The sequence below is a fragment of the Shinella sp. 838 genome (assembly GCF_029623935.1).
Taxonomy (GTDB): Bacteria; Pseudomonadota; Alphaproteobacteria; order Rhizobiales; family Rhizobiaceae; genus Shinella.
Window position 1 is genome coordinate 668,003 of the sequence record NZ_JARSBQ010000002.1, and the last position, 103,891, is coordinate 771,893.

The following is a 103,891-nucleotide window of genomic DNA, read 5'->3' on the forward strand; positions in this document are numbered from 1 at the left end:
GCTATCATCCGTATTGATGTGGCTCGCCCCAGCGCCAGGGCGGCACATCCGCCATATGGGCGAGGAAGGCCCGCTCGGCGGGGTTGAGCGCGGAACCGGGATTGGTGATACGAAAGGTCTCGGCCACCGGCAGGTCGTCATAGGGCGGTAGCTGCCAGAGTTCGCCGGCCGTCAGCGCTGCACCGGTGAGATGCACCGGCAGCATGCCGATGCCAGCATTGGCGACGACGAGCCGAAGCACCTCCTCGACATTGAAGGCGAGCGCCCGCACCTGCTGGCCGAAGGAGCCGATGGCCCGCACCGCCGTCACCGGCCCCATATGCGGCCCGCCCAAAACGTCGGCAAGGAAGCTGACATAGGGTTCGCCGCGCAGGTCCTCCAGCCGGGCATCCAGCATGCCGAACAGCCGGTGTCCGCGGCCACAATAGAGCGCGTAGCGCTCATAGCAGAAGGGGGCCTTCTCGAGGCCCTCCGGTATGATGCCGTCCGAGAGCCCGAGCGTTGCGACGCCGCGCTCCACCGAGCGGATGACGTCGGTCGTCGTTTCCACCGTCACACCCACGGTGACGCGCGGGTGCAGCCGGAAGAAATCGGCGATCGCCCTGTCCCAGGCTGGGTTCATCGCATGGCTGACCGCATGGATGGTGATGTGGCCGGAAATGTCCTCGCCGGAGGGCTGCATGGCCTCCGGCAGGCGCACGATGGCGGAAAAGATATCGTGGCAGAGCGCATGCAGCCGCTCGCCGGCCTCGGTCAGCTCGAAACGGCCGGGGCTTCGGTCGATCAGCCGGTGGCCGACCGATTGCTCCAGTCGCTTCAGCGCCATGCTGACAGCCGGCTGCTGCAGCAGCAGACGGTTCGCCGCCCGCGTGATCGAGCCCTCCTCGACCACGACCACGAAGGTGCGCAGGAGGTTCCAGTCAAGATTGTGGGCGAAGCGTTCAAGGCGGTTGATCGGCATGCGTGTAGCTACGGCCACGCCGTCGACAAAGGCAAGGGGAGGCAGGTCTTGGAACCGTCGAAATGTGATCGGCGCGCCCGGTTTTTCGCGGAACCAAAAAGCAGGCTGGCGCATTGCTCATCGCGAATGAAGGGGAAAAACGTGATGTGGGAACGGTTTAGCACCAGCGGCCTCGCGGGGGCGTATCTCGATGGCCTCCTGGCGGACGGGGTGGCGGCGCGGATGGAGTTTCGCCCGCGGCGGGCGCTGGATCCCTATCCGTTTCTGGTCAGGTCGGCGGACGAGGGAGAAGGCGAAGCCTTTTTTACGCGGCCCATAAATGCTGCGCGGGGCGGGAGCCTCTTCCGTTTCGTCCCTTGATCCCGAAAACGAAAGAGGCGGCCGAAGCCGCCTCAGTCTGATGTCCACATCGTCCCATCCGCTGCCGCGTCATGGTCCAGTCGAGCCTGACCACAACGCGGAAGAGGTTGGCTTACTTCATCGTATAGATGTCGATGGAGAAATACTTATCGTTGATCTTCTTGTAGGTGCCGTCCTCGCGGATGGCCTTCAACGCGGCGTTCAGCTTTTCGCGCAGGTCGTTGTCTTCCTGGCGCACGGCAATGCCGACGCCTTCGCCGACGAACTTCTTGTCGGTGATCGGCTCGCCGATCAGCTCGCAGCAGGCCTTGCCGTCGTCGTTCTTGGTGACCCAGTCGAGCAGCGGGATCATGTCGCCGACCTGCACGTCGAGGCGGCCGTTCGCCATGTCGAGATTGACCTCGTCCTGCGTCGGATAGAGCTTAATGTCCGCATCCGGATAGACGGCGGCGGCAAAATCGGCCTGCGTGGTGCCGGACTGGGCGCCAATCGTCTTGCCCTTCATGCCTTCATTGGTGAAATCGGTGATGCCGGAATTCTTCGGCGCCGCATGGGTCATGGCGGCAAGATAGTAGGGGTCGGTGAAGTTGACCTGCTTCTTGCGCTCTTCGGTGATGAACATCGAGGCGATGATCATGTCGTACTTCTTGGCGACGAGGCCGGGAATGATACCGTCCCAGTCCTGTGCCACCACCTCGCATTCGACCTTCATCTTCTCGCAGAGCGCAAGACCGATTTCCACGTCGAAGCCGCCAAGCTTGCCGGCGGAATCCTGGAAGTTGAAGGGCGGGTAGGCGCCTTCCGTGCCGATCTTCAGCGTCTCGGCAAAAGCCGGGGCGGAAAGCAGCGTGGAGCCTGCGAGAGCCAGCGCGAGCAGCATTTTCTTCATGGTCGTTCCCCTGTTGTGATTGTGACCGATAGGGAACGGTAGCGCGGCCTCGCGCATAAACGAAATAGATAGCCATGATGTCGGCTATCATTTCAGTTGATGCGCGAGACTCTCCGGATTTTCCTTACCAGCGATCGTGCACATGGGGCGCGATGAGCCGGTAATAGACCTCGCGCGTTGCTTCCATCACGTCTTCCGAAATTGCCGGAAGGCCAGCAGCCCGGGCATTGGCCTCCGCCTGCGCGGCATTGCGCGCACCGGGAATGACGACGCTGACCGCGTCGGCCATCAGGATCCAGCGCAGCGCGAAGGCGGCCATCGCGGTGCCGGCGGGCACCAGGGCGCGGATTTCCTCGACAGCTTGCAGGCCGGTCTCGAAGGGCACGCCGGCAAAGGTCTCGCCCACGTCGAAGGCATCGCCCTGGCGGTTGAAGTTGCGATGATCGTCGGCGGCAAAGGCGGTGTCGCGCGTGATCTTGCCGGAGAGCAGACCGCTTGCCAGCGGCACGCGGGCGATGACGGCGACCTGACGGCGGGCGGCTTCCCGGAAGAAGAGCTGCACCGGGCGCTGACGGAACATGTTGTAGATGATCTGCACGCTGACGATGCCGGGATATTCGATCGCCTTCAGCGCTTCCTCGACCTTCTCGACGCTGACGCCGTAGTTGGCGATCTTGCCGGCGGTCTTTATCTCTTCCAGCGCATGGAAGACCTCGGGCCGGTAGTAGACCTCCGTCGGCGGGCAATGCAGCTGCACGAGATCGAGGCGTTCGACGCCGAGGTTCTTCAGGCTGCGATCGATGAAGCCTTCGAGGTTTTCCTTGGTATAGCCATCGGCGACATGCGGGGAAAGCCGGCGACCGGCCTTGGTGGCCACCATCGGGCGCTGGCCGCCGCGGCCCTTCAGCACGTCGGCGATGATCTTTTCCGAGCGGCCGTCGCCATAGACGTCGGCTGTGTCGATGAAGGACATGCCGGCATCGAGCGCGGCGTTGAGGGCGGCGCGGCCGTCCGCCTCGCTGACATCACCCCAGGCGCCGCCGATCTGCCAGGCGCCGAAGCCGATATCCGTGGTGGTGAAACCCGTGCGGCCGAATTTGCGATGTCTCATGAAAATGTCTCCCGGCAAAAATCGTTGTGCCGGGAGGTAGCACTCCGCAGGGAGGCGAACAAGGAAATCGCTTGCGCCGATGGCTCAGACGGGCGTGATTTCTACCAGATAGAAAGCCGCCTTCTCACCCGTCGGGATCACCTCCGCCTTCTGCGCGCCATCGAACACGAGGGCGTCGATCGGGTGAAGACCGATCAGGCCCTCGGTGGTGGAAACACCGAGCGGCGAAAGCGCCAGCAGCAGGCGCTTCCCCGTGGTCTCGCGAAGCGCTCCGGCCCCTTCCGCAACCTGGTGCGTCAGCGAATGCCGGAAGGCGCCCCGCCGTGTCATCACATTGAGGTCGGTGATGGGGCCGCCCGTCAGTCGGGCGGTCGTCGGTGCATCGGCGGGAAAGGCGAGGGGCGCGCAGACCGGCGTCAGCAGCTTGTCGCCGAGCCCCTCGATGGAAAGTGCCATTCCGTCACCGGAAAGGACGGCCAGGGTGCGATCGATGCCGGGGAAGACCGAAAACGGCCCGTCGCTCGCCACCGTCGCCATGCTGACGCGCCAGCCGAAATCCGAAAGGCTGGCGCCTTCCGGATGGACGATCACCTCGACCGTCTCGCCGCCGCCGTTCTTCCACGGCATGCGGCGATGGTCGCTGTTGCGCAGGAGACGGGCTCCGTTATGCATGTCGTTCTCCCAGAACCGCTGCACAGCTTCGGGCGACAAGCATCAGTTGCCGAGAATGCCCGGCAGGCGCAGGCCCTTTTCGCGGGCGCAGTCGAGCGCGATGTCGTAGCCGGCATCGGCGTGACGCATGACGCCGGTCGCCGGGTCGTTCCAGAGAACGCGGCCGACGCGCTCGGCCGCCTCATCCGTGCCGTCGCAGCAGATGACGACGCCCGAGTGCTGCGAGAAGCCCATGCCGACGCCGCCGCCGTGGTGGAGCGACACCCAGGTCGCGCCCGAGGCGGTGTTGAGCAGGGCATTGAGCAGCGGCCAGTCAGACACGGCGTCCGAACCGTCCTTCATCGCTTCCGTCTCGCGGTTCGGCGAGGCGACGGAGCCCGAATCGAGGTGGTCGCGGCCGATGACGATGGGCGCGCTCAGTTCGCCGTTCTTGACCATCTCGTTGAAGGCGAGGCCGAGGCGGTGGCGGTCACCGAGGCCGACCCAGCAGATGCGCGCCGGCAGACCCTGGAAGGCGATGCGCTCCGCGGCCATGTCGAGCCAGTTGTGCAGGTGCTTGTTGTCGGGCAGCAGTTCCTTGACCTTGGCGTCGGTCTTGCGGATGTCCTCCGGATCGCCCGAAAGGGCGGCCCAGCGGAACGGACCGATGCCGCGGCAGAACAGCGGGCGGATATAGGCCGGAACGAAGCCGGGGAAAGCGAAGGCGTTTTCGAGGCCTTCTTCCTTGGCGACCTGGCGGATGTTGTTGCCGTAGTCGAAGGTCGGGATGCCCATGTCCTGGAAGGCGATCATCGCTTCGACGTGCTCGCGCATCGAGGCGCGGGCGGCCTTTTCGACGGACTTCGGATCGCTTTCGCGCTTGGCCTTCCATTCGGCCATCGTCCAGCCCTTCGGCAGGTAGCCGTTGATCGGGTCGTGGGCGGAGGTCTGGTCGGTGACCATGTCGGGGCGGATGCCGCGGCGGACCATTTCCGGCAGGATTTCGGCGGCGTTGCCGAGAAGGCCCACGGACTTGGCTTCGCCGGCCTTCGTCCAGCGGTCGATCATCGCAAGCGCCTCGTCGAGCGTGTCGGCCTTTTCGTCGATGTAGCGGGTGCGCAGGCGGAAATCGATCGAGTCCGGGTTGCACTCGACGGCAAGGCACGAGGCGCCGGCCATGACGGCGGCGAGCGGCTGGGCGCCGCCCATGCCGCCGAGACCGCCGGTCAGCACCCATTTGCCCTTGAGGTCGCCATTGTAGTGCTGGCGGCCGGCTTCCACGAAGGTTTCGTAGGTGCCCTGAACGATGCCCTGGCTGCCGATATAGATCCACGAGCCGGCCGTCATCTGGCCGTACATGGCAAGGCCCTTCTTATCCAGCTCGTTGAAATGGTCCCAGGTGGCCCAGTGCGGCACGAGGTTGGAATTGGCAATAAGGACGCGCGGGGCATCCTTGTGCGTGCGGAAGATGCCGACCGGCTTGCCGGACTGCACGACCAGCGTCTCGTTGTCTTCCAGATCGCGCAGCGACGCGACGATCTTGTCGAAATCGGCCCAGGTGCGGGCGGCGCGGCCGATGCCGCCATAGACGACGAGTTCATGCGGGTTTTCCGCAACGTTGGGGTCGAGGTTGTTCATCAGCATGCGCAGCGGCGCTTCGGTCAGCCAGCTCTTGGCGGTGCGTTCGGTGCCGGTGGCGGCGCGGACGTCGCGGATGTTGTGGCGGGGATTGTCGGTCATGGCTGGTTCTCCCGGATCAGCGTGTGAGGGTGGAGGCAAGCGCCTCGAGACGGTTCAGGATGTCTTGAAGGGGAATGCGCAGTCTTGCGGCCTTCGCCTCGTCGAGGGCGAAGGGCAGGGCTTCCGTGGCAAGGTGGCTGACCTGCGCAAGCTCCATCTGGATGGCGTGCACGCCGGTCTGCGGCCTGCCGTAGTGGCGCGTCGTCCAGCCGCCCTTGAAGCGGCCGTTGAGGATGCTGGTATAGCCTTCGGCCTTGGCGCAGATTTCGAACGTCGCCGTTTCGATCTCCCTGGCGCAGGTGCGGCCCATGTCGGTGCCGACATTGAAATCCGGCAGCCGGCCTTCGAACAGGAAGGGGATCAGCGAGCGGATAGAATGGCAATCATAGAGGATTGCCACGCCGTGGATCGCCTTGACGCGCTCGATCTCGGCGGCAAGGGCCGCGTGGTAGGGCGCGTGGAAATGGGCGAGCCGATAGGCAATGTCCGCCTCGGTCGGCGCCTCGCCGTCCTTCCAGATCGGCTTGCCGTCGAAATCCGTTTCCGGAACGAGGCCTGTCGTGTTCTGGCCGGGATAGAGGCTGACACCATCGGGATCCCGGTTGGCGTCGATGACATAGCGGTGGAAGGTTGCGCGCACCGTCGTCACCTCCGACAGGAGGCCGGCATAGAGACGCTCGATGTGCCAGTCCGTATCCGCGAGGATACGGCCGTTGTCGTTCAGGCGTTCCCAGATATCGGCCGGGACATCCGTGCCGGTATGCGGGAAGGCGAGAATCACGGGCGATGTGCCCTGCCGGGTTCCGACCAGTGCCACCTCAGGCCTCCAGAACCGGCAGGATGCCCTTGGTGACGGAGGCGGCGAGCGCGCCGGAGGAGACGAAGCTGCTGGCGGCGGCAAGGTCGGGCGCCATGTAGCGGTCCTCTTCCAGCGTGGCGACGACGGTGCGAAGCGCGGCGACGACCTTCTTCAGCTCCGGGCTGGTGACGAGCGGGGCGCGGAACTCAATGCCCTGCGCGGCCGTCAGCGCCTCGATACCGACGATGGCGGAGAGGTTTTCCGTCATGCGCAGCAGGCGGCGGGCGCCGTGGCAGGCCATGGAGACGTGGTCTTCCTGGTTGGCGGAGGTCGGCGTCGAATCGACCGAGGCCGGATGCGCCATCTGCTTGTTCTCGCTCATCAGCGCGGCCGAGGTGACCTCTGCGATCATCAGGCCGGAATTGAGGCCCGGCTTCTTGGCGAGGAAGGCCGGCAGGCCGAAGGAGAGGGCGGGATCGACCAGCAGCGCGATGCGGCGCTGGGCGATGGCACCGATCTCGCAGGTCGCGATGGCGATCTGGTCGGCGGCAAAGGCAACCGGTTCGGCATGGAAGTTGCCGCCCGAAACGACGCTGTTGTCGGAGAGGACCAGCGGGTTGTCGGTGACGGCGTTGGCTTCGATTTCGAGCGTGCGGGCGGCCGAACGCAGGAGATCGAGGCAGGCGCCGTCGACCTGCGGCTGGCAGCGGATGCAATAGGGATCCTGCACGCGTTCGTCACCGGTGATGTGGCTTTCGCGGATGACGGAGCCGGCAAGCAGCGCGCGCAGCGCGGAGGCGGCGTCGATCTGGCCCTTGTGGCCGCGCAGCGTGTGGATATCCGGATGGAACGGCGCGGAGGAACCCATGGCGGCGTCGGTGGAAAGCGCCCCGGTGACGAGGGCGGCCTGGGCGGCACGATGAGCGCGGAAGAGGCCGGTCAGCGCCAGGGCGGTCGAGACCTGGGTGCCGTTGATGAGGGCGAGGCCCTCCTTGGCGGCGAGCACGACGGGCTTCAGGCCGGCCTTTTCCAGCGCCTTGCCGCCGGAAAGGCGTTCGCCGGCATAAAAGGCCTCGCCTTCGCCGATCATCACCGCCGTCATGTGGGCGAGGGGGGCGAGGTCGCCGGAGGCGCCAACGGAACCCTGTTCCGGGATGACCGGGATGACGCCCCTGGCCTGCATCGCCTCGATGAGGCGCACGACCTCGATGCGCACGCCCGACGCGCCGCGGCCGAGCGAGATCAGCTTCAGTGCCATGATGAGGCGCACGATGTTTTCGGCGAGCGGTTTGCCGACGCCGCAGCAATGCGACAGGATCAGGTTGCGCTGGAGGGTCGCGACATCGGCCGGCGCGATCTTGATGGAGGCGAGTTTGCCGAAGCCGGTATTGATGCCGTAGACCGGCTCGTCGCCGCCGGCGATTTCCGCGATGCGCGCGGCGGCCTTCTCGATGCCCGCGTCGAAGGACGCGTCGAGCCGGGTGGCTTCGCCGGTCCAGTAGAGGGTTTCAAGGGTCTTGAGGGGCACGGAGCCCGGATGGAGCGTGATCGTCATGGTGCAGTTCCCGATGCAGCCTTGTGCTGCCTGTTGAATGGATCAGTGTCCGCTGCGGATACGGGCATGCAGGGGGTTGAACCCCATGCGGTAGACCAGTTCCGCCGGCCGGCCGATGTCCCAGAGGACGAAATCGGCCCATTTCCCGGCCTCGAGCGTTCCCACCTCGTCGACGAGGCCGAGGGCGCGGGCGGCCTCGCGCGTCGTGCCGGCAATGCATTCCGTGACGGTCATGCCGAAGAGGGTCGCGGCCATGTTCATGGTAAGAAGCAGCGAGGTCAGCGGCGAGGTGCCGGGATTGGCATCGGTCGCAACAGCCATCCGGACACCGTGCTTGCGGAAGAGATCGACCGGCGGCTTCTTCGTCTCGCGGATGAAGTAGAAGGCGCCCGGCAGGATGACGGCGACGGTGCCGGCTTTGGCCATGGCAGCCGCGCCAGCATCGTCGGTGTATTCGAGGTGGTCGGCCGACAGCGCGCCGTAGCGGGCGGCCATTTCCGCGCCGTGGAGGTTGGAAAGCTGGTCGGCGTGCAGCTTTACGGGCAGGCCATGCGCCTTCGCAGCGTCGAAGACCTTTGCCATTTCCTCCGCCGAGAAGGCGATGCCCTCGCAGAAGCCGTCAACGGCGTCGGCAAGCCCTTCGGCCGCGACGGCCGGCAGCATCTCGCCGACGACCTTGTCGATATAAGCCGTCTTGTCGCCGTTCATTTCCGGCGGCAGCGCGTGGGCGCCGAGAAAGGTGGTGCGCACGGTGACGTCGCGCATCTCCGCGATGCGCCGTGCAGCACGCAGGGATTTCACTTCGTTCTCGGTATCGAGGCCGTAACCGGATTTCAGTTCGACCGTCGTCACGCCCTCGGCGATCAGGGCGTCGAGGCGGGGCAGGGTCTGGCGTACCAGCTCGTCCTCGCTCGCCGCGCGCAGCGCCTTGACGGAGGAGACGATGCCGCCGCCGGCCCGGGCGATCTCCTCATAGGAGGCGCCGGCAAGGCGCAGCTCGAATTCATGGGCGCGGTCGCCGGCATGCACGAGATGGGTATGGCAGTCGATGAGGCCCGGCGTGATCCAGCGGCCCTCGCAGTCGATGGCCTCCGCGGCGGAGAATTCTGCGGGAAGCTCGGCCTCGGGGCCGGCAAAGGCGATGCGGCCGTCGCGGACGGCGATCGCGCCGTTTTCGACGATACCAAGGTCCGGCAGGCTCTCCTTGAGCGTCGCGAGCCGGGCATTGCGCCAGACTCGGGGACCGTCCTTTTCCGGTGTCGTCATCGTGATTGCCTCTTCCCTGTGATGAATATAATGTATATACATAATTATGAGGGGCGCAAGAGCCAATTTGCCGGCGCGGCGCCAGGATGCACCATCGGGAGAAGGAACGGGCCATGGCCGTCATTCATGCAAGGCAGGCGCTGCTTACGGGCGGCTGGGCGAGGGATGTTCGTATGGGCATCGTGGACGGCCGCATCGCGACGCTCGAAACCGGTGCCGCGCCGGCGCCGGGCGACGAGCGCCACGACACCATCGTCGCCGGCATGCCGAACCTGCACAGCCACGCCTTCCAGCGCGGTATGGCAGGACTGGCGGAAACCCGTGGGCCGGGCAGCGATTCGTTCTGGAGCTGGCGCAACGTCATGTACCGCTTCGCGCTCGCCATGACGCCCGACGATGTGGAAGCGGTCGCCGGCCAGCTCTATGTCGAGATGCTGGAGGCTGGTTATACACGCGTCGGCGAGTTCCATTACCTGCACCATGACAAGGATGGCGGGCATTATGCCGATATCGCCGAAATGGCCGTGCGCATCGCCGCAGCGGCGTCCGAGACCGGCATCGCGCTGACGCTGCTGCCCGTCTTCTACGCCCATGCCGGCTTCGGCGGCACCGCGCCGGGCGAGGGCCAGCGCCGCTTCATCAACGACCGGCGGTCCTATGGCGCAGTGCTGGAGCGCTGCCGCGCGCTGACCGATACGCTGCCCGCCGGCATCACCGGCGTCGCCCCGCACAGCCTGCGCGCCGTCACGCCGGACGAGCTTGCCGACGTCGTGGCCATGGCCGGCGATGCGCCGGTCCACATCCATATTTCCGAGCAGGTCAAGGAAGTCGAGGACAGCATTGCCTGGTCCGGCCGCCGTCCGGTGGAGTGGTTACTCGACAACCAGGCGGTCGACGGCCGCTGGTGCTTCATCCACGCGACGCACATGACGGAGGCCGAAACGCGCGGCATGGCGAAGACCGGGGCGATCGCCGGCCTCTGCCCGGTGACGGAGGCCAATCTCGGCGACGGCACCTTCCCGGCACCGGATTTTATGGCTCATGGCGGCCGCTTCGGCGTCGGCTCGGATTCCAACGTGCTGATCGGCCTGCCGGACGAATTGCGCCAGCTCGAATACTCGCAGCGTCTCGCCCACCGCGCCCGCAACGTGCTGGCCGCCCCCGGCGGTTCGACGGGCCGGGCGCTCTTCGACGGCGCGCTGCTTGGCGGCGCGGCGGCGCTCGGTGCCGAATCGGGCCTTTCGGCCGGGCGTGCCGCCGATTTCGTCAGCCTCAAGGCACGGCATGGTCTCGATCTTGCGGGCGATGCGCTGCTCGACGGCTGGATCTTCGCCAATGGTGCGACGGTCGATTGCGTCTGGGTGAACGGCTGCCGGCAGGTCGAGGGCGGCCGCCATGTGGCACGCGAGGCGGTCGGGCGGCGCTTCACGGCCACCATGCGGGCGCTGGCCGAGGCCTGACGACGTATTGAAAGGCGCCCCCGCCTTTCTTATGACTTTTCCCGACCGGGCGAATCTGCGCCCGGCAAGCGCGGAGGCGACCATTTCCACCGTCGAGGACAACAGGCAGCCCGAGGCCAAGGAGCCGTCGCTGCACCGCCGCATCCTGGAGGATGTGGAGGGCAGGATCCTTTCGGGCGAATGGCCGCCGGGCCACCGCATCCCCTTCGAGCACGAATTGACCGAGCAATACCAGTGCTCGCGAATGACGGTGAACAAGGCGATCACCGAGCTCGTCAAGCGCGGCCTGATCGAGCGCCGGCGCAAATCCGGCAGCTACGTCACCCACCCGCATGCCCAATCCGCGGTGCTCGAGATCCACGACATCCGCCTGGAGGTCGAATCGCTCGGCCTGCCGTATCGCTACGAGCGGCGCACACGGGTTAACCGCGCGGCGAGGGCCGCCGACCGGCGGCTGATGGAGCTTTCCGAATCAGCCCGCCTGACGGACATTTCCGCCCTGCATTTCGCCGGCGCCCAGCCCTTCTGCCTGGAAGACCGCCTGATCAATCTCGAAGCCGTGCCGGAAGCGGCCGAGGAAAGCTTTGACGACATCGCGCCCGGCGCCTGGCTGATCAGCCGCGTGCCCTGGAGCGCCGCCGAACACCGCATCCGCGCGGTCGGGGCCGATGCCCGCGCCGCCGAGCTTCTGGCGATCGCGCCCGGAACGCCCTGCCTCGTCGTGGAGCGGCGCACCTGGAGCGGCGGCCTTTATGTCACCCATGTGCGGCTGACCTATCCCGGCGAGAAACACGAGCTCGTCGCCGAATTCGCCCCTTCGCACCCCAAGCAGGGCGCTTGAGGCCTACGCTCCGCCGGTCGCGTGTTCGGCCCGCACGGTGGCATAGTACGGTGCCAGCGTCGGGGCGGCTTCGATCAGCGTATCGAAGGCCGCATCGTCAGCGGCGAGCCGCCCGGCATATTTCTCTTCGACAAAACGGGCATGCAGTGCCTTCGCCGCGTCCGGCAGGATGCGGATTGCGGTGAAGACGGGGGCAGCGAGGCTGCGGCCCTTGACGGTGATCCGGTCGAGTTCGAGCACCGCGAAATCCGCCGACGCCAGCCTGGCCGTGCTTTCGCCGATAAGCAGCGGCACGCCATAGGCCTTGGAGGCGCCTTCGAGACGCGAGGCGAGGTTTACCGCATCGCCGAGCACCGAATAGTCGAAGCGCTGCGAGGAGCCCATGTTGCCGACCACGCATTCGCCGGTGTTGATGCCGATGCCGATGCGCAGCGCATGATGGGTGTTTCCGCTCGCCGCCGCCTCCGCCTGGAGTTTCGCATTCAGCATCGCCATCACGTCGAGCATGTCGAGCGCGGCGGCCACGGCATGCCGGGCATGGTTTTCGTCGTCGAGCGGCGCGTTCCAGAAGGCCATCACACAGTCGCCGATATATTTGTCGATCGTTCCGCCGTGCTTGAGCACGATGTCGGACAGGGGGGTCAGCAGCCGGTTGATCAGCGTCGTCAGCTGCTCCGGATCGTCCTTCATCGTTTCGGCGATGGTGGTGAAGCCGCGCACGTCGCAAAACAGGATGGAGAGCGTGCGCCGCTCGCCGCCGAGCTTCAGCTGCGAGGGGTCGCGTGCGAGGCGCTCGACGAGGGCGGGCGAGAGATATTGCGAGAAGGCGCGCACGATCTCGCGGCGCTGGCGCCGCTCTTCGGCATAGTCGAGCGCCGTCTGGCCGGCTGCGACCATGAGAAGCGCAATGGTCGGGCCGATGGGTGAAACGAAAAGGTTGGCCTCGCGCATGAACGCGAAGCTGAGGAGAGCGAGGCCGGCGCTTGCGAGGACGCTGAGCACGACCGTCTGCCACCTTGTCGCGCGCCGCACGATCGCCGCCGAAAGCAGGGCGGCGAGCGCGACGGCGGTGATGGCGAGCGGCGTGCCGGCGCGGGTGATCGCCGCGCCGGCGGTGAGATTGTCGAGGATCGTCGCCTGGATTTCGGCCCCCGCCACCAGCCGGCCGGTATGGACGGTATAGGGCGTGGCGAAGGCGTCCGCACCGCCGGAATTGATGACCGGCGCATTCTGTAGGCTGAGGCCGACCACCACCACGCGGCCCCTGAACGTATCCTTCGGCAGCATGTTGTCCGGATCGAGTGCCTGATAGTAGGAGACCGTCGGGTAGCTGCGCGCGGGGCCGTAGGATTGCAGGAGCTTGCCCTCTGGCGAGACTGCCGGCGTGCCCGCAATGCGGGCCAGCGCAAGCGCAAAGCCATCCTCGTAGCGCGGCAGGTCGCGGAAGACGCCGTCACCGCCGAGCGTGATCGCGGCGATACCGGTCACCGCGCCGGCCTCGGTGAATGCCGGCAGCGGCGTCGTGCGCAGAAGCTGCTCGGCCTGCGGCGTGACGATGACGCTTTCGTCGCCGGCCAGAACGACATCGGGGCCGAGCGTTGCGGCAAAGGCGGCATCGGAGGCCGGGTTGGACGGCTCTGCGAAGATGATGTCGAGGCCGATCGCCGTGGCGCCGGCCTTGCGCAGGCTTTCGACCAGCCGGCCGTGCAGTTCGCGCGGCCAGGGCCATTGCGCATTGATTTCCGCCAGCGACGGCTCGTCGATCGCGACGACCACCGGTCCGCCGGCCGGCGGGCGCGGATCGTCGACGGTGGAGAGATAATCGAAGGCGCGCAGGTCCGCGAGCGACCAGGCCGGCAGCTGTGTCAGGGCAGAGACGAGCGTGATGACCGCAAGGGCCAGAACGGCAAGCCGCCGGGTGCGGCGCGACCAGCGGTGAGGAAGGCGCAGCGCCGCGCTCATGGGTGGCTCCGGTTGGCGCGCCGCAAGGCAGCTGGGGTCGGCGGACCGGGGGGCGGGGCGAGGTTCAGCATGCAACCAGAACTCGACATCGCCCTGAAAAAGTCAAGCGGTGTGGAGGGGCGGCCGTTGCTTTCTCAAGGCACTCGGCTATCACGGGACAAGCGCAGCAGGGGCAGACGCGACATGACGGCTTTGGAAACGCGGCAGACCATCCTCGAGCGGGCCCTTGACGGCACGCAGGGCATTGCGCTCGAGCATTTCGACCATATCCGCCGCATCAACGACGTCTTCTATGATCAGGTGAAGATTTCCGACCAGAAGGCTGCCTATATCTTCACCTTCATGCTCGCGCTGCTGGTTACCTCCACCGAAAGCCGCGCTGTCTTCACCTGGTCGCGCTATGCGGAAGGCAACCTCACGGCGATCGCCCTTTCCGGCCTGCTTGCCTTCGCGCTGATCTTCTCCATCGTCTCGGCAATCCTCGTCGTGCTGCCACGCCGGGTCGACAAGGCGACATCGCTGTTCTGGGGGGCCTGGCCGCATCACCGCGAGGGTTTCCGCAAGGCGGCGCATGACCGTGATGTCGGCTATCTCTTCGAACAATACATGCAGAATGCCGATGCGATGGCCTCCATCGCCCGCGACAAGTACCGCTTTGTCGGCTTCGCCTTCCGCGGGCTGCTGATGACGGTCATTGCTTACGTGGCGCTGCTTGCGACGCGCTAGGTTGTTTGTCCTGGCGCGTGGTGTCGGGGAACGTCCACCGTCACCTGTCGGACAAACATCCGGGTCTGCTTGCCTCCCGATGTCCAGCGCAAGCGCCGGATCTGATCGCCTTCCTGAGCGATCTGTCGGGCATCATCGCTGATCGTCCGCCTCCCATTGCCGGCGCATGATAAGCGTTGCGACGGCAAGCCGTTCCTCGACGGCGTCCCGTTCGGCAATCAATGTGCGCAGGGCCTCCAGCGCATTGCCGTTGTGAAGGGCGAGGATTTCGGCGGCCTCTTCGCGCACGATGCCGCCCGGTCGTCTCATAACATGCATCATTGCAGCCGCAGCTCCAGCTGCGCCTTGGACTTCAGCACATAGAGAGGCTTGGCGACCGCCTCCAGCTTGCGCTGGAATTCCGCCCTGTGAGCCTGCTGCTTTTCGCGCAGGGCCCGGCAGGCGGCAACTTCGGCCAGGGCGCGTTCAACGGCATCGCTTTGCATCGGCACCTCCATTTGTTCTCTTTATGTTCTTATTTTTGATGGCGGCTGTCAAGCGGTTGTCCAGCACGCATGGGAACGCGGCCGAAAGGACAGTGGCGGAGGATGTGGTGGCAATGCCGCGGCGCGTTAGCCGGAAGCGGCGGCGCCGACGAGCTGGCGAAGCGCGTCGCTGTCGCGAAAACAAAGGACCTCTATCGGCTCCTGTTTTCCGACCAGCATAACGGGGGCGAAGGTGAGGTCGTTCGGTACGCCCGCCGCCATCAGGACCGCCTCCTTCGAGGCGATCAGGGTGGCGCCGAGCTGTTTGGTCTGAGCCTCGAGGCGCGCGGCGACATTGCCGGTATCGCCGAGGAAGGGAGTGCCTTCGAGGCCGCCCGTCCATTCCGTTCCGACAACCGCGACCCCGACATGCAGCCCGATGCCGATGCGCAGCGGCTCGCTCAGTTCCTGTCGCAGCTCCTCGTTCAGGGCGTCGATCCCCTCCCACAGCCGCAACGCCGCGCGAAAGGCGTCGCGGGCGGCATCATGCGTCGGCCCGTCGGTGCCGAAAACGCTCATGACGCCGTCGCCGGCGATGTTGATGACGTGACCGCCGCTCGCCCGCACCGCCGAGGACACGGCCTTGATGTAGCGTTCGACGATGAAGAAGGTATCGTAGGGCAGGCGGTCGTCGGCAAGGCGCGTGGACTGGCGCAGGTCGACGAAGAGCGCTGCCACTTCCGCCTCCCGCCGGGCGGCCGTCACCGGTCCGAGCTGGCCCTTCGGCAGCTGGGCCGCGGTGGCAGAATGCACGAGCGGCACGACCGTGAGGTCCTGTTCCGGTCGAATCTGGCAGGCGAGTCGCACCGATGGCGGCGCTCCGATGCGCCGCAGCAGGCGCTGCTCGTCACCCGCCGGGGCCGGCAGCGTTTCGCCGCCTGCGGTGATCTCGACACGACAGGTCGAGCAGCGGCCCCGGCCGCCGCAGATGGACGCATGCGGAACGCCGGACCAGCGGCTCGCCTCGAGCACGCTGAAGCCGACCGGAACGGAGACGACGCGCCCGCCCGGATAGGTGATCCGGACCGAATCGAACCGGGTGGCATGCCAGTCGCGCGCCATGCGCAGGATGAAGATGCCGGCGAGCAGCGCGAGATAGCCCATGGTGAGGCGGTTTGCGACGGCATTGGCCTCGGCGGCCGCAAGCGCGGCCGGCGAACCCGGCAGGTCGAGAAGACCGGGCCGCAGGGCCTCCGCGCCCTGGGCCGCGAGATCGCGCATATCGAGACCGGCATTGATGAAGCCGAGGATCGCCAGCACCGGCAGCAGGGTGGCGAGCGACATCAGGATCGGCACGAAACGCGGATACCAGGGTTTTCCGCGCAGCCAGGCGCGTACACCGAGGCATCCGTGGATCCACACGACGAGGATCAGCAGGAACTGGCGGGGCAGGCCGGCATCGGGGCTGGCGACCCAAAGCGTGTAGACGGTCTTGTCGAAATCGATTCGCGCGCCGTAGACGCCCTTCAGATAGGCGATTGCGCCGGCATGGGCGAAGAGGACGGCCGGAATCGCCAGCCCGAAGACCAGCTGCACCGCATCGACTGCAGGCAGACGCAGATGGCGCCGCCGGTAGAGCGCACGCAGCCCGAGCGACGCATGGATGAGGAGCCCGCCGTAAAGCAGCACCCGTCCCAGCGGGCTCTGCCAAGGATGGAAAAGCACCCGGCTCGCCATATCCATCGCCTCGAGCGAACGAATGCCGAAGGCCTGATTGAGAAGGTGCATCGTGGCGTAGAGGAAAAGGGTGAGGCCCGTCCACAGCCGCAACCGGCGCAAAAACGCCCGGGAGGCCGCCGGGCGTTCGTCGGTTTCGCTGCCAAAACGCTGTCCCGGCGCCACCTTGCCGCTCAAGCAAAATCCCTCATCTGCCAAAAATCCAAAATCCATCCGCGGGATGGCGTGGCGTCCTGCCCGATCTCGTGGCCGATTACCGATACCTGGACATTATCGACGGAACTTTCCGTGTGAAGCCGCTCTTTCCTGAGTCAACTAGTCGCTCGGGTTCCGATTGCAATCGGAATCTGCCGCACCGCAGGACAATTCTCCGCGATCTGCGCAGGGAAACGCGCAGCCTTGGAAAGGCGGGGTAGGGGCAGGCGGAGCTTTGAAATACCGTTTCCCCGCGCGGAGCGCGTTGAATTCTCGGGGAAATTTGAATTCTGGGGGGAAATGGTGGGCGATGAGAGACTCGAACTCCCGACATCCTCGGTGTAAACGAGGCGCTCTACCAACTGAGCTAATCGCCCGCCGCGTTGGTGGCCGTGATCTATGCGGAACCGGATCAAACCGCAAGAGGCAATCGCAAAGTTTTTGCATTTTTTTGAATGCGACCATGAAGATGCCCAAGGCTGTGGAAACATTTTCGGACACGTCATTCTTTTGTCGTGAAACCTGCTTGACACCCAAAGGCGAACCCCTTAGTTAGCCGCTCATCGAACGGCGCAGGCCGCTCGGGACGGATGGTTCGCCTTCCGGACGCTTTCGAGGATGCGGGTGTAGCTCAGTCGGTTAGAGTGCCGGCCTGTCACGCCGGAGGTCGCGGGTTCGAGCCCCGTCACTCGCGCCACTCGAAAGGCCGGACGAAACATGCGGGGCCGCAAGGCCATAAGATGCGCGGGTGTAGCTCAGTCGGTTAGAGTGCCGGCCTGTCACGCCGGAGGTCGCGGGTTCGAGCCCCGTCACTCGCGCCATTCTTCTTTCTCTCCAAGGCATTGCAGCGTTTTTCTCACGTCGCTTCGCCGTGTCCTCCTTTTCAAATCTGTTTCGTTTTCGCGGTAGCCGGGATTCGTGCGGCTCCCTTTCTCGGGCGTCGGATTCGCTCGTTTCGAGCCGCCGTTGTGAGTCGCCATGATTTGCCTTGGTGCCTGACGGCGAATCCTGCCTCCCCGAAAAGAGAGGGCCGGGCAAAAGGGGGAGAGGGGGTGTCGCTTTGCAGGGCCGATCGGCGGCTCTGTCCATGCTGCCCGATTTCAATGTAAATCGGTAGAAGGAGCGATTTATCAGACTTTTTTCTTCGCAGCTGCGGCGAAACGTCCCGCATTGCGGCGGTCGTGAAATCGTAACGATTTAAATGGCTTTGCGGCAGGCATTTGCTGGTCGCCCGGAAAAGAACACAATGAATGGGGCGAAAGCCGGACAAAGCCTTGCGCGGGGGCGCTCACTGCGCTAACGACGGGGCGTTGCAACATACTTTCTCGGCTTGCAGGTCTTGGACCAACAGGCGTCTCTCCGGCGCCACGAGCAGGCAGGATGGACGCCAATGACTGAACTTCTCGGTTCCTATATCCCGATCGCCATCTTCATCGGTATCGCGCTCGTGATCGGCATTGCACTGCTGGTCGCGCCGTTTGCCGTCGCATACAAGGCCCCCGATTCGGAAAAGCTCTCCGCTTACGAGTGCGGCTTCAATGCGTTTGACGATGCGCGCATGAAATTCGATATCCGCTTCTATCTGGTGTCGATCCTCTTCATCATCTTCGACCTCGAAGTGGCCTTCCTCTTTCCCTGGGCCGTCTCCTTCGGCGACATGGGCTGGTTCGGCTTCTGGTCGATGATGATCTTCCTCGGTGTGCTGACCATCGGCTTTATCTACGAATGGAAGAAGGGAGCGCTCGAATGGGAGTAGCCCACACCAACACGACGCTTGTTGCGCCGCAGGCCAAGGGGATCATCGATCCCAACACCGGCAAGCCCATTGGCAGCAACGACGCCTTCTTCGGCGAGATCAACAACGAGCTCGCCGACAAGGGCTTCCTCGTCACCTCGACGGATGAACTCATCACCTGGGCCCGTACCGGCTCGCTGATGTGGATGACCTTCGGCCTTGCATGCTGCGCCGTTGAAATGATGCAGCTGTCGATGCCGCGCTACGACGTCGAGCGTTTCGGCTTTGCGCCGCGCGCCTCGCCGCGCCAGTCCGACGTCATGATCGTCGCCGGTACGCTGACCAACAAGATGGCGCCTGCGCTCCGCAAGGTCTACGACCAGATGCCCGAGCCGCGTTACGTCATCTCGATGGGCTCCTGCGCCAACGGCGGCGGCTACTATCACTATTCCTATTCGGTGGTGCGCGGCTGTGACCGTGTGGTGCCGGTCGACATCTATGTACCAGGCTGTCCTCCCACGGCGGAAGCGCTCCTTTACGGTGTGCTCCTGCTGCAGAAGAAGATCCGCCGGACCGGTACGATCGAGCGTTAAGGGCAGGGGACTTTAGACATGAGCGAAGCCCTCCAGGAGCTTTCCTCCCATATCGGCGAAGCGGCAGGCAATCTCGTCGCCTCCGCCGACATCGCCTATGGCGAACTCACCCTGAAGACGGACGGTGCGCGCATCCTCGATCTTCTGACTTTCCTGCGCGACGACGTGCAGTGCGGGTTCGTCAATCTTATCGATATCTGCGGTGTCGACTGGCCGGCCCGCGCCGAGCGTTTCGACGTGGTCTACCACCTCCTGTCGCCGCGCCAGAATCTTCGCGTGCGCATCAAGGTCGCAACGGGCGAGGACGTGCCTGTGCCCTCTGCTTTCCCGGTCTATCCGGGCGCGGACTGGTTCGAGCGCGAAGCCTATGACATGTACGGCATTCTCTTCACCGGCCATCCGGACCTGCGCCGCATCCTCACCGACTACGGCTTCGAGGGGCACCCGCTGCGCAAGGACTTCCCGACGACCGGCTTCGTGGAAGTGCGTTACGACGACGAGGTCAAGCGCGTCGTGTACGAACCTGTCGAACTGAAGCAGGAATTCCGCAACTTCGACTTCCTCTCTCCCTGGGAGGGCACGGATTACGTGCTGCCGGGTGACGAGAAGGCGAAGACGAACTGATTTTGGGTCAGGCGACCCGATTGGGCGCCGGCTTCTGGAGCAAGCGGCATGAACGAGCACAACGTTCGTAACTTTAACATCAACTTCGGGCCCCAGCATCCCGCGGCGCACGGGGTTCTCCGCCTCGTGCTCGAACTCGACGGCGAAATCGTCGAGCGCGTCGATCCGCATATCGGCCTGCTGCATCGTGGCACCGAGAAGCTGATCGAGACGAAGACCTATCTTCAGGCCGTGCCCTATTTCGACCGCCTCGACTATGTGGCGCCGATGAACCAGGAGCATGCCTTCGCGCTCGCCGTCGAAAAGCTGACGGGCACCGAGGTTCCGATCCGCGGCCAGCTGATCCGCGTGCTCTATTCCGAAATCGGCCGCATCCTCTCGCATCTCCTCAACGTCACGACGCAGGCCATGGATGTCGGCGCGCTGACGCCGCCGCTCTGGGGCTTCGAAGAGCGCGAGAAGCTGATGGTGTTCTATGAGCGGGCCTGTGGTGCGCGCATGCACTCGGCTTATATTCGTCCCGGCGGCGTGCACCAGGACCTGCCGCACGAGCTGGTGGAAGACATCGGCAAGTGGATCGACCCGTTCCTGAAGACCGTCGACGACATCGACGAGCTTCTGACCGGCAACCGCATCTTCAAGCAGCGCAACGTCGATATCGGCGTTGTGAAGCTGGAAGACTGCTGGGCCTGGGGCTTTTCGGGCGTCATGGTACGCGGCTCGGGCGCGGCCTGGGACCTGCGCCGCTCGCAGCCCTATGAGTGCTATTCCGACCTCGATTTCGATATCCCAATCGGCAAGAACGGCGACTGCTACGACCGTTATGTCATCCGCATGATCGAGATGCGCGAAGCGGCCAAGATCATGCGCCAGTGTGTCAATCGCCTTCTGGGCGATGCCAAGGTCGGCCCGGTCTCCTCGATCGACGGCAAAATGGTGCCGCCGAAGCGCGGCCAGATGAAGCGCTCGATGGAAGCGCTTATCCACCACTTCAAGCTCTATACGGAAGGCTACCATGTGCCTGCCGGCGAAGTGTATGCGGCCGTCGAGGCGCCGAAGGGCGAATTCGGGGTCTACGTCGTCGCCGACGGCACCAACAAGCCGTACCGTTGCAAGATCCGCGCACCGGGCTACGCCCATCTTCAGGCGATGGACTTCATCTGTCGCGGCCACCAGCTCGCCGATGTCTCGGCGATCCTCGGCTCCCTCGACATCGTGTTCGGCGAGGTCGATCGCTGATGCCGAAACTAGCCCTTGCCACACTGATCTTCCTGGGAAGCGCCGCTGTCGCCGGCGCGCAGGAGGAGGTGCAGGTCGGTGCGTCCAGCGCCTCCATGGGCCAGCTGGCAAGCCAGGGCTACGAGATCAAGGCGGCGGCGCCGAACGGCAGCCGCTACGTCGTATTCATGCAGAAAGACACGTCGGCCTACGCCTGCGAATTCGTCAACACGACGCAAACGCAGTGCCGGCAGATTAACTGAGACAAGGCGTTACAGAATGTCCGTTCGTCGACTAGCCGATGACAATGTCCAGCCCGCGAGCTTCGCCTTTACCAAGGAGAATGCGACCTGGGCCAAGGCAACGATCAACAAGTATCCGAAGGGCCGCCAGCAATCGGCGGTCATTCCGCTCCTGATGCGGGCGCAGGAACAGGACGGCTGGGTCACCAAGGCGGCGATCGAATCCGTCGCCGACATGCTCGACATGGCCTATATCCGTGTGCTCGAGGTCGCGACCTTCTACACCCAGTTCCAGCTGCTGCCGGTCGGTACGCGCGCCCATGTCCAGGTCTGCGGCACGACGCCCTGCATGTTGCGCGGCGCGGAAGACCTCATCAACGTCTGCAAGAAGCGCATCCATCCCGAGCCCTTCCATCTTAACGAGACGGGCACGCTTTCCTGGGAAGAGGTCGAGTGTCAGGGCGCCTGCGTCAACGCGCCGATGATCATGATCTTCAAGGACAGCTATGAAGACCTGACGGCGACGCAGCTTGAGCACATCATCGACCGTTTCGATGCCGGCAAGGGCTCGACGGTCGAGACCGGCCCGCAGGTCGATCGCATCTTCTCCGCCCCGGTCGGTGGCCTCACCAGCCTCAACGAACCGGAAGCGGCCGCAAAGAAGGCCCCGGCCCGCGCCAAGAAGACCGAGGAGGAAAGCGTCAGCGTTCCCCCGTCGAATGCCGCAAAGCCGAAGACGGATGCCGTCGAGACCGATCCCAAGCTGAAGACGCCGGCAAACGCCAAGGCGGAAGCCGCTGCCAACACCAAGGCGACCGGCGACACGCGCGCCGAAGGTGGCGATGCCGCCGCCAAGCAGCCGGTCGCGGCCGCCGTCGGCAAGCCATCGCTGGAAGACAAGAACCGTCCGGCCGGCATTGCCCGCCCGGAAACGCCTGACGACCTCAAGCTCGTCTCGGGCGTCGGCCCGAAGATCGAGGGTATTCTCCACGAGCTCGGCATCTTCACCTTCGCGCAGGTCGCGGCCTGGAAGAAGGCGGAGCGCGAGTGGGTCGATTCCTATCTCAATTTCAAGGGCCGCATCGAGCGCGACGACTGGGTCAAGCAGGCCAAGGCGCTCGCCAAGGGCGGCGAAGCGGAATACATCCGCGTCTTCGGCAAGAAGCCGCGGTAAGGCAGGGAACCGATGGCGACATTCGGCAAGAAGGGCATGGAGACCGGTGTCGGGGCTAAAACCCCGACGGCGTCCGTGCGTCTGCCGCAGGCCGCCAGTCCGCACCAGGTGTCGGGCGATCGTAGCCGTGTGATGGTGCGTGCGGACGAGCCGCGCGCGGCCAACCCGACGGTCGTCTTCATCGAGAAGCACTGGCCAAAAGCCGTGGGCGTCGGCATGGCGCTGTTTGCGGCCTATTTCAACGTGGTGATGAGCGGCAGGACGGATCCGTTTTCCGTCGTTCTGACATCGCTGCTGGCCGGCCTGTTCTTCTACTGGGTGGCCAACAAGTTCCGCAAGTCGCTGGACGACCTTCATGCCGTCCGCACCAATCCGTTCAAGTCGCCGGCCTATCTGGCAGGTGCGCTTGTCGGGTTCGGCTACTTTGTCTATTCGACATTCCTGGCGCCTTCCGAGGTCCTGGGAGTGGAAGTCGGTGAGCAGACCGCGTTCAAGGACGGACTGCAGACCACCGACATGGGCGCCGTCGCGCTGCTGCTGCTGAAGGCGGCGGGCAGTGCGGTTGCCGGCGGCGTAGCGTTTCAATTCATTGCCAGACGCGTCTTCGGCGCGGGCAATGCCACGGAAAATGGCGGGTAAGAACCATGCTTAAGGACCAGGATCGTATCTTCACCAATATCTACGGCACCAAGGACAAGTCGCTGAAAGGCGCCATGGCCCGGGGGCATTGGGACGGCACGAAGCAGCTGCTCGAAAAGGGCCGCGACTGGATCATCAACGAGGTCAAGGCTTCGGGCCTGCGCGGCCGCGGCGGCGCCGGCTTCCCGACGGGCCTCAAGTGGTCCTTCATGCCGAAGGAATCCGACGGCCGTCCGCACTACCTCGTCGTCAACGCCGACGAATCCGAGCCCGGCACCTGCAAGGACCGAGACATCCTGCGCCACGATCCGCACACGCTGATCGAAGGCTGTGTCATCGCCTCCTTCGCCATGGGCGCCAACGCCGCCTATATCTATGTGCGTGGCGAGTTCATCCGCGAGCGCGAGGCGCTGCAGGCGGCGATCGACGAGTGCTATGACGCCGGCCTTCTCGGCAAGAACAACAAGCTCGGTTACGACATCGACATCTACGTTCACCACGGCGCCGGCGCCTATATCTGCGGCGAAGAGACCGCGCTGCTCGAAAGCCTCGAAGGCAAGAAGGGCCAGCCGCGCCTGAAGCCGCCGTTCCCGGCGAATATGGGCCTCTATGGCTGCCCGACGACGGTCAACAACGTCGAATCCATCGCCGTGACGCCGACCATCCTGCGCCGCGGCGCCAGCTGGTTCTCCTCGTTCGGTCGCCCGAACAATGTCGGCACCAAGCTGTTCATGATGTCCGGCCACGTCAACCGTCCCTGCACGGTCGAGGAGGCCATGGGCATCTCCTTCAAGGAGATGGTCGAAAAGCACGGCGGCGGTATTCGCGGCGGCTGGGACAACCTGCTTGCCGTCATTCCCGGCGGCGCATCCTGCCCGGTCGTCAAGGCCGAGGACATGATGAACGTGACGCTCGACTTCGACGGCCTGCGCGAGGTGAAATCCTCCTTCGGCACCGGCGGCATGATCGTCATGGACCGCTCGACGGACATCATCAAGGCGATCTGGCGCATCTCGGCCTTCTTCAAGCACGAGAGCTGCGGGCAGTGCACGCCGTGCCGCGAAGGCACCGGCTGGATGATGCGCGTCATGAAGCGCATGGTCACGGGCAATGCGCAGAAGCGCGAAATCGACATGCTGTTCGACGTGACGAAGCAGATCGAGGGCCACACGATCTGCGCCCTCGGCGATGCGGCGGCCTGGCCGATCCAGGGCCTCATCCGCAATTTCCGCCCGGAAATCGAGGCGCGCATCGATCAGTACACGGCCAACGCCATGGCGCATGGCGCCGTGCTGGAAGCGGCGGAGTAAGAAGATGAAGACGCCGGCAGGACAGGATGCGAATGCAACCAGAGTTCAGCCGGCGGAAGCCGGCGGCGGTGACCCTTTCGGGCTCGCACCGTGGCTGAAGGAAATGCCGGATGTGCCGCTGCACCCGCTGATGGCCCACCCGGTGGCGGCAATCGCCGCGACGACCGCGATCGGTTTCGGCATTGCAGGCCAGATGGCAGGCGCAATGCTCGGCCTGATGCAGAGCGCGGCGGAGCGGGCGAAGGTGGCGCTCGACGAAGCCGCGGCGCTGGCGGAGGCGAAAGCGGAGCCCCAGCCGGTCGAACCGGTCAAGGCGAAGCCGGTGCTGACCGTGGTGCCGAAGGCGGAAAAGCCCGCTGTGGCGAAGACGGTGAAGGTGGCGCGCGAGAAGAGTGCGACGCCGAAGACGGTGGAAGTCCGGCCGGCGCGCAAGGCGCCGACGGCAAAGGCCGCCAAGGCTGACGACCTGAAAGCGATTTCGGGGATTGGGCCGAAGCTGGAGCAGGTGCTGAACGGCATGGGCTTCCGGCGGTATGCCGACATCGCGGGCCTCACGCCTGCCGGTGTCGCAAGGATCGAAGCCGAACTCGGTTTCGCGGGGCGTATCGCCCGCGACGGCTGGGTGGAGCAGGCAAAGGCGCTGGCGAAGGGCAGGGGGTAATCCCCGCCGGACCCGGCAGATGGAACAAGGGCGTACGGGACGGGCGAAAGCCCCGAGCGGACGCCGGAGAGAATGGCGCTGGCGCGACGCGGGATTTTCCCGGGTCAAAAGCGGGATTGAGATATGGCAAAGCTGAAAGTCGACGGAAAAGAAATCGAAGTCCCGGATCACTTCACGCTGCTTCAGGCGTGCGAGGAGGCCGGCGCCGAGGTTCCGCGCTTCTGTTTCCACGAGCGGCTGTCGGTTGCCGGCAACTGCCGCATGTGCCTCGTCGAGGTGAAGGGTGGCCCGCCGAAGCCGGCGGCTTCCTGCGCCATGAGCGTGCGGGACCTGCGTCCCGGCCCGAACGGCGAAGCGCCGGAAGTCTTCACGACCACGCCGATGGTCAAGAAGGCGCGCGAAGGCGTGATGGAGTTCCTGCTCATCAACCATCCGCTGGATTGCCCGATCTGCGACCAGGGTGGCGAATGCGACCTGCAGGACCAGGCGATGGCCTTCGGCATCGACAGTTCGCGCTACCAGGAAAACAAGCGCGCGGTCGAGGACAAGTATATCGGCCCGCTCGTGAAGACGATCATGAACCGCTGCATCCACTGCACGCGCTGCGTTCGTTTCACGACGGAAGTCGCCGGCATCACCGAGCTCGGCCTGATCGGCCGCGGTGAAGACGCCGAGATCACCACCTATCTCGAACAGGCGATGACCTCCGAGCTCCAGGGCAACGTGGTCGACCTCTGCCCGGTCGGCGCGCTGACCTCCAAGCCCTTCGCCTTCACGGCCCGTCCGTGGGAACTGAACAAGACCGAATCGATCGACGTCATGGACGCCGTCGGCTCGGCGATCCGCGTCGATACCCGCGGCCGCGAAGTCATGCGCATCCTGCCGCGCGTCAATGAAGAGATCAACGAAGAGTGGATCTCCGACAAGACCCGCTTCATCTGGGATGGCCTGAAGACCCAGCGTCTCGACCGCCCGTACGTCCGCAAGGACGGCCGTCTGCAGCCTGCCACCTGGGCCGACGCTTTCGGCGCCGTCAAGGCCGCCGTTTCCGGCACCTCGGGAGACCGTATCGGCGCCATCGCCGGCGACCTCGCCTCGGTTGAAGAGATGTACGCCCTGCGCGAACTGATGACCGCGCTCGGCTCGACCAATATCGACTGCCGCCAGGATGGTTCGCAGCTCGATCCGTCGCTCGGCCGCGCCAGCTACCTGTTCAATCCCACCATCGAAGGCATCGAACAGGCCGACGCGCTGCTCATCGTCGGCGCCAATCCGCGCCTTGAAGCCGCCGTGCTCAATGCCCGCATCCGCAAGCGCTGGCGCATGGACAATTTCCCGATCGGCGTGATCGGCGAACAGGGCGAGCTGCGCTACGGCTACGACTATCTGGGCGCCGGCACGGAGACGCTCTCCGGCCTTATCGACGGTTCGGTCAAGTTCGCCGCCAAGCTGAAGAAGGCCGAGCGCCCGATGATCATCGTCGGCCAGGGCGCGCTGTCGCGTCCCGACGGCCTCGCCGTCCTCTCGGCCGTCTCCGCGCTGGCGGAGAAGGTCGGTGCGGTGAAGGCGGACTGGAACGGTCTTGCCGTTCTCCACACCGCAGCCGCGCGCGTCGGCGGCCTCGACCTCGGCTTCGTGCCGGGCGAGGGGGGCAAGACGGCGGCCGACATGCTCACCGGCACGGACGTCGTGTTCCTGCTCGGCGCGGACGAAATGAACTTTGCCGGCAAGACCGCCTTCACCGTCTATATCGGCTCGCACGGCGACAATGCGGCGCATGTCGCCGACGTCATCCTGCCGGGCGCGACCTACACCGAAAAATCCGGTACGTGGGTCAACACCGAAGGCCGCGTCCAGATGGGCAACCGCGCTGGTTTTGCGCCGGGCGACGCCCGCGAGGACTGGGCGATCCTGCGCGCGCTTTCCGACGTGCTCGGCAAGAAACTGCCTTTCGATTCGCTCGTCCAGCTCCGGGCGAAGCTCTACGAGGCCTACCCGCATTTCGCTGCGATCGACGAGATTGCGGCGGGTGAAACCGCTGATCTTTCCGCACTTGCGAAAAAAGGCGGGACGATGGCGAATTCCGGGTTTGCGTCTCCGATCAAAGACTTCTATTTGACGAACCCGATAGCGCGCGCCTCCGCGGTCATGGCCGAATGCTCGGCGCTTGCCCGCAACAATTTCAAAGCCGCGGCGGAATGAGCGCGAAGGAATAGACGGTAATGGACGCTTTCATTTCGACCTATGTCTGGCCCGGCGTGATCATGGTGGCGCAGTCGCTGCTGCTGCTCGTCGCGCTCCTGGTCTTCATCGCCTACGTGCTTCTGGCCGACCGCAAGATCTGGGCGGCCGTGCAACTGCGCCGCGGCCCGAACGTCGTCGGCCCCTGGGGTCTCTTCCAGTCCTTCGCCGACCTCTTGAAGTTCGTCTTCAAGGAGCCGGTGATCCCGGCGACGGCCAACAAGGTGATCTTCCTTCTCGCGCCGCTCGTCTCCGTGACGCTGGCGCTTGCCACCTGGGCGGTCGTTCCGCTGAACGAAGGCTGGGTGATCGCCAACATCAATGTCGGAATCCTCTACATCTTCGCGATCTCCTCGCTCGAAGTGTACGGCATCATCATGGGCGGCTGGGCTTCGAACTCGAAGTATCCGTTCCTCGGCGCGCTGCGCTCCGCCGCGCAGATGGTCTCCTACGAAGTGTCGATCGGTTTCGTCATCGTCACCGTTCTGCTCTGCGTCGGCTCGCTGAATCTGACAGATATCGTCAATTCGCAGCGCGACGGCGTCGGCACGATGATCGGCTTGCCCGGTTCTTTCCTGGATTGGCACTGGCTGGCGCTGTTCCCGATGTTCGTGGTGTTCTTCATCTCGGCGCTGGCCGAGACGAACCGCCCGCCCTTCGACCTGCCGGAAGCCGAATCCGAACTCGTCGCCGGCTTCATGGTCGAGTACGGCTCCACCCCGTACATGATGTTCATGCTTGGCGAATACGCCGCCATCTGCCTGATGTGCGCGCTGACCACGATCCTCTTCCTCGGCGGCTGGCTGCCCCCGGTCGACGTCTGGTTCCTCAACTGGGTCCCGGGCATCGTGTGGTTCGTCCTGAAGGCGTGCTTCGTCTTCTTCATGTTCGCGATGGTGAAGGCCTTCGTGCCGCGCTACCGCTACGACCAGCTCATGCGTCTCGGCTGGAAGGTCTTCCTTCCGATCTCGCTCGCCATGGTCGTCATCGTTGCATTCGTGCTGAAGCTTACGGGCTGGTCCGCATGACCGCCCGCGACCTCAGCAGCATTGGAGCTTAAGCATGGCTAGTCTTTCGCAAGCCGTAAATTCGCTGTTCCTCAAGGAATTCGTCGGCGCGTTCTTCCTGTCGATGCGCTATTTCTTCCGCCCCAAGGCGACGGTGAACTATCCCTTCGAAAAGGGCCCGGTCTCCCCGCGCTTCCGCGGCGAGCACGCGCTGCGCCGTTATCCGAACGGTGAAGAGCGCTGCATTGCTTGCAAGCTGTGCGAAGCCATCTGTCCGGCTCAGGCCATCACCATCGAGGCAGGCCCCCGCCGCAACGACGGCACGCGCCGCACGGTGCGTTACGATATCGACATGGTGAAGTGCATCTATTGCGGCTTCTGCCAGGAAGCCTGCCCGGTCGACGCCATCGTCGAGGGGCCGAACTTCGAGTTCTCGACGGAAACGCGCGAAGAGCTCTACTACGACAAGCAGAAGCTGCTCGAGAACGGCGATCGCTGGGAGCGGGAAATCGCCCGCAACATCGCTATGGATTCGCCTTACCGCTGATTTCAGGCGGAAGGCATAACGAATGTAAAGTGCCTGACGAGCGGTCGTCAGGCTTCGACGGGGGAGGGGGAACCTTCTCCGGGGAAGACGAAAAGGCACCAAAATGGGTCTGCAGGCTCTATTCTTCTATCTGTTCGCCTTCGTGGCGGTGGCGTCCGCCTTCATGGTGATCGCGTCCAGGAACCCGGTCTATTCCGTGCTGTTCCTGATCCTCACCTTCTTCAACTCGGCGGGCCTGTTCCTTCTGACGGGCGCCGAGTTCCTGGCGATGATCCTGCTGGTCGTCTATGTCGGCGCGGTCGCGGTCCTCTTCCTCTTCGTCGTCATGATGCTCGACATCGATTTCGCCGAATTGAGGGCAGGTGCCCTGGAATACGCGCCGGTCGGTGCGCTGATCGGCCTGATCCTTGCGATCGAGCTCGTGGTCGTCGTCGGGGGCTCCACGCTCTCGCCGGAAATCGCCAGCAACGCCTCGATGCCGATCCCGCCTGTCGCCGAGCGCCAGAACACGGCCGCCCTCGGCGACGTGCTCTATACCCACTACGTCTACTACTTCCAGATCGCCGGCCTCGTGCTGCTCGTCGCCATGATCGGCGCGATCGTGCTGACGCTGCGCCACAAGCCGCATATCAAGCGCCAGGACATCCCGACCCAGGTCGCCCGTACGCCGGAGACCGCCGTCGAGATCGTCAAGGTGAAGCCCGGTCAGGGCATCTGAGGCAGCGCGAGACCAAGGAAAAGCATCATGGAAATCGGTATTTCCCACTATCTCACCGTCAGCGCCATCCTCTTCACCCTCGGCGTCTTCGGTATCTTCCTGAACCGGAAGAACGTCATCGTCATCCTGATGTCGATCGAACTCATCCTCTTGTCGGTCAACATCAACATGGTCGCATTCTCGCACTTCCTGAACGACATCGTCGGCCAGGTCTTCGCGCTGTTCATTCTGACCGTCGCGGCTGCGGAAGCGGCCATCGGTCTTGCAATTCTCGTCGTCTTCTACCGCAACCGCGGTTCGATCGCCGTCGAAGACGTCAATATGATGAAGGGCTGATCGGGTCATGGATACCATCATCAAGGCAATCGTCTTCCTTCCGCTGATCGGCTTCCTGATCGCCGGCATCGGTGGCAATGCCATCGGCGCCAAGGCGTCCGAATATGTCACGTCCGGCTTCATGATCCTGGCGGCAGTCCTGTCGTGGATCGTCTTCTTCGACGTCGCCATGGGCGAGACGGAGATGGTCAAGGTCAGCGTGCTGCGCTGGATCCAGTCGGGCGGCTTCGACGTCGAGTGGGCGTTCCGCGTCGATACGCTGACGGCCGTCATGCTCGTCGTCGTGAACTCCGTCTCGACGCTCGTGCATGTCTATTCCATCGGCTACATGCACCACGACCCGCATCGGCCGCGCTTCTTCGCGTATCTCTCGCTCTTCACCTTCGCCATGCTCATGCTGGTGACGTCGGACAATCTGCTGCAGATGTTCTTCGGCTGGGAAGGCGTGGGCCTTGCGTCCTACCTCTTGATCGGTTTCTGGTACAAGAAGCCGTCGGCCTGCGCTGCCGCCATGAAGGCCTTCATCGTCAACCGCGTCGGTGACTTCGGCTTCATCCTCGGCATTTCCAGCGTCTTCGTGCTCTTCGGTTCGATCAACTTCGAGACGATCTTCGCGACGGCCGCGACCTATCTGCCGGCCGAAGGCGCCGCGGATGCCGCAGCCCCCGTCATCACGCTGTTCGGCATGAGCCTCGACAAGGCGGATGCGCTGACCGCAACCTGCCTCCTGCTCTTCATGGGCGCGATGGGCAAGTCGGCGCAGTTCCTGCTGCACACCTGGCTGCCGGACGCCATGGAAGGCCCGACGCCCGTTTCGGCGCTCATCCATGCCGCGACCATGGTCACCGCCGGCGTCTTCCTCGTCGCCCGTATGTCGCCGATCTTCGAACTGTCGCACACCGCCCTGATGGTCGTGACGCTGGTCGGTGCCATCACCGCCTTCTTCGCGGCGACGGTCGGCCTCGTGCAGAACGACATCAAGCGCGTCATCGCCTATTCGACCTGCTCGCAGCTCGGCTATATGTTCGTCGCGCTCGGCATCGGCGCCTATGGTGCGGCGGTCTTCCACCTCTTCACGCACGCCTTCTTCAAGGCGCTTCTGTTCCTTGGCGCCGGCTCGGTGATCCACGCCGTCGATGGCGAGCAGGACATGCGTTACATGGGCGGTCTTCGCAAGCACATCCCGATCACCTTCTGGATGATGACGATCGGCACCTTGGCGCTGACCGGCGTCGGCATTCCCGGTACGGTCATCGGTTTTGCCGGCTTCTTCTCGAAGGACGCGATCATCGAATCGACCTTCGCCTCGCACAGCCCGGTCGCCGGTTTCGCCTTCGTGCTCCTGGTCATCGCCGCACTCTTCACGAGCTTCTACTCCTGGCGCCTGGCCTTCATGACCTTCTTCGGCAAGCCGCGCGCCTCTGCCGACGTCATGCACCACGTGCACGAGTCGCCGGCCGTGATGCTGATCCCGCTCTATCTGCTGGCCACCGGTGCGGTCGTCGCGGGCGTGATCTTCGTCGAGTATTTCTTCGGCCACCACTATGCCGAATTCTGGCAGGGTGCCCTGTTCACGCTGCCGGGCAACGACCTTGTCAACGAGTATCATCACGTTCCGAAATGGGTGAAGTGGAGCCCGTTCGCGGCCATGGCCCTCGGTTTCGTCACCGCCTGGTACATGTACATCCGCTCGCCGGAAACGCCGAAGTACCTCGCCGAGCAGCACCGCGGTCTCTACCAGTTCCTGCTCAACAAGTGGTACTTCGACGAACTGTACGACTTCATCTTCGTCCGTCCCGCCATGTGGGTCGGCAAGTTCCTCTGGAAGAAGGGTGATGGCGCCGTCATCGACGGCCTCGGCCCGAACGGTATCGCCGCCCGCGTGGCCGATGTCACCGAACGCGTCGTTCGCCTCCAGACCGGTTACCTCTATCACTACGCATTCTCGATGCTGCTGGGTATTGCAGCACTCGTTACCTGGATGATGCTCGGGAGCTCCCTCTGATGACCGATTGGCCCATTCTTTCAGCGGTCACCTTCCTCCCGCTCGTCGGCGTGGCGCTTCTGCTGCTGACCCGTGAGGACAGCCCGTATGGCCGCCGCAATATCCTGAACGTCTCGCTGCTGACGACGGTCTTCACCTTCGTGCTCTCGCTCTTCATCTGGATCGGCTTCGACAATTCGAACCCCGGTTTCCAGATGGTCGAGAAGACCGAATGGCTCGGCACCGGCATCTCCTATCATCTCGGCGTCGACGGCATCTCCATGCTGTTCGTCATCCTGTCGACGTTCCTGATGCCGTTCTGCGTGCTCGCGAGCTGGCATTCGATCGAGAAGCGCCTGCGCGAATACATGATCGCCTTCCTGCTTCTGGAAGTGTTCATGGTCGGCGTCTTCGTCTCGCTGGACATCGTGCTGTTCTACGTGTTCTTCGAAGCGGGCCTCATTCCGATGTTCATCATCATCGGCGTGTGGGGCGGCAAGGATCGCGTCTACGCGTCCTACAAGTTCTTCCTCTACACGCTGCTCGGCTCGGTGCTGATGCTGCTCGCCATCATGGCGATGTACTGGCAGGCCGGCACGACGGACATCACGGAACTGCTCGCCTACAACTTCCCGGCCCATATGCAGACCTGGCTGTGGCTCGCCTTCTTCGCCTCCTTCGCGGTGAAGATGCCGATGTGGCCGGTCCACACCTGGCTTCCCGACGCACACGTTCAGGCGCCGACGGCAGGCTCGGTCATCCTGGCCGGCGTTCTCCTGAAGCTTGGCGGCTACGGTTTCATCCGTTTCTCGCTCGCCATGTTCCCGCTGGCCTCGGACTATTTTGCTCCGTTCGTCTTCGCGCTGTCGGTCATTGCCATCATCTACACCTCGCTGGTCGCGATGATGCAGGACGACATCAAGAAGCTGATCGCCTATTCGTCGGTCGCCCATATGGGTTACGTCACGATGGGCATCTTCGCGGCCAATGCGCAGGGCCTTCAGGGCGCTATCTTCCAGATGCTGTCGCACGGCATCGTCTCCGGCGCGCTCTTCCTCTGCGTCGGCGTGGTCTATGACCGGCTGCACACCCGCGAGATCGCGGCCTATGGCGGCCTCGTCAACAACATGCCGAAATACGCGGTCGCCTTCATGATCTTCACCATGGCGAATGTGGGCCTTCCGGGCACCTCGGGTTTCGTCGGCGAGTTCATGACCCTGATCGGCATCTTCCGCGCCAACACCTGGGTCGCGCTCTTCGCAACGACCGGCGTCATCCTCTCGGCCTCCTACGCCCTCTGGCTCTATCGCCGGGTGATCTTCGGTGCGCTCGAGAAGGAAAGCCTGAAGTCGCTGCTCGATCTTGATCTGCGCGAGAAGCTGCTGCTCTATCCGCTCCTGATCCTGACGATCTTCTACGGTGTCTATCCGGCGCCGGTATTCGATGCGACGGCGGCTTCGGTCGACGCGCTGCTCAATAACTACTCCGCGGCTCTGCAGGCGGCGCAATCCGTTGCGCTTTCGGCGAACTGACGACGGGACTCGAAGACATGACCGCTGATACGATCCTTGCCAGCCTTCAACTCTCGACCCCCGAGATCATTCTTGCCGTCGGCGCTCTGGCCCTTCTGATGATCGGCGTGTTCTCGGGCGAACGCTCGGGCACGACCGTCACGGGGCTTGCCGTCGCGCTGCTCATCATCTCCGGCCTCTGGCTGGGGCTCGCCACGGGCGAGGGCCAGGCCTATGGCGGCGCCTTCGTCTCCGATCCCTTCGCCAAGTTCATGAAGGTGCTGGCGCTGATCGGCTCGATCACCGCCATGGTGATGACGGTCGGCCACGCCCGCTCGGAGCAGCTCGACCGTTTCGAGTTCCCGGTGCTCATCGTGCTGTCGACGCTCGGCATGCTGCTGATGATCTCGGCCAACAGCCTTCTGTCGCTCTATCTCGCGCTGGAGCTCCAGTCGCTGGCGCTCTACGTCGTCGCCGCGATCAACCGTGACAGCCTGCGTTCGACGGAAGCGGGCCTGAAGTACTTCGTGCTCGGCGCTCTCTCCTCCGGCATGCTGCTCTACGGCATGTCGCTGGTCTACGGCTTCACCGGCCATATCGGCTTCCAGGAGATCGCCGCCGCGCTGACCGCCGAGGGCCGCTCGCTGGGCCTCGTCTTCGGCCTGGTGTTCATCCTTGCCGGCCTCGCATTCAAGATTTCGGCCGTGCCGTTCCATATGTGGACGCCGGACGTCTATGAAGGTGCGCCGACCCCAGTCACGGCCTTCTTCGCCGCTGCGCCGAAAGTCGCCGCCATGGCCATGCTCGTGCGCATCGTTATCGAAGCCTTCGAGCCCGTCGTTGCCGACTGGCAGCAGGTCATCGTCTTCATTTCGATCGCCTCCATGCTGCTCGGTGCCTTCGCGGCCATCGGCCAGCGCAACATCAAGCGCCTGATGGCCTATTCCTCGATCGGCCACATGGGCTATGCGCTGGTCGGCCTTGCCGCCGGCTCCATGGCGGGCGTGCGCGGCGTTGCGCTCTATATGCTGATCTACATGGTCATGACGCTCGGCACCTTCGCGATCATCCTCGCCATGCGCCGCAAGGAAGGCGGCAATGTCGAGGACATCAACGACCTGGCGGGCCTTGCCTCGACCAACCCGTTCATGGCGACCGTTCTGACGATCCTGATGTTCTCGCTCGCCGGCATCCCGCCGATGGCAGGCTTCTTCGCCAAGTACTTCGTCTTCATGGCGGCCATCGAGGCGCATCTCTATGCGCTCGCCATCATCGGTGTGCTAGCCTCGGTCGTCGGCGCCTACTACTACCTGCGCATCATCAAGGTGATGTGGTTCGACGAGCCGACGGGTGAGTTCGCCCGCACGGCCGGCGAACTGAAGCTGGTCTTCGGCCTTTCCGGCCTGTTCGTCGTCGGCTACGTGCTGATCGGCGGGCCGATCGGCGCTGCCGCCGAAGCTGCGGCCCGGACGTTCTTTTGAGCGGGTCCGGCACGCACCCCCGGATGTCGCTGGACGACTTCCGGCATGAGGCGCTCGCGCAAGTGGGCTCGACCAATACGGAATGCCTGGAGCGCGCCCGAAAGGGCGCGCTTTCCGGTCTCTGGATCACGGCGGAGCGGCAGACGGGCGGTCGCGGCCGGCGCGGACGCGCCTGGTTTTCCGAGCCCGGCAATCTCTACGCTTCGCTGCTCCTGATCGATCCTGCGCCGATGGACCGGCTCGGCTCCCTACCGCTAGCCGTCGCCGTCGCCGTGCAGGACGGGGTGAGCCGCATCATGCCGCTCGATGCGGCCGATGTGCTGATCAAGTGGCCGAACGACATCCTCGTCGATCGCCGCAAGGTCTGCGGCATTCTGATCGAGGGGGAGACGCTTCCCGACGGGCGCCACGGGCTGGTCATCGGCATCGGGATCAATGTCGCCGTCGCGCCGGATGCCGGGCTCTACCCCGTGGCGACGCTGCGCGAGTTCGGCGCCACTGCTTCGCCGGAGGAGCTGTTCGCCCATCTCTTCCAGTCGATGGCGACGACCCTGTCGCTGTGGGACGGCGGACAGGGCATTGTCGCCATCATGGAGCGCTGGAAACGAGTGGCGGGCGGCATCGGGGAAAACATCACGGTCAATTTGCCCGACCGTTCTATTTCCGGGCGCTTTTCCGGAATTGATGATACAGGTCTCCTGAAACTGGAGACGGATGACGGCGGCACGCGATTGATCGCGGCCGGCGACGTGTTTTTTGGATAGGAATTTTAGAAGCCGATGGCAAAAGAAGACGAACTGGTATTCCTGCCGCTTGGCGGCGTCGGCGAAATCGGCATGAACCTGGCGCTCTACGGCTACGGCCCGAAAAAGAACCGCCAGTGGATCATGGTCGATTGCGGCGTCACCTTTCCGGGGCCGGACCTGCCGGGGGTCGATCTCGTGCTGCCCGATATCCGTTTCCTCGCCGAGGAGCGCAAGAATCTCAAGGGCATCATCATCACCCATGCGCACGAGGACCATTACGGCGCGCTGAACGAGCTGTGGCCGGGTCTCAACGTGCCGGTCTATGCCTCGCCCTTCACCGCAGGCATGCTGGAGGCCAAGCGCGACTACGAGAGGAGCCGCACCGAAATCCCGGTGACGATCTTCAAGCAGGGCGACCGTATCAATGTCGGCCCGTTCGAGATCGAGGCGATCGGCGTCAACCACTCCATTCCCGAGCCGATGTCGCTGGCGATCAAGACGCCGCTCGGCACCGTCATCCACACCGGCGACTGGAAGATCGACCTCGATCCCTCGCTCGGCCCCCTGACGGACGAGACGCGTTTCCGCAAACTCGGCGACGAGGGCGTGCTGGCGTTGATCTGCGACAGTACCAATGCGCTGCGCGATGGCGTTTCGCCCTCCGAGCGTGAAGTGTCGGAAAGCCTCACCAAGATCATCGAGGCCGCCGAGGGCAGGGTGGGCATCACCACCTTCTCATCGAATGTCGGCCGCATCCGCTCCATCGCCCAGGCTGCCGAAGCTGCCGGCCGCGAGGTGCTTCTGCTCGGCAGTTCCATGAAGCGCGTGACGGAAGTCGCCCGCGACATCGGCCTCATGGAAGGCCTGAAGCCCTTCATCGCGGAAGACGAGTTCGGCTATATCCCGCGCGACAAGGTCGTCGTCATCCTGACCGGCAGCCAGGGCGAGCCGCGCGCGGCTCTCGCCAAGATCGCCCGCGACGAGATGCGCAACGTCGCCTTCACCGATGGCGACACGATCATCTTCTCCTCGCGCGCCATTCCGGGCAACGAGAAGGCGATCAACGACATCAAGAACGGGCTGGTGGAGCAGGGCATCAACGTCATCACCGACAGCGAGGCACTGGTGCACGTTTCCGGCCACCCGCGCCGCCACGAATTGCAGCAGATGTACGGCTGGACGCGGCCGAAGATGGTCGTGCCCGTGCACGGCGAGGCTGCACATCTCACCGCCCATGCCGAGCTTGCCGAACAGTCGGGCATCGCCGACGTACCGCGCGTGCGCAACGGCGATATCCTGAGGCTGGCGCCGGGTGAGCCCGAAGTCGTCGATCACGCGCCCTTCGGCCGTATCTTCAAGGATGGCAATCTCATCGGCGACTATGACGAGATGGGCATCGGAGACCGCCGCAAGCTCGCCTTCGTCGGCCATGTCGCCGTCAGCATCCTGCTCGACAGTCGCTACGACTTCCAGGGCGATCCCGAGGTGGAGCCCTTCGGCCTGCCGCAGTTCGACGACGAGGGCGAGGACATGGGCGATACGCTCTATGACGCCGTGCTCGGCGCCGTCGAAAGCATCCCGCGCGCGCGCCGCAAGGACCTTGAGATGGTGCGCGAGGCCGTGCGCCGCGCGGTGCGCTCCACGGCGAACGAGATCTGGGGCAAGAAGCCCGTCGTCACCGTCTTCCTGACAAAGGTCTGACGAGACAGGTACAGGCGCATTCATCCCCGTCGCCACAGGCGCGGCGGGGACGCGCGGCACCGCCGAAACGGGTGTGACAGCACGCCGCCCTTGCGCCGTTTGAACTTCGCCCGCGACAAGCGTAAAAGACCGCTGTCGCACGAGAGGCCGCCCATGCAGATCTTTTCCTACTTCGCCGTCTATTTCATCGTCTGGTGGATGACGCTCTTTGCCGTGCTGCCCTTCGGGCTGAGGACGCAGGCGGAGGCGGAGGAGGTGGTGCCCGGTACGGTGGAAAGCGCGCCGGCACGGTTCCGCGGTGGCCGCATCGTTCTGACGACGACGATCGTTTCCGCCATCATTTACGGCACCTGGTACGTCCTGTCGGTGCGCCTCGGCTACGGCATCGATTCCATTCCGCAGTTCATGCCGAGTTTCAGATAGGCGGCTGCCACAAAGGTTAACGCGCCCGTCGGGGCCAGGGGCAAGCCATTCCAGGTGTCCCGGGCTGTTCGGGAAAAGTCTTCCGCTGGGCGTCTCTCCCATTTTTCAGGAAAATGCCGGCGGAGCGGACCTCTGACGCCGAGTCATGTGCATGCCGAGGGATTTGCATCACTTTGGGTGAGGCGGAGTGTCGCGGAGCGCGCGCGGTGTGCGTCTTTGACGCATGGAGCTTCCCGGCGAATTTGCTAGAGGCGGAGGCATCGTCGGTAAAAGGCAAAAAAAAACAAGGCTGAAAGCCTTGTTTTACAGGTATCGCGTGATCTTTATCCGTTGTGCGGTGGCAGCGTCTGCGCGCGCCAAAGATCTGATCCTCCCAAGACTTGACCGCGAAAATGGCAAGAATTTGCACTTCTTGCCTGTTTTGTGGCCTGAAACTAGCCCAAACGTTAGGCGTTGTCATCCGCTTTTTTTGCATTTTTGCTACAGTGGAATAAAATTTTTCCATTGACAAGGCGCGCGCAATTTCTGTTATTGGCGGCCCCATTTTTCTGCCACATTTCTTTGGATCGCTCGGGCGGTGGACGGCTCGCGTGAGTCGGTGTTCCGCCTCGGGCTGCCGGGTTTCCTTCCTGTGGCGAAGCGTTTATGAACGCATCAAAATCAACGTCATTTTGCCCGATTCCCGAAATAGGGCGGATCAGTCACTCCGGAACCCGATATGCGCCTTTCCCGCTTCTTCCTGCCCATCCTCAAGGAAAACCCCAAGGAGGCCGAGATCGTCTCCCACCGGCTCATGCTGCGTGCGGGCATGGTCAAGCAACAGTCCCAGGGTATCTATACCTGGCTGCCGCTGGGCAAGCGCGTCCTCGACAAGGTGAACGCCATCATCCGTGAGGAACAGAACCGTTCCGGCGCCGTCGAGCTGCTGATGCCGACGCTGCAGTCCGCGGAGCTCTGGCAGGAAAGCGGCCGCTACGACGCCTACGGCAAGGAGATGCTGCGCATCAAGGACCGCCAGGAGCGCCCGATGCTCTACGGCCCGACCAATGAGGAAATGATCACGGACGTCTTCCGTTCGTTCGTGAAGTCCTACAAGGACCTGCCGCTCAACCTCTATCATATCCAGCTGAAGTTCCGCGACGAGATCCGTCCGCGCTTCGGCACCATGCGCTCGCGCGAGTTCCTGATGAAGGACGCCTATTCCTTCGATCTCAACCGCGAGGGCGCCGTGCACGCCTATAACCGCATGTTCGCGGCCTATCTGCGCACCTTCTCGCGCATGGGCCTGCGCGCCATCCCGATGCGCGCCGATACCGGCCCGATCGGCGGCGACCTCAGCCACGAATTCATCATTCTCGCCGATACCGGCGAATCCGAAGTCTTCTGCCACAAGGACTTCCTGAACTTCGACGTTCCCGGCGAAGACACCAACTTTGAGGACGCCGCAGGCCTCAAGGGCATTTTCGAAAAGTGGACCTCGCGCTATGCCGCCACTTCCGAGATGCACGACGCGCCCGCCTTCGAGGCGATTCCGGAAGGCGAACGCCTGTCGGCCCGCGGCATCGAGGTTGGCCACATCTTCTATTTCGGTACGAAATATTCCGAAGCCATGGGTGCCAAGGTTCAGGGCCCTGACGGCAAGGAACACACCGTGCACATGGGCTCCTACGGCATCGGCCCGACGCGCCTCGTGCCCGCCATCATTGAAGCCTCGCATGACGAGAACGGCATCATCTGGCCGAAGGCCGTCGCGCCGTTCGAAGTCGTCGTCATCAACATGAAGTCGGGCGATGCCGCCTGCGACGCGGCCTGCGAGCAAGTCTACGGCGCACTGCTGAACGCCGGCATCGACGTGCTCTACGACGACAAGGATGAACGTGCCGGCGCGAAGTTCGCGACCGCCGACCTCATTGGCGCGCCGCTGCAGGTCATCGCCGGTCCGCGGGGCATTGCGAACGGTGAGGTCGAGATCAAGGACCGCAAGACCGGCGAGCGCGAGACGCTGACCATCGAGGCGGCGATCAACCGCCTGACATCCGGCAACTGATGCCCGCAGGCGCAGGCGGCAACGGGAGGAATCATGGCTGACGCAGCGAGCGGTGCATCTGCAACCGGGGCGCAGGCCTTCAACAAGAGCCGCCCGTTCTCCGCCTTCGAGCGGATGGTCGCCTGGCGCTACCTGCGCTCCCGGCGCAAGGAAGCCTTCATCTCGGTGATTGCCGGGTTCTCCTTCATCGGCATCATGCTGGGCGTCGCAACGCTCATCATCGTCATGGCCGTCATGAACGGGTTCCGCACCGAGCTGATCTCGCGCATCCTCGGCATCAACGGCCACATGATCGTCCAGCCGATCGATACGCCGCTGAACAATTATGCCGCTCTCGCCGAGCGGCTTTCCGCTGTCCCGGGCATCACCATGGCGATCCCGCTCGTCGAGGGCCAGACGCTGGCCTCCGGCACTGCGGGCGCGGGGACCGGCGCGCTGGTGCGCGGCGTGCGCGCCGACGACCTTGCCAAGATGAAGGCCGTCTCCGACAACATCAAGGAAGGCGACCTCGTGGGCTTTGCCGCCGGCAGCGGCGTCGCGATCGGCTCGCGTATGGCCGAACAGCTCGGCCTCAGCGCCGGCGGCCAGATCACGCTCGTCGCACCCGAGGGCGACGTCACGCCGCTCGGCGTCAATCCACGCGTGAAGACCTACACGGTTTCCGCCATCTTCGAGATCGGCATGTCGGAATACGACGCGTCGATCATCTATATGCCGCTCGAAGAAGCACAGCTCTATTTCAATGCCGAAGGCATCGTGCAGTCGATCGAACTGTTCGTCGCCAACCCCGACGATGTCGACGACCTGCGCCAGCCGATCGAGGCCGCCGCCGAACGCCAGATCTTCATCACCGACTGGCGCCAGCGCAACCGCACCTTCTTCTCGGCCCTGCAGGTTGAGCGCAACGTCATGTTCATGATCCTCACGCTGATCGTGCTCGTGGCCGCGCTCAACATCATCTCCGGCCTCATCATGCTGGTGAAGGACAAGGGCAGCGACATCGCGATCCTGCGCACCATGGGGGCGACGTCAGGCTCGATCATGCGCATCTTCTTCATGACGGGCGCGGCGATCGGCACGGTCGGCACTTTTGCGGGCGTGCTGCTCGGGGTTGTCGTCTGCCTCAATGTCGAATCGATCCGGCAGTTCTTCTCGTGGCTTTCGGGCACGACGCTGTTCAATCCGGAGCTCTATTTCCTCAGCCAGCTTCCGGCGGACATGAATGCCGGCGAGACGGTCTCGGTCATCGTCATGGCGCTGGCGCTCTCCTTCCTCGCGACGATCTTCCCTGCCTGGCGTGCCTCCAAGCTCGATCCCGTCCAGGCCCTGCGGTACGAATAGGATAAACGCATGAATGCGCGCGTCGCTCTGGAACTGAAGGGCATCGAACGGCACTACGGCCAGGGCGAGACCCTGCTGTCGATCCTGAAGGGAGCCGATTTCACGCTGAAGAGTGGCGAGACCGTTGCGCTCGTCGCCCCGTCCGGTACCGGCAAGTCGACCCTGCTGCATGTCGCCGGCCTTCTCGAGAAGCCGGATGCCGGCGAGGTCTTCGTCAACGGCCATTCCTGCGCGACGCTCGCCGATGACCAGCGCACGGCAATCCGCCGCAGCGAGATCGGCTTCGTCTACCAGTTCCATCACCTGCTGCCGGAATTCAGCGCGCTGGAAAACATCATGATGCCGCAGCTCATCTCCGGCCTCACCAAGGCGGAGGCGCGCGAGCGCGCCGCCCAGCTGCTCGATTACATGCGCATCGGCCATCGCGCAGACCATCGCCCCTCGGAACTTTCCGGCGGGGAGCAGCAGCGCGTCGCCATCGCGCGCGCCGTCGCCAATGCGCCGCTTCTTCTGCTGGCTGACGAGCCGACCGGCAATCTTGACCCCGAGACTGCGGGTTATGTCTTCGAGGCGCTGGAGGCGCTCGCCCGCCAGTCCGGCCTTGCCGCGCTTATCGCGACCCACAACCACGAGCTTGCCGGCCTGATGGATCGTCGCGTGACGATCGAGGACGGCCTCGTGCGCGAACTCGCCTGAGGCCGGTCCCGGTTTTTCCTGTCAGTTGTCGAGGCCGCAGATCGAGCGGCCGACATCGTCCTGCCAATCCTTGAGCAGCACGAACTGCGCCCTGCCGGCAATCGGCTGGCCGCGGGCCTTGCCCTTGCCGGTCAGAACGTTGAGATCGCATTCGCTGCCGGCGTCCGGATTGAGCGTGTCGTAGGACGAGAACGTATAGCCCGCGACGATGAAATCGAAATTGCGGTAGGCGATGGTCAGTGATTGCCGCCAGCGGTCACGGCCGACCGAATCGTTCTTCGTCGTCAGCGTGAACGAGCCGTTGGCGAGCGCGGCGAGCTCCGGCTCCTGCCCATACATGGCGAGGTTTCCCCAGATGGTGTTGGGCAGCGTGAGGGCGAGCGTCAGGCGGTTCTCTTCCGGCTTGGCGATATAGACGTAAAGCCCGTTGTCCTCGCCGCTGTTGTCGCCCGGCGTTGCGACGAGGACGAGATCGGCCACGCCGTCCTTGTTCCAGTCGCCGCTCGCCATGGCTGCGACGCGCTCGGCCGGAAAGTCCGCGGCCGCGGCCGCAAGGGGCAGGGCAAGCGACAGCAGAAGGGCGGCACTCAACGACTTCATCTCATTTCCTCCATGTGATCGACGCGACCTTATTGTGCCGCGCAATGCCGGTCCAGAGGGCCTGTGGATAAGGGTTGACATGAGAACAATAATAGAACAAAATAAAAACATAAAAGGAAAGGGAGCCACAATGACCGATTTTCTTCGTGATCTTGCAGCATTCACCTCCATGGCCATGTTCGTCGCCAGCTTCTCCGTCATCCTCTTCGGCATCTGACTGTATGTCCCCGTCCGTTCGGTGTTGCATGCGTGGAAAGCGGGTGCAACGCCAAGAACGGTCTGGACGGGAGGGGTGCGAATCCGCTTAAGCTTCCCTTCCTGATCGGAAGGGTGATGGCATGGCGGACGCGGCGCAGAAGACGGATGGCGTGACAATCGGAGAGACGCCGGAATTCGTGCATCTGCGCGTCCATTCGGCCTTCTCGCTGCTCGAGGGCGCCTTGCCGATCAAGAAGATCATCGGCAAGGCGACGTCCGACCAGCAGCCGGCGATCGCGATCACCGACACGAACAACCTGTTCGCCGCGCTCGAATTCTCGCAGAAGGCAGTCGGCGAAGGCATTCAGCCGTTGATCGGCTGCCAGCTGTCCATCGACATGGAAGACGAGGGGGAAGGCGAGCGGCGCGGCGGGCAGGCCCAGCTTGCAAAGCTGCCTTCGATCGTCCTTCTCGCGGCGACGGATGCGGGCTACGCGCGGCTCGTCGCGCTTGTCAGCCGTGCCTATCTCGGCGGCGAAGGCAGCCAGGCGATCCGCATTGCCTATAGCTGGCTGCAGGAAGAGGGAGCGGAAGGACTGATCGCGCTTTCCGGCGCGCTCGGCGGCCCCGTCGACATGGCCTTCCTCGCCGGCCAGCCTGCCGTCGCACGGGCGCGGCTTCACGCGCTGAAGCAGGTGTTCGGCGACCGGCTTTATATCGAATTGCAGCGGCACGGCCGCTTTGACAGGCAGCATGAACGGCGCATGGTCGAGCTCGCCTATGCGGAGGACGTGCCGCTGGTCGCGACCAACGAGCCGTTCTTCCCGGCCCCCGACGACTACGATGCGCATGACGCCCTGATGGCGGTGGCGCACAATGCGATGGTGTCGGACGACAACCGTTTCCGCCTGTCACCGGACCATTATCTCAAGAGCCGCAAGGACATGGCGAAGCTCTTCGCCGACCTGCCGGAGGCGCTGGAGAACACGATCGAGATCGCCCGGCGCTGCTCCTTCGTGCTGCAGACACGCGGGCCGATCCTGCCGCGTTTCACCGGTGCGACGGACGATCCGGAGGAGGCGGAGCGCGCGGAGTCCGCGGAACTGCGGCGCCAGTCCGTGGAGGGGCTGGAAAGCCGCATGGAACTGCTCGGCCTGACGCCGGGCTATACGGAACAGGACTATCGCGAGCGGCTGGACTTCGAGCTCAGCGTCATCGAGCGCATGAAGTTCCCCGGTTACTTCCTGATCGTTGCCGACTTCATCAAATGGGCCAAGCAGCACAACATCCCCGTCGGCCCGGGGCGTGGGTCGGGCGCGGGCTCGCTCGTCGCCTATGCGTTGACGATCACCGACGTCGATCCGCTGCGCTTCTCGCTGCTCTTCGAACGCTTCCTCAATCCGGAACGCGTCTCGATGCCGGACTTCGACATCGACTTCTGCCAGGACCGCCGCGAAGAGGTGATCCGCTACGTGCAGCAGAAATACGGCCGCGAGCAGGTGGCGCAGATCATCACCTTCGGGTCGCTGCAGGCGCGCGCGGCGCTGCGCGACGTCGGCCGCGTGCTCGAAATGCCCTATGGCCAGGTCGACAAGATCTGCAAGCTCGTGCCGAACAATCCGGCCAACCCGACGCCGCTCTACAAGGCGATCGAGGAGGAGCCGAAACTGCAGGAAGAGGCGGAGAAGGAGCCGGTGGTCGCGCGCCTGCTCGACATCGCCCAGAAGATCGAGGGCCTCTACCGCCACGCGTCGACGCACGCCGCCGGTATCGTGATCGGCGACCGTCCGCTCTCGCAGCTCGTGCCGATGTACCGCGATCCGCGCTCCGACATGCCGGTCACCCAGTTCAACATGAAATGGGTCGAGCAGGCCGGCCTCGTCAAGTTCGACTTCCTCGGCCTGAAGACGCTGACGGTGCTGAAGACGGCGGTCGATTTCATCCGCAAGCGCGCAATCGAGGTAAAGCTCGAAAGCCTGCCGCTCGACGACCAGCTGACCTACGAGATGCTGTCGCGCGGTGAGACGGTCGGCGTGTTCCAGGTGGAAAGCGCGGGCATGCGCAAGGCGCTGATCGGCATGCGGCCCGACTGCATCGAAGACATCATCGCGCTGGTGGCGCTCTATCGCCCGGGCCCGATGGAGAACATCCCGGTCTACAACGCCCGCAAGCACGGCGAGGAGGAGATCGAATCGATCCACCCGATGATCGACCATCTCCTCAAGGAGACGCAGGGCGTTATCGTCTACCAGGAACAGGTGATGCAGATCGCCCAGGTCCTGTCCGGCTATTCGCTCGGCGAAGCCGATCTTCTGCGCCGCGCCATGGGCAAGAAGATCAAGGAGGAAATGGACAAGCAGCGCGCCCGCTTCGTCGATGGCGCCGTCAAGAACGGCGTGTCGAAGCCGCAGTCGGATCTCATCTTCGACCTGCTCGCCAAGTTCGCGAACTATGGCTTCAACAAGTCGCACGCTGCCGCCTATGCCATCGTCTCCTACCAGACGGCCTATCTCAAGGCGCATTACCCGGTCGAGTTCCTCGCCGCGTCGATGACCTACGATATGTCCAACACGGACAAGCTGAACGATTTCCGGCAGGATGCCGGCCGGCTCGGTATCGAAGTCATCCCGCCCTCGGTGCAGACCTCGTTCCCTCATTTCGAGACCGGGGAAAACCGCATCTACTATGCGCTTGCCGCCATCAAGGGCGTCGGCGGGGCCGCGGTGCAGCATATCGTCGATGTGCGCGGTACGGCGCCGTTCAAGAGTCTGGAAGATTTTTGCGTGCGCATCGACCCCAAGTTCGTCAACCGCCGGGTCTTCGAAAGCCTGATCGTCGCCGGCGCCTTCGATTGTTTCGGCCATGATCGCGCGGCGATGATCGCCGGCCTCGACAGGCTTCTCGGCGCCGCCCAGCGCGCGCAGGAAAACAAGACGAGCGGGCAGGGCGATATCTTCGGCATGGGCGCGGCAACGGGGCCGGAGGTCATCACGCTTCCGTCCTACACGCCCTGGCTCGCCTCGGAAAAACTGCACCGCGAATTCCAGGTGCTCGGCTTCTACCTGTCGGCCCACCCGCTCGACACCTATGCGCCGATCCTCTCCAAGATGCGCGTGCAGACCTTCGGTGACTTCGCCGCGGCGGTGAAGCGTGGCGCGACCGCCGGTCGCCTCGCCGGCACCGTGACCTCCAAGCAGGAGCGCAAGACGCGCACCGGCAACAAGATGGGCATCGTCGCCTTTTCCGATTCGTCCGGCCAGTTCGAGGCAGTGCTGTTCTCCGAAATGCTGAACCAGTACCGCGACTTGCTGGAGCCCGGCAAGTCGCTGGTCCTGACCGTGCAGGCGGAAGAGCGGCCGGAAGGCATCGGCCTGCGCATCCAGACGCTGCGCTCGCTGGAGGAGGAATCGCTGCAGACGCAGAAGGCGCTGCGCGTCTACGTGCGCGACAGCGGCCCGCTTCGCTCCATCGCCGCCCATCTCAACACGAAGGGCGACGGTCTCGTCTCCTTCATCGTGATCAAGGACAACGGCCAGCGGGAAATCGAGGTGGAGCTCAACGAACGCTTCCGCATTTCCTCGGAAATCGCCGCCGCCATGCGCTCCACGCCGGGTGTGCTGGACGTGGAACTGGTCTGAGGCACGGGAGACGGAGTGCCTTGGTCAACCTCGTCCTCTACAGCGACCAGACCGCGGGCGAGGGCGCGGAGATCGATGCCTGTCTCCTGGGCCTCCTTCGTGAGCGGCGCGGCGGCGCCCGGATCGGTTACGTTGCGTCGGGCCCGGATCCGGAGCATACGTTTTTTCAGGCGGGCAGGGCCTATTACGCGCGGCTCGGCCTTGATCTCTCTCTCTATCACGACCTGGACCTCACCCGGGATGCCATGGACGTCGCCCGGCTCTTCGCCTGCGATGCCATTCACCTTTCCGGCGGGCATACCGGCGATTTCCTGATGCGGCTGAAGCGCAGTGCGCTGCTCGCGCCCCTGCGGGACTGGGCACGAGGCGGCGGTGTCCTGATCGGGGTCAGCGCGGGCGCCATCCTCATGGCGCCGACAATCGCGACCGACGCGCTCTTCCTTGGAGAACCGCCGGAGGATGTGGAGGGCGAAGCCCTCGATCTGATGCCGCTGGAATTCTTCCCGCATCTCGATGACGACGCGGCCTATCTCCCCGCGCTCCTTCGTTACAGCAGGCACACGCGGCGCCCCATTCTTGCCTGCAATGATGGGGACGGCGCGGTCGTGCATGAGGGCGGGGTCGCCTGTTTCGGCGAGGCCATCTGGATCGCCGATGGCGCGGTCACCGAGGCCCGCGGCACGGTTTCCCTGGTGGAAATCGCAGCACGCAGCGCTTAGGCGGCGGCGTGGGATATTCTGCCGGTGATGTTCGTCGCCTGGCACGTCTCAAGATGGCAGCGGTGAAGAGGGGCCTTTCAGCCTGCGTGGCCGTCGATTTCCCGTTCGTGCACCGCGATTTGCGCGAAGGAGACGGGGCCATGGGTGTCGCCCGGCGCCCGCCCCGCCAGGACGTAGCCCGAGCCTGCCTTTGTCAGCATCAGCATGTCGTCGGCAATCGAGATCCGGAAAATCGGGTGGGGAATGCCGTCGGCCATCGCAGCGGGCTGGATCGCGCAATGGGTTGCGGCAGGCCGGGCGCGACGGAGCAGGAGGTCGGCCGCTGCGGCGACAGGTTCGTGTCTGACGAAGGCCGTGATGGCGTCGACGTTCGTCCGCTCCGCGATGCCGATCAGGGAGACGGCCGTCCAGGTCACGTCCCGTCCGCCGAGCTGCAAGGCGTAGAGGCGGACACCGCCGCCGGCGCAGGCTGCGCCACGCAGTCCGAAGCTCGTCTGGACGAGCCGGACCTCTTCGCGGCGGCCGCCGATGTCGATCACCTCTGTGGTTCCCGGATCAATCAGGGTCTCGTCCGCCGCATCGGCCGCGAGCCCCAAAGCGAGGAGCAGACGGTCGGAAAGAGATTGCCGGAAGGCTTCGATGCGGGCTTTCGACAGCCGGAGCGCACGCCGGGGATTGGAAAGGGCACCTTGTTCCCAGGTCGCTTCGAAACCGGCAGGATCGAGATAGCGGATGTCGGGCCATGCCTTGATCCAGGCAGCCGCCTGGTCCGTTGCCGGCCTAAGGCGTTCTGCCTCCTCGAAACGCTTGTCCAGCGCATCGAGCGCGCCGTCCCGGCCGCCGGAAAAGCCGGTCTGCGCATCCGCCTGGTCTGGGTTGGCGGCAATCCAGAGGCCGAGCTCACCCAGCAGTGCGGCATGGTGGGGTGCGCCCATGGCGGACAACCCTGCCATGGCGTTGGCAAGAATGGCCTGCCTTCGTGTTCCGCAATTGTGAACGAACTGGCTGTGCCCGCCGTTCAGCACCTGCGCGATGTAGAAATCGGCGTGGTAGAGCTGGATCAGCCGATGCGGCACCTCGTCGGCGCGGTAAAGGCCTGCCGAAAAGAGATGGTTGACGAAATCGACGACGATCGCAACGAGCTCGGACGCGTTGCCGGGACTATCCTTGGCAAGCGCATGAGGGATCGGGACGACAGGGGCCGGCTGGGGTGGCGTCACGCGTTTTCCAAAGGTCATTCAGACACCTTTGAAGATGAGAGGCAGTGAGGGGCGTCATGTCATGGACGGCGCCCACGTCGAGACATTCGCCGGCAGGCGGTATCGATGGCCTGCTGCAAGGCAGGCCACAGCTGCCTGTCAGTTCACGACGGTGATCGATGCCTTCTTCTTTTTCTTCGATGTCTTGCCGCTCTGTACCGCTCCTGCATCGGCTTTCTGCACCTTGCGCGTCACGGTGATGAAGTCCGTGCCGTCGCCGGTTTCCGGGCCGAGCCCGGTGTCGGAGATGGAGAGGGAGGCGCCTTCGCCCATCAGGCCGGAAATGCGCAGGCGCATGTCCTCCGGAATATCGAGCCGGTCGAGGGTTTTTGCCAGCACCTCGGGGGCAGCGGCATCGGCTTCGGTGGTGATGCCGAGGCGCTTCATCGTCGCCTGCGAAAGCTGGTTGTCCATGCTGACGCCGTACCATTCCGCCTTGCCCTTGTCGGCATCGACCTCGCGGGCCAGCAGGAAATGCGTGCCAAGGGCGATTTCGGGGTTGCGGATGGTGATCGGCATTTCGAGGACGGGCTTGAATTTCTGCCGCACGAGGATCTGCCCATTCGGCGGCGCCCCCTTGCCGGCCTTGGCGTAGACGGCGGCGACGAACTCCGGAGAGATCATGCCGTCTTCCTTCAGCCCTTCCGCGAGCTGGAAGGCGCGGATGGCGGTAACGGTCTGCTTGCCGTGCAGGCCATCCGGCACGCCGGCGTCATAGCCGAGCGTCGTCAGCAGCGTCTGCAGATCCATCAGCATCTCGCGCTCGCCGCGGCGGGTGATCAGGATGCGGATCGGGTCCTGCTCTGTTCTCTGTACGATGGGCGTGATGACCTCCGGCTTCGGATCGGTCATCGCCACCTCGACGCTCTTCTCGCCGGCTTCGATGAGCGCGGGGCGAAGGCCGGCCTCGGAGAGCAGCGGCGTATCCGGAACGACGACGACAGGCTTGAACAGCGCGGCATGCACGATGCGCTGCGGCGTGATCTCGCGGTCGGTGACGAGGACATGACCGCCGCGGCGCGTCGTGCTGAACAGCAGTTTCGCAAAATCGTTCGGCAGGCGCACGCAGCCGTGCGAGGCGGGGTAGGAGGGCACGCTGTTGGAGGCGTGCAACGCGATGCCCGACCAGGTCAGCCGCTGCATGAAAGGCATCGGCGCGCTGTCATAGAGGTTCGAGAAATGTGTGCGCTTCTTTTCGAGGATCGAGAAGATGCCGGTCGGCGTGGAATGTCCCGCCTTGCCGGTGGAAACGCGCGATGTGGCGACCACCACGCCGCCGTCATAGACCTTCAACTCCTGCAGGTCCTTCGACACCATGATCTGGAGCGGACCTTCGAGCGTGCCGCCGAGCGCGGTGGCGCAGCTCAGCATCAGGCCCACTATGCTCATGCCGGTAACGAGGCGAAACTTCATGTGACCCATCCGTACGCAATACAAACCGGCAGGAAGCGTAGTGCATCCGATTTAAGGAAGGCTTGATGCACGCAGACGATCCCCCGATCTGTGCCATCCCGATGCAGTCAAGAACGCTGGCTTGCCGGGATTTATTCGGTGGGTCCGTCGATTTTTCCGGCGGTCTTGAATGTCAATTTTTCGTGAAACCGGCTGGGGCCGTTCTTGCCGAACGTGTAGCCGGTCTCCACGCTCGCCTTGCCGAACTTGTCGCGCAGGGTGTTCATCGCGGCCTCGGCGGCGGCGCGGCGGCTGGCGGCGGGATCGACGAGATCGGGTGGGTCGGCGCGGCCGGGATCGGCAAGATCGCTGACGCCGATGCCGATCAACCGGTACTTCGTGCCGTCCACCTCCTTGCGCAGAAGCTCGATACCGGTGCGAAAGATGCGGTCGGCGAGCATGGTGGGGTCTTCCAGCTTGCGGTTGCGCGTGCGGCCTTTGAAATCGGCCGTCTTCAGCTTCAGGACGACGGTGTGGCCGGCGATGCCCGACTTGCGCAGGCGCGTGGCGACCTTCTCGCTGAGACGGCGCAGGTGCGCCACCAGCTCGTCATAGCTTGAAATGTCGTCGAAGAAGGTGGTTTCGGCCGATACGCTTTTGGCCGGATCGTTCGCATGCACCTCCCGGTCGTCCTGCCCGCGGGAGAGGTTGAAGAGCCGTTTGCCCATGACGCCGTAGCGGCGCATCAGGTCGGTTTCCTCCATGGTCTGCAGCTGACCGACAGTGCGGATGCCGTCGCGCTCCAGCGTCTCGGCAAAGGCCTTGCCGACGCCCCAGATGAGGCGCACCGGCTTCTCGCGCAGGAAGTCGAGCGCCTCGGCTTCGCCGATGACGGAAAAACCACGCGGCTTGTTGATGTCCGAAGCCACCTTGGCGAGGAACTTGCAGTAGGAAAGGCCGATCGAGATGGTGATGCCGACTTCGTTTTCGACGCGTTGGGCGAAACGGGCGAGCACACGGGCAGGTGGATCGTGGTGCAGGCGTTCGGTGCCCTTGAGCTCCAGAAAGGCCTCGTCGATGGAAAGCGGCTGAACGAGCGGCGTCAAGTCCTGCATCATCGCGCGCACCTGCCGGCCGACGGCGACGTATTTCTCCATGTTCGGACTGATGACGACGGCGTTGGGACAGGCCTCCAGCGCCTTGAACATCGGCATGGCCGAACGCACGCCGTGGATCCGTGCGACATAGCAGGCGGTGGAGACAACGCCGCGTTTGCCACCGCCGATAATGACCGGCTTGTCCGCAAGGTCAGGATTGTCGCGCTTCTCGATCGCTGCATAAAAGGCGTCGCAGTCGATATGGGCGAGCGTCAGGCCATAGAGTTCGGCATGATAGACGAGGCGGGGGCTGCCGCACGCGCGACAACGGCGCAGGTTCACAGGCTGCCCGGCAAGGCAGTCGCGGCAGAAGCCCGGAAAACGCGATTCGGCTGTGCTCATCATGCGGAACAAATATTGAACATCGCGACATTACCGCTTAAATTCACGAGTCTCAAGCGCTGCGGGAGGTGAAGGCATGACGACGCACAGGCAAGCGCGTGGAGATCCCCGCTTATCGCCCGCTCAGAAATCGTCGCTGCCGTGCGGCCCGCTGAGGACGGCGTGGGCGTGCACCACCGCCTCCGGCGTGACACCTGTCGCGGTGCTGAAAGAAAGGAGCGTCGGTTCGTGCTCCATCAGGAAAGCAACGAGGCCGGCGAGAAAGCCGGGATCGTCGATGGCATTGCGCACATCCGAAGGTGAGACGCCGGTGAGCGAGAGGAAACGCGAGAGCAGTTCGGGTTCTCCGGCCAGCCAGCCGAGGATGGCGACGGCGGTTGCCTCGGCATCGGCAACCGCGGGTGTATCTTTTTGGCTTTTCATCGTTTTTCCTCGGGAAATTTACCTTTTAATCAACCAAGTCGCGCTAACGTCGATGCGGACAAGCTGGGTGATTTCGGCTTTGCCGCAACTTATCGATCCACCGGAAGGTTGCAAGGCCGGCGAGAGGAACAGGGACGCACGATGCCCAAGCAGGTGATGATTGTCGAGGACAACGAGCTCAACATGAAGCTCTTCCGGGATCTCATCGAGGCGTCCGGCTATACGACCATCCAGACCCGGAATGGTATGGAAGCCCTTGATCTTGCCCGCAAACACCGTCCGGATCTGATCCTGATGGATATCCAGCTTCCCGAGGTCTCCGGCCTCGAAGTCACCAAGTGGCTGAAGGAAGACGACGAGCTGCATGTCATCCCGGTGATTGCCGTCACGGCCTTCGCGATGAAGGGCGACGAGGAGCGGATCCGCCAGGGCGGCTGCGAGGCCTATGTCTCCAAGCCGATCTCCGTTCCGAAGTTCATCGAAACCATCAAAACCTATCTCGGCGACGCATGAGTCGGAGGTCAGGGCCATGACAGCGCGCATTCTCGTCGTCGACGACATTCCGGCAAACGTAAAGCTGCTCGAGGCGCGGCTGCTCGCGGAGTATTTCGACGTGCTGACGGCCGAGAATGGCTATGATGCGCTTGCCATGTGCGAACGCACGCAGGTGGATCTCATCCTGCTCGACATCATGATGCCCGGCATCGATGGTTTCGAGGTCTGCGAACGGTTGAAGGCCAATCCGCGCACGGCCCATATCCCTGTTGTCATGGTGACGGCGCTCGACCAGCCCTCCGACCGCGTGCGCGGCCTCAAGGCCGGCGCCGACGATTTTCTCACCAAGCCGGTCAACGACCTGCAACTCATGTCACGGGTGAAGAGCCTCGTGCGGCTGAAGACGTTGACGGACGAGCTGCGCATGCGCGCGGCCACCGCCCGCGCCATTTCCCTGGAGGAGGGGCTGGACAGCAATCTCGGCGACGAGCCGGGCGATATCCTCCTCGTCGATGGCCGCGCCAGCTCCCAGGAGCGCATCACCCGCGCGCTGAAGCCGATCGCCGAGGTCACCTCGATGTCCGATCCGCAGGCTGCACTCTTCCAGGCGGCCGAAAGCAATTTCGAGCTGGTGATCGTCAACGCCAATTTCGAGGACTACGATCCGCTGCGCCTGTGCTCGCAGCTCCGCTCGCTGGAACGCACCCGCTTTCTGCCGATCCTGCTGATCGCGGAGCAGGGTGACGACGACATGGTGGTGCGCGCACTCGATCTCGGCGTCACGGACTATCTGATGCGGCCGATCGACCCGAACGAGCTGATCGCCCGCAGCCTCACCCAGATCCGCCGCAAGCGCTGCAACGACCGCCTGCGCGCCAGCGTGCGCCAGACGATCGAATTGGCCGTCACGGACGGCCTGACGGGTCTGCACAACCGTCGTTATCTCGACAGCCACATGAAGCTGCTGATCGACCGTGCGACGGCGCGGGGCCGGCCTCTGTCGGTCTGCATCACGGATATCGACCGCTTCAAGCTGGTCAACGACACCTATGGCCACGATGCCGGCGATGCGGTGCTGCGCGAATTCGCCAGCCGCGTGCGCTCGGCCGTGCGCGGCGCCGACCTTGCCTGCCGTTACGGCGGGGAGGAGTTCGTTCTGGTGATGCCGGATACCTCTGCCGACATGGCGGCAGGTGTCGCGGAGCGCCTCCGCACGATCGTCGAACGGGAACCGTTCCGCGTGCCCGGCACGGACGTCTTCCTGTCCATCACCGCTTCGCTCGGCCTTGCCAGTGCGCTGTCGGCCGGAGACAGTCCGGAAGCCCTGTTGAAGCGCGCCGATACCGCGCTTTATGAGGCGAAGCGCTCCGGCCGAAACCGGGTCGTGGCTGCCGCTGCGTGAGGCGGCCGATTCGCCGCGAGGTTGTCCACAGGCGAATTCATATTTCGGGCATTTGACTTGGAAATCCGCAGGTTGCACGGTTCGTGCCGGTTGCTGACCGTACGTGAACCGCGCCGCCCCTGGAATCCGGTCACGTGGTGAAAATTGGCTATAAGTCGTACTATTCGACTTTGGTGAGGCCTATCAATGGGTTGTGTCGTGTATCGCCTTCCCGTACGTCAACCGGGTATTTTGTCATGGTTGCATACTTCTCTCGCAATGGTTGAAATTGGCGTTGCCAACCATTGTTGCGATCCATGACGGAACCGCTGCTCAATGGCACACGTCTCCTCGGCGCGGTTAACTATGAGACAAGGCGCCGGCGGGGGAGCGTTAAGAATTCGTTGATTTTTTTTCTTTTTCGCGCGATGCTCAACTCATGCGCGGCAAACGAGGCCGCACAACCGGTTACCCCATGATGCTAGGTCCGCCGCATCTCCTGGGTCGTGGGGTCGGTCGGTCAGCTACGACAAATACGGAATCCTCGTGCCGTCGTCGTGTCTGACCGACCCCCATTCAACGCCGCTCCCTCAGGGGAGCGGCGTTTTTGATTCGGGGCAGGAGACACGAAGGCTGCCGACAAAAAGAAAAGGCGCCGGACGTTTCCGTCCAGCGCCTTTGCGAACCGAAGCGGCTCCCAAGATTACTTGATCTTGGTTTCCTTGAATTCGACGTGCTTCTTGACGACCGGGTCGTACTTCGTCTTGGTCATCTTGTCCGTCATCGTACGGCTGTTCTTCGTGGTCACGTAGAAGAAACCGGTGTCGGCCGTCGACAGCAGCTTGATCTTGATGGTGGTAGCCTTGGCCATGGTCGTCCTGCCTTTATCAAAAACGAAGCCGCGGACAGCCAGTCTGCTCTACGGCTTAAATCTGGGCGGAAACTACAAATCGCGCCCGAAAAGTCAACCCCGTTTCGGCCGGAAAACCATCCGGGCGAGAGAAAGTACGAGGTAAAACCCGAAGAAGCCGACGATCGCCCAGGCAAAACCGTCATTGCCGGAAACATCCATCGCCGCGCCGATGGCCTGCGGACCGACGACGGTGCCGACGGCATAACAGAAGATGAAGGCGGCATTGGCCGCCGCGAGGTCCGCGCCGACGAGGCGCGAGCCGAGGTGGCTGAGGCCGACCGTGTAGAGGCCGGCGACGCAGCCGCCCCACAGGAACAGCACGGTCGCCATCAGCACCCAGCTGTGCGAGATGAGGGGCAGGCAGAGCGCGCCGACGAGGCCGATGACCGCCATGATCGTCAGGAGGCGCCTGCGGTCCTTCATGCGGTCGGAAAGCATGCCGAGCGGGATCTGGAACGCCATGTTGCCGATACCCATCACGGTCAGCAGCAGGGCGGCCTGCGGCTCGCTGAAGCCGGCCCGCGTCGCGTAGATGGGGAAGAGCGAAAGGCCGCCGACCTCCACCGCGCCGAAGATGAAGACCGCCGCTGTCGCCGTCGGTACGAGAAGGATGTAGCGCATGAAATGCAGCTCGGGCTTCTCGTCGATATCGGGGCTTTCGCCGCGGGCGATGAAAATGGGAACGGCGGCCAGAAGGATGATGGCGGCACCCACCGCGAAGGGCAGCACGCCGTCGCTGCCCAGAAGCGAGAAGAGCAGGGGACCGGCGGCGAAGCCGAGCGACAGCACCGTGGCATAGATGCCCAGCACGAGACCGCGCCGGCGGGGCGGGGCCGCGGCGTTGATCCAGAATTCGGAGAGGATGAAGAGTGTGGTGATCGCGCCGTGGAAGACCAGGCGAAGCGGGAACCACAGCCAGAAATTCTGGATGTAGTAGAAGCCGAGGCCGCTGATCGCCGCCAGAATGATGGCGGCGATCATGATCGTCGAGGTGCCCCAGGCATGCGCAAGGCGCGTGGTGAAGGGGGCGGCAGCCATGGCGGCGACGCCGGCCATGGCAGAGTTGATGCCGATCATGGTGGGGGAAATGCCGCGCTTCTCCATGATGATGGAGAGCAGCGGAAGACCGAGGCCGATGGCGATGCCGACGGCGGAAATGGCGGCGACGGCTGCAAAGAGAGACCGCCAGTGGATGCTCTCCACCGGGCCCGAGGTGCCGGATTGCGGCTGCGTCATATGCGATCGATCCTCAAAGAAGGTCCCGAAGGAAGCGCCCGCGCTGGGTGTGATACAGCGGCACGGTTCTTCCGAAGGGCAGAGACTTGTCTTCCTGAAGGCTTTTTTGAAGCTCTTCAAGGATCAATACGGTTATGTCGGGCATCTCGATGCCGCCGCGGTCAAAAATATTCACCCAGCGCAGGTCTTCCAGCTCATGGCTCGCCGTTGCGCCGGCGGGGTCGATGCCCGCCTCGTCGGTAAAGAGCGCGAAGAAGCGCGTATCGAACCGCCGGACCATGCCGGCCGGCGTGATGGCGCGGGCAAGGAAACGCAGGTTGGAAAGGTCGGGGCGGAAGGGCAGGGCGTTTTGTGAGGCAGCCTCGATCGACGTGCCGACGGAAATACCGGCCTCTTCGTAGAGTTCCCGCAACGCGGCAACGCCCAGCGCTCGCAGGCGCGAATCGGAGCAGCGGGTGCCGCTGCGCAGCGCCAGCCGTTCGCAGGCCAGCGGGTTCAATGGATGGGAGACGGGAACGAGGCGGTCCGTCGCATCGCGCCGGCCACCGGGAAAGACATAGACATCCGGCATGAAGACATGCTTGCTGCTGCGCCGGCCGACGAGCACCCGCATGCGCTCGCCCGACCGGTCGAGAAGCAGGATCGAGGCTGCATCGACGGGTCGGACGGGTGTCATGCCGTCCGGTCGCCGTAGGCGGACGCCGTGTCCACTTCCCTCTCTTCCGGCTTGTCGCCGAAGCCGTGCATCTTCAGCGCCCATTGCAGGCCGATGGCGCCGCCCTTGATGGGCTGCAGCAGAAGGAGCGACAGGATGAGCGTGATCGGGGTCCAGATGGCGAGGTGCTGCCAGGTGGTGAGCGGCCAGACGAGGTCCGTCGCCATGTAGCCGCCGACCACGATATGACCGACGATGGTGATGACGAGATAGGGCGGCAGGTCGTCGGCACGCTGGTGCGTGTAGTCCTCGCCGCAGGCGGCACAGTTTTCCACGGGCTTGACGAAGGACTTGAACAGGCGGCCTGAACCGCAGGCGGGGCAGCGGTTCAGCATGCCGCGCTTGATGGCACGGCCGAGCGGGCGCTCCACCGGCCGGGCGGCCGGGCTGTCGCCGAAATGCTGCGTGTTGCCGCTGGTTTCGTTCGCCTGCATGTCCTGTCCTTCCCGCCGGCACTTCGCGCCGGCCATTTCTCTTCGCGCCGGGGGCGGCGCGATACCGCTCAGCGTCTGCCGCGGGGCGGGCGCGTACCCGGCTGGTGCCGCGGCGCGCTGCCCTTGCGCCGGCCCGACTTGTGGAAGGAGCGCACCGCCGTCGGCATCTTGCGTCCCTCGCTGATCATGTCGAACCGGAGCGAACCGGCAAGCGGCACCGCTTCCGCGAGTTTGACGCGCACCTCGTCGCCGAGTCGATAGCCGAGCCCGGTTTTTTCGCCGGACAGGGCCTGATGCGCCTCGTCGTAGATGAAGTAGTCGCGTCCGAGCATAGATATAGGCACGAAACCATCGGCACCATATGCCGGCAGGGTGACAAAAAGTCCCGCCTTGGTGACGCCCGAAACACGCCCGTCGAACTCCTCGCCGATGCGCCCGGCCAGGTGATGGGCGATCAACCGGTCGACCGTGTCGCGCTCGGCTGCCATGGCGCGCCGCTCGAAGGTCGAGATCTCGGCTGCGATGTCGTCGAGCACCGCTTCCTCGTCCGGCGTGATGCCGCCCTCGCCAAGGCCGAGCGAGCCCACCAGCGCCCGGTGCACGATGAGGTCCGCATAGCGGCGGATCGGTGAGGTGAAATGGGCATATTTCATCAGGTTGAGGCCGAAGTGGCCGATGTTTTCGGGGCTGTAGATCGCCTGGCTCTGCGAGCGCAGCACCATCTCGCTCACCATCTGCTCGAACGGCTTGTCCTTGGCCTTCGCCAGGATGCCGTTGAAATGGTTGGAGCGCATGTTGCCGCCCTTCACCAGGGATATGTCGAGCGTCTGCAGGAACTCGCGCAGCACCTCCTGCTTGGCGAGCGAAGGCGCGTCGTGCACGCGGTAGATCAGGACCTGCTTCTTCTTTTCCAGCGTCTCTGCGGCCGCGACGTTGGCCTGGATCATCATCTCCTCGATGAGCTTGTGGGCATCGAGCCGCGGCGGCACGACGACGCGGTCGACCGTGCCGTCCTCCTTCAGGAGGATCTTGCGTTCGGGCATGTCGAGTTCGAGCGGCTGGCGGCGGTTCCGGCCGACCGTCATGATGCGGTAGGCTTCCCAGAGCGGCTTCAGGATCGTCTCGAGGATCGGGCCGGTCTTGTCGTCGGGTGCGCCGTCGATGGCGGCCTGCGCCTGCTGGTAGGAGAGCTTTGCCGCGCTCTTCATCATGATGCGGTGGAAGGTGTGGCCCGCCTTGCGGCCCTCATGCGAGAAGACCATGCGCACGGCGAGCGCCGGGCGGTCGACGCCTTCCTTCAGCGAGCAGAGGTCGTTGGAGATGCGCTCCGGCAGCATGGGCACGACGCGATCCGGGAAATAGACCGAGTTACCGCGTTTCAGCGCCTCGCGGTCGAGCGCCGATTTCGGCCGCACATAGTAGCTCACATCGGCGATAGCGACGGTGACGATCACGCCGCCGGGATTGTCGGGCGACGGGTCGGGCTCTGCGAAGACAGCGTCGTCATGGTCCTTGGCGTCGGCCGGGTCGATGGTGATGAGCGGCAGGCTGCGCCAGTCCTCGCGGTGCGCCATGGTGGCGGGGCCGGCGGCCTCCGCCTCGCGGATGACGGCATCGGGAAAGATGTAGGGAATGCCATGCGCATGGATGGCGATCATGGAGATCGCCTTTTCCGAGGCGACGGAGCCGACCACGCCCTTGATCTGCGCGCGTGGCAGGCCGTAGCGGCCCATGCGCACGACGTCGATCTCGACGAGGTCACCGTCCTTGGCGCCTGCCGTGAAGTCCGCGTCGACCTCCATCTCCTCGCCGCGCCGGTCGATCGGCATGATGCGTCCGCCGCCGCCTGCCATGGAGCGGAACACGCCCATGCCGGAATTCTTCTTCTTGTCGAGCACCTTGATGATGCGCGCCGTATAGGCCGGGCCGCCGCGCTCCTTCGCCGGGAAGATCTTGGCCAGCACCCGGTCGCCGAGCCCGGCAACGGGCGCCTTGTCCTTGCGCGCACCGCCCGACTGACGGATCAGGACGGCGGGCGCGACGCCGGCATCGTCGAGCCATTCCGCCGGGCGGCCGATCAGTTCGCCGTCGACGTCCCGCGTGGTGATGTCGAGCACGGTGACCGGAGGAAGTGCGCCGGGTCGCACCAGCGACTTGCGGCGCTTTTCTAGAAACCCGTCTTCCTCGAAGGATTTCAGCAGCGCCTTCAGCTCGACGCGCGCCTCGCCCTTCAGGCCGAAGGCCTTGGCGATCTCGCGCTTCGAGGCCTGTTCCGGGTGGTCGGCGATGAAGCGCAGCAGCACGTCGCGCGGCGGGATGGCACCATGGATGATCGGGGTATCGTCTGCCGGCGGCAGGTCATGGCCCGCGCGGCCCGGCCGCATGGATCGTCCTGCCCGGCCGCGTGGTTCTCTCGTCATGCCGTCAGGCCTTCTTTGCCTTGGTTGCGGTCTTGGCCTTGGGCGCTGCCTTCGGCTTTGCGGCCTTGGCATCGTCCGACTTCGCCGCCTTGGTGGTCTTCGTCGCCTTGGCCTTGCCCTTGGCGGGCGTCTTGCCGGCCTTGTCGGCGATCAATACGAGGGCCTCTTCCAGCGTCACGCTGTCGGCGGCCTTGCCCTTGGGCAGTGTGGCGTTGACCTTGCCCCAGTTCACGTAGGGGCCGTACTTGCCGTCCCGCACCGTGATGGGGCCGCCGTCCGGATGGTCGCCGAGCGTCTTCAGGGCCGCAGGCGTGCCGCGCGAGCGGCCGCCGGGGCCCTTCGACTGCTTGTCGGCAATGACAGAAACGGCGCGGTTGAGGCCGATCGAGAACACGTCCTCGACACTTTCAAGGTTCGCATAGCCGCCGTCATGCAGCAGGAACGGGCCGTAGCGACCGATGCCGGCGGAAATCATCTTGCCGGTTTCCGGATGCTGGCCGATATCGCGCGGCAGCGAAAGCAGGGCGAGCGCCTTCTCGTGATCGATGCTCGCCGGCGTCCAGCCCTTGGGCAGGCTGGCGCGCTTGGCTTCCTTGCCGTCACCGCGCTGCACATACGGCCCGAAGCGGCCGTTACGCAGCGTGATTTCTTCGCCCGTATGCGGATCCTTGCCGAGGCTCTGCGGCTCGTTGGAGGCCGCGGCCTCCGCATCCGAACCGTTGTCGGCGGAAAGCTGACGGGTGAAGTTGCATTCCGGATAGTTCGAGCAGCCGACGAAGGCGCCGAACTTGCCGAGCTTCAGCGAGAGCTTGCCAGTGCCACAGACCTGGCAGATCCGCGGATCGCTGCCGTCCTCGCGCTTGGGGAAGACGAGCGGGGCGAGCTCCTCGTTGAGGGCATCGAGCACGTTGGTGACGCGCAGTTCCTTCGTGTCCTCGATCTGCGCGAAGAAGTCCTTCCAGAAATCGCGGAGAACCTGCTTCCAGTCGAGTTCGCCGGCCGAGATCTTGTCGAGCTTTTCTTCAAGGCCGGCGGTGAAGTCGTATTCGACATAGCGGGTAAAGAAGCTCTCGAGGAAGGCCGTGACGAGGCGGCCCTTGGCCTCCGGGATCAGCTTGCGCTTGTCGATGATGATGTATTCGCGGTCGCGCAGCGTCGCAAGCGTTGCGGCATAGGTCGACGGACGACCGATGCCGAGCTCTTCCATCTTCTTGATGAGCGAGGCTTCCGAGTAGCGCGGCGGCGGCTCGGTGAAGTGCTGGCTGGCATTCACCTTCTGCTTGGCGACCGTCTCGTTGGCGTTGATCTCCGGCAGGCGGCCGTCGTCGTCACCGTCGTCCGACTGTTCGCCATCTTCCTTCTGGTCGGTATAGGCGGCGATGAAGCCGTCGAAGCGGATGACCGAGCCGGTGGCGCGTAGGCCTGCCTTGCGCCCGCCGTTGTCCGCCTCGATCTCGACCGTCGTGCGCTCGATCTCGGCCGAGGCCATTTGGCTGGCGATGCCGCGCTTCCAGACGAGATCGTAGAGCTTCAGCTGGTCCGGATCGAGATAGCGCTTCACCTGGTCGGGCGTGCGGTCGAAGGAGGTCGGGCGGATCGCCTCGTGGGCCTCTTGGGCGTTCTTCGCCTTGGTGGAGTAGATGCGGGCCTTTTCCGGTACATAGCGTGCGCCGAACTGCTCGCCAACGGCCTTGCGGGCGGCGTCGATCGCCTCCGGCGCCATCTGCACGCCGTCGGTACGCATATAGGTGATGAGACCGACCGTCTCGCCGCCGATGTCGATGCCCTCATAGAGCTTCTGCGCCACCTGCATGGTGCGGGAGGCGGAGAAGCCGAGCTTGGAGGAGGCGGCCTGCTGCAGGGTGGAGGTGGTGAAGGGCGGCGAGGGATTGCGCTTGGTGGGCTTGGCCTCGACGCTTTCGACGCGGTAGGCCGCACCGTCGAGCAGCGCCTTGAGGCGGTTCGCCTCCTCGCCGTTGCCGATCGCCTTTGGTTGGAGACGCTTTCCTTCGGCCGAAACGAGGCGCGCCTCGAACTCGTCGCCGCGCGGCGTCTTCAGGAGGGCGGAGAGGTTCCAGTATTCCTCCGAGACGAAACGCTCGATTTCGGATTCCCGGTCGCAGACGAGGCGCAGCGCCACCGACTGAACGCGGCCGGCCGAGCGGGCGCCCGGCAGCTTGCGCCAGAGAACCGGCGAGAGGTTGAAGCCGACGAGATAATCGAGGGCACGGCGGGCGAGGTAGGCATCGACCAGCGCGATGTCGATGTCGCGCGGGTTGCGCATGGCATCGAGCACGGCCGACTTGGTGATGGCGTTGAAGACGACGCGCTTGACCGGTTTGTCGCCGATGACACGCTTCTTCTTCAGGACGTCGAGTACGTGCCAGGAGATGGCTTCGCCTTCGCGATCCGGGTCGGTCGCGAGAATGAGGCCGTCGGAGGATTTCACCGCGTCTGCAATGTCCTTCATACGCTTGGCCGAGGCGCTGTCCACTTCCCAGGACATCTCGAAGTCCTCGTCCGGGCGCACGGAGCCGTCCTTGGCGGGCAGATCGCGCACGTGGCCAAAGGAGGCGAGCACCGTGTAGCCGGGGCCGAGATACTTGTTGATCGTCTTGGCCTTGGCAGGCGATTCCACAACTACAACATTCATCGTCATTTTTCTCTGAGTACGGGCGCCGCACCCTTGGACGCGCGGCGAAACGGGCGCCTTGCGCCGAAAAGTCGTGTCTCGACATGAACAGACAAAGCGTTCCGGTCAAGAGGTAGGGGTGAAATTAGTGGGATGCAACGCGATACAACCATTGCGAGATTAATCGGAGATTGCAATTATGAATAATCGTTGTATCTTTTCCTAGGTCTAGGAATTACAACCTGACGGTGATTCCGAAATGTAGATGCAACGGAAGCGCTATGAACCCGAAACCAGCCAAGTCCGCCCTCCCGCCCCATACCGCAGAGGAGAACCTTGCCTACACCCGGCAGATGCTGGGCGAGCTGCGCACGGTCGTGAACGCCGAGGGGGCGGACATGCTGGGCTATCTGATCGAGATGGCCTATGTGGAGGCGGGGGACATTCTGGCCGGTCTGCGGCCGCTTTCAGTCCGGGGTCATCGAGACCCGGCCATCGGCATGCCGTTGAAGCCGGCCGGCAAGATCAAGCTCTAGAAGAACGAGATAGACGGTTGCGGCGGTGATGCCGGTATGGCGGATGATCTCGTCGATTTCGGCCGGTACCTGGCTCAATGCATCGGTGATGCGTTCCCGTTCGCCGTCGCCCGGCGGCAGACGCAGCGCGGGCGGCGTGTCCTCTGCGGGTTCGCCGGCGCCGGGGCGGGGAGTGAAAAGGTCGGGCTCGGACAGCGGGCGCAGGCTTTCCAGCACATCCTCCGGCGTCGTGGTGATCGTCGCCCCATCCTTCAGGAGGCCGTTCGTGCCCTCGCAGCGCGGATCGAGCGGGGAGCCCGGCACGGCGAAGACCAGCCGGCCGAAATCCGCCGCATTGCGCGCGGTGATCAGCGAGCCGGAGCGCACTGCCGCCTCCACCACCACCAAGCCGAGTGACATGCCGGCGATCAGCCGGTTGCGGCGCGGAAAATCCCGCGCCCGCGGCTCCCAACCGAAGGGCATTTCGCTGATGGCAAGGCCGTGCCCCTCGGTGAGTTCGGCAAGAAGGCCGATATTTTCAGGCGGATAGGGTTTGTTGAGACCGCCTGCCATGGCCGCGACGGTGCCAGTGTCGAGGCTGGCGCGATGGGCGGCCGTATCGATGCCGCGGGCAAGGCCCGAAACGATCGTGTAACCCGCCCTCCCGATCTCGCGTGCCAGCAGGCCGGCGAACTTGGTACCCGAGAGAGACGCGTTCCGCGCGCCGACGATGCCGACGGCCGGTGCCGCCGCGACAGCCCGGTTGCCCTTGACGGCGAGCAGCGGCGGCGCGCCGTCGATCTGGCGCAGGAGAAAGGGATAGTCGGGTTCGCCGATGCCGACAAAGGCGGCGCCGTGCCGGTCGGCAATGGCGAGTTCGCGCTCGGCCTCCGCCTGGCTGGCGACGCGGATGGCGCGCGAAGCGCCGCCACGGCGCGAGAGTTCCGGCACCATCTCCAGCGCCGTTTCCGCGCTGCCGAAGTGATTGATGAGCTCGCGAAAGGTGACCGGCCCGACATTGTCGCTGCGGATGAGGCGCAGCCAGGCGATCCTCTGTCGTTCCGTCAGCGCAATTCCTCGTGTCCTTGCGCTGTGGTCGTCCATCGCTATCCCTTGCTGCCGATTTTGCTTTCCGTGCCGTTCAGGAGACGACTGATGTTGGCACTGTGTTTCCACCAGGTGATGAGCGTCAGCAGCAGGAAGAGGACCGCCACCTTCTCGTGACCGAGGAACCACAATACAACCGGAGATACGGCAGTTGCAACCAGGGCCGAGAGTGACGAATAGCGCGCCAGATAGGCAAGGCCGATCCAGACGACGGCAAAGACCGCGAGCATGACGGGCACGAGGCCGAGCAGCAGCCCGACATAGGTCGCGACCCCCTTGCCGCCCTTGAAGCCGAGCCAGACGGGAAAGAGATGGCCGAGAAAGGCGGCAAAGCCCGCCGCAAGGCCGGCATCCAGCCCCCAACGCGACGCGATGGCGGTGGCAGCGGTGCCTTTGAGGGCGTCGAGCAGCAGGGTGGCCGCGGCAAGCTTCTTGTTGCCGGTGCGCAGGACGTTCGTCGCGCCGATATTGCCGGAGCCGATCTGGCGCACGTCGCCGAGACCGGCCATGCGGGTGAGGATCAGGCCGAAGGGAATGGAACCGAGAAGGTAGCCGAAGGCGAGGGCGGCGAGCGTCGGCAAGGCGCCGAGCTGCCAGGTGAAGATGTCGGACACGTCAGTTCCCCCGTTCCGTTATTCTGAATCCATGGTGGTGGATCCTCGGGCATGGCCTGAGCATCCACCCATGGGCTCACTGGACCGACGTCCCTTTCAGTCCAGCGAATAGACCCGTTTTCCGGCAACATAGGTGCTAATCGCGCGTCCCGTAAAGCGGGCATCTTCGAAGGGCGTATTCTTCGAGCGCGAGACGAAGCGGTCCTTGGTGGCGAGCCACGGCTCGTCGGGGTCGATCAGCACGATGTCGGCGCGTGCACCGGGCGCAAGCGTGCCGGCGTCGAGGCCGAAGATCTGCGCCGGGCGCGTCGAGAGCGCATCGAGGAGCCGCATCAGCGGAACCTCGCCGCTGTGGTGCAACCGGAGCGCTGCCGCCAGCATGGTCTCGAGGCCGATCGCGCCGTCGGCGGCATCCGCGAAGGGCAGGCGCTTGGTGTCGACGTCCTGCGGATCGTGCGAGGAGACGATGATGTCGATCTCGCCGCGGGCGAGCGCATCGACCATGGCCTTGCGGTCGTCCTCCCCGCGCAGCGGCGGGGAGAGCTTGAAGAAGGTGCGGTATTCGCCGATGTCGTTCTCGTTCAGCGTCAGGTGGTTGATCGAGGCGCCGCAGGTGACGTTTGCACCGCGTTCCCTGGCGGTCTTCACGGCCTCGGCCGATTCCGGCACGGAGATCTGTGCGGCATGGTACTTGCCACGCGTCAGGCCGGCGATCCGCAGGTCCCGTTCGAGCGGGATCAGTTCGGCCTCGCGCGGGCTACCGGAAAGGCCGAGCCAGCTGGCGAGCAGCCCCTCGTTCATCACGCCGCCGGCGCCGAGATGTTTGTCGCGGGTTTCGAGTGCGATGACGCTGCCGAATTCGCGGGCATAGGTCATCGCCCGGCGCAACACCTGCGCATTGTGCAGCGGGTTGCGGCCATTGGTGAAGGCGACGGCACCGGCATCCTTCAGGAGGCCGAACTCGGTCATCTCTTCGCCTGCAAGGCCCTTGGTGAGGGCTGCGGCCGGGTGAATGTTGACGATCGCCTTGTCGCGCGCGTTCTTCAGCACGAATTCGACAAGCGCGATGTCGTCGATGACGGGATCGGTGTCCGGCATGGTGATGAAGGTGGTGACACCACCGGCCGCCGCTGCGCGCGAGGCCGATTCGATCGTCTCGCGGTGCTCGGCGCCGGGCTCGCCGACGAAGACGCGGGCATCGACAAGGCCGGGAGCGGCGATGAGGCCGCGGCCATCGACGATTTCGGCGCCCTCGGGCGCGCCCTGGTTCTGCGCGCCGCTGCCGATGGCGGCGATCTTGCCGTTCTCGATGACGATGGAGCCCATTTCATCGAGGTTGCGGGAGGGGTCGAGGATGCGGAGGTTCTTCAGGACGGTGGTGCGGGTCATGCGCGAACACCCTGGTTCTGCGAAACAAGAAGCGTTTCCATCACGGCCATGCGGACGGCAACGCCCATCTCGACCTGCTGCTCGATGACGCTCTGCGGCCCGTCGGCGATCTCGGAGGCGATCTCCACGCCGCGGTTCATCGGTCCGGGATGCATGACGAGCGCATCCTCCTTCGCTGCCTTCAGCTTTTCCGCATCGAGCCCGTAATAGTGGAAATATTCGCGCACCGACGGCACGAAGGCGCCGGACATGCGCTCGCGCTGCAGGCGCAGCATCATCACGACATCGGCATCCTTCAGGCCTTCCGCCATCGAATGGTAGACCTCTGCGCCCATGTCGGCGATGCCCGACGGCAGCAGCGTTGCGGGCGCCACGACGCGCACGCGGGCACCCATGGCGTTGAGCAGCAGGATGTTCGAGCGGGCGACGCGCGAATGCAGTACGTCTCCGCAGATGGCGACGATGATGCGCGAGAGCTTACCCTTGGCGCGGCGGATGGTCAGCGCGTCGAGCAGGGCCTGCGTCGGATGTTCGTGCTGGCCATCGCCGGCATTGACCACCGAACAGGAGACTTTTTGTGCGAGAAGCGCGGCGGCGCCGGCGGAGGAATGGCGCACGACCAGCACGTCCGGGTGCATGGCGTTCAGCGTCATCGCCGTGTCGATCAGCGTTTCGCCCTTCTTCACCGAGGAATTGCCGACCGACATGTTCATCACGTCGGCGCCAAGGCGTTTGCCGGCAAGCTCGAAGGAGGATTGTGTGCGGGTGGAGGCTTCGAAGAACAGGTTGATCTGTGTCAGGCCCCGGAGGGTCGACGTTTTCTTCTCCCTTTGCCGGGAGATTTTCACCGCCTCGTCGGCGCGGTCGAGCAGGTGTGTGATCTCCTGCTCGGTCAAACCCTTGATGCCGAGAAGGTGGCGATGCGGAAAGAAGTCCATGAAACTCCGCCTCAACTGTCGTGGATACGCGGGGTCTATAGAGTGTCGGTTCCCCCGCGGCAAGGCGAAGCGGCGGCAAGGCCGCGCATTCCCACGCTTTTGTGAAGCCGAGCGCGCCGGCAACCGCACGGCCCCGTTTCGCCCCGCCGCGACTTGGGCTAGAACCCGCTCATGACTCGCGACAAGACGACCGAACAGAAACTCGCCGATCTCAACCAGCCGCCGCTCTGGTCGGGCATCAATGCCTATCGCTCCGACCCGCTGCTGGTCGATGCAACCGACGCCATGCCCAAGGGGCTGCGCGACGAGTTCGACGCGATCGGCCGCTACGTGACCTCGCCGGAAGCGCAGGAGCTCGCCCGCATGGCGAACGAGGGCGTGCCGCAGCTGCGCACCCACGGCCCGCGTGGCGAGCGCCTCGACGTCGTCGATTATCATCCCGCTTGGCACGCGTTGATGCGCCGCTCCATGGCGAGCGGCCTGCATTCCTCGCTCTGGGAGAATGTGCCGGAGGAGAAGGGCAGGGCGCACAAGGCGCGTGCCGTGCGCTTCTACCTGACCGCTCAGCTCGAATGTGGCCATCTCTGCCCGCTGACCATGACGAGCGCCTCGGTCGCGGCCCTGTCCGTCTCGCCGCAGGTGCAGCGCGAATGGGGCCGGAAGATCCTGTCGCGCAAATATGACAGCACGAACAAGCCCGCCATGCAGAAGAGTGCCGTCACCATCGGCATGGGCATGACGGAAAAGCAGGGCGGCACGGATGTGCGCGCCAACACCTCCACCGCCGAGCGCGTCGGCGAGGGGATCTACCGGCTCTCCGGCCACAAATGGTTCATGTCGGCACCGATGAGCGACGGGTTCGTCATGCTCGCCCAGACCCGCGAGGGAGTCGGCTGCTTCCTCGTGCCGCGCCTGCTGGAGGACGGCTCCAGCAACGGCCTGCGCTTCCAGCGCCTGAAGGACAAGATCGGCAACCGCTCCAACGCTTCCTCGGAGGTCGAGTTCTCCGAAACGTTCGGCTTCCTGCTTGGCACGCCCGATGCCGGCATCCGCACCATCCTCGACATGGTGACCCTGACGCGGCTTGACTGTGCGCTGGCCTCGTCCGGCATCATGCGCGCCTCGCTCGCCGAAGCGGTGCACCATACGCGCGGCCGCAGTGTCTTCGGCAAGCCGCTGGTCGCCCAGCCGATCATGACGCGCGTGCTCGCCGACATGGCGCTCGACGTCGCGGGCGCGACCGCGCTCTCCCTGCGCCTGGCGGAGGCCTTCGACAAGGCGCGCGACAGCGCCGAGGACGCTGCTTACGCCCGTATCATGACGCCCGTGACGAAATACTGGTGCTGCAAGATCGCGCCCGCCCTGATCTACGAGGCGATGGAGTGCATCGGCGGCAGCGGCTATGTCGAGGAGCGGCCGATCGCGCGGCATTACCGCGAGGCGCCGGTCAATGCGATCTGGGAAGGCTCGGGCAACGTCATGGCGCTCGATCTGATGCGCGTCACCAGCCGGGGCAGGGACCTGTTCGAGATGCTGTTTGCCGGGCTTGCCCGCGATCTCGGTCCGGCTGGCAAGAAGACGGTCGACGTGCTGCGTGCGGCGCTCTCGCTCTGCGAGCGCGACGAGGGAGCGGCCCGCATGCTCGTGGAGCAGCTGGCGCTCGCCGCTGCCGCGGCCGAACTCTACCGCGCCGGTGCCGGGCGCATCGCCGATGCCTTCCTCGAAACGCGCCTCGCCTCGGGCTGGCGCTCGACCTACGGCATGCTCGATTCGCGCTTCGATTCGGCCTACATCGTCGACCTGCTCTATCCGCCGGCAAGATAGGCGGTTGCCGCCAATACGACCGGGATCGTGAAGAACGAGGCGATCGTCTGCAGCGTGGCGACGGCGGCATAGAGCGGCGCGTCGCCGCCCATCTGCTTGGCCAGCACGTAACCGTTCATCGCTGTCGGCACGCTCGCCCCCATGGCGATCGTCAGGAGCGGCTCGCCGCGCATGCCGAGCGCATAGGCCGCCGCCGTCATGACCAGCGGCATGAACAGGAGCTTCAGGGCGACCGGCAGCAGCGCCAGCGGCCGGGGCTTCAGCGCATCGGCCAGCTTCAGCCCGGCGCCGACCATGATGAGGCCAAGGCTGAGCGAGGTGTCCGCGACGAGTTCCGTCGCCTGCATCAGCGGCGCGTAGATCGGGATTTCCAGAAGGTTGACGGCGACACCGAGCACCGAGCCGATGATCATCGGGTTGGTGACGATTTTCTGGGCGAAGGTCTTCAGGCTGCGCGTGCCGCCGCCGAACCAGACGAGAACGGCGATATTGTAGAAATTCAGGGGAATGATGATCAGCGTCGCCACGAGGGCGACGAGGGCAAGGCTGCCCGGGCCGTAAAGTTTTTCACCGATGGCGAGTGCGATGAAGGCGTTCCAGCGTGTCGAGGTCTGGAAAACCGAAGTAAACGACGCGCCTGAAACCTGCGCGGCGCGAAAAAGCGGCCAGGAGAGCGCCAGAATCGCTGCGATGAGCGTCACCGAGCCGATGGAGCCGAGCGCCACGCTGCCGGCTGCGATGCCCGAGAATTCCGCCTTGGCGAGCGTCGTGAAGAGCAGGCAGGGAAACAGCACGAAGAAGCCGAGCTGCTCGAGCCCGTTCCACATGTCGCGGTCGATCAGCCGCCAACGCTTGAGGAAAACCCCGAGCACAACGAGCAGGAAGACGGGGAGAATGCTTTCGAAGATGGCGAGCATGGGAACCGGGCGGGCGAGGAATGGTGGCTGCTCATTCCACGCCTTGCGCAGGCTTGCAAGCCTGCGCAAGGCGTGCGGCCCATGTGGAAATTAACCTTAATGGAGGGTTTACGTTGCGCGCACAGGGTTAACGGGCGAAGGTTCCGTTTACCTGGTGTTAACCATGCGAGCGAGTGCAGCCTATGGCCAGAACGGCCCGGATTTCGGTCATGACGACCCTGTTTTGTTTTGCGGCGGTGGATATCGTCGTCCCGCTCCTCGTCATCGCCACGGGCGTGGCGGTCAGCGAGATCGTCTTTGCAACCGGCGATCTTCTCGCGCCGAAGAGGAGGGTGGCATGAAGTGGTTCCTGATCCTCTGGGCCGGCCCGATCGCGCTGCTCGGCAGCTGGTACGGGCTTTCCTACTACGACATGAGCTTCGGCATCTTCATGCTGACGCGCGATGCGCATGACCTGGTGTTCCAGATCTACGGCCATATCCTCGGCATTCCGCCGGAAGACCTGCCGCCACTGGTGCTGCGCGCCATCGTCGTGGACAGCTTCCTGGTGCTGGGCCTCATCGCCTTCCGGCGCCGCAAGAGGATTTTTGCCTGGTGGCAGGCGCGCCGTCAGTCCGCGTCCGACGCCCTTGCCAGGGACGAAAGCCTGTCGAGCGCCCCCTGAAGAATGAAGGAGGCGGCCGCCGAATCGATGCGTTCGGCGCGCTTCTTGCGCGACACGTCCATCTCGATCAGCGTGCGCTCCGCCGCCACCGTCGATAGCCGTTCGTCCCAGAAGACGAAGGGGATGTCCGTCTTGTCGGCCATGGAGCGCACGAAGGCGCGCGTCGCCTGGACGCGCGGCCCGGCACTGCCGTCCATGTTCATGGGCAGGCCGATGACGAAGGCGACGACCTTCTCCTTCGCCGCGAAGGCGAGCAGCAGCTCGGCATCCTGGGTGAACTTCACACGCTTCAGCACCGGCCGCGGCGTCGCCAGCCGACGGCCGAGATCGGACACCGAAAGTCCGATGGTCTTGGTGCCGAGGTCGAGGCCGGCGATCGGCTGGCCGGGGGCGAGGGTTTCGGCCAGGTCTTCCAGTGTCAGCGTTGCCATGGGGTAACCTCTCAGCGCTTGCGCACGAATTCCGTGCGCAGGACCAGACCCTTGATCGTCTCGTGCCGGCAGTCGATCTCGTCCGGATTGTCGGTGAGGCGGATGGACCGGATCACCGTACCCTGCTTCAGGGTCTGGCCGGCACCCTTCACCTTCAGGTCCTTGATGAGCACGACCGAATCGCCATCCGCAAGCACGGTGCCGCTGGCGTCCCGCACCTGGCTCCGGGCGGCCTTTTCCGCGGCGATTTCGGATGCCGGCCGCCATTCGCCGGTTGCTTCGTCATAGATATAGTCGTCGTCGCTCATGACGGCTCCTTGCATGTTGCTCCATCTCGAAAGCCACGCTTATAACGATCCGGCGATGGATGGAAACGGCCTTCGCCGGTTCTATATTGCGCCAAGGACCCCAACGGGAGAACAAGCATGAAAATCACCTGGCTCGGCCACTCCGCCTTCCGGATCGAAACGGCGAAAGCCAGAATCCTGATCGACCCGTTCTTCACCGGTAATCCCGCGTTCGACGAGGCCACCCGCAAGGACGCGGTGGCGGGCCTCACCCATGTCCTGCTGACCCACGGCCACGGCGACCATGTCGGCGATACGATCCAGATCGCGAAGGAGACCGGCGCGACCGTGCTCGCCAACGCGGACCTTGCCGCCTGGCTCGGCGCCAAGGGCGTGGAGAAGGTCGATATGGGCAACACCGGCGGCACCGTGCATTTCGACGGTTTCTCCACCACCTTCGTCAATGCGCTGCATTCCTCCGCGCAGATCACCGAGGACGGTGTCTCCCATTCGCTCGGCAACGCCAATGGCCTTGTGCTGCATTTCGAAGACGAGCCGGCGCTCTATCACATGGGCGATACCGACATCTTCTCCGACATGGCGCTCATCCACGAGTTGCACCAGCCGGAAATCGGCCTCGTGCCGATCGGCGACCGCTTCACCATGGGCGGTGCCGTGGCGGCGCTCGCCTGCCAGCGCTTCTTCAAGTTCGATACGGTCATCCCCTGCCACTACGGCTCCTTCGGCATCATCGCGCCGACGGCCGACCTCTTCGTCAAGGCGATGGACGGCGCGTCCGCGAAGATCGAGGTGCCGGGCGTCGGCAGCGCGGTCTCGCGCTGAGGGAGCGGAAAAGGGGCGAGGGGGCGTGGAACGGACCATTCCCCCGTTGCGCCCCTTGGGCTTGGTCAGTATAGCGGGTAGAAATTTCTGAGCGGAGACCACCCATGTCCGTAGATCTAGCCATCGTGAAGCGCGTCGCGCGCCTTGCCCGCATCGCCGTCAGCGAGGAAGAGGCAAACCGCATGACCGGCGAGCTGAACGGCATCCTCGGCTTTGTCGAGCAGCTGTCCGAAGTCAATGTCGACGGCGTCGAGCCGATGACCTCCGTCACGCCGATGGAGATGAAGAAGCGCGAGGATGTCGTCAATGACGGCAACAAGGCGGATGCCATCGTTGCCAATGCGCCGGCCACCGACCGTAATTTCTTCCAGGTTCCGAAGGTGGTGGAGTAATCCTTGGCCGTCACCCTCGCCATCGAGAGCCCGCTTAGCGATGAGGTTCGCGCGCTGGTCGCCGAGCTGAACACCGTGCTGCTCGCGCTCTCGCCGCCGGAGGCCTGCTACCACCTGACCGTCGAGCAGATGGCCGAGCCGGCCGTGACGGTTTGGATCGCCCGTGACGAGGGAACCGTCGTCGGCTGCGGTGCGCTGAAGCGCCATTCCGCGGCGGTGGGCGAGGTGAAGCGCATGTTCACCCGGCCGGACTGGCAGGGGCAGGGCATCGGCCGGCGCATCCTTGGCGAGATCCAGGCTGCCGCCGAACGGGAGAAGCTGGAAACGCTCGTGCTCGAAACAGGCGACCAGCACCCGGCCGCCTGGGCGATCTACGAGAAGGCCGGGTTCACCCGCTGCGGCCCCGTGCTCGACTATCCGGATTCACCCTATTCCATATTCTATCAAAAGCAGCTTCGTGCTGCCTGACCCGAAGTGACCGCACCCATGACCGATCTGACCCGCCTGACCATTGCCGAAGCCCGCGAAAAGCTCGGCGCCAAGGAGATCACCGCCGTCGAGCTGACGGACGCCTATCTCGGCGCGATCGAGGCGGCGAACCCTGTCATCAACGCCTATGTCGCCGTGACGCCGGAAAAGGCGCGCGATATGGCGAAGGCCTCCGATGGCCGCATCACCGCCGGCAAGGCAGGTGCGCTTGAGGGCATCCCGCTCGGCATCAAGGACCTGTTTGCGACCGAGGGCGTGCATACCCAGGCCTGCAGCCACATCCTCGACGGCTTCAGGCCGGAATACGAATCGACGGTCACCCGGAACCTCTGGGCCGATGGCGCCGTCATGCTCGGCAAGCTGAACATGGACGAGTTCGCGATGGGCTCCTCCAACGAGAGTTCCTATTACGGCGTGGTCAAGAACCCGTGGCGCGCGAACGGCTCCAACGCCGATCTCGTCCCGGGCGGTTCGTCCGGTGGTTCGGCCGCGGCCGTCGCCGCGTTCCTGTGCGCCGGTGCGACGGCGACGGACACCGGCGGCTCGATCCGTCAGCCCGCCGCCTTCACCGGCACCGTCGGCATCAAGCCGACCTATGGCCGCTGCTCGCGCTGGGGCATCGTCGCCTTCGCCTCCTCGCTCGACCAGGCCGGCCCGATCGCCCGCGACGTGCGCGATGCGGCGATCCTCTTGAAGTCCATGGCAAGCGTCGACGCCAAGGATACCACCTCCGTCGATCTGCCGGTGCCGGACTACGAAGCCGCGCTCGGCCAGTCGCTGAAGGGCATGCGTATCGGCATACCGCGCGAATACCGCGTCGAGGGCATGCCGGAGGAGATCGAGGCGCTCTGGCAGCAGGGCATCGCCTGGCTGAAGGAGGCCGGTGCCGAGATCGTCGACATTTCCCTGCCGCACACCAAGTACGCGCTGCCGGCCTATTACATCGTCGCGCCCGCCGAAGCCTCGTCGAACCTCGCCCGCTATGACGGCGTGCGCTACGGCCTGCGCGTCGACGGCAAGGACATCGTCGACATGTACGAGAAGACGCGCGCTGCCGGTTTCGGCCAGGAGGTCAAGCGCCGCATCATGATCGGCACCTACGTGCTGTCGGCCGGGTATTACGACGCCTACTACCTCCAGGCGCAGAAGGTTCGCACGCTGATCAAGCGCGACTTCGAGCTCGCCTTCAACGCCGGTGTCGACGCGATCCTGACCCCGGCGACGCCGTCCTCCGCCTTCGGCATCGCCGACGAGGACCTCGCATCCGACCCGGTCAAGATGTACCTGCAGGACATTTTTACCGTCACGGTGAACATGGCCGGCCTGCCGGGCCTTTCCGTGCCCGCCGGTCTCGACCACAAGGGCCTGCCCCTCAGCCTCCAGCTCATTGGCAAGCCCTTCGAGGAGGAGGTCCTGTTCAAGACGGCGCATGTCATCGAAAAGGCCGCCGGCCGCTTCACGCCGGCCAGGTGGTGGTAAGGGGCCTTCAGCCCCTTCTGCCTGCACTGCGGGCGTACGGTTTCAATCGCCAGATCGTGTCGTAACGGCAACACCTGCCGTTACGACAGGCGTGTCCGCGTCTTTTTTGCTTGATCCCTTCCGAAGTCGAGAATAAACGCGCCGTCCCGGTCGTTCAGCCGGTGCGGATGTCAACGGATGGAGTTTTCCGCTCCTCCCGCGCGAGGCGGCCCTGCCGTCGTCGTGTACGGATGCCGCACCGAGAAGACTGGTATTGCGGACCTAGCTCAGCGGTAGAGCACCGGATGTTCCTCCGGAGGTCGCGGGTTCGATTCCCGTTGTCTGCTCCATTGGATAGCTCAGTGGTAGAGCATCAGATTGTTACTCTGACTGTGGAAGGTTCGAATCCTTCTCCAAAGCGCTGACTCAAAATCAGCGACAGCCTTCCAAGCTGTCTTACCTCCGGTCCGGGGACCGGACTGCAGACGGTAGACCGCAAGTGGGCCGAAGGGCGCATTTGTGGAAAACCCGACGCCGGACATTCGCGGTCCGGTTCGCGGTGACGGTCAAGCCGCCTTCCGGCCGGCAAGGGTGCCGCGGCATCCAAGCCCGCTTGAAGGCCGCGCGGCCCTCTCCCGAAAACCCGCCGCCGATGGCCGTCAGCCGGTTCCCGGATCATGCCTGTTGAAACATACCCCGCCCACAGGTTCCCCGGGCGAAAAGGGGCTCATCGGGAACTGGCAAGGGAAACGGGACCGGAACCGTGTTTGTGGTCCGCACCATCCCGCCGCCGATGCCAACAGAAGCCAACGACGAAAGGACGATCGGTTCATGACGTAGCGTATGACCGAAGGAGCAGAACGATGACGATATTTCTCGATACGATCCTGGGGCGCACACGCGTCCTCGTGAAGGCAAACGAACGGGTGCTCGCCCTCTACAGGGGAGAAGTCCTCGGCATATTCGGCGCGGGTGAACACAGCCTGCCGAACCGTCGTGGCATGCTGGAGCTGGAACGTCACGACGTGAACCGGCCGACCTTCGTCTCGGCCTACGAGAAGCCGTTGTTCGATGGGCTCCCGGCGGTCGCGCAGCGCGAGCTGACGGTCTTTCGTACGAATACCCGCGAGGTGGCTGTCGTCGAACGTGACGGTGAGCTTCACGCCGTTCTTGCACCGAACCAGAAGCTTGTGGTCTGGAACGCGGCAGGTCCGTGGACGGAGACGCGTGTCGACCTGGCCGGCGGGCTCGATGTCGATCCGGAGCTGATGCGCCGGTTGACGCGGGCGCGTCGCCTGGAACTCGTCACGGCCTTCCTGGTCAATGACGGGCAGGTCGGCCTGCTTGTCATCGACGGGACGCACCAGCGCATGCTGGAGCCGGGCGTCCACGCCTTCTGGAACGTCGGCCGGACGATCCAGGTGCGCGTGGTCGATCTCAAGCGCCAGTCGCTCGACGTCACCGGTCAGGAGCTGCTCACCCGCGACAAGGTCACGATCCGGGTGAACATCGCTGCCGAATACCGCGTCGTCGAACCGCTGAAGGCCGTCTCGGAGGTCAAGGATTTTGCGGATGCCCTCTACCGGGCGCTGCAGTTCGCCTTCCGCCAGACGCTCGGCACGCTGACGCTCGACCAGATCCTTGAGCGCAAGGGGACGGTCCATGCGGAGGCGGCCGAGAAGGTTCGCACCGACATGGCGGCGATCGGGGTCGAGGTCTCGGCCATCGAGCTCAAGGACGTGATCCTGCCGGGCGAGATGCGCGACATCCTCAACCAGGTTGTCGCCGCTGAAAAGCAGGCCGAGGCCAATGTCATTCGCCGCCGCGAGGAGACGAACGCCACCCGTTCGCTCCTCAACACGGCGAAGGTGATGGCGGAGAACCCGGTCATGCTGCGGCTGAAGGAGCTGGAAGCGCTGGAGGCCATCGCCGGCAAGGTCGAGCGCCTGACGATCCACAACGGAACGGCGGGCCTGATGAACGACCTCGTCCAGCTTCGCGACAAGTAGGGGATCGCCCGGCCGGAAGGCCGGGCGGTTCCGTTTCGGCGGGTATTCGCTTCCCTCTCTCCATCATCTCCGTGGATAGTCCTTCGTCTCCCTCGCCAAGCCTTTCCGGCAATGCTTTCATGGTGTCGGAAAGGGCCGCCCGCATGATCACCGTTCGCAATGCCCGTGAGGACGATGTTCCCGCTCTCGTCGACATCGGCGTTCGGGCCTGGGAACAGGCCGTCGTCGGCGTCGCCGACCTGCAGGTGCGGCGCGACTATGCCCGCAACGCCTTCCAGCAGTTCCTTGCCCGCCACTGGTTGCGGGTGAGCGTCGCTGAAACCGAGGGCCGGACGGCCGGATGGGCGGCGCGCGAGGCGCTGGACGACGAGATCAGCGACCTCTGGATCGACCCGCCACAGCAGAAGAAGGGGCTCGGCTCCGCCTTGCTCTCCGCCATGGAAGCGGAGATCGTCGCAGCGGGTTTCGAGGCGGCGCGGTTGCAGACGCATGCCCGCAACACGGCCGCCGTCGGCTTCTTCCAGAAGCACGGCTATAGCGTGAACTGGCTGTCTATCGACTATTCCGAACGCCTCGATCGCGATGTCGAGTCGGTCGGCCTGCGCCGGCAGCTCGTTGCGGACGAGCCGCCCGGCTACGGGCCTGGCGGGTTCTGAGGGGAGGCGGGCTTTCGCCGCGCCTCCCGCCGGTTCACTGGTTGTCCAGCTGGGCCCGCACCAGCTCCAGGCCGCGGTGCGTGATGCGGTAGGGCCTGCCGCCGGAGGAGGCGATGCACCGCCGGCGCTTCAGTTTCCGGAAGAGGTCGATGTCGAGGCCGCTCGCTCGCCAGCCGTCCCGCGTGATGCAGGCGACCGTCATGATCTTCCGGTTGTCGTCTTTTTCGATGTCGATCCTGCCGCCCTGGGCGAGCAGATGGAGAATGCGCTGTTCGGCGCGCGAAATGTCCATTGTCTTGAGAATCCGTCCGGCGTTCGAATGAACGCGAAAAAACGTTCCGCCACCTACGAGGTGGCAGGGCTCATCGTTTTTCCAGACCCTGCGCGCAAGCTGTCGCGGGCAGGGTCTTCAGCAGGTCTCAGACGAGTTAGACATCAAAACTCCATTTGCGGATGCCCCGGAATAGCCGGGGCATCCGCAAAGGTCAATGCATCGGCCAGATCAGGGAATGGTGCAGGAAGACGGCGGTCTTCACGCCGTTGGCCGAGGCGAGCGAGATGTTGGCTGCCCCGAGCGCGATGTCGCCGGCTGCATAGAGGCCGGGCAGGGACGTCTGGCCCGTGTCGTCTGTGTGGAGGATGCTGCCGATCGGCGTTTCCTTCAGCGTCAGGCCGCGCCCGGCCGGGATGGTGCTGCGCACCCGCGCCTCCGGCATCACGAAGAGCGCCTTCACGAGGGTCGGGATGCCCGGACCGGTCTCGACGGACAAGAGGCCATCCGGCCCGTCGGCGATGGCGGTGACGCGGCCCGGCCGGAGCTTCACATTGCGCTCGGCGAGCACGGCAAGGGCCGCGTCGTCCGGCTCTGGCGCCATGTTGGTAAAGAGCGTGACATTGCCCCAGTCGGCGACCACCGCCGCAAAGCGCGCCGCCTCGGCCGTGCGCGCCAGCACGCCGACCGGTCCACCGCCCACCTCGTAGCCATGGCAATAGGGGCAATGCAGCACCGTCTTGCCCCAGCGCTCGGCAAGGCCCGGGATATCGGGCAACTGGTCCTCGAAGCCGGTGGCAAGCAGCACGCGGCGCGCCGCAATCCGCCCGCCGTCGCCGGTGACGACGGAGAAGGCGTCCTTCTCCCCGTCCAGCCGTTCGGCCGGCACGTCACGGAAGGTGACCGTCGCGTAGGCGGCCAGCTGTCGGCGGGCATCGGCAAGGATGTCGCGGCCCGGCCGGCCGTCCTGGGCGAGGAAGCCGTGCGAATGGGCGGCGAAGCGGTTGCGCGGCTCGCCGGTGTCGAGAATGGTGATGCGGCGCCGGGCGCGGGCAAGCTGCAGGGCGGCGGAAAGGCCGGCAAAGCCCCCGCCGACGATGATGGCATCTTCGGTCATGGTTCATCCTTTCTGTGGAGCGCGCGGCATCGTTCGCCCGATGGGTATCGGTCGTTCGATGCGGAGTATCGGGAAGGCGTTCCCGTTTAGCCGGTATCGGTCCGACGGCGTTTCGCCGCCACCCGGTAATCGGCGGCCAGGTCGGCAAGCGTCGTGCCGGCAAAGCGCGCCATCAGGATCGCCTCGGCGTCCTTCAGCGCGTCACCGATCACCCGGTTGACGGATTGCTCGATCACGCAGCCCGGCATTTCCGTCGCCGGGCCGATCTGGAAGACGATCGGCTCGCCGAGCGCGTTGTAGATTTCGAGCAGCGATATGTCCGCAAGCGGCCGGGTAAATTGCCAGCCGCCGCCATGGCCGCGGCCGGATCGCACGATGCCGGCGTCGCGAAGGCCTGCCATGGTGCGCCGGACGACGACGGCATTGGTGTCGAGGCAGAGTGCAAGGTCGTCCGAGGTCATCGGCGCCTCGCGTTCGGCCATGTGCATGAGTGCGTGGAGCACGGCGGAAAGACGGCTGTTTCTTTTCATGTAACAATAATAGTTACGAATCTTGCCGTCTGTCAACATGCCGGCGATGCAGGTGTCAGCCGGCGCGCAGTGTGCGGACGAGGGCAGGGCCGAAAATCAGCGCCGCCGGCACGAGCGCCGCGTGCAGAATCAGGATCGCCATCAGCTGCGTGCGAAAGGGCTCCTTGCGCGTCTTGTGCCGCAGCAGCTGTTGCGCGGCGACGGCGCCGAGGCTGCCGCCGAAGAGGGCGAACTGCAGCAGCCGCGCTTCGGAAACGCGCCAATGGCCGTCACGCGCGGCTTCCTTGTCCCACCAGTAGAGGCAGAACGTCACGACGTTGAGGAGAAGGAAGATGATGAGAAGCGTTGTCGTCGTACCCATGGCATCAGTTTAGTCGATCATCCTTGCGGCTTGGCTAACGAGGGTCGGCCTCATGCGCTGAAAACCTTGCACCGCCTGCCCATATGTTCTACCGAGACAGCACCGAAGACACCACAGCAAGAGCCGAAAATGACCCTCGTCGACGTCCGTACCCCCGATCCGAAACGCTTCATCCCCGGCGCCACCGGCGATTGGGAAGTCATCATCGGCATGGAGGTGCACGCGCAGGTCCTTTCGAATTCGAAACTGTTCTCCGGCGCCTCCACCGAATTCGGCAAGGCGCCGAATGCCAACGTCTCGCTCGTCGATGCGGCCATGCCCGGCATGCTGCCTGTGATCAACGAGGAATGCGTCCGGCAGGCTGTGCGCACCGGCCTCGGCCTCAAGGCGCAGATCAACCACCGCTCGATCTTCGACCGCAAGAACTACTTCTATCCGGACCTGCCGCAGGGCTACCAGATCTCGCAGTTCAAGGACCCGATCGTCGGCGAGGGCAAGATCGTCATCTCGCTCGGCCCCGACCGCCAGGGCAATTTTGAAGACATCGAGATCGGCATCGAGCGCCTGCACCTGGAGCAGGACGCCGGCAAGTCGATGCACGACCAGCATCCGACCATGTCCTATGTCGACCTCAACCGTTCGGGCGTCGCGCTGATGGAGATCGTCTCCAAGCCGGACATGCGCTCGTCGGACGAGGCCAAGGCCTATATGACGAAGCTGCGCTCCATCGTGCGCTATCTCGGCACCTGCGACGGCAACATGGACGAGGGCTCCATGCGCGCCGACGTCAACGTCTCCGTGCGCCGCCCCGGCGAAGGTTTCGGCACGCGCTGCGAGATCAAGAACGTCAACTCCATCCGCTTCATCGGCCAGGCGATCGAATACGAAGCCCGCCGCCAGATCGGCATTCTGGAGGATGGCGGTTCGATCGACCAGGAAACCCGCCTCTTCGATCCGGGCAAGGGCGAGACGCGCTCCATGCGCTCGAAGGAAGACGCGCACGACTACCGCTACTTCCCCGACCCGGACCTGCTGCCGCTGGAGTTCGACAACGAATTCGTCGGCAAGCTGCTCGCCGACCTGCCGGAACTGCCCGACGACAAGAAGATCCGCTTCGTCAAGGATCTCGGCCTTTCGGTCTACGACGCCTCGGTGCTCGTCTCGGAGAAGGCGATTGCCGACTATTACGAGGCCGTGGCTGCCGGCCGCGACGGCAAGACGGCCGCCAACTGGGTCATCAACGACTTGCTCGGTGCCTTGAACAAGGACGGCAAAGCCATTGAAGAGACTCCGGTTTCGCCCGCCCAGCTCGGCGGCATCATCGATCTCATCAAGGACGGCACCATCTCCGGCAAGATCGCCAAGGACCTCTTTGAAATCGTCTGGACCGAAGGCGGCAACCCGGCCGATATCGTCGAATCCCGCGGCATGAAGCAGGTAACGGACACCGGCGCCATCGAGAAGGCCGTCGATGAAATCATCGCGGCCAACCCCGATCAGGTCGCCAAGGTTCTCGCCAAGCCGACGCTTGCTGGCTGGTTCGTCGGCCAGGTGATGAAGGCGACCGGCGGCAAGGCCAACCCGCAGGCCGTGCAGGCCCTCGTCAAGGCCAAGCTGGGCATCGAGGACTAGGAAGCAATTCCAGGAAAAGTGTGAAGCGGTTTTCCGTCTGGAACTGCTTCAAAACAAAGGAACTTCCCATGTTCTTCGTCCGCACGGCCTCCGAACGCGACCTGGCGAAGGTCAGCGCGCTTCTGGCCGAGACGTGGCACGCCACCTATGACGCGCTCTACGGCGCGGACAAGGTGCGCGAGATCACCGCGCGCTGGCATTCCGTGCCGGCGCTGAAGGCCCGGCTGGAGCGCAAGGACAGCGAGTTCGTCGTCGCCGACAACGGCAAGGAGCTTGCCGGCATGGGCTATGTCGCCATGGCGAAGGATCGGCCGAAGGTGGCGTTTCTGCACCAGCTCTACGTGCTGCCGCGCTATCAGCGCCAGGGCATCGGCCGCGACATGTTCGCGGAACTCGAAACCTGCTTCCCGGATGCCACGACGATGCTGCTGGAGGTCGACCCGCGCAACGATGCGGCGGTCGCCTTCTACTACGCGCACGGCTTTGCCAAGGTCGGCGAGGCGCAGCACACCGCCGACAACATCTCCGGTGTGCCGCTGGATGTCTATGAGAAGCCGCTCGGCGGCTGATCCGCGGCGAAAAGCCGTGGGCGAAGGGGCGGGAATCGCTGGACATTCCAGCGCTGCCGCGCCATAAGCGGAAGAAAGATCGCCCGCTTTCTGCGGGCGGCCCAACAGTCTCGGGCCGCGCTTCCGGCACGGCCCTGCCAAGGACGCCAGCCCATGAACCTTCTCAAGCAGATTTTTACCTGGTGGAACGGTCAGACGATCGGCACCCGTTTTCACACCTGGCGCTTCGGCACCCGGGTCGGCCAGGACGAACTCGGCAATGTCTACTACCAGGGCGGCGCGAAGGATTCCGAAGGGCGCACGCGCCGCTGGGTGATCTACAACGGTTATGCCGAAGCCTCCGCCATCCCGCCGGGCTGGCACGGCTGGATGCACCATCGCACCGATGTTTCCCCGGCCGATGAAAAGTATCAGGCCCGCGACTGGGAAAAGCCGCACCGCCAGAACCCGACCGGCACCGCCCAGGCCTATCGTCCGCCGGGCTCGCTTGCCGCCGCCGGCGAACGTCCGCGCGTGACGGGCGACTACGACGCCTGGACGCCGGGCAACTGATACCGATTTGGCCACATTTCGCCGCTAGCTCCAAGCGACCGGCGAACGCCGGAGCGGTTCGCAGGAGACGGCATTCATGACATCAGGGTTTTTCTCGGCAAACGCCGGACGGCGGCTTCTTGTCGCCGCGCTTGCCGTGGCCGCCGCAGGCGCGGCGCTGTTGCCTGTGGCTGCTGAAGCCGCCCGCGTCGAGAACCCGGTCGCCGTCTTCTCCGGCATCGACAAGATCACTGGCCGCATCACCAATTTCGACGTCTATATCGGCGAGACCGTGCAGTTCGGCGCGCTCCAGGTGACACCGAAGGTCTGCTACAGCCGCGACGACACCGAGGCACAGAAGGTGACGTCCTTCGTCGAGGTCGACGAGATCACTCTCGACCGCAAGATCCGTCGCATCTTCACCGGCTGGATGTTTGCCGACAGCCCCGGTCTCAACGCCGTCGAACACGCCGTCTACGACGTGTGGCTGACCGAGTGCAAGGCGAAGTCTGACGTGCCGCCGCCGGAAGACGCGAAGGCGAAGACCCAGTAAATCGCTCTCCAGGGACGTTTTGCCTGCCCTCGTGGATCCCCGGGCCAAGCCCCGCGCCACATCTTCTCCGTCAAAACGGCAAATGCGGCGACGCCAGCGCGTTGGCCAGCATGTCCTCGTATTCGATCTTCGGCACATCGATCGCGCCGAAAGTCTTCAGGTGCTCGGTGGTGAACTGCGTGTCGAGCAGGCGGAAACCGTTTTTCTTCAACCGCTCCACCAGATGCACCAAACAGATCTTCGAGGCGTCCGTGCGCCGCGAAAACATGCTCTCGCCGAAGAAGGCCGCGCCGAGCGAGACGCCGTAGAGGCCGCCGACGAGTTTTTCCCCCTCCCATGCTTCCACGGAATGGGCATGGCCCATGCGGTGTAGCGTGCCGTAGAGCGACTTGATCTTCGTGTTGATCCACGTGGAGGGCCGATCGGGCGCGGCCTCGGCGCAGGCGGCAAGCACCGCGTCGAAGGCGGTGTCGAAACGGATGTCGAAGGGCTTTTTGCGGATCGTCTTGGCGAGGCTGCGCGAGACGTGGAACGTATCGAGCGGGATGACGCCCCGCATATCCGGCTCGACCCAGAAGAGTTCCGGGTCGTCGGCCGAATCAGCCATCGGGAAAAGCCCGATGGAATAGGCGCGCAGAAGCAGGTCCGGGGTGATTTCCGGGTGCCGGCTGCGTCGCCCTGCCATGACCGACGCCCCTCAGGCGTCGGTTTTGCCGGCCAGATAATTCTCCAGCCAGTGGATGTCGTAATCGCCGTTGGCGATGTCCTGATTGGCGATCAGGTCCTGGAAGAGCGGCAGCGTCGTCTTGATGCCGTCGATGACGAACTCGTCCAGAACGCGCCGCAGGCGCATCATGCATTCGACGCGAGTGCGGCCGTGCACGATGAGCTTGCCAATCAGGCTGTCGTAGTAGGGCGGGATGCGGTAGCCCTGATAGGCGCCCGAATCGACGCGCACGCCAAGGCCGCCCGGCGCGTGGAAATGCGTGATCGTACCCGGCGAGGGAACGAAGGTGCGCGGATCCTCGGCATTGATGCGGCACTCGATGGCATGGCCGGAGAAGACGATGTCTTCCTGGCTCACCGAAAGGCCGGCGCCGGAGGCGACGCGGATCTGCTCGTGTACGAGGTCGATGCCGGTGATCGCTTCGGTGATCGGGTGCTCCACCTGAAGGCGGGTGTTCATCTCGATGAAATAGAACTCGCCGTTCTCGTAGAGGAACTCGACCGTGCCGGCGCCGCGGTATTTCAGCTTCTTCATGGCGTCGGCGCAGACCTGGCCGATCTTCATGCGCTGCTCGACGTTGAGGGCCGGAGAGTTGGCCTCTTCCCAGACCTTCTGGTGGCGGCGCTGCAACGAGCAGTCGCGCTCGCCGAGATGCACGGCATTGCCCATGCCGTCGCCGACGACCTGGATTTCGATATGGCGCGGCTTGCCGAGATACTTTTCCATGTAGACGGCGTCGTTGCCGAAGGCGGCGAGCGCCTCGGAGCGGGCCGTCGAGACGGCTTCTTCAAGATCGGCCTCGGTCTTGGCCACCTTCATGCCGCGGCCACCGCCACCGGCGGTCGCCTTGATGAGCACGGGAAAGCCGATCTGGCGGGCGACTTCGAGCGCGTTTTCCGGCTTCACCTCACCGTCGGAGCCAGGAACGACGGGGATGCCGAGTTCCTGCGCCGTCTGCTTGGCGGTGATCTTGTCGCCCATGATGCGGATGTGCTCCGCCGTCGGGCCGATGAAGGTGATGCCGTGCGCATCGAGGATTTCCGCGAACTTGGCGTTTTCAGACAGGAAGCCGTAGCCGGGATGCACGGCGTCGGCGCCGGTGATCTCGCAGGCGGCGACGATCTGGTGGATGTTCAGATAGCTCTCGCGCGACGGGGGCGGGCCGATGCACACGCTCTCGTCGGCTAGGCGCACATGCATGGCATCGGCATCCGCCGTCGAATGCACGGCGACCGTGGCGATGCCGAGCTCCTTGCACGCCCGAAGGACGCGAAGGGCGATTTCGCCACGGTTGGCAATGAGGACTTTGGAGATCATGGGGGCCGCCTTATTCGATGATGACAAGCGGTTCGCCGTATTCGACCGGGCTTGCATCCGAGACGAGGATTTCGGTGACCTTGCCGGAGCGCGGCGCCGGGATCTGGTTCATCGTCTTCATGGCTTCGATGATGAGGATGGTCTGGCCTTCCTTGACCGTGGCGCCAACCTCGATAAAGGCACGGGCGCCCGGAGCAGGCGACAGATAGGCCGTACCGACCATCGGCGCCGTGACGGCGTTCTTGTTGTTGCGGGCGTCGGCAACGGGGGCTGCGCCAGCCGTAGCTGCGACGGCCGGTGCGGCATAGGCGGCAGCCGGTGCGGCGATCGGTGCCTGGACATATTGCGGCGTGCCGGCGCGCGAGACGCGGATGCGCAGGTCGTCCTGCTCCACTTCGATCTCGGTGAGGTCCGTCTCGTTGAGGATGTTGGCGAGATCGCGGATGAGCGTCTGATCGATGCCGTGTTTCTTGTCAGCCATGGAAATGAGCCTCTTGTTTTTCTTATTTCGTGATGGACGAAAGCGCGTGAAGCGCGAGGATGTAGCTGTGCGCGCCGAAACCGCAGATGACGCCCTTGACGGCGGGCGCGATCATCGACGTATGGCGGAATTCTTCGCGGGCATGCACATTGGAAAGGTGCAGTTCGACCACCGGCACCTTGATGGCGCGAATGGCGTCGTGCAGGGCGATCGAGGTGTGGGTATAGGCACCGGCATTGATGGCGATGCCAGCGGCGGCATCGCCGCCTTCGTGGATCCAGTCGACCAGATCGCCTTCATGGTTGGACTGGCGGAAATCGACCGCAAAGCCCAGCTTCTCACCCTCCGCCTTGCAGAGCGCCTCGATATCCGCAAGCGTGTGCCCGCCATAGATGCCGGGTTCACGTTTGCCGAGGGCATTCAGGTTGGGACCGTTGAGCACGAAAAGGGTGGAAGCCATTCACAATTCCGCATGCTGGAAAGACAATTACCTATAGACCGGCGGTTTCCACAGGGAAAGCCCCAAGGGCAGGGGCTTTGCCGGTCGAATGGGGCGATGTCCACAAGCAGCAACGGCTGAACACGGCCAGCGTGGCAGGAAGATGGCGGTTTTAGCAGGTCGCCTTGCCGCACGCCCTGACATTGGCGATCTTTTCGCGAAGGTCGTCCGCGCCCACCGCGCCGAAGATCATCTCCTGGCCGAGCACGTAGGACGGCGTGCCGGTGATGCCGAGTTCGTTGGCCAGCGAATAGGCTTCGCGCACCGCCTCGTCATGCGGCTTGTCGGCCATCGTCTTGCGGACGTCAGCCTCGGCAAGGCCCATCGTCGCGGCAAGGGCGATCGCGCTTTCTTCCGTCGCGCGGCCCTCGTTGCCGAGCAGCGCGCGGTGGAACTCGCCGTACTTTTCAGGGGCAAGATCCCGCACGGCTGCGCTCACCTTGTGGGCGGCGAGCGAATCGGGGCCGAGGATCGGCAGTTCCTTCAAAACGAAGCGGATGTTCTTGTCTTCCTTCAGCAGCGCATCCATGTCGGAGAGCGCGCGCTTGCAGTAACCACAGTTGTAGTCGAAGAATTCGACGATCGTGACGTCGCCCTTCGGATTGCCGAGTGCGATGTCGTAGGGCGAGGAGAAGATCGCCTTTTCGTTGTCGGTGATGGCGGACTGGGCTTTCGCCTGCTGCTGCTCTTCCTGCTTCTTCTGCAGGGCCTCCTGCACCTCGATAAGGATTTCCGGGTTCTCGACGAGGTATTCCTTGATGAATTCGCCGATTTCCTTCTTCTGCGCATCATCGAGGGCAAGGGCGGGCAGGGGGGCTGCGACCGAAAGGGCAAGTGCTACCGTGGCCGCGAGCTTCGTCTTGAATGTCATGTCTTTGCTGTCCTCGTCGTGATGCGCCGGAGAAGTGCCATTGGCGGCCCCTCAACGTCAATGCGGGTCGTGGCGCTTTCAACGACCTTATGGTCGGGCAGGCGCAAACGATAGGGTAAAAGCGGCGGATTTTCGGCCCTCGCGGGATTGTGAAGACGGGCATCTTGCGGCAGGAAGACGCGACCCGAAGAACCGGAAGGCAGTCCCATGAAACTCTCCCGCCGCGGCGCCGTCGAACCCTTTCACGCCATGGATGTGCTGGCCGAGGCGACGAAGCGTCGTGCGGCCGGCCGGCCGGTGATTTCCATGGCCGTCGGCCAGCCCGTGCATCCCGCACCGCAAGCGGCGCGAGACGCCGCCCGCCGGGCGCTCGAGATCGGCCGCATCGGCTATACGGATGCGCTCGGCCTCCTTTCGCTGCGCCGCGCCATATCCGATTTCTACAAGCGCCATCACGGCGTCTCCGTCGATCCGGGCCGGATCGCCATCACGACAGGCTCTTCGGCCGGCTTCAACCTCGCTTTTCTTGCGCTGTTCGATGCCGGCGACCGCGTTGCCATCGCGCGTCCCGGCTATCCGGCCTACCGCAATATCCTTGCGGCGCTCGGCATCGAGACGGTGGAAATCGAGGTGAATGCGGAAAACGGCTTCACGCTGACCCCGGCAGCGCTGGAGGCCGCCGCCGCTGCCCATGGCCGCATCGACGGTGTGCTGCTCGCCAGCCCCGCCAACCCGACGGGCACCGTGACCGGTCGCGCCAATCTTGCGGCGCTCTCCGCCTATTGCCGGGACAACGGCATGGCCTTCATCTCCGACGAGATCTACCACGGCCTCACCTTCGTCGGCGAAGAGGCGACGGCGCTGGAGTTCGGCGATGACGCGGTGATCATCAACTCCTTCTCGAAATACTATTGCATGACCGGCTGGCGCATCGGCTGGATGGTGCTGCCGGAGGCGCTGGTGCGCCCCGTCGAGCGCATCGCCCAGAGCCTCTACATTTCCGCGCCGGAGCTTTCGCAGATCGCGGCGGAAGCTGCGCTCGGGGCGGAGGCGGAACTCAACGTCTATCGCGACGCCTACAAAGCGAATCGCGACCTCCTGGTGAAGCGGCTGCCGGAACTTGGCTTTGCCATCGCCTCGCCGATGGACGGCGCCTTCTACGCCTATGTCGATGTCAGCCGATTCACCAATGACAGCATGGCCTTCGCCCGCCGCATGCTCACGGAAACCGACGTCGCGGCGACGCCGGGTGCCGACTTCGATCCGCAGGACGGACACCATACGATGCGCTTCTCCTATGCGGGCGCCTACGAGGAGATGAGCGAGGCGGTCGACCGCCTCGCGCGCTGGCTCGCCTGAAATGGGGAAAGCGGTACCGTTTCAGGCGCTTGTGGCGAGAACCGGATTCAATCCCGCAAGCCCCTGAATCGCCTTGTGAGCATCAGACCCGGTTGATCGACACACCGCCGTCGACGAGCATCGCCGTCCCGGTCGTGAAACTTGCGGCATCCGAGCACAGGAAGAGTGCGGCCTCGGCAATCTCCTCCGGCGCGGCGATGCGCTTGAAGGCATTGAGGCCGGCGATGAAGTCGCGCGCCTCCGGCGTGTTTGCCACCGCCCGCCCCATCGGCGTGTCCGTCGCGCCCGGCAGTAGCGCGTTCACGCGAATACCTTTCGGCCCGTATTCCGAGGCGAGCACCTGCACGAGGCCGACGAGGCCGGATTTCGAGGCGGCATAGGCTGCGAGCCCCGGAAAGCCGGCCGTGTAGCCGACGAAGGTCGAGGTGAAGACGAGGCTGCCGCCGCCGCGTGCTTCCATGGCCGGCAGCTGGTGTTTGGCGGCGAGAAAGCCGCTGGTCAGGTTGATGGCGACGACGTCCTGCCATTCGGCCAGGGAAAGGGCGGTGAGGGGGCCGACCGGACCTGTTGTTCCGGCATTGTTGAAGGCGATGTCGAGGCTGCCGAATTCGGCCCGCGCCGCCTCGACCAGCGCCTGGTGGTGCGCTTCCTCGCTGACGTCGCCTGGCACCGCGACGGCGGTGCCGCCTGTTCCACGGATCTCGTCGGCAAGCTCTTCGAGCTGCTCGCGCCTGCGGGCGGAGAGCACGAGCCGTGCGCCCTGGCGGGCGAAGAGAAGCGCGGCGGCGCGGCCGATGCCGGAGCTGGCGCCGGTGACGATGGCGATCTTGTTGTCGAGACGGGGCATGAATTTCTCCCTTGCTGGTTTCCTGCGGCCCGGATGTCGCAGAAGGGAGCGACGGGAGCCACCCGAAACCCGCGCACGAAAAAGGCCCGGACAATGCCGGGCCTTTCTCAATTCCTGGATATTAGCGGCTTCTTAGAAGAAGCCGCGGCGCTGCCACCAGCCGCCCTTCTTGGGCTTTTCCGGTTCGTCGTCCGGCGCTGCTTCTTTCGTCGTCGAAGACTTCACCACCGGCTCGGAGGCAATCTTGGAGATGTCGCGGTTGGCGCGCCCGGGCTTGGCCGGTTCGTCGAGAGCGGCAGAGGCTGCTTCGACTTCCGGCTCGACCGGGGTTGCCTCTTCGGCGGCAGAAGCCGGCTGGGCCTCGATCTCGCTGCGGGCAGCTTCATCGGTGGCGACCTCTTCTACGGCCTTGGCACGGCTGCGGCGAGCGCGCTTCGGCTTGGCCGGCGGCTCTTCAGCCACCACTTCGACTGGCGCTTCCTCGGCCGCGACGATCACTTCGGCGACCTCTACCTCGACGGCGACGGCCTCTTCGGCGTCGTCCGCATCGCTATCGCCGTCCTCGGAGCCTTCGGCGCCAGCCTCGAGCGAGCCGTCCTCGGGACGGTTGCGGCGGCCGCCGCGCTTGCCGCGGCGGCGGCGCTTGCGGCGATCGGACGTGTCGTCAGCCTGCGCCTGGGGGGTGTCTTCCGCACCCTCGTCGCCATCGGCCTCGTCGTCATCGAGCGCGTCGTCATCACCGGCCTGTTCGCCACCGAAGGATGCGGTGTCCGTGCCGTCACCGTTTTCGCGGCGGCCACGACGACGGCGGCGGCGCTTGCGCTTGTTGCGGCCGTTCTCATCGGATGTCGCCGACGAGGACGAAGCCTGCGCGGCCGCGGCCGGACGCGCTTCTTCCTCGTCTTCGTCGATCTCGTCTTCGACTACGATGTCGTCATCTTCCGGTTCGGGTTCGAAATGCAGTATCTGCTCGATCTTGACCGGGTTCTCGACGGGCTCGCCGCGGTCGATCGCAAAATGCTGCGCGCCGACATGGGCATCCGCCTCGATGATGATCTGGACGCCGAAGCGGGTCTCATAATCGATGATCGTGCCGCGCTTGTGGTTGAGCAGATAGAGCGCGATATCGGGCGTCGTGCGGACGACGATGTTGTGCGTCGTGTTCTTGAGCAGGTATTCCTCGATGCCGCGCAGGACGTGCAGCGCCACCGACGACTGCGAGCGGATATGGCCCGTGCCGTTGCAATGCGGGCAGGTCTGCATGGTCGATTCGAGAACCGAAGCGCGGATGCGCTGGCGCGACATTTCCAAGAGGCCGAAATGCGAGATGCGGCCGACCTGGATGCGCGCGCGGTCGTTCTTGAGGTGGTCCTTGAGGCGCTTTTCGACCGACCGGTTGTTGCGCTTCTCCTCCATGTCGATGAAGTCGATGACGACGAGGCCGGCAAGGTCGCGCAGGCGAAGCTGGCGCGCCACTTCCTCGGCGGCTTCCAGGTTCGTCTGGAGCGCGGTCTCCTCGATCGAGTGTTCGCGCGTCGAGCGGCCGGAGTTGACGTCGATCGAGACGAGCGCCTCGGTCTGGTTGATGATGATGTAGCCGCCGGACTTCAGCGTCACCTGCGGCTGCAGCATGCGGTCGAGCTGGGCTTCGATGCCCGAGCGCGAGAAGATCGGATGCACGTCGCGATAGGGTTGCACGACCTTGGCATGGCTCGGCATCAGCATCTTCATGAAGCCCTTGGCTTCACGGTAGCCTTCCTCGCCGGCGACGATGATCTCGCTGATGTCCTTGTTGTAGAGGTCGCGGATCGAGCGCTTGATCAGCGAGCCTTCCTCATAGACGAGGCAGGGCGCGGTGGAGGCGAGCGTCAGCGTGCGGACGTTCTCCCACAGGCGCATCAGGTATTCGAAGTCGCGCTTGACCTCGACGCGGGTGCGGTTTGCGCCGGCGGTGCGCAGGATGACGCCCATGCCCTGCGGAACCTCGAGGTCGCGGGCGATTTCCTTCAGGCGCTTGCGGTCCTGCAGGTTGGTGATCTTGCGCGAAATGCCGCCGCCGCGCGCCGTGTTCGGCATCAGGACGGAGTAGCGGCCGGCGAGCGACAGGTAGGTGGTCAGCGCCGCGCCCTTGTTGCCGCGCTCTTCCTTGGCGACCTGCACAAGCAGGATCTGGCGGCGCTTGATGACTTCCTGGATGCGGTACTGCTTGCGCGGCTTGCGCACGACGCGATCCGGAACCTCTTCCATCGCGTCTTCGGCGCCGACGGATTCGATGACTTCCTTTTCCTCGCCGCGATGATCGTCCTCGTCATCATCGTCATCGCGGCGACGGCGGCCGCGCGAGCGTTCGGCGGGCTCGGAAACCTCGTCGGTGTCGACGGCCATGGCCATCGCGCCGCCGGGGGTCTCGTCGTCGCTGCTCTCGGCGGGGGCGGCGGCCTCTTCGGCGGCCGGTGCATCCTCGGCTTTCGCCTTGGGCTTGCGCGGGCGGCGCGGCTTCTTCGGCTTTTCGGCCGGTGCCTCTTCCGCAAGGGCGGCCGCGGCTTCGACGACTTCGGCCTCGACAACAGTCTCGGCGGTTTCTGCCTCGACGGGCGCAACGGCCTGCACTTCTTCTTCAACGGCGGCTGTTTCCGGCGTTGCCGCGTCTTCGGAGCGATCGCCCGCGGTCTCGACATGCTCGATGTCGTCGTCGCGGCGGTGCTCCTCGGCCTCGGCCCTCAGCAGGGCCTGTCGGTCGGCAAGCGGGATCTGGTAGTAATCCGGGTGGATTTCGGCGAAGGCCAGGAAGCCGTGGCGGTTGCCGCCGTAATCGACGAAGGCCGCCTGGAGCGACGGTTCGACGCGTGTGACCTTGGCAAGGTAGATATTGCCGCGGATCTGTTTCTTGTGTTCGGATTCGAAGTCGAATTCTTCTATGCGGTTTCCGCGCACGACAACGACGCGCGTCTCTTCAGAGTGAGACGCATCGATAAGCATTTTCTCTGCCATGTAGATTGAGCTCCTCGGCGCAGCCGCGATCCTGGCGGCGAACCGTTCCCATCTAGGGAGGTGCCGGGGGAGGAGGGGGATGCGCCGGATATGTAAGTTCTCGTCGGGCCCCGGTGCGGGGTTAGCGGACGGAGGGTGGCCGGTGCGCGAGCGCCCCGGTGCCTGTTACCCTCTGGTAGTATCCGCTGTGACAACATCAACGTCCAACGAGAATGCCTGTGCCATAGACCTGAGCGGTCCGATGAAATTGCCCTTGGGTAAGGGCGTTTGGTGGAAATCCACCTTGACTGTCCCGGCCACCGCCGGTTTACGCGATCTTATCGGCCGGGAAAAAGCGGTGCGACGGCGGATGAAGGCCCGGTTCGGCGCCAAGCCCCGAAGGAGTGGCTGCCTGCTCTAAGCGATTCTATCCCGTCTATTCTTTTTCCCTGATTTTGCTTTTATGGCGGATATGTCACAATGGCAAGGGAAAAGCCAAAAGCGTCATAATCTTGATCGATTTGCCCCTATGGCTGCGCAAGTGCTGCGGCAACGCCCCTTGGCAAGCTTTGGTTAACCATATGGGGGCATCTATGGACCTCGTCCTGTGCCGCATCGCGCGGTTTCCACGCGTTTGAACGGACTGCCAGTGGTGATGCTACGCCTTCTGACCGAAACCTTTTTCCGCGTTGCCGCCGGTGCGATCGTCGCCGTGCTCAGCCTGTCGCTCGTCACGCCCGCCCTTGCCGTTTCCGCCACGGCCGCACCGCTGCTCGCCTTTTCCGCGCGGATCGCCGGTGACGACGCGCGCACCCGTCTCATCATCGATTTCGACCGCAAGCCGGATTTCAAGGTCCATTACGTCGCCAATCCCTATCGCGTGCTGATCGACCTGCCGGAGACCGCTTTCGGCCTCAAGGCGGAGGAGCTGGAAGCGCGCGGCATCTTTTCCGACATCCGCTACGGCACGATGGCCGCCGGCCGTTCGCGCATCGTCCTGACGGCATCGCGTCCCGTCGGCGTCGTGCTGGCCGAGGTGCAGGAAGAGCAGGGGGCGGCGAGCTACCGGCTGGTCATCGACACGGCGATCGTCACCGACCAGGCCTTCCAGGCGCTCATGGAAAAGCAGAGCTGGCAGGAAGCTGCTGCCCCGGCCAGCGCCGAGCAGACGCCCGTCATGCTGCCCGGCAGCCGGGCGGACGGCCCCTTCGTCATCGCGGTCGATGCCGGGCATGGCGGCATCGACAACGGCGCACGCGGCGGCGTCACCAAGACCGAGGAAAAGCACGTCACGCTCGCCTTCGCCCGCCAGTTGACCGAGGCGCTGAACGCGCTGCCCGGCACGCGCGCCATCCTGACGCGCGACAAGGACGAGTTCCTCTCCCTGTCGCAGCGTGTACAGCTCGCCCGCAACGAGGGAGCGAACCTGCTGATCTCGATCCATGCCGACACGCTGAAACAGAAGGACATTCGCGGCGCGACGGTCTACACCATCTCCGACAAGGCCTCCGACAGTCTGGCCGCGAGCCTTGCCGAGCGTGAAAACCTGTCCGACCAGATCGCCGGCATCTCCTTCGTCGACGAGCCGGCGGAAGTTGCCGATATCCTTTTGGACCTGACGCGCCGCGAGACGCAGGCCTTCTCGATCAATCTCGCCCAGAGCATCGTCAGCAATTTCAAGGATCAGGTGCTGCTGATCAACAATCCGCACCGCCATGCCGGCTTCCGCGTGCTGACCGCGCCGGACGTGCCCTCGATCCTGCTCGAACTCGGCTTCATGTCGAACAAGGACGACGAGAAGCTGCTGGTCGATCCCGCATGGCAGAAGAAGGTCGCGGGCCTCGTCGCCAAGGCGGTGGAGCAGTATCGCTCGACGGTCGTCGCCAACGGCGGCTGAGGTTTCTCGGCGCGCGGACGCGGAACGTGCTAGGCTCGCCTGTGCCGGAAAAGTGACAGCAGCCGCCATTGTGCGGTGGCGAAGCCGGGATGCATGCTGTAAGCCCTATTTTCCTCACATTCCGCTCGCTAGACGGGATCGAGAAAATGGATGACTCGTCCTCGACGGGAGAGCGCAGCGGCCGGATGAGCCGGGGCGTGCAAGGCCGGGCAGCAGGTCTGCCTGATGACATGACAAGCATAAGGCATCGGTAACTGGCTCATGATCAGACTGATTGGATATTTCTTCGGGATTGGCGCCGTCTTTTTCCTCGGCGTGGCGGGCGCGGTTGCGCTCTATCTCGGAAGTGTCACCAAGGATCTTCCCGATTATGAGGTCTTGAACAGCTACGCGCCGCCGGTGACGACGCGCGTGCATGCCGGCAACGGCGCGCTGATGGCCGAATATGCCCGCGAGCGCCGCCTCTACCTGCCGATCCAGGCGATTCCCGACCGCGTGAAGGCCGCGTTCCTTTCGGCCGAAGACAAGAACTTCTACCAGCATCCCGGTGTCGACGTGACCGGCCTTTTCCGCGCCATCGTGGTCAACGTCCAGAACATGGGCTCCGGCCGCCGCCCGGTCGGCGCGTCGACCATCACCCAGCAGGTGGCGAAGAACTTCCTGCTCTCCTCGGACCAGACCATCGACCGCAAGGTCAAGGAAGCGATCCTCTCCTTCCGCATCGAGCAGGCCTATTCCAAGGACCGCATTCTCGAACTGTACCTCAACGAAATCTTCTTCGGCCTGAATTCCTACGGCATCGCCGGTGCGGCGCTGACCTATTTCGACAAATCCGTCACCGAGCTGACGGTTGCCGAAACCGCCTATCTCGCCGCCCTGCCGAAGGGACCGTCGAACTACCATCCCTTCCGCCGTGCCGAAGCCGCCATCGAGCGCCGCAACTGGGTCATCGACCGCATGGTCGAGAACGGCTACGTCACCCAGAGCGACGGCGCAGAGGCAAAGGCCCAGCCGCTCGGCGTAACGCCGCGCCATCGCGGCTCCTATCTCTTTGCCTCGGAATTCTTCTCCGAAGAGGTCCGCCGGCAGATCATCGAGCGTTACGGCGACAATGCGCTTTACGAAGGCGGCCTTTCCGTGCGCACCTCGCTCGATCCGCGCATCCAGGTCGCCGCCCGCAAGTCCTTGCAGAAGGGCCTGCTGAGCTATGACGAGCGTCGCGGGTTCCACGGGCCTATCAAGACCATCGAGATCGGCGGCGACTGGGGCGTGGAGCTGGCCAAGGTCGAAGCGCTCTCGGACGTGCCGGAATGGAAGCTCGCCGTCGTGCTCGCCGTCGATGACGGCGGCGCCGATATCGGCCTGCAGCCGAGCAAGGAGGCCTCCGGCAAGGTCGTCGAGGAGCGCGTGACCGGCCGTATCGAGGCGAAGGCCATGACCTGGGCCTATCGTTCGGCCAAGGGCGACCGCAAGACGGCAAAATCGCCGGCCGGTGTCTTCACCGTCGGCGATGTCGTCTATGTCGAACCGCTGGAGGGCGGCACCTACCGTCTTCGCCAGCCGCCGAAAGTGCAGGGCGGCCTCGTCGCCATGGACCCGCATACCGGGCGCGTGCTCGCCATGGTCGGCGGCTTCTCCTACGGCCAGTCGGAATTCAACCGCGCCTCGCAGGCCATGCGCCAGCCGGGCTCGTCCTTCAAGCCCTTCGTCTACGCCGCCGCGCTCGACAACGGCTATACGCCGGCCTCCGTCATCATGGACGCGCCGATCGAGATCGTTGCCGGTGGCCAGGTCTGGCGTCCGCAGAACTACGGCGGCGGAGCGGCCGGCCCGTCGACGCTGCGCCTCGGCATCGAGCGCTCGCGCAACCTGATGACCGTGCGCCTTGCCAACGACATGGGCATGAACCTCGTCGCCGAATATGCCGAGCGCTTCGGCATCTACGACAAGATGTATCCGGTGCTCTCCATGTCGCTCGGCTCGGGCGAGACGACCGTGCTGCGCATGGTCTCGGCCTATTCGGTGCTTGCCAACGGCGGCAAGCAGATCAAGCCGTCGCTGATCGACCGCATTCAGGACCGTTACGGCAAGACGATCTTCCGCCACGAGGAGCGTACCTGCGAGAACTGCAATGCGACCGACTGGGAAAACCAGGAGGAGCCTGTTCTCGTCGACAACCGCGAGCAGGTGCTGGATCCGATGACGGCCTACCAGATCACCTCGATGATGGAAGGCGTCGTGACGCGCGGCACCGCGGCCGGCAAGATCAAGCTTGACCGCCCGACCGCCGGCAAGACCGGCACGACCAACGACGAGAAGGACGCCTGGTTCGTCGGCTACACGCCGGATCTCGTCGCCGGCCTCTATATCGGCTTCGACAACCCGGCCCCGCTTGGCCGCGGTGCGACCGGTGGCTCGCTTTCTGCGCCGATCTTCAACGAATTCATGCAGGCGGCGCTCGAAGGTACGCGCCCGACCAAGTTCATCGTGCCGGAGGGCATGCAGTTCATCGCCGTCAACCGCAAGACAGGCATGCAGGCCTCCGAGGGCGAGCCCGACACCATCATGGAAGCCTTCAAGCCCGGCACCGGCCCTGCAGATGTCTTCTCGGTCATCGGCGGCGAGGAATTTGCCAGCCCCGAGGAAATCCTCAAAAGTTCGCCGCAGGCCAATCAGGCGGTGACGGGCGGCAGCGGCGGCCTGTTCTGATCACGGGATGAGAGCGAGCGAGGGCGGGCGCGGGGCTTTACATCCGCACCCGCCCTCTCTATTTCACGGCCACCGAAATAGCATTGAAGAAGAAGGCGGTTATGCGCGCGGAAATCGAGAACGTCGTCGACGAAATCAAGCAGGCCATAAGCCTGCTGAGGAGGCATCTTTGACTGGGATCAGGCGGTAAGACGACTGGACTGGTTGAACAACAAGGCAGAGGACCCGAACCTCTGGAACGATGCCCAGGAAGCCCAGAAGCTGATGCGCGAGCGCCAGCAGCTGGACGAGGGTATCAATGGCGTCAAGGCCATCGAGCAGCAGCTCAAGGACAATATCGAACTCATCGAGCTTGGTGAGGAAGAGGGCGATGCTGCGATCGTCAAGGAAGCCGAGGACGCCCTGAAGGCTGTCCGCACCGAGGCCACGCGCAAGCAGGTCGAGGCGATGCTGTCAGGCGAAGCCGACGGCAACGATACCTATCTCGAAGTGCACTCCGGCGCCGGCGGTACGGAAAGCCAGGACTGGGCCAACATGCTTCTGCGCATGTACACCCGCTGGGCCGAGCGCTCGGGCTACAAGGTGGAACTCCTGGAAGTCCATGACGGCGAAGAAGCGGGCATCAAGTCCGCGACGATGCTCGTCAAGGGCCACAATGCCTATGGCTGGCTGAAGACCGAATCGGGCGTGCACCGCCTGGTCCGTATCTCGCCCTATGACAGCAACGCGCGCCGCCACACCTCGTTCTCGTCCATCTGGGTCTATCCGGTGATCGACGATTCGATCACCATCGACATCAACGAGAGTGATTGCCGCATCGATACCTACCGCTCGTCGGGCGCTGGCGGCCAGCACGTCAACACGACGGATTCGGCGGTGCGCATCACGCACATCCCGACCGGCATCGTGGTTGCCTGCCAGCAGGAACGCTCGCAGCACAAGAACCGTGCCAAGGCCTGGGACATGCTGCGCGCCCGTCTCTACGAGGCGGAGCTGAAGAAGCGCGAGGAAGCCGCCAACGCCGAAGCCGCATCCAAGTCGGATATCGGCTGGGGCCACCAGATCCGCTCCTACGTCCTCCAGCCCTACCAGCTGGTCAAGGACCTGCGCACCGGCGTCGAAAGCACCGCTCCCTCGGACGTGCTCGACGGCGAGCTCAACGAATTCATGGAAGCCGCACTCGCCCACCGCGTGAACGGTGGCGCCGATTCGGTGGTGGATGACTTGAACTAATTCTCATTCAAAGACGAAATGGAAACGGGCGCCGCGGCGCCCGTTTTTCGTTCATCTACCCACAACCTCTCCTCGTCGCCCTCGGCGCAAGCTCGAGGATGACGAGGAGAGGGGACAGGGCACCCGTTCTCAATTGGTCGCACGCTCGATCTTGATCTCGCCGAGATCGTCGATCAGCACCGTCCAGCTCTCGGGTTCCGCCGCCTTCGGATCGGTCTTCAGATAGACGGTCGCGAACAGCCCCGGCTGCGTGGTGATCCCCGACGAGTTTTCCGGTCGGATGTCGGTGACATAGGGTTTCATCGCCGAGAACTCCTCCAGCACGGTGGAGGAGGCGATCTTCGGGCCATTGGCGGTCGCCTCGATCTGCTGGAGATGGACCTGTGCCGTGCCATCCGGCTGGCGCACTGCGATCAGCTTGTAGTAGCCGCGGCGCAGGGCGGCAGGCGCCTTCGCTTCGGCCGTCTCAGGCTTTGCCGCGGCCGCATCCTCCGCGCCATCCTCTGCCTGCTCTTCCCAGAAACCGGTGCTGACGACGAAGGTGATGGTTTCCGCCACCGGTGGTTCCTGGCCAAGGGCAGGGGATCCGGCGAGGAGAAGCAAGGCGAGGGCGGTGGCAAGTGCGTGCCGCGTCATGGCGAAACTCCTGTCCCTGGTCTGGTGAACCTTGTCAGTAGTCGAACTGTTCGGCAAGAATCCGGTCGGACCAGGAATGATCGGGATCGGAGAGGATGCGGGCCGAAAGCCCGGCCGATTCGGCGATGCGCACCGACGTGACGGATTTGACCTCGGTATTGTCGGCGACCGCGTTGACCGGACGCTTCTCCGCTTCCAGGACCTCGATCTCCACTTTCACCTTGTTCGGTAGGAGCGCACCGCGCCAGCGCCGTGGCCGGAAGGCGCTGACCGGTGTCAGCGCCAGCAGCGGCGCCTCCAGCGGCAGGATCGGCCCATGGGCGGAGAGGTTGTAGGCCGTCGAGCCGGCAGGCGTGGCAAGCAGGAGCCCGTCGCAAATCAGTTCCTCCAGCCGCACGTGCCCGTCGATGCTGACCCTCAGCTTCGCCGCCTGGTAGGATTGGCGAAAGAGATAGACCTCGTTGATGGCAAGCGCCCGGCGCTCCTGGCCGCTCGCGTCGCTGGTGACCATTTCCAGCGGCCGGAAAGCGTTCTCTACCGCGCCCTCGACACGATCGGGCAGGTCCGCCGGATCGTAGCGGTTCATCAGGAAACCGATGGAGCCGCGGTTCATGCCGTAGACGCGCTTGCCCGAATTCATCGTGGTGTGCAGCGTCTGCAGCATGAAACCGTCACCGCCGAGCGCGACGATGACGTCGGCCTCTTCCGGATCGGCATTGCCGTAGATCGAAATCAGTTCGTTGCGCGCGTCCTGCGCTTCGGCTGCCTGCGAGGCGACGAAGGAGAGGGAATTGAAATTACGCGCCATGCCACCGATCCGCATCCTCGAAGCAAGCCCTGCTGTGTGCTGCACACAGGGCCGGTCTTTGTCGCATGCCTTTACGGCACGCGCATCTGAAAAATATGACAGAACGTCGTGAGGGCGGAAGCGCTCAGGCCTTCGCCGCTCCCGCCCGCTCTTCCAGCTTTTTCAGCACGGCCTGCCCGTTGGCCGCCGCTTCCATCGGATTGCCGAACGGCCCCTTCACCGGATAGGTGACGCCGCGAAAGGTGAGGGCGTAGAAGTACTTCCCGTCGATCCGCTTTTCGACCACCACCTTCGAAATCGGTCCCTTGTCTTCCGCCACCTTCGTTCCTCCACCATGGGTCTCGCAGGGCAGCCGATGCCGGCCGCCGCCGCGAAACGGGAATGCGGGCGCCCGAGGCGCCCGTCGATCAATCGCCTATAGGCCAGTCCATGCTGGACGGCAATGTGGAAGGTGGCGGAGCGAGGCGTGCGCCGCTGGAATCACAAAAGCGGAGGGCAGGCTGCGAGAACGACATGCGGAAAGTCGCAAAAGGGCGAACTTGAAAGGGCGCGGAGAATTTGAGGGCTGCGTTGAACGACGAGCAACCAACCGGTCCGGTTAGCGCAAGAGAACGCTCTTCTTTCGCCATGTCTGCGCTTTTGGAAAAATGGTGCCCCCACCAGGACTCGAACCCGGGACCCCCTGATTACAAATCAGGTGCTCTACCAACTGAGCTATAAGGGCACTCAGCGAGGGAGTTAGCATATTCTCCGCCGCTGTAAAGGGAAAAGGCGGCTTCAGATCGACCAGTTGCTGTCGAGGGCGGTTCTGGGGATGATTTCCTGGCAGCGTACCATTGAGCGGGGCAGGTTTTCGGCGAGGTGATCGATGAGGGCGCGCACGGCCGGCAGCATGCCGTGGCGCGAGGTGAAAACGGCGTGCACGGTCGATTCCGCGCTGGTCCATTCCGGCAGGACCGGTGTCAGGAAGCCGCTGCGGAAGCCGCGTTCGACGATCATGTCGGGCAAGAGGGCAAGGCCGATGCCTTCGATCGTCGCCCGCTCCAGCACGCTGAAATCCGAGCAGAGCAGCACGGGGGAATGGGAGACGTCGTGTACCTCGCCGTTCTCGTGAAAGAGTGTCCAGATCGCCCGCGGGCTGTTTTCCTGCATGGAGAGCGTGGGTACGCGGCCGATCGTCTCGAGATCGACCGGGCCGTGCTGCTCCAGAAAGCGCGGGCTTGCAGCAAGATAGCGCCGCGTGCCGGCAAAGCGGCGCACGATCAGCGACTGGTCCGTGTCGTAGCCGTCGCGCACGCGCAGGGCGATATCGATGCGCTCCTCGATGAGATCGACCGCGCGGCCGGTGGTGAGGATGGAGAGGCGGACGCCGGGATAGCGCTTCATGAAACCCGGCAGCACGTCGGCCACCATGGGGGCAAAACCCGGCGGCATCGACAGGCGCACGGTGCCCGCCGGTTCCGCCTTGGCGACTGCGATCACGGCCTCGGCCGCCTCCACGCCGGAGAGCACGGCCTCGCAGCGCTCATAGAAGGACTGGCCGATATCGGTGATGGCGAGCTTGCGGGTGGAGCGCTCGATGAGGCGCACGCCGAGCTGTTCCTCCAGCGCCGCGATGCGCTTGCTGATCTTGGACTTGGGTACGGACAGGGCGTTTGCCGCGGCGGTAAAGCCCTTGTGGCGCACCACGGCGGCGTAGAGCGCGAGATCGTTCAGGTCCTGCATGGGCGTCTCCGGGCGGTTTTGCGAATTATTGTTTCCTCAGTGAAACAGTCAATTGGATTTTTGCTGTCTAATCGCGTGATTGTTTTCGGAACATATGTATCGCACCCAAACCGCAACCAAGGTGCTGATCCATGAATATCCTCCATATCGATTCCGGCATTCTCGGCGATCATTCCGTCTCCCGCCGCCTGACGGCCGCCGTTGCCGCCCAGATCAAGGCCGAACAGCCTGCCGCCACCATCACCTACCGCGATCTCGTCGCCAATCCGCTGCCGCACCTGTCCGGTGCGCATCTGATGGCCGCCAATGCCAAGCCGGAAGAGCTCGACGCACAGATCGCCGCCGACGTTGCCGAAAGCAAGATCGTGCTCGACGAGTTCCTCGCGGCCGACACGGTCATTCTCGGCGTGCCCATGTACAACTTCTCTCTGCCCAGCCAGCTGAAGGCCTGGATCGACCGCGTTGCCGTCGCCGGTAAGACCTTCCGCTACACGGCCGAGGGGCCGGAAGGCCTCGCCAAGGGCAAGAAGGTCATCATCGTCTCCACCCGCGGCGGCCACTACTCCGCCGGTCCGGCCGCCGCCATGGACCACCAGGAAAGCTACCTGAAGGTCGTGCTCGGCTTCTTCGGCATCACGGATGTCGAGGTGGTGCGTGCCGAAGGCCTGAACCTCAGCCCCGATTCGAAGATCGAGGCGATTTCCGAAGCCGAGCGCACCATCAACGGTCGCGGCGTGCTGAAGCTTGCCAGCTAGACGCTGACCTCCGAAACGCAAAAGGCCCGCCGGTGAAAGCCGGTGGGCCTTTTCGTTTGTGTGCGGCCGGTTCAGCCCAGAAGGTGCCGCTGCGTGGCGTAAAGCGCGATCGCCGCGGCGTTCGAGACGTTGAGCGACTTGATCGCGCCGGGCATATCGAGCCGGGCGAGCGCCTTGCAGGTGGCGCGCGTCTTTTGCCGCAGGCCCTTGCCCTCCGCGCCCATGACGAGGGCGATGCGATCGCCCGAAAGCGTGCTCTCCAGCGGTTCCGGGCCTTCCGAATCGAGGCCGATCGTCAGGAAACCGAGCTTGTGCAGCTCGTCCAGCGCGTCGGCGAGGTTGGTGATCTGGATATAGGGAATGAGCTCCAGCGCGCCCGAGGCCGTCTTGGCGAGCACGCCCGATTCGGTTGGCGAGTGGCGCTGCGTCGTGATGACCGCGCCGGCATTGAAGGCGACGGCCGAACGCATGATGGCGCCGACATTGTGCGGGTCCGTCACCTGGTCGAGCACCAGCAGCAGCGGACTGTCCTTCAGCGCTTCCAACCGCCGGACGGGCAGGGGACGCGTCTCCAGCATGACGCCCTGATGGATCGCATCGGGGCCGAGCACCTTGTCGAGGTCGGACGGCAGCACGGTTTCGACCGGATAGGGCAGGGTGGAGAGATCGGGCAGCTCCAGCCGCTGGGCGGCGTTCTGGCTCACCGAAAGCTTGATGATCTTCCGTTCCGGATTGTCCAGCGCGGCGCGCACCGTGTGCAGGCCGTAGAGGTAGACCTGGTCGGGTGAAGCCGCCGGGGCCTTCCAGCCCTCCGCCGGCTTGCGACGACGGTCGTCCCGGGGTGTCGGAATTTCGCCGCGCTCGCGCCGCTGGTCGCGATGCGCCCGGCGCAATTTGGCATAGTGGGTGTCTTTTGCGGATTTGCCGCTGGTATCGTCTTTGCTCATGCGGCCTTATAGACCAAGTCGCAGCGAAGTGTGCAGCGGTTTTGCACAAGGGACGGGCGAAAAACAGAAAAACATCGGCCGATGGGCGGGATGCTCCGCTTCCGGCGGAGTGCCGGCGGCTTGCGAACCGTGCCGGCCGACCGCCGATTGGGGACGATGACGTTTTTCGCAATTTTTTCCGTGGCCTCGTGTTGACAGGACGATTTGTGCCCGTCATATACGCCGCCAGATCGAAGGCGCCGGCCACAAGGCACTGCCCGCCGGTCGACACTGGTCGCTTGATCCCGACGGAATATGGAGGGATGCCCGAGTGGTTAAAGGGGACGGACTGTAAATCCGTTGGCTCAGCCTACGTTGGTTCAAATCCAACTCCCTCCACCATTCCGTTGCACGGATCAAGACCCCCGCGGGTATAGCTCAATGGTAGAGCAGCAGCCTTCCAAGCTGAATACGCGGGTTCGATTCCCGCTACCCGCTCCAAAAAATCCATTACTTTACGGGTTTGCGCAGGTCATCTCTTTTGGTTGGCCGACAAGGCCGATTCGCTCTAGCCGCGTTCCAGATAGATCTGGCAGTTCTGCCGGTTGGCTTTCCCGGTGATCGTATTGCCGTCGATTTTGACCACGTAGTCGTAGGTATCCGGTCGCGCGGTAACGATGGCATAGGTGTTTGGAGTATCCTCCGCCGCCATCGGGCTGATCTGAGCCTCGTCGGTTCCTCTCGCTGCACCGCTATAGGCCCATTTCCCCTTGCCGACCCGGCCGAACTGTTCGTCGACGGAGAAGGTGATTGTGAACTGCCGCCGCCCGCAGGCGACGTTGCCCAGCCACATGCCGATGAGATCGGTTTTGCCGGCCGCTGCCCCCTCTTGCGGTGCCGCGTCGCGCAGGTTCGAAATTTCGGTCTCGAGCTCGCGAATGATGGCGCGCAACCGGTCGATTTCCTGCTGGTCATCGTCGTGACCCGTCCGTGGACCGCTTGGACCGCTTGCATCGAAATCCTGCGTGGAAGCCGGCATCGGTGCTATCCCGACAAGCAGAAGCGCGATGAGGCAGAGAGGCGGGGAGGATGCTCGTTTCAAGGTGGAACACACGCGGATTCGCACGGAGATCCTCCAAATTAAAGTCGTGGCTTTTCTTTTTTCTCAGGTGCCCTGCTTCTAGAGAAACCAGTCGGCGCTCACGTCGGTCATGTCGATGCCGCGGAGCGTGATAGTGCCGCCGCCGGAAAGGTTCAGCACAGCGAAGCCGCTCTTGTCTTCGGTGACGGTAAAGGTTTGCCCGCGCAGATCGATGAGGTCGGTCCCATCCTTGAAGTCGCGGATCGTGTCGTCGCCCTCCGCCTTGCCGAACACGAAGGTGTCGATACCCGTACCACCGGCAAGGGCATCGTCGCCCTGGCCGCCTCTGAGGGCGTCCTTTCCGCTTCCACCCGACAATGTATCCGCTCCTCTGTCGCCGAAGAGCTTGTCGTCCCCGGCGTCGCCGGAGACGGTGTCGTTGCCTGCGCCGCCCTCGACCTTGTCCGCGTCTGCACCGCCGGCCAGTTTGTCGTTTCCGGCGTCGCCCTTGATCTTGTCTTCGCCCTTGCCGCCCTTGATGCTGTCGTTGCCGGCCTCCCCACGCAAGGTATCCGCGCCGCCGCCGCCATCGATGCTGTCGTTTCCTTTTCGGCCTTTCACGACGTCGTCACCGCCAAGGGCGCGGATAATGTCGTCATTGTCGCCGCCGTTCAGCTTGTCCGCACGGTCCGTGCCTTGAATATTCCTGCCCTTCGCCCAGGCAAGGTCCATGGCCTCGCTCCACATCATCGCCATCGTCTCCTCCCGGTGGTTGAGAATGAGCCGCTGAATCTAGAGCACGCGTCCTGGGGGAACGCAGTCAAGCAAAGGGAGTGGCGGCGGCATCCGTTCGGCGTAGGAGCGGCCCGGAGATGCTTGGGAAACGGGATTGTTTGGGTGAAATCCCGCTGTAAGAGGCAAGGCATCGCCCAGGTTGGGGCTGAGGAGCAATGCGGGAGCGAAGCGAACGTGCTTCCCTTCGAGTGGTCAACGCATGCAGCTCCCCTAAGGCCCTGCCTTGAAAAAGCGATTCCGCGTCATGATCTAAGGGCTATCCGGCTTCCCCCAGCCCGTTTCCGGCGGATTTTCCCGTGCATTTAGCGCTTGCGCATTCGTTGCGAAAGCCTTAAACGCCTGCCAAACCGGACGGGCCGGTTAGCCCAACTTTCGTTCAGTAGGAATAAAAACATGGCAAAAGGTAAGTTTGAGCGCAACAAGCCTCACGTAAACATCGGCACGATCGGCCACGTTGACCATGGCAAGACGTCGCTGACGGCAGCGATCACGAAGTATTTCGGCGAGTTCAA

Annotated in this window: 98 protein-coding genes and 8 tRNA genes; 56 read left to right on the top strand and 50 right to left on the bottom strand. The window is 64.3% G+C overall.

What is annotated here, in order from left to right; translation table 11 throughout:
- Window positions 1-4: 4 nt before the first annotated feature.
- From P9A16_RS10930 to hutI, 8 genes are all read right to left on the bottom strand, one after another.
- Window positions 5-961 carry a LysR family transcriptional regulator gene (locus P9A16_RS10930; protein ID WP_023511966.1) on the bottom strand — a complete coding sequence of 319 codons (957 nt, stop codon included), beginning with the start codon at window positions 959-961 and terminating at the stop codon, window positions 5-7.
- A gap of 472 nt (window positions 962-1,433) precedes the next feature.
- Entirely contained in the window at window positions 1,434-2,210 is a 777-nt protein-coding gene (locus P9A16_RS10935; RefSeq protein WP_023511968.1) for an ABC transporter substrate-binding protein, read from the bottom strand.
- A gap of 124 nt (window positions 2,211-2,334) precedes the next feature.
- Window positions 2,335-3,321: an aldo/keto reductase gene (locus tag P9A16_RS10940; protein WP_023511969.1), complete on the bottom strand. Its 987-nt coding sequence runs from the start codon at window positions 3,319-3,321 to the stop codon at window positions 2,335-2,337.
- A gap of 84 nt (window positions 3,322-3,405) precedes the next feature.
- Window positions 3,406-3,993, bottom strand: coding sequence for a HutD/Ves family protein (locus P9A16_RS10945; protein WP_278025687.1), 588 nt, complete (start codon window positions 3,991-3,993; stop codon window positions 3,406-3,408).
- Window positions 3,994-4,035: 42 nt separating this feature from the next.
- The gene (hutU, locus tag P9A16_RS10950; protein ID WP_023511971.1) at window positions 4,036-5,712 is read right to left on the bottom strand and encodes a urocanate hydratase; all 1,677 of its coding nucleotides are present in this window, start codon (window positions 5,710-5,712) and stop codon (window positions 4,036-4,038) included.
- Between the two features lie 16 nt (window positions 5,713-5,728).
- Window positions 5,729-6,529, bottom strand: coding sequence for an N-formylglutamate deformylase (gene hutG, locus P9A16_RS10955; protein WP_023511972.1), 801 nt, complete (start codon window positions 6,527-6,529; stop codon window positions 5,729-5,731).
- A gap of 1 nt (window position 6,530) precedes the next feature.
- On the bottom strand, window positions 6,531-8,066 hold the full coding sequence (hutH, locus tag P9A16_RS10960; protein ID WP_023511973.1) for a histidine ammonia-lyase: 1,536 nt from the start codon (window positions 8,064-8,066) through the stop codon (window positions 6,531-6,533).
- Between the two features lie 42 nt (window positions 8,067-8,108).
- Window positions 8,109-9,332: an imidazolonepropionase gene (hutI, locus tag P9A16_RS10965; protein ID WP_278025688.1), complete on the bottom strand. Its 1,224-nt coding sequence runs from the start codon at window positions 9,330-9,332 to the stop codon at window positions 8,109-8,111.
- 113 nt (window positions 9,333-9,445) lie between these two features.
- On the opposite strand from hutI, the gene P9A16_RS10970 reads away from it, so the two are divergent.
- Together P9A16_RS10970 and hutC are read left to right on the top strand one after the other, a co-directional pair.
- Complete coding sequence (locus P9A16_RS10970) at window positions 9,446-10,792, top strand: formimidoylglutamate deiminase (RefSeq protein ID WP_024270865.1); 1,347 nt, start codon at window positions 9,446-9,448, stop codon at window positions 10,790-10,792.
- Between the two features lie 31 nt (window positions 10,793-10,823).
- The gene (gene hutC, locus P9A16_RS10975) at window positions 10,824-11,633 is read left to right on the top strand and encodes a histidine utilization repressor (protein ID WP_081870647.1); all 810 of its coding nucleotides are present in this window, start codon (window positions 10,824-10,826) and stop codon (window positions 11,631-11,633) included.
- 3 nt (window positions 11,634-11,636) lie between these two features.
- Here hutC and P9A16_RS10980 read toward each other — a convergent pair whose 3' ends face one another.
- Window positions 11,637-13,595, bottom strand: a complete 1,959-nt coding sequence (locus P9A16_RS10980; RefSeq protein WP_023511905.1) for a CHASE2 domain-containing protein — start codon at window positions 13,593-13,595, stop codon at window positions 11,637-11,639.
- Window positions 13,596-13,778: 183 nt separating this feature from the next.
- Here P9A16_RS10980 and P9A16_RS10985 point away from each other — a divergent pair, with 183 nt between their 5' ends.
- Entirely contained in the window at window positions 13,779-14,321 is a 543-nt protein-coding gene (locus P9A16_RS10985) for a Pycsar system effector family protein (RefSeq protein ID WP_023511904.1), read from the top strand.
- 132 nt (window positions 14,322-14,453) lie between these two features.
- On the opposite strand, the gene P9A16_RS10990 is transcribed toward P9A16_RS10985, so the two are convergent.
- From P9A16_RS10990 to P9A16_RS11005, 4 genes are all read right to left on the bottom strand, one after another.
- Complete coding sequence (locus P9A16_RS10990) at window positions 14,454-14,630, bottom strand: hypothetical protein (RefSeq protein WP_156032026.1); 177 nt, start codon at window positions 14,628-14,630, stop codon at window positions 14,454-14,456.
- An 8-nt stretch (window positions 14,631-14,638) separates the two neighbouring features.
- Window positions 14,639-14,818, bottom strand: coding sequence for a hypothetical protein (locus tag P9A16_RS10995; protein ID WP_037408003.1), 180 nt, complete (start codon window positions 14,816-14,818; stop codon window positions 14,639-14,641).
- Window positions 14,819-14,932: 114 nt separating this feature from the next.
- Entirely contained in the window at window positions 14,933-16,699 is a 1,767-nt protein-coding gene (locus P9A16_RS11000; RefSeq protein WP_278025689.1) for an adenylate/guanylate cyclase domain-containing protein, read from the bottom strand.
- Window positions 16,700-17,018: 319 nt separating this feature from the next.
- Window positions 17,019-17,094, bottom strand: a tRNA-Val gene (locus P9A16_RS11005).
- 243 nt (window positions 17,095-17,337) lie between these two features.
- On the opposite strand from P9A16_RS11005, the gene P9A16_RS11010 reads away from it, so the two are divergent.
- The 25 genes from P9A16_RS11010 to P9A16_RS11130 all read left to right on the top strand — a co-directional run bounded on the left by P9A16_RS11010 (window position 17,338) and on the right by P9A16_RS11130 (window position 41,692).
- Window positions 17,338-17,414: transfer RNA gene (locus P9A16_RS11010), tRNA-Asp, on the top strand.
- A gap of 47 nt (window positions 17,415-17,461) precedes the next feature.
- A tRNA-Asp gene (locus tag P9A16_RS11015) sits at window positions 17,462-17,538 on the top strand.
- 569 nt (window positions 17,539-18,107) lie between these two features.
- Entirely contained in the window at window positions 18,108-18,473 is a 366-nt protein-coding gene (locus P9A16_RS11020) for an NADH-quinone oxidoreductase subunit A (protein ID WP_024270867.1), read from the top strand.
- Window positions 18,464-19,045, top strand: coding sequence for a NuoB/complex I 20 kDa subunit family protein (locus tag P9A16_RS11025; RefSeq protein ID WP_023513873.1), 582 nt, complete (start codon window positions 18,464-18,466; stop codon window positions 19,043-19,045). The genes P9A16_RS11020 and P9A16_RS11025 overlap by 10 nt, the downstream gene beginning before the upstream one ends.
- An 18-nt stretch (window positions 19,046-19,063) precedes the next feature.
- Window positions 19,064-19,669 (top strand): NADH-quinone oxidoreductase subunit C, encoded by a 606-nt coding sequence (locus P9A16_RS11030; protein ID WP_023513872.1) that lies wholly within the window; start codon window positions 19,064-19,066, stop codon window positions 19,667-19,669.
- 48 nt (window positions 19,670-19,717) lie between these two features.
- On the top strand, window positions 19,718-20,908 hold the full coding sequence (locus tag P9A16_RS11035; protein ID WP_023513871.1) for an NADH-quinone oxidoreductase subunit D: 1,191 nt from the start codon (window positions 19,718-19,720) through the stop codon (window positions 20,906-20,908).
- Window positions 20,908-21,150, top strand: a complete 243-nt coding sequence (locus tag P9A16_RS11040; protein WP_023513870.1) for a hypothetical protein — start codon at window positions 20,908-20,910, stop codon at window positions 21,148-21,150. Before P9A16_RS11035 ends, P9A16_RS11040 begins: the two co-directional genes overlap by 1 nt.
- A 16-nt stretch (window positions 21,151-21,166) precedes the next feature.
- Entirely contained in the window at window positions 21,167-22,303 is a 1,137-nt protein-coding gene (locus P9A16_RS11045; protein ID WP_023513869.1) for an NADH-quinone oxidoreductase subunit E, read from the top strand.
- A gap of 12 nt (window positions 22,304-22,315) precedes the next feature.
- A complete protein-coding gene (locus tag P9A16_RS11050; RefSeq protein WP_023513868.1) occupies window positions 22,316-22,942 on the top strand; it encodes a hypothetical protein in 627 nt (208 codons plus the stop codon).
- 5 nt (window positions 22,943-22,947) lie between these two features.
- Complete coding sequence (nuoF, locus tag P9A16_RS11055) at window positions 22,948-24,252, top strand: NADH-quinone oxidoreductase subunit NuoF (RefSeq protein ID WP_023513867.1); 1,305 nt, start codon at window positions 22,948-22,950, stop codon at window positions 24,250-24,252.
- Between the two features lie 4 nt (window positions 24,253-24,256).
- Window positions 24,257-24,913 (top strand): hypothetical protein, encoded by a 657-nt coding sequence (locus tag P9A16_RS11060; protein WP_023513866.1) that lies wholly within the window; start codon window positions 24,257-24,259, stop codon window positions 24,911-24,913.
- A 123-nt stretch (window positions 24,914-25,036) separates the two neighbouring features.
- Entirely contained in the window at window positions 25,037-27,115 is a 2,079-nt protein-coding gene (gene nuoG / locus P9A16_RS11065) for an NADH-quinone oxidoreductase subunit NuoG (protein WP_023513865.1), read from the top strand.
- Window positions 27,116-27,135: 20 nt separating this feature from the next.
- On the top strand, window positions 27,136-28,182 hold the full coding sequence (gene nuoH / locus P9A16_RS11070; RefSeq protein WP_023513864.1) for an NADH-quinone oxidoreductase subunit NuoH: 1,047 nt from the start codon (window positions 27,136-27,138) through the stop codon (window positions 28,180-28,182).
- 34 nt (window positions 28,183-28,216) lie between these two features.
- Entirely contained in the window at window positions 28,217-28,708 is a 492-nt protein-coding gene (nuoI, locus tag P9A16_RS11075; RefSeq protein WP_023513863.1) for an NADH-quinone oxidoreductase subunit NuoI, read from the top strand.
- Window positions 28,709-28,811: 103 nt separating this feature from the next.
- On the top strand, window positions 28,812-29,426 hold the full coding sequence (locus P9A16_RS11080; protein WP_023513862.1) for an NADH-quinone oxidoreductase subunit J: 615 nt from the start codon (window positions 28,812-28,814) through the stop codon (window positions 29,424-29,426).
- A 27-nt stretch (window positions 29,427-29,453) separates the two neighbouring features.
- Window positions 29,454-29,762 carry an NADH-quinone oxidoreductase subunit NuoK gene (gene nuoK, locus P9A16_RS11085; protein WP_024270868.1) on the top strand — a complete coding sequence of 103 codons (309 nt, stop codon included), beginning with the start codon at window positions 29,454-29,456 and terminating at the stop codon, window positions 29,760-29,762.
- Window positions 29,763-29,769: 7 nt separating this feature from the next.
- The gene (gene nuoL / locus P9A16_RS11090; RefSeq protein ID WP_024270869.1) at window positions 29,770-31,767 is read left to right on the top strand and encodes an NADH-quinone oxidoreductase subunit L; all 1,998 of its coding nucleotides are present in this window, start codon (window positions 29,770-29,772) and stop codon (window positions 31,765-31,767) included.
- Entirely contained in the window at window positions 31,767-33,278 is a 1,512-nt protein-coding gene (locus P9A16_RS11095) for an NADH-quinone oxidoreductase subunit M (RefSeq protein ID WP_024270870.1), read from the top strand. The genes nuoL and P9A16_RS11095 overlap by 1 nt, the downstream gene beginning before the upstream one ends.
- Before the next feature lie 17 nt (window positions 33,279-33,295).
- Entirely contained in the window at window positions 33,296-34,738 is a 1,443-nt protein-coding gene (gene nuoN, locus P9A16_RS11100; protein ID WP_023512041.1) for an NADH-quinone oxidoreductase subunit NuoN, read from the top strand.
- Window positions 34,739-34,761: 23 nt separating this feature from the next.
- Window positions 34,762-35,502 (top strand): biotin--[acetyl-CoA-carboxylase] ligase, encoded by a 741-nt coding sequence (locus P9A16_RS11105; RefSeq protein WP_023512040.1) that lies wholly within the window; start codon window positions 34,762-34,764, stop codon window positions 35,500-35,502.
- Window positions 35,503-35,517: 15 nt separating this feature from the next.
- Window positions 35,518-37,185, top strand: a complete 1,668-nt coding sequence (locus P9A16_RS11110; RefSeq protein ID WP_023512039.1) for a ribonuclease J — start codon at window positions 35,518-35,520, stop codon at window positions 37,183-37,185.
- 153 nt (window positions 37,186-37,338) lie between these two features.
- A complete protein-coding gene (locus P9A16_RS11115; RefSeq protein ID WP_023512038.1) occupies window positions 37,339-37,608 on the top strand; it encodes a DUF1467 family protein in 270 nt (89 codons plus the stop codon).
- Window positions 37,609-38,326: 718 nt separating this feature from the next.
- Window positions 38,327-39,655 (top strand): proline--tRNA ligase, encoded by a 1,329-nt coding sequence (gene proS / locus P9A16_RS11120; RefSeq protein ID WP_024270872.1) that lies wholly within the window; start codon window positions 38,327-38,329, stop codon window positions 39,653-39,655.
- Window positions 39,656-39,688: 33 nt separating this feature from the next.
- Window positions 39,689-40,996, top strand: a complete 1,308-nt coding sequence (locus tag P9A16_RS11125) for a lipoprotein-releasing ABC transporter permease subunit (RefSeq protein WP_023515965.1) — start codon at window positions 39,689-39,691, stop codon at window positions 40,994-40,996.
- 9 nt (window positions 40,997-41,005) lie between these two features.
- Window positions 41,006-41,692: an ABC transporter ATP-binding protein gene (locus P9A16_RS11130; protein WP_023515964.1), complete on the top strand. Its 687-nt coding sequence runs from the start codon at window positions 41,006-41,008 to the stop codon at window positions 41,690-41,692.
- 21 nt (window positions 41,693-41,713) lie between these two features.
- On the opposite strand, the gene P9A16_RS11135 is transcribed toward P9A16_RS11130, so the two are convergent.
- The gene (locus P9A16_RS11135; RefSeq protein WP_023515963.1) at window positions 41,714-42,292 is read right to left on the bottom strand and encodes a hypothetical protein; all 579 of its coding nucleotides are present in this window, start codon (window positions 42,290-42,292) and stop codon (window positions 41,714-41,716) included.
- Between the two features lie 338 nt (window positions 42,293-42,630).
- Between P9A16_RS11135 and dnaE the strand changes: the two genes are divergently transcribed.
- Window positions 42,631-46,128, top strand: coding sequence for a DNA polymerase III subunit alpha (gene dnaE / locus P9A16_RS11140; protein WP_023514970.1), 3,498 nt, complete (start codon window positions 42,631-42,633; stop codon window positions 46,126-46,128).
- 20 nt (window positions 46,129-46,148) lie between these two features.
- A complete protein-coding gene (locus tag P9A16_RS11145) occupies window positions 46,149-46,847 on the top strand; it encodes a Type 1 glutamine amidotransferase-like domain-containing protein (RefSeq protein ID WP_023514969.1) in 699 nt (232 codons plus the stop codon).
- 77 nt (window positions 46,848-46,924) lie between these two features.
- Here the strand turns inward: P9A16_RS11145 and P9A16_RS11150 are convergent, their stop codons facing one another.
- From P9A16_RS11150 to P9A16_RS11165, 4 genes are all read right to left on the bottom strand, one after another.
- Complete coding sequence (locus P9A16_RS11150; RefSeq protein ID WP_278025690.1) at window positions 46,925-48,067, bottom strand: DMP19 family protein; 1,143 nt, start codon at window positions 48,065-48,067, stop codon at window positions 46,925-46,927.
- Window positions 48,068-48,205: 138 nt separating this feature from the next.
- The gene (locus tag P9A16_RS11155) at window positions 48,206-49,519 is read right to left on the bottom strand and encodes a L,D-transpeptidase family protein (protein WP_023514967.1); all 1,314 of its coding nucleotides are present in this window, start codon (window positions 49,517-49,519) and stop codon (window positions 48,206-48,208) included.
- Window positions 49,520-49,650: 131 nt separating this feature from the next.
- Window positions 49,651-50,997: a DNA polymerase IV gene (locus P9A16_RS11160; RefSeq protein WP_023513779.1), complete on the bottom strand. Its 1,347-nt coding sequence runs from the start codon at window positions 50,995-50,997 to the stop codon at window positions 49,651-49,653.
- Window positions 50,998-51,120: 123 nt separating this feature from the next.
- The gene (locus P9A16_RS11165; protein WP_023513778.1) at window positions 51,121-51,420 is read right to left on the bottom strand and encodes a DUF3572 domain-containing protein; all 300 of its coding nucleotides are present in this window, start codon (window positions 51,418-51,420) and stop codon (window positions 51,121-51,123) included.
- A gap of 141 nt (window positions 51,421-51,561) precedes the next feature.
- Between P9A16_RS11165 and P9A16_RS11170 the strand changes: the two genes are divergently transcribed.
- Window positions 51,562-51,933: a response regulator gene (locus P9A16_RS11170; protein ID WP_003547430.1), complete on the top strand. Its 372-nt coding sequence runs from the start codon at window positions 51,562-51,564 to the stop codon at window positions 51,931-51,933.
- A 16-nt stretch (window positions 51,934-51,949) separates the two neighbouring features.
- Window positions 51,950-53,317: a PleD family two-component system response regulator gene (locus P9A16_RS11175; RefSeq protein ID WP_024270874.1), complete on the top strand. Its 1,368-nt coding sequence runs from the start codon at window positions 51,950-51,952 to the stop codon at window positions 53,315-53,317.
- A gap of 682 nt (window positions 53,318-53,999) precedes the next feature.
- Here the strand turns inward: P9A16_RS11175 and rpmG are convergent.
- The 6 genes from rpmG to topA all read right to left on the bottom strand — a co-directional run bounded on the left by rpmG (window position 54,000) and on the right by topA (window position 61,667).
- The gene (gene rpmG, locus P9A16_RS11180; protein ID WP_023512792.1) at window positions 54,000-54,167 is read right to left on the bottom strand and encodes a 50S ribosomal protein L33; all 168 of its coding nucleotides are present in this window, start codon (window positions 54,165-54,167) and stop codon (window positions 54,000-54,002) included.
- Between the two features lie 93 nt (window positions 54,168-54,260).
- Complete coding sequence (locus P9A16_RS11185; protein ID WP_023512791.1) at window positions 54,261-55,445, bottom strand: MFS transporter; 1,185 nt, start codon at window positions 55,443-55,445, stop codon at window positions 54,261-54,263.
- Window positions 55,446-55,458: 13 nt separating this feature from the next.
- The gene (locus tag P9A16_RS11190; RefSeq protein WP_023512790.1) at window positions 55,459-56,121 is read right to left on the bottom strand and encodes an NUDIX hydrolase; all 663 of its coding nucleotides are present in this window, start codon (window positions 56,119-56,121) and stop codon (window positions 55,459-55,461) included.
- Window positions 56,118-56,594, bottom strand: coding sequence for a DUF983 domain-containing protein (locus P9A16_RS11195; RefSeq protein WP_023512789.1), 477 nt, complete (start codon window positions 56,592-56,594; stop codon window positions 56,118-56,120). Before P9A16_RS11195 ends, P9A16_RS11190 begins: the two co-directional genes overlap by 4 nt.
- Before the next feature lie 68 nt (window positions 56,595-56,662).
- Window positions 56,663-59,014, bottom strand: a complete 2,352-nt coding sequence (rnr, locus tag P9A16_RS11200; RefSeq protein ID WP_037408008.1) for a ribonuclease R — start codon at window positions 59,012-59,014, stop codon at window positions 56,663-56,665.
- 4 nt (window positions 59,015-59,018) lie between these two features.
- Window positions 59,019-61,667, bottom strand: coding sequence for a type I DNA topoisomerase (gene topA, locus P9A16_RS11205; protein WP_023512787.1), 2,649 nt, complete (start codon window positions 61,665-61,667; stop codon window positions 59,019-59,021).
- Between the two features lie 260 nt (window positions 61,668-61,927).
- On the opposite strand from topA, the gene P9A16_RS11210 reads away from it, so the two are divergent.
- A complete protein-coding gene (locus P9A16_RS11210) occupies window positions 61,928-62,182 on the top strand; it encodes a hypothetical protein (protein WP_023512786.1) in 255 nt (84 codons plus the stop codon).
- On the opposite strand, the gene dprA is transcribed toward P9A16_RS11210, so the two are convergent.
- The 4 genes from dprA to P9A16_RS11230 all read right to left on the bottom strand — a co-directional run bounded on the left by dprA (window position 62,114) and on the right by P9A16_RS11230 (window position 66,209).
- Window positions 62,114-63,265 carry a DNA-processing protein DprA gene (gene dprA / locus P9A16_RS11215; RefSeq protein ID WP_023512785.1) on the bottom strand — a complete coding sequence of 384 codons (1,152 nt, stop codon included), beginning with the start codon at window positions 63,263-63,265 and terminating at the stop codon, window positions 62,114-62,116. The two genes, P9A16_RS11210 and dprA, sit on opposite strands and share 69 nt — an antisense overlap.
- Window positions 63,266-63,267: 2 nt before the next feature.
- Window positions 63,268-63,873: a glycerol-3-phosphate 1-O-acyltransferase PlsY gene (gene plsY / locus P9A16_RS11220; RefSeq protein WP_156032027.1), complete on the bottom strand. Its 606-nt coding sequence runs from the start codon at window positions 63,871-63,873 to the stop codon at window positions 63,268-63,270.
- A gap of 105 nt (window positions 63,874-63,978) precedes the next feature.
- Window positions 63,979-65,271 (bottom strand): dihydroorotase, encoded by a 1,293-nt coding sequence (locus tag P9A16_RS11225; protein ID WP_023512783.1) that lies wholly within the window; start codon window positions 65,269-65,271, stop codon window positions 63,979-63,981.
- A complete protein-coding gene (locus tag P9A16_RS11230) occupies window positions 65,268-66,209 on the bottom strand; it encodes an aspartate carbamoyltransferase catalytic subunit (protein ID WP_023512782.1) in 942 nt (313 codons plus the stop codon). Before P9A16_RS11230 ends, P9A16_RS11225 begins: the two co-directional genes overlap by 4 nt.
- Before the next feature lie 171 nt (window positions 66,210-66,380).
- On the opposite strand from P9A16_RS11230, the gene P9A16_RS11235 reads away from it, so the two are divergent.
- Complete coding sequence (locus tag P9A16_RS11235; RefSeq protein ID WP_023512781.1) at window positions 66,381-68,033, top strand: acyl-CoA dehydrogenase family protein; 1,653 nt, start codon at window positions 66,381-66,383, stop codon at window positions 68,031-68,033.
- Here P9A16_RS11235 and P9A16_RS11240 read toward each other — a convergent pair.
- Entirely contained in the window at window positions 68,015-68,950 is a 936-nt protein-coding gene (locus tag P9A16_RS11240; RefSeq protein ID WP_023512780.1) for an AEC family transporter, read from the bottom strand. The two genes, P9A16_RS11235 and P9A16_RS11240, sit on opposite strands and share 19 nt — an antisense overlap.
- 209 nt (window positions 68,951-69,159) lie before the next feature.
- Between P9A16_RS11240 and P9A16_RS11245 the strand changes: the two genes are divergently transcribed.
- Both P9A16_RS11245 and P9A16_RS11250 read left to right on the top strand, forming a co-directional pair.
- Complete coding sequence (locus P9A16_RS11245) at window positions 69,160-69,291, top strand: hypothetical protein (RefSeq protein WP_023512779.1); 132 nt, start codon at window positions 69,160-69,162, stop codon at window positions 69,289-69,291.
- Window positions 69,288-69,614 (top strand): DUF6105 family protein, encoded by a 327-nt coding sequence (locus tag P9A16_RS11250; RefSeq protein WP_023512778.1) that lies wholly within the window; start codon window positions 69,288-69,290, stop codon window positions 69,612-69,614. The genes P9A16_RS11245 and P9A16_RS11250 overlap by 4 nt, the downstream gene beginning before the upstream one ends.
- Here P9A16_RS11250 and ruvX read toward each other — a convergent pair.
- Both ruvX and P9A16_RS11260 read right to left on the bottom strand, forming a co-directional pair.
- Window positions 69,560-70,045, bottom strand: a complete 486-nt coding sequence (gene ruvX / locus P9A16_RS11255; protein WP_023512777.1) for a Holliday junction resolvase RuvX — start codon at window positions 70,043-70,045, stop codon at window positions 69,560-69,562. The two genes, P9A16_RS11250 and ruvX, sit on opposite strands and share 55 nt — an antisense overlap.
- Before the next feature lie 11 nt (window positions 70,046-70,056).
- The gene (locus P9A16_RS11260) at window positions 70,057-70,353 is read right to left on the bottom strand and encodes an alkylphosphonate utilization protein (RefSeq protein WP_023512776.1); all 297 of its coding nucleotides are present in this window, start codon (window positions 70,351-70,353) and stop codon (window positions 70,057-70,059) included.
- Between the two features lie 117 nt (window positions 70,354-70,470).
- Here P9A16_RS11260 and P9A16_RS11265 point away from each other — a divergent pair, with 117 nt between their 5' ends.
- The 8 genes from P9A16_RS11265 to P9A16_RS11300 all read left to right on the top strand — a co-directional run bounded on the left by P9A16_RS11265 (window position 70,471) and on the right by P9A16_RS11300 (window position 76,179).
- Window positions 70,471-71,175 carry a metal-dependent hydrolase gene (locus tag P9A16_RS11265; protein ID WP_023512775.1) on the top strand — a complete coding sequence of 235 codons (705 nt, stop codon included), beginning with the start codon at window positions 70,471-70,473 and terminating at the stop codon, window positions 71,173-71,175.
- A gap of 104 nt (window positions 71,176-71,279) precedes the next feature.
- Window positions 71,280-71,567, top strand: coding sequence for an Asp-tRNA(Asn)/Glu-tRNA(Gln) amidotransferase subunit GatC (gene gatC, locus P9A16_RS11270; RefSeq protein WP_023512774.1), 288 nt, complete (start codon window positions 71,280-71,282; stop codon window positions 71,565-71,567).
- A gap of 3 nt (window positions 71,568-71,570) precedes the next feature.
- On the top strand, window positions 71,571-72,035 hold the full coding sequence (locus P9A16_RS11275; RefSeq protein WP_023512773.1) for a GNAT family N-acetyltransferase: 465 nt from the start codon (window positions 71,571-71,573) through the stop codon (window positions 72,033-72,035).
- An 18-nt stretch (window positions 72,036-72,053) separates the two neighbouring features.
- The gene (gatA, locus tag P9A16_RS11280; protein ID WP_023512772.1) at window positions 72,054-73,535 is read left to right on the top strand and encodes an Asp-tRNA(Asn)/Glu-tRNA(Gln) amidotransferase subunit GatA; all 1,482 of its coding nucleotides are present in this window, start codon (window positions 72,054-72,056) and stop codon (window positions 73,533-73,535) included.
- Window positions 73,536-73,790: 255 nt separating this feature from the next.
- A tRNA-OTHER gene (locus tag P9A16_RS11285) sits at window positions 73,791-73,864 on the top strand.
- Window positions 73,859-73,935, top strand: a tRNA-Asn gene (locus tag P9A16_RS11290). The genes P9A16_RS11285 and P9A16_RS11290 overlap by 6 nt, the downstream gene beginning before the upstream one ends.
- Before the next feature lie 442 nt (window positions 73,936-74,377).
- Entirely contained in the window at window positions 74,378-75,523 is a 1,146-nt protein-coding gene (locus tag P9A16_RS11295; protein WP_023514009.1) for a slipin family protein, read from the top strand.
- Between the two features lie 143 nt (window positions 75,524-75,666).
- Window positions 75,667-76,179 carry a GNAT family N-acetyltransferase gene (locus P9A16_RS11300; RefSeq protein ID WP_024270875.1) on the top strand — a complete coding sequence of 171 codons (513 nt, stop codon included), beginning with the start codon at window positions 75,667-75,669 and terminating at the stop codon, window positions 76,177-76,179.
- A 34-nt stretch (window positions 76,180-76,213) separates the two neighbouring features.
- Here the strand turns inward: P9A16_RS11300 and P9A16_RS11305 are convergent, their stop codons facing one another.
- The 4 genes from P9A16_RS11305 to P9A16_RS11320 form a co-directional block, all read right to left on the bottom strand.
- A complete protein-coding gene (locus tag P9A16_RS11305) occupies window positions 76,214-76,471 on the bottom strand; it encodes a YjhX family toxin (RefSeq protein ID WP_023514041.1) in 258 nt (85 codons plus the stop codon).
- Window positions 76,472-76,664: 193 nt separating this feature from the next.
- On the bottom strand, window positions 76,665-77,567 hold the full coding sequence (locus P9A16_RS11310; RefSeq protein WP_023514042.1) for an NAD(P)/FAD-dependent oxidoreductase: 903 nt from the start codon (window positions 77,565-77,567) through the stop codon (window positions 76,665-76,667).
- Between the two features lie 86 nt (window positions 77,568-77,653).
- Window positions 77,654-78,097: an Rrf2 family transcriptional regulator gene (locus tag P9A16_RS11315; protein WP_037408010.1), complete on the bottom strand. Its 444-nt coding sequence runs from the start codon at window positions 78,095-78,097 to the stop codon at window positions 77,654-77,656.
- Window positions 78,098-78,152: 55 nt separating this feature from the next.
- Complete coding sequence (locus P9A16_RS11320; RefSeq protein ID WP_023514044.1) at window positions 78,153-78,458, bottom strand: DUF1294 domain-containing protein; 306 nt, start codon at window positions 78,456-78,458, stop codon at window positions 78,153-78,155.
- 129 nt (window positions 78,459-78,587) lie between these two features.
- Between P9A16_RS11320 and gatB the strand changes: the two genes are divergently transcribed.
- From gatB to P9A16_RS11340, 4 genes are all read left to right on the top strand, one after another.
- Window positions 78,588-80,090: an Asp-tRNA(Asn)/Glu-tRNA(Gln) amidotransferase subunit GatB gene (gene gatB / locus P9A16_RS11325; RefSeq protein ID WP_023514045.1), complete on the top strand. Its 1,503-nt coding sequence runs from the start codon at window positions 78,588-78,590 to the stop codon at window positions 80,088-80,090.
- Between the two features lie 68 nt (window positions 80,091-80,158).
- Entirely contained in the window at window positions 80,159-80,659 is a 501-nt protein-coding gene (locus tag P9A16_RS11330; RefSeq protein ID WP_050743165.1) for a GNAT family N-acetyltransferase, read from the top strand.
- A gap of 153 nt (window positions 80,660-80,812) precedes the next feature.
- Window positions 80,813-81,211, top strand: a complete 399-nt coding sequence (locus tag P9A16_RS11335) for an NADH:ubiquinone oxidoreductase subunit NDUFA12 (RefSeq protein ID WP_023514047.1) — start codon at window positions 80,813-80,815, stop codon at window positions 81,209-81,211.
- A gap of 76 nt (window positions 81,212-81,287) precedes the next feature.
- Complete coding sequence (locus tag P9A16_RS11340) at window positions 81,288-81,743, top strand: DUF2155 domain-containing protein (RefSeq protein WP_023514048.1); 456 nt, start codon at window positions 81,288-81,290, stop codon at window positions 81,741-81,743.
- Between the two features lie 70 nt (window positions 81,744-81,813).
- Here the strand turns inward: P9A16_RS11340 and aat are convergent, their stop codons facing one another.
- The 5 genes from aat to P9A16_RS11365 all read right to left on the bottom strand — a co-directional run bounded on the left by aat (window position 81,814) and on the right by P9A16_RS11365 (window position 85,638).
- Window positions 81,814-82,428 carry a leucyl/phenylalanyl-tRNA--protein transferase gene (gene aat, locus P9A16_RS11345; protein WP_023514049.1) on the bottom strand — a complete coding sequence of 205 codons (615 nt, stop codon included), beginning with the start codon at window positions 82,426-82,428 and terminating at the stop codon, window positions 81,814-81,816.
- 12 nt (window positions 82,429-82,440) lie between these two features.
- Window positions 82,441-83,787 carry an acetyl-CoA carboxylase biotin carboxylase subunit gene (gene accC / locus P9A16_RS11350; RefSeq protein ID WP_023514050.1) on the bottom strand — a complete coding sequence of 449 codons (1,347 nt, stop codon included), beginning with the start codon at window positions 83,785-83,787 and terminating at the stop codon, window positions 82,441-82,443.
- 10 nt (window positions 83,788-83,797) lie between these two features.
- A complete protein-coding gene (accB, locus tag P9A16_RS11355) occupies window positions 83,798-84,268 on the bottom strand; it encodes an acetyl-CoA carboxylase biotin carboxyl carrier protein (RefSeq protein ID WP_023514051.1) in 471 nt (156 codons plus the stop codon).
- Between the two features lie 22 nt (window positions 84,269-84,290).
- The gene (aroQ, locus tag P9A16_RS11360) at window positions 84,291-84,728 is read right to left on the bottom strand and encodes a type II 3-dehydroquinate dehydratase (RefSeq protein ID WP_023514052.1); all 438 of its coding nucleotides are present in this window, start codon (window positions 84,726-84,728) and stop codon (window positions 84,291-84,293) included.
- Window positions 84,729-84,879: 151 nt separating this feature from the next.
- On the bottom strand, window positions 84,880-85,638 hold the full coding sequence (locus tag P9A16_RS11365) for a DsbA family protein (protein WP_023514053.1): 759 nt from the start codon (window positions 85,636-85,638) through the stop codon (window positions 84,880-84,882).
- Between the two features lie 207 nt (window positions 85,639-85,845).
- On the opposite strand from P9A16_RS11365, the gene P9A16_RS11370 reads away from it, so the two are divergent.
- On the top strand, window positions 85,846-86,997 hold the full coding sequence (locus P9A16_RS11370; protein ID WP_023514054.1) for a pyridoxal phosphate-dependent aminotransferase: 1,152 nt from the start codon (window positions 85,846-85,848) through the stop codon (window positions 86,995-86,997).
- An 82-nt stretch (window positions 86,998-87,079) separates the two neighbouring features.
- Here the strand turns inward: P9A16_RS11370 and P9A16_RS11375 are convergent, their stop codons facing one another.
- Window positions 87,080-87,844: an SDR family oxidoreductase gene (locus tag P9A16_RS11375; RefSeq protein ID WP_023514055.1), complete on the bottom strand. Its 765-nt coding sequence runs from the start codon at window positions 87,842-87,844 to the stop codon at window positions 87,080-87,082.
- Between the two features lie 132 nt (window positions 87,845-87,976).
- On the bottom strand, window positions 87,977-90,835 hold the full coding sequence (locus tag P9A16_RS11380) for an Rne/Rng family ribonuclease (RefSeq protein WP_278025691.1): 2,859 nt from the start codon (window positions 90,833-90,835) through the stop codon (window positions 87,977-87,979).
- 634 nt (window positions 90,836-91,469) lie between these two features.
- On the opposite strand from P9A16_RS11380, the gene P9A16_RS11385 reads away from it, so the two are divergent.
- From P9A16_RS11385 to prfB, 3 genes are all read left to right on the top strand, one after another.
- A complete protein-coding gene (locus P9A16_RS11385; RefSeq protein ID WP_023514331.1) occupies window positions 91,470-92,711 on the top strand; it encodes an N-acetylmuramoyl-L-alanine amidase in 1,242 nt (413 codons plus the stop codon).
- 261 nt (window positions 92,712-92,972) lie between these two features.
- The gene (locus P9A16_RS11390) at window positions 92,973-95,420 is read left to right on the top strand and encodes a penicillin-binding protein 1A (protein WP_023514330.1); all 2,448 of its coding nucleotides are present in this window, start codon (window positions 92,973-92,975) and stop codon (window positions 95,418-95,420) included.
- A 101-nt stretch (window positions 95,421-95,521) separates the two neighbouring features.
- Window positions 95,522-96,653, top strand: a protein-coding gene (gene prfB / locus P9A16_RS11395) for a peptide chain release factor 2 (RefSeq protein WP_165909300.1) whose coding sequence is annotated in 2 segments (ribosomal slippage) — window positions 95,522-95,590 and window positions 95,592-96,653 — 1,131 coding nt in all. Because the reading frame shifts where the segments join, the coding sequence is not laid out codon by codon here.
- Between the two features lie 129 nt (window positions 96,654-96,782).
- Here the strand turns inward: prfB and P9A16_RS11400 are convergent.
- The 5 genes from P9A16_RS11400 to P9A16_RS11420 all read right to left on the bottom strand — a co-directional run bounded on the left by P9A16_RS11400 (window position 96,783) and on the right by P9A16_RS11420 (window position 99,822).
- On the bottom strand, window positions 96,783-97,289 hold the full coding sequence (locus tag P9A16_RS11400) for a hypothetical protein (RefSeq protein ID WP_023514328.1): 507 nt from the start codon (window positions 97,287-97,289) through the stop codon (window positions 96,783-96,785).
- Between the two features lie 34 nt (window positions 97,290-97,323).
- A complete protein-coding gene (locus tag P9A16_RS11405) occupies window positions 97,324-98,097 on the bottom strand; it encodes an NAD kinase (protein WP_023514327.1) in 774 nt (257 codons plus the stop codon).
- Between the two features lie 124 nt (window positions 98,098-98,221).
- Window positions 98,222-98,416: a hypothetical protein gene (locus P9A16_RS11410; protein ID WP_023514326.1), complete on the bottom strand. Its 195-nt coding sequence runs from the start codon at window positions 98,414-98,416 to the stop codon at window positions 98,222-98,224.
- A gap of 329 nt (window positions 98,417-98,745) precedes the next feature.
- A tRNA-Thr gene (locus P9A16_RS11415) sits at window positions 98,746-98,821 on the bottom strand.
- Between the two features lie 53 nt (window positions 98,822-98,874).
- Window positions 98,875-99,822 carry a LysR family transcriptional regulator gene (locus P9A16_RS11420; protein WP_023514325.1) on the bottom strand — a complete coding sequence of 316 codons (948 nt, stop codon included), beginning with the start codon at window positions 99,820-99,822 and terminating at the stop codon, window positions 98,875-98,877.
- 131 nt (window positions 99,823-99,953) lie between these two features.
- On the opposite strand from P9A16_RS11420, the gene P9A16_RS11425 reads away from it, so the two are divergent.
- Window positions 99,954-100,577 (top strand): FMN-dependent NADH-azoreductase, encoded by a 624-nt coding sequence (locus P9A16_RS11425; protein WP_023514324.1) that lies wholly within the window; start codon window positions 99,954-99,956, stop codon window positions 100,575-100,577.
- A 71-nt stretch (window positions 100,578-100,648) separates the two neighbouring features.
- On the opposite strand, the gene rlmB is transcribed toward P9A16_RS11425, so the two are convergent.
- Entirely contained in the window at window positions 100,649-101,524 is an 876-nt protein-coding gene (gene rlmB / locus P9A16_RS11430) for a 23S rRNA (guanosine(2251)-2'-O)-methyltransferase RlmB (protein ID WP_023514323.1), read from the bottom strand.
- 296 nt (window positions 101,525-101,820) lie between these two features.
- On the opposite strand from rlmB, the gene P9A16_RS11435 reads away from it, so the two are divergent.
- A tRNA-Tyr gene (locus P9A16_RS11435) sits at window positions 101,821-101,905 on the top strand.
- 25 nt (window positions 101,906-101,930) lie between these two features.
- Window positions 101,931-102,004: transfer RNA gene (locus P9A16_RS11440), tRNA-Gly, on the top strand.
- Window positions 102,005-102,071: 67 nt separating this feature from the next.
- Here P9A16_RS11440 and P9A16_RS11445 read toward each other — a convergent pair.
- On the bottom strand, window positions 102,072-102,542 hold the full coding sequence (locus tag P9A16_RS11445; RefSeq protein ID WP_037406735.1) for a hypothetical protein: 471 nt from the start codon (window positions 102,540-102,542) through the stop codon (window positions 102,072-102,074).
- Window positions 102,543-102,683: 141 nt separating this feature from the next.
- A complete protein-coding gene (locus tag P9A16_RS11450; RefSeq protein ID WP_051758629.1) occupies window positions 102,684-103,340 on the bottom strand; it encodes a calcium-binding protein in 657 nt (218 codons plus the stop codon).
- A 432-nt stretch (window positions 103,341-103,772) separates the two neighbouring features.
- Here P9A16_RS11450 and P9A16_RS11455 point away from each other — a divergent pair.
- Window positions 103,773-103,891 (top strand): GTP-binding protein (locus tag P9A16_RS11455; protein WP_278025697.1); only part of this gene is annotated, 119 nt, incomplete at its 3' end.

Bases quoted from the DNA above. Each gene is read 5' to 3' on its own strand.
- P9A16_RS10930 (WP_023511966.1), bottom strand. From the start codon at position 961: ATGCCGATCAACCGCCTTGAACGCTTCGCCCACAATCTTGACTGGAAC.
- P9A16_RS10935 (WP_023511968.1), bottom strand. From the start codon at position 2,210: ATGAAGAAAATGCTGCTCGCGCTGGCTCTCGCAGGCTCCACGCTGCTT.
- P9A16_RS10940 (WP_023511969.1), bottom strand. From the start codon at position 3,321: ATGAGACATCGCAAATTCGGCCGCACGGGTTTCACCACCACGGATATC.
- P9A16_RS10945 (WP_278025687.1), bottom strand. From the start codon at position 3,993: ATGCATAACGGAGCCCGTCTCCTGCGCAACAGCGACCATCGCCGCATG.
- hutU (WP_023511971.1), bottom strand. From the start codon at position 5,712: ATGACCGACAATCCCCGCCACAACATCCGCGACGTCCGCGCCGCCACC.
- hutH (WP_023511973.1), bottom strand. From the start codon at position 8,066: ATGACGATCACGCTCCATCCGGGCTCCGTGCCCCTCAAGACCCTTGAA.
- hutI (WP_278025688.1), bottom strand. From the start codon at position 9,332: ATGACGACACCGGAAAAGGACGGTCCCCGAGTCTGGCGCAATGCCCGG.
- P9A16_RS10970 (WP_024270865.1), top strand. From the start codon at position 9,446: ATGGCCGTCATTCATGCAAGGCAGGCGCTGCTTACGGGCGGCTGGGCG.
- hutC (WP_081870647.1), top strand. From the start codon at position 10,824: ATGACTTTTCCCGACCGGGCGAATCTGCGCCCGGCAAGCGCGGAGGCG.
- P9A16_RS10980 (WP_023511905.1), bottom strand. From the start codon at position 13,595: ATGAGCGCGGCGCTGCGCCTTCCTCACCGCTGGTCGCGCCGCACCCGG.
- P9A16_RS10985 (WP_023511904.1), top strand. From the start codon at position 13,779: ATGACGGCTTTGGAAACGCGGCAGACCATCCTCGAGCGGGCCCTTGAC.
- P9A16_RS10990 (WP_156032026.1), bottom strand. From the start codon at position 14,630: ATGAGACGACCGGGCGGCATCGTGCGCGAAGAGGCCGCCGAAATCCTC.
- P9A16_RS10995 (WP_037408003.1), bottom strand. From the start codon at position 14,818: ATGGAGGTGCCGATGCAAAGCGATGCCGTTGAACGCGCCCTGGCCGAA.
- P9A16_RS11020 (WP_024270867.1), top strand. From the start codon at position 18,108: ATGACTGAACTTCTCGGTTCCTATATCCCGATCGCCATCTTCATCGGT.
- P9A16_RS11025 (WP_023513873.1), top strand. From the start codon at position 18,464: ATGGGAGTAGCCCACACCAACACGACGCTTGTTGCGCCGCAGGCCAAG.
- P9A16_RS11030 (WP_023513872.1), top strand. From the start codon at position 19,064: ATGAGCGAAGCCCTCCAGGAGCTTTCCTCCCATATCGGCGAAGCGGCA.
- P9A16_RS11035 (WP_023513871.1), top strand. From the start codon at position 19,718: ATGAACGAGCACAACGTTCGTAACTTTAACATCAACTTCGGGCCCCAG.
- P9A16_RS11040 (WP_023513870.1), top strand. From the start codon at position 20,908: ATGCCGAAACTAGCCCTTGCCACACTGATCTTCCTGGGAAGCGCCGCT.
- P9A16_RS11045 (WP_023513869.1), top strand. From the start codon at position 21,167: ATGTCCGTTCGTCGACTAGCCGATGACAATGTCCAGCCCGCGAGCTTC.
- P9A16_RS11050 (WP_023513868.1), top strand. From the start codon at position 22,316: ATGGCGACATTCGGCAAGAAGGGCATGGAGACCGGTGTCGGGGCTAAA.
- nuoF (WP_023513867.1), top strand. From the start codon at position 22,948: ATGCTTAAGGACCAGGATCGTATCTTCACCAATATCTACGGCACCAAG.
- P9A16_RS11060 (WP_023513866.1), top strand. From the start codon at position 24,257: ATGAAGACGCCGGCAGGACAGGATGCGAATGCAACCAGAGTTCAGCCG.
- nuoG (WP_023513865.1), top strand. From the start codon at position 25,037: ATGGCAAAGCTGAAAGTCGACGGAAAAGAAATCGAAGTCCCGGATCAC.
- nuoH (WP_023513864.1), top strand. From the start codon at position 27,136: ATGGACGCTTTCATTTCGACCTATGTCTGGCCCGGCGTGATCATGGTG.
- nuoI (WP_023513863.1), top strand. From the start codon at position 28,217: ATGGCTAGTCTTTCGCAAGCCGTAAATTCGCTGTTCCTCAAGGAATTC.
- P9A16_RS11080 (WP_023513862.1), top strand. From the start codon at position 28,812: ATGGGTCTGCAGGCTCTATTCTTCTATCTGTTCGCCTTCGTGGCGGTG.
- nuoK (WP_024270868.1), top strand. From the start codon at position 29,454: ATGGAAATCGGTATTTCCCACTATCTCACCGTCAGCGCCATCCTCTTC.
- nuoL (WP_024270869.1), top strand. From the start codon at position 29,770: ATGGATACCATCATCAAGGCAATCGTCTTCCTTCCGCTGATCGGCTTC.
- P9A16_RS11095 (WP_024270870.1), top strand. From the start codon at position 31,767: ATGACCGATTGGCCCATTCTTTCAGCGGTCACCTTCCTCCCGCTCGTC.
- nuoN (WP_023512041.1), top strand. From the start codon at position 33,296: ATGACCGCTGATACGATCCTTGCCAGCCTTCAACTCTCGACCCCCGAG.
- P9A16_RS11105 (WP_023512040.1), top strand. From the start codon at position 34,762: ATGTCGCTGGACGACTTCCGGCATGAGGCGCTCGCGCAAGTGGGCTCG.
- P9A16_RS11110 (WP_023512039.1), top strand. From the start codon at position 35,518: ATGGCAAAAGAAGACGAACTGGTATTCCTGCCGCTTGGCGGCGTCGGC.
- P9A16_RS11115 (WP_023512038.1), top strand. From the start codon at position 37,339: ATGCAGATCTTTTCCTACTTCGCCGTCTATTTCATCGTCTGGTGGATG.
- proS (WP_024270872.1), top strand. From the start codon at position 38,327: ATGCGCCTTTCCCGCTTCTTCCTGCCCATCCTCAAGGAAAACCCCAAG.
- P9A16_RS11125 (WP_023515965.1), top strand. From the start codon at position 39,689: ATGGCTGACGCAGCGAGCGGTGCATCTGCAACCGGGGCGCAGGCCTTC.
- P9A16_RS11130 (WP_023515964.1), top strand. From the start codon at position 41,006: ATGAATGCGCGCGTCGCTCTGGAACTGAAGGGCATCGAACGGCACTAC.
- P9A16_RS11135 (WP_023515963.1), bottom strand. From the start codon at position 42,292: ATGAAGTCGTTGAGTGCCGCCCTTCTGCTGTCGCTTGCCCTGCCCCTT.
- dnaE (WP_023514970.1), top strand. From the start codon at position 42,631: ATGGCGGACGCGGCGCAGAAGACGGATGGCGTGACAATCGGAGAGACG.
- P9A16_RS11155 (WP_023514967.1), bottom strand. From the start codon at position 49,519: ATGAAGTTTCGCCTCGTTACCGGCATGAGCATAGTGGGCCTGATGCTG.
- P9A16_RS11160 (WP_023513779.1), bottom strand. From the start codon at position 50,997: ATGAGCACAGCCGAATCGCGTTTTCCGGGCTTCTGCCGCGACTGCCTT.
- P9A16_RS11165 (WP_023513778.1), bottom strand. From the start codon at position 51,420: ATGAAAAGCCAAAAAGATACACCCGCGGTTGCCGATGCCGAGGCAACC.
- P9A16_RS11170 (WP_003547430.1), top strand. From the start codon at position 51,562: ATGCCCAAGCAGGTGATGATTGTCGAGGACAACGAGCTCAACATGAAG.
- P9A16_RS11175 (WP_024270874.1), top strand. From the start codon at position 51,950: ATGACAGCGCGCATTCTCGTCGTCGACGACATTCCGGCAAACGTAAAG.
- rpmG (WP_023512792.1), bottom strand. From the start codon at position 54,167: ATGGCCAAGGCTACCACCATCAAGATCAAGCTGCTGTCGACGGCCGAC.
- P9A16_RS11185 (WP_023512791.1), bottom strand. From the start codon at position 55,445: ATGACGCAGCCGCAATCCGGCACCTCGGGCCCGGTGGAGAGCATCCAC.
- P9A16_RS11190 (WP_023512790.1), bottom strand. From the start codon at position 56,121: ATGACACCCGTCCGACCCGTCGATGCAGCCTCGATCCTGCTTCTCGAC.
- P9A16_RS11195 (WP_023512789.1), bottom strand. From the start codon at position 56,594: ATGCAGGCGAACGAAACCAGCGGCAACACGCAGCATTTCGGCGACAGC.
- rnr (WP_037408008.1), bottom strand. From the start codon at position 59,014: ATGACGAGAGAACCACGCGGCCGGGCAGGACGATCCATGCGGCCGGGC.
- topA (WP_023512787.1), bottom strand. From the start codon at position 61,667: ATGAATGTTGTAGTTGTGGAATCGCCTGCCAAGGCCAAGACGATCAAC.
- P9A16_RS11210 (WP_023512786.1), top strand. From the start codon at position 61,928: ATGAACCCGAAACCAGCCAAGTCCGCCCTCCCGCCCCATACCGCAGAG.
- dprA (WP_023512785.1), bottom strand. From the start codon at position 63,265: ATGGACGACCACAGCGCAAGGACACGAGGAATTGCGCTGACGGAACGA.
- P9A16_RS11225 (WP_023512783.1), bottom strand. From the start codon at position 65,271: ATGACCCGCACCACCGTCCTGAAGAACCTCCGCATCCTCGACCCCTCC.
- P9A16_RS11230 (WP_023512782.1), bottom strand. From the start codon at position 66,209: ATGGACTTCTTTCCGCATCGCCACCTTCTCGGCATCAAGGGTTTGACC.
- P9A16_RS11235 (WP_023512781.1), top strand. From the start codon at position 66,381: ATGACTCGCGACAAGACGACCGAACAGAAACTCGCCGATCTCAACCAG.
- P9A16_RS11240 (WP_023512780.1), bottom strand. From the start codon at position 68,950: ATGCTCGCCATCTTCGAAAGCATTCTCCCCGTCTTCCTGCTCGTTGTG.
- P9A16_RS11245 (WP_023512779.1), top strand. From the start codon at position 69,160: ATGACGACCCTGTTTTGTTTTGCGGCGGTGGATATCGTCGTCCCGCTC.
- P9A16_RS11250 (WP_023512778.1), top strand. From the start codon at position 69,288: ATGAAGTGGTTCCTGATCCTCTGGGCCGGCCCGATCGCGCTGCTCGGC.
- ruvX (WP_023512777.1), bottom strand. From the start codon at position 70,045: ATGGCAACGCTGACACTGGAAGACCTGGCCGAAACCCTCGCCCCCGGC.
- P9A16_RS11260 (WP_023512776.1), bottom strand. From the start codon at position 70,353: ATGAGCGACGACGACTATATCTATGACGAAGCAACCGGCGAATGGCGG.
- P9A16_RS11265 (WP_023512775.1), top strand. From the start codon at position 70,471: ATGAAAATCACCTGGCTCGGCCACTCCGCCTTCCGGATCGAAACGGCG.
- gatC (WP_023512774.1), top strand. From the start codon at position 71,280: ATGTCCGTAGATCTAGCCATCGTGAAGCGCGTCGCGCGCCTTGCCCGC.
- gatA (WP_023512772.1), top strand. From the start codon at position 72,054: ATGACCGATCTGACCCGCCTGACCATTGCCGAAGCCCGCGAAAAGCTC.
- P9A16_RS11295 (WP_023514009.1), top strand. From the start codon at position 74,378: ATGACGATATTTCTCGATACGATCCTGGGGCGCACACGCGTCCTCGTG.
- P9A16_RS11300 (WP_024270875.1), top strand. From the start codon at position 75,667: ATGATCACCGTTCGCAATGCCCGTGAGGACGATGTTCCCGCTCTCGTC.
- P9A16_RS11305 (WP_023514041.1), bottom strand. From the start codon at position 76,471: ATGGACATTTCGCGCGCCGAACAGCGCATTCTCCATCTGCTCGCCCAG.
- P9A16_RS11310 (WP_023514042.1), bottom strand. From the start codon at position 77,567: ATGACCGAAGATGCCATCATCGTCGGCGGGGGCTTTGCCGGCCTTTCC.
- P9A16_RS11315 (WP_037408010.1), bottom strand. From the start codon at position 78,097: ATGAAAAGAAACAGCCGTCTTTCCGCCGTGCTCCACGCACTCATGCAC.
- P9A16_RS11320 (WP_023514044.1), bottom strand. From the start codon at position 78,458: ATGGGTACGACGACAACGCTTCTCATCATCTTCCTTCTCCTCAACGTC.
- gatB (WP_023514045.1), top strand. From the start codon at position 78,588: ATGACCCTCGTCGACGTCCGTACCCCCGATCCGAAACGCTTCATCCCC.
- P9A16_RS11330 (WP_050743165.1), top strand. From the start codon at position 80,159: ATGTTCTTCGTCCGCACGGCCTCCGAACGCGACCTGGCGAAGGTCAGC.
- P9A16_RS11335 (WP_023514047.1), top strand. From the start codon at position 80,813: ATGAACCTTCTCAAGCAGATTTTTACCTGGTGGAACGGTCAGACGATC.
- P9A16_RS11340 (WP_023514048.1), top strand. From the start codon at position 81,288: ATGACATCAGGGTTTTTCTCGGCAAACGCCGGACGGCGGCTTCTTGTC.
- aat (WP_023514049.1), bottom strand. From the start codon at position 82,428: ATGGCAGGGCGACGCAGCCGGCACCCGGAAATCACCCCGGACCTGCTT.
- accC (WP_023514050.1), bottom strand. From the start codon at position 83,787: ATGATCTCCAAAGTCCTCATTGCCAACCGTGGCGAAATCGCCCTTCGC.
- accB (WP_023514051.1), bottom strand. From the start codon at position 84,268: ATGGCTGACAAGAAACACGGCATCGATCAGACGCTCATCCGCGATCTC.
- aroQ (WP_023514052.1), bottom strand. From the start codon at position 84,728: ATGGCTTCCACCCTTTTCGTGCTCAACGGTCCCAACCTGAATGCCCTC.
- P9A16_RS11365 (WP_023514053.1), bottom strand. From the start codon at position 85,638: ATGACATTCAAGACGAAGCTCGCGGCCACGGTAGCACTTGCCCTTTCG.
- P9A16_RS11370 (WP_023514054.1), top strand. From the start codon at position 85,846: ATGAAACTCTCCCGCCGCGGCGCCGTCGAACCCTTTCACGCCATGGAT.
- P9A16_RS11375 (WP_023514055.1), bottom strand. From the start codon at position 87,844: ATGCCCCGTCTCGACAACAAGATCGCCATCGTCACCGGCGCCAGCTCC.
- P9A16_RS11380 (WP_278025691.1), bottom strand. From the start codon at position 90,835: ATGGCAGAGAAAATGCTTATCGATGCGTCTCACTCTGAAGAGACGCGC.
- P9A16_RS11385 (WP_023514331.1), top strand. From the start codon at position 91,470: ATGCTACGCCTTCTGACCGAAACCTTTTTCCGCGTTGCCGCCGGTGCG.
- P9A16_RS11390 (WP_023514330.1), top strand. From the start codon at position 92,973: ATGATCAGACTGATTGGATATTTCTTCGGGATTGGCGCCGTCTTTTTC.
- P9A16_RS11400 (WP_023514328.1), bottom strand. From the start codon at position 97,289: ATGACGCGGCACGCACTTGCCACCGCCCTCGCCTTGCTTCTCCTCGCC.
- P9A16_RS11405 (WP_023514327.1), bottom strand. From the start codon at position 98,097: ATGGCGCGTAATTTCAATTCCCTCTCCTTCGTCGCCTCGCAGGCAGCC.
- P9A16_RS11420 (WP_023514325.1), bottom strand. From the start codon at position 99,822: ATGCAGGACCTGAACGATCTCGCGCTCTACGCCGCCGTGGTGCGCCAC.
- P9A16_RS11425 (WP_023514324.1), top strand. From the start codon at position 99,954: ATGAATATCCTCCATATCGATTCCGGCATTCTCGGCGATCATTCCGTC.
- rlmB (WP_023514323.1), bottom strand. From the start codon at position 101,524: ATGAGCAAAGACGATACCAGCGGCAAATCCGCAAAAGACACCCACTAT.
- P9A16_RS11445 (WP_037406735.1), bottom strand. From the start codon at position 102,542: ATGCCGGCTTCCACGCAGGATTTCGATGCAAGCGGTCCAAGCGGTCCA.
- P9A16_RS11450 (WP_051758629.1), bottom strand. From the start codon at position 103,340: ATGGCGATGATGTGGAGCGAGGCCATGGACCTTGCCTGGGCGAAGGGC.